Annotated in this window: 102 protein-coding genes and 1 riboswitch (1 of these 103 cut by a window edge); of the genes, 3 read left to right on the top strand and 99 right to left on the bottom strand. The window is 48.1% G+C overall.

Annotated features, from left to right (window positions below; all coding sequences use genetic code 11):
- Positions 1-588 precede the first annotated feature (588 nt).
- The 71 genes from LQV63_RS08310 to LQV63_RS07960 all read right to left on the bottom strand — a co-directional run bounded on the left by LQV63_RS08310 (position 589) and on the right by LQV63_RS07960 (position 84,687).
- Entirely contained in the window at positions 589-1,500 is a 912-nt protein-coding gene (locus LQV63_RS08310) for a YitT family protein (protein ID WP_233696341.1), read from the bottom strand.
- Between the two features lie 205 nt (positions 1,501-1,705).
- Positions 1,706-2,822, bottom strand: a protein-coding gene (gene prfB, locus LQV63_RS08305) for a peptide chain release factor 2 (protein WP_233696340.1) whose coding sequence is annotated in 2 segments (ribosomal slippage) — positions 1,706-2,749 and positions 2,751-2,822 — 1,116 coding nt in all. Because the reading frame shifts where the segments join, the coding sequence is not laid out codon by codon here.
- Between the two features lie 133 nt (positions 2,823-2,955).
- Positions 2,956-5,466 carry a preprotein translocase subunit SecA gene (gene secA, locus LQV63_RS08300; protein ID WP_233696339.1) on the bottom strand — a complete coding sequence of 837 codons (2,511 nt, stop codon included), beginning with the start codon at positions 5,464-5,466 and terminating at the stop codon, positions 2,956-2,958.
- A gap of 380 nt (positions 5,467-5,846) precedes the next feature.
- On the bottom strand, positions 5,847-6,389 hold the full coding sequence (hpf, locus tag LQV63_RS08295; protein WP_233696338.1) for a ribosome hibernation-promoting factor, HPF/YfiA family: 543 nt from the start codon (positions 6,387-6,389) through the stop codon (positions 5,847-5,849).
- Positions 6,390-6,522: 133 nt separating this feature from the next.
- The gene (locus LQV63_RS08290; protein ID WP_233696337.1) at positions 6,523-7,470 is read right to left on the bottom strand and encodes a DUF2920 family protein; all 948 of its coding nucleotides are present in this window, start codon (positions 7,468-7,470) and stop codon (positions 6,523-6,525) included.
- Between the two features lie 149 nt (positions 7,471-7,619).
- The gene (locus LQV63_RS08285; RefSeq protein WP_019424729.1) at positions 7,620-7,817 is read right to left on the bottom strand and encodes a cold shock domain-containing protein; all 198 of its coding nucleotides are present in this window, start codon (positions 7,815-7,817) and stop codon (positions 7,620-7,622) included.
- A gap of 82 nt (positions 7,818-7,899) precedes the next feature.
- Positions 7,900-8,925 carry a hypothetical protein gene (locus tag LQV63_RS08280; RefSeq protein WP_233696336.1) on the bottom strand — a complete coding sequence of 342 codons (1,026 nt, stop codon included), beginning with the start codon at positions 8,923-8,925 and terminating at the stop codon, positions 7,900-7,902.
- Complete coding sequence (locus LQV63_RS08275; protein ID WP_233696335.1) at positions 8,922-9,986, bottom strand: N-acetylneuraminate synthase family protein; 1,065 nt, start codon at positions 9,984-9,986, stop codon at positions 8,922-8,924. Before LQV63_RS08275 ends, LQV63_RS08280 begins: the two co-directional genes overlap by 4 nt.
- A gap of 1 nt (position 9,987) precedes the next feature.
- Positions 9,988-10,665, bottom strand: a complete 678-nt coding sequence (locus LQV63_RS08270; RefSeq protein WP_233696334.1) for a class I SAM-dependent methyltransferase — start codon at positions 10,663-10,665, stop codon at positions 9,988-9,990.
- Positions 10,666-10,671: 6 nt separating this feature from the next.
- Positions 10,672-11,844, bottom strand: a complete 1,173-nt coding sequence (locus tag LQV63_RS08265; RefSeq protein ID WP_233696333.1) for an ATP-grasp domain-containing protein — start codon at positions 11,842-11,844, stop codon at positions 10,672-10,674.
- A 44-nt stretch (positions 11,845-11,888) separates the two neighbouring features.
- Complete coding sequence (pseC, locus tag LQV63_RS08260) at positions 11,889-13,049, bottom strand: UDP-4-amino-4,6-dideoxy-N-acetyl-beta-L-altrosamine transaminase (protein WP_233696408.1); 1,161 nt, start codon at positions 13,047-13,049, stop codon at positions 11,889-11,891.
- A 68-nt stretch (positions 13,050-13,117) separates the two neighbouring features.
- Positions 13,118-14,065 (bottom strand): dTDP-glucose 4,6-dehydratase, encoded by a 948-nt coding sequence (locus LQV63_RS08255; protein WP_233696332.1) that lies wholly within the window; start codon positions 14,063-14,065, stop codon positions 13,118-13,120.
- 19 nt (positions 14,066-14,084) lie between these two features.
- Entirely contained in the window at positions 14,085-14,810 is a 726-nt protein-coding gene (locus tag LQV63_RS08250) for a cytidylyltransferase domain-containing protein (RefSeq protein WP_233696331.1), read from the bottom strand.
- Between the two features lie 37 nt (positions 14,811-14,847).
- Positions 14,848-15,879, bottom strand: coding sequence for an SDR family NAD(P)-dependent oxidoreductase (locus LQV63_RS08245; protein WP_233696330.1), 1,032 nt, complete (start codon positions 15,877-15,879; stop codon positions 14,848-14,850).
- Positions 15,872-17,749: a motility associated factor glycosyltransferase family protein gene (locus tag LQV63_RS08240; protein ID WP_233696329.1), complete on the bottom strand. Its 1,878-nt coding sequence runs from the start codon at positions 17,747-17,749 to the stop codon at positions 15,872-15,874. Before LQV63_RS08240 ends, LQV63_RS08245 begins: the two co-directional genes overlap by 8 nt.
- Positions 17,750-17,762: 13 nt before the next feature.
- The gene (locus LQV63_RS08235; RefSeq protein WP_233696328.1) at positions 17,763-18,395 is read right to left on the bottom strand and encodes a hypothetical protein; all 633 of its coding nucleotides are present in this window, start codon (positions 18,393-18,395) and stop codon (positions 17,763-17,765) included.
- A 102-nt stretch (positions 18,396-18,497) separates the two neighbouring features.
- Positions 18,498-19,313, bottom strand: coding sequence for a flagellin N-terminal helical domain-containing protein (locus tag LQV63_RS08230; RefSeq protein ID WP_325175862.1), 816 nt, complete (start codon positions 19,311-19,313; stop codon positions 18,498-18,500).
- A 309-nt stretch (positions 19,314-19,622) separates the two neighbouring features.
- On the bottom strand, positions 19,623-20,438 hold the full coding sequence (locus LQV63_RS08225; protein WP_325175861.1) for a flagellin N-terminal helical domain-containing protein: 816 nt from the start codon (positions 20,436-20,438) through the stop codon (positions 19,623-19,625).
- A 135-nt stretch (positions 20,439-20,573) separates the two neighbouring features.
- Positions 20,574-21,389: a flagellin N-terminal helical domain-containing protein gene (locus LQV63_RS08220; protein ID WP_325175860.1), complete on the bottom strand. Its 816-nt coding sequence runs from the start codon at positions 21,387-21,389 to the stop codon at positions 20,574-20,576.
- Positions 21,390-21,493: 104 nt separating this feature from the next.
- On the bottom strand, positions 21,494-21,871 hold the full coding sequence (locus LQV63_RS08215; protein ID WP_233696327.1) for an MEKHLA domain-containing protein: 378 nt from the start codon (positions 21,869-21,871) through the stop codon (positions 21,494-21,496).
- On the bottom strand, positions 21,864-22,265 hold the full coding sequence (gene fliS / locus LQV63_RS08210) for a flagellar export chaperone FliS (protein ID WP_233696326.1): 402 nt from the start codon (positions 22,263-22,265) through the stop codon (positions 21,864-21,866). The genes LQV63_RS08215 and fliS overlap by 8 nt, the downstream gene beginning before the upstream one ends.
- 20 nt (positions 22,266-22,285) lie before the next feature.
- Positions 22,286-23,740: a flagellar filament capping protein FliD gene (fliD, locus tag LQV63_RS08205; protein ID WP_233696325.1), complete on the bottom strand. Its 1,455-nt coding sequence runs from the start codon at positions 23,738-23,740 to the stop codon at positions 22,286-22,288.
- A gap of 18 nt (positions 23,741-23,758) precedes the next feature.
- The gene (locus LQV63_RS08200) at positions 23,759-24,145 is read right to left on the bottom strand and encodes a flagellar protein FlaG (RefSeq protein WP_019424715.1); all 387 of its coding nucleotides are present in this window, start codon (positions 24,143-24,145) and stop codon (positions 23,759-23,761) included.
- A 52-nt stretch (positions 24,146-24,197) separates the two neighbouring features.
- A complete protein-coding gene (csrA, locus tag LQV63_RS08195) occupies positions 24,198-24,437 on the bottom strand; it encodes a carbon storage regulator CsrA (protein WP_233696324.1) in 240 nt (79 codons plus the stop codon).
- 1 nt (position 24,438) lies between these two features.
- On the bottom strand, positions 24,439-24,885 hold the full coding sequence (gene fliW, locus LQV63_RS08190) for a flagellar assembly protein FliW (protein WP_233696323.1): 447 nt from the start codon (positions 24,883-24,885) through the stop codon (positions 24,439-24,441).
- Positions 24,882-25,283 carry a DUF6470 family protein gene (locus LQV63_RS08185; protein ID WP_233696322.1) on the bottom strand — a complete coding sequence of 134 codons (402 nt, stop codon included), beginning with the start codon at positions 25,281-25,283 and terminating at the stop codon, positions 24,882-24,884. The genes fliW and LQV63_RS08185 overlap by 4 nt, the downstream gene beginning before the upstream one ends.
- A gap of 27 nt (positions 25,284-25,310) precedes the next feature.
- Positions 25,311-26,225, bottom strand: a complete 915-nt coding sequence (gene flgL, locus LQV63_RS08180) for a flagellar hook-associated protein FlgL (RefSeq protein WP_233696321.1) — start codon at positions 26,223-26,225, stop codon at positions 25,311-25,313.
- Between the two features lie 44 nt (positions 26,226-26,269).
- Positions 26,270-27,838, bottom strand: a complete 1,569-nt coding sequence (gene flgK / locus LQV63_RS08175) for a flagellar hook-associated protein FlgK (protein ID WP_233696320.1) — start codon at positions 27,836-27,838, stop codon at positions 26,270-26,272.
- Between the two features lie 27 nt (positions 27,839-27,865).
- Positions 27,866-28,366 (bottom strand): flagellar protein FlgN, encoded by a 501-nt coding sequence (locus LQV63_RS08170; protein WP_019424709.1) that lies wholly within the window; start codon positions 28,364-28,366, stop codon positions 27,866-27,868.
- A gap of 14 nt (positions 28,367-28,380) precedes the next feature.
- The gene (flgM, locus tag LQV63_RS08165) at positions 28,381-28,656 is read right to left on the bottom strand and encodes a flagellar biosynthesis anti-sigma factor FlgM (protein WP_233696319.1); all 276 of its coding nucleotides are present in this window, start codon (positions 28,654-28,656) and stop codon (positions 28,381-28,383) included.
- 98 nt (positions 28,657-28,754) lie between these two features.
- Positions 28,755-29,165, bottom strand: coding sequence for a TIGR03826 family flagellar region protein (locus LQV63_RS08160; protein ID WP_233696318.1), 411 nt, complete (start codon positions 29,163-29,165; stop codon positions 28,755-28,757).
- Positions 29,166-29,250: 85 nt separating this feature from the next.
- Positions 29,251-30,144, bottom strand: a complete 894-nt coding sequence (locus tag LQV63_RS08155; RefSeq protein ID WP_233696317.1) for a ComF family protein — start codon at positions 30,142-30,144, stop codon at positions 29,251-29,253.
- Entirely contained in the window at positions 30,137-32,239 is a 2,103-nt protein-coding gene (locus tag LQV63_RS08150) for a DEAD/DEAH box helicase (RefSeq protein WP_233696316.1), read from the bottom strand. Before LQV63_RS08150 ends, LQV63_RS08155 begins: the two co-directional genes overlap by 8 nt.
- A 312-nt stretch (positions 32,240-32,551) precedes the next feature.
- The gene (locus LQV63_RS08145; RefSeq protein ID WP_233696315.1) at positions 32,552-32,992 is read right to left on the bottom strand and encodes a glycosyltransferase; all 441 of its coding nucleotides are present in this window, start codon (positions 32,990-32,992) and stop codon (positions 32,552-32,554) included.
- A gap of 124 nt (positions 32,993-33,116) precedes the next feature.
- Positions 33,117-33,839, bottom strand: a complete 723-nt coding sequence (locus LQV63_RS08140) for a response regulator (RefSeq protein WP_019424702.1) — start codon at positions 33,837-33,839, stop codon at positions 33,117-33,119.
- Between the two features lie 4 nt (positions 33,840-33,843).
- Complete coding sequence (locus tag LQV63_RS08135; RefSeq protein ID WP_233696314.1) at positions 33,844-35,004, bottom strand: sensor histidine kinase; 1,161 nt, start codon at positions 35,002-35,004, stop codon at positions 33,844-33,846.
- A gap of 59 nt (positions 35,005-35,063) precedes the next feature.
- Positions 35,064-37,784 carry a stalk domain-containing protein gene (locus tag LQV63_RS08130; RefSeq protein ID WP_233696313.1) on the bottom strand — a complete coding sequence of 907 codons (2,721 nt, stop codon included), beginning with the start codon at positions 37,782-37,784 and terminating at the stop codon, positions 35,064-35,066.
- A gap of 234 nt (positions 37,785-38,018) precedes the next feature.
- Positions 38,019-41,972 (bottom strand): Ig-like domain-containing protein, encoded by a 3,954-nt coding sequence (locus tag LQV63_RS08125; RefSeq protein WP_233696312.1) that lies wholly within the window; start codon positions 41,970-41,972, stop codon positions 38,019-38,021.
- Positions 41,973-42,118: 146 nt separating this feature from the next.
- On the bottom strand, positions 42,119-43,321 hold the full coding sequence (gene metK / locus LQV63_RS08120) for a methionine adenosyltransferase (protein ID WP_233696311.1): 1,203 nt from the start codon (positions 43,319-43,321) through the stop codon (positions 42,119-42,121).
- Positions 43,322-43,480: 159 nt separating this feature from the next.
- Complete coding sequence (locus LQV63_RS08115; RefSeq protein WP_233696310.1) at positions 43,481-43,744, bottom strand: small, acid-soluble spore protein, alpha/beta type; 264 nt, start codon at positions 43,742-43,744, stop codon at positions 43,481-43,483.
- A 138-nt stretch (positions 43,745-43,882) separates the two neighbouring features.
- Entirely contained in the window at positions 43,883-46,456 is a 2,574-nt protein-coding gene (locus LQV63_RS08110; RefSeq protein WP_233696309.1) for a hypothetical protein, read from the bottom strand.
- Positions 46,457-46,603: 147 nt separating this feature from the next.
- Positions 46,604-49,678 (bottom strand): Ig-like domain-containing protein, encoded by a 3,075-nt coding sequence (locus LQV63_RS08105; RefSeq protein WP_233696308.1) that lies wholly within the window; start codon positions 49,676-49,678, stop codon positions 46,604-46,606.
- Positions 49,679-50,289: 611 nt separating this feature from the next.
- On the bottom strand, positions 50,290-53,931 hold the full coding sequence (locus LQV63_RS08100) for an S-layer homology domain-containing protein (protein WP_233696307.1): 3,642 nt from the start codon (positions 53,929-53,931) through the stop codon (positions 50,290-50,292).
- A 153-nt stretch (positions 53,932-54,084) separates the two neighbouring features.
- Positions 54,085-55,215, bottom strand: coding sequence for a glycosyltransferase family 4 protein (locus LQV63_RS08095; protein WP_019424693.1), 1,131 nt, complete (start codon positions 55,213-55,215; stop codon positions 54,085-54,087).
- A 115-nt stretch (positions 55,216-55,330) separates the two neighbouring features.
- Positions 55,331-56,092 carry a WecB/TagA/CpsF family glycosyltransferase gene (locus LQV63_RS08090; RefSeq protein ID WP_233696306.1) on the bottom strand — a complete coding sequence of 254 codons (762 nt, stop codon included), beginning with the start codon at positions 56,090-56,092 and terminating at the stop codon, positions 55,331-55,333.
- A 12-nt stretch (positions 56,093-56,104) separates the two neighbouring features.
- Positions 56,105-57,361, bottom strand: coding sequence for a polysaccharide pyruvyl transferase CsaB (gene csaB / locus LQV63_RS08085; protein WP_233696305.1), 1,257 nt, complete (start codon positions 57,359-57,361; stop codon positions 56,105-56,107).
- Positions 57,337-59,343, bottom strand: a complete 2,007-nt coding sequence (locus LQV63_RS08080) for a DUF5693 family protein (RefSeq protein ID WP_233696304.1) — start codon at positions 59,341-59,343, stop codon at positions 57,337-57,339. Before LQV63_RS08080 ends, csaB begins: the two co-directional genes overlap by 25 nt.
- A 218-nt stretch (positions 59,344-59,561) precedes the next feature.
- Positions 59,562-59,993 (bottom strand): 3-hydroxyacyl-ACP dehydratase FabZ, encoded by a 432-nt coding sequence (gene fabZ / locus LQV63_RS08075; RefSeq protein ID WP_233696303.1) that lies wholly within the window; start codon positions 59,991-59,993, stop codon positions 59,562-59,564.
- Positions 59,994-60,199: 206 nt separating this feature from the next.
- Complete coding sequence (locus tag LQV63_RS08070) at positions 60,200-60,715, bottom strand: CDP-alcohol phosphatidyltransferase family protein (RefSeq protein WP_019424688.1); 516 nt, start codon at positions 60,713-60,715, stop codon at positions 60,200-60,202.
- 181 nt (positions 60,716-60,896) lie between these two features.
- Positions 60,897-61,334 carry a DNA-directed RNA polymerase subunit beta gene (locus tag LQV63_RS08065; protein ID WP_233696302.1) on the bottom strand — a complete coding sequence of 146 codons (438 nt, stop codon included), beginning with the start codon at positions 61,332-61,334 and terminating at the stop codon, positions 60,897-60,899.
- 17 nt (positions 61,335-61,351) lie between these two features.
- Positions 61,352-62,191 carry a flagellar hook-basal body protein gene (locus LQV63_RS08060; protein ID WP_233696301.1) on the bottom strand — a complete coding sequence of 280 codons (840 nt, stop codon included), beginning with the start codon at positions 62,189-62,191 and terminating at the stop codon, positions 61,352-61,354.
- 21 nt (positions 62,192-62,212) lie between these two features.
- Positions 62,213-63,076: a flagellar hook-basal body protein gene (locus tag LQV63_RS08055; protein WP_233696300.1), complete on the bottom strand. Its 864-nt coding sequence runs from the start codon at positions 63,074-63,076 to the stop codon at positions 62,213-62,215.
- A 46-nt stretch (positions 63,077-63,122) separates the two neighbouring features.
- Positions 63,123-64,124 (bottom strand): rod shape-determining protein, encoded by a 1,002-nt coding sequence (mreB, locus tag LQV63_RS08050; RefSeq protein ID WP_019424684.1) that lies wholly within the window; start codon positions 64,122-64,124, stop codon positions 63,123-63,125.
- A 201-nt stretch (positions 64,125-64,325) separates the two neighbouring features.
- Positions 64,326-64,613 (bottom strand): sporulation transcriptional regulator SpoIIID, encoded by a 288-nt coding sequence (spoIIID, locus tag LQV63_RS08045; RefSeq protein ID WP_006674820.1) that lies wholly within the window; start codon positions 64,611-64,613, stop codon positions 64,326-64,328.
- Positions 64,614-65,004: 391 nt separating this feature from the next.
- A complete protein-coding gene (locus LQV63_RS08040; RefSeq protein WP_407672898.1) occupies positions 65,005-65,784 on the bottom strand; it encodes a peptidoglycan DD-metalloendopeptidase family protein in 780 nt (259 codons plus the stop codon).
- Positions 65,785-65,843: 59 nt separating this feature from the next.
- A complete protein-coding gene (locus tag LQV63_RS08035; protein WP_233696299.1) occupies positions 65,844-67,088 on the bottom strand; it encodes a SpoIID/LytB domain-containing protein in 1,245 nt (414 codons plus the stop codon).
- 347 nt (positions 67,089-67,435) lie between these two features.
- The gene (locus tag LQV63_RS08030) at positions 67,436-67,702 is read right to left on the bottom strand and encodes a hypothetical protein (protein WP_019424681.1); all 267 of its coding nucleotides are present in this window, start codon (positions 67,700-67,702) and stop codon (positions 67,436-67,438) included.
- 1,481 nt (positions 67,703-69,183) lie between these two features.
- Positions 69,184-70,512 (bottom strand): UDP-N-acetylglucosamine 1-carboxyvinyltransferase, encoded by a 1,329-nt coding sequence (murA, locus tag LQV63_RS08025; protein WP_192813650.1) that lies wholly within the window; start codon positions 70,510-70,512, stop codon positions 69,184-69,186.
- Positions 70,513-70,807: 295 nt separating this feature from the next.
- Positions 70,808-71,062: a DUF1146 family protein gene (locus LQV63_RS08020; protein ID WP_019424679.1), complete on the bottom strand. Its 255-nt coding sequence runs from the start codon at positions 71,060-71,062 to the stop codon at positions 70,808-70,810.
- A 14-nt stretch (positions 71,063-71,076) separates the two neighbouring features.
- Positions 71,077-73,971 (bottom strand): S8 family serine peptidase, encoded by a 2,895-nt coding sequence (locus tag LQV63_RS08015; RefSeq protein ID WP_233696298.1) that lies wholly within the window; start codon positions 73,969-73,971, stop codon positions 71,077-71,079.
- A 353-nt stretch (positions 73,972-74,324) separates the two neighbouring features.
- Positions 74,325-75,863: an NADH-quinone oxidoreductase subunit N gene (locus LQV63_RS08010; RefSeq protein ID WP_233696297.1), complete on the bottom strand. Its 1,539-nt coding sequence runs from the start codon at positions 75,861-75,863 to the stop codon at positions 74,325-74,327.
- A 4-nt stretch (positions 75,864-75,867) separates the two neighbouring features.
- Entirely contained in the window at positions 75,868-77,484 is a 1,617-nt protein-coding gene (locus LQV63_RS08005; RefSeq protein WP_233696296.1) for a complex I subunit 4 family protein, read from the bottom strand.
- Positions 77,485-79,380: an NADH-quinone oxidoreductase subunit L gene (gene nuoL / locus LQV63_RS08000; RefSeq protein ID WP_233696295.1), complete on the bottom strand. Its 1,896-nt coding sequence runs from the start codon at positions 79,378-79,380 to the stop codon at positions 77,485-77,487. It lies immediately after the preceding gene.
- 20 nt (positions 79,381-79,400) lie between these two features.
- Complete coding sequence (gene nuoK / locus LQV63_RS07995; protein ID WP_019424674.1) at positions 79,401-79,712, bottom strand: NADH-quinone oxidoreductase subunit NuoK; 312 nt, start codon at positions 79,710-79,712, stop codon at positions 79,401-79,403.
- Between the two features lies 1 nt (position 79,713).
- Entirely contained in the window at positions 79,714-80,235 is a 522-nt protein-coding gene (locus LQV63_RS07990) for an NADH-quinone oxidoreductase subunit J (protein WP_019424673.1), read from the bottom strand.
- The gene (gene nuoI / locus LQV63_RS07985) at positions 80,228-80,680 is read right to left on the bottom strand and encodes an NADH-quinone oxidoreductase subunit NuoI (RefSeq protein WP_233696294.1); all 453 of its coding nucleotides are present in this window, start codon (positions 80,678-80,680) and stop codon (positions 80,228-80,230) included. Before nuoI ends, LQV63_RS07990 begins: the two co-directional genes overlap by 8 nt.
- A 113-nt stretch (positions 80,681-80,793) precedes the next feature.
- Positions 80,794-81,804, bottom strand: coding sequence for an NADH-quinone oxidoreductase subunit NuoH (gene nuoH / locus LQV63_RS07980; RefSeq protein WP_233696293.1), 1,011 nt, complete (start codon positions 81,802-81,804; stop codon positions 80,794-80,796).
- A complete protein-coding gene (locus LQV63_RS07975; RefSeq protein ID WP_019424670.1) occupies positions 81,804-82,904 on the bottom strand; it encodes an NADH-quinone oxidoreductase subunit D in 1,101 nt (366 codons plus the stop codon). The genes nuoH and LQV63_RS07975 overlap by 1 nt, the downstream gene beginning before the upstream one ends.
- Positions 82,905-82,910: 6 nt before the next feature.
- A complete protein-coding gene (locus tag LQV63_RS07970) occupies positions 82,911-83,813 on the bottom strand; it encodes an NADH-quinone oxidoreductase subunit C (protein WP_233696292.1) in 903 nt (300 codons plus the stop codon).
- Positions 83,810-84,328, bottom strand: a complete 519-nt coding sequence (locus LQV63_RS07965) for a NuoB/complex I 20 kDa subunit family protein (protein WP_019424668.1) — start codon at positions 84,326-84,328, stop codon at positions 83,810-83,812. Before LQV63_RS07965 ends, LQV63_RS07970 begins: the two co-directional genes overlap by 4 nt.
- Positions 84,313-84,687, bottom strand: a complete 375-nt coding sequence (locus tag LQV63_RS07960; protein ID WP_036705696.1) for an NADH-quinone oxidoreductase subunit A — start codon at positions 84,685-84,687, stop codon at positions 84,313-84,315. The genes LQV63_RS07965 and LQV63_RS07960 overlap by 16 nt, the downstream gene beginning before the upstream one ends.
- An 846-nt stretch (positions 84,688-85,533) precedes the next feature.
- Between LQV63_RS07960 and LQV63_RS07955 the strand changes: the two genes are divergently transcribed.
- Together LQV63_RS07955 and LQV63_RS07950 are read left to right on the top strand one after the other, a co-directional pair.
- Positions 85,534-86,187 (top strand): SDR family NAD(P)-dependent oxidoreductase, encoded by a 654-nt coding sequence (locus LQV63_RS07955; RefSeq protein WP_233696291.1) that lies wholly within the window; start codon positions 85,534-85,536, stop codon positions 86,185-86,187.
- 443 nt (positions 86,188-86,630) lie between these two features.
- Entirely contained in the window at positions 86,631-88,691 is a 2,061-nt protein-coding gene (locus LQV63_RS07950) for an S-layer homology domain-containing protein (protein WP_233696290.1), read from the top strand.
- A 177-nt stretch (positions 88,692-88,868) separates the two neighbouring features.
- Here the strand turns inward: LQV63_RS07950 and LQV63_RS07945 are convergent, their stop codons facing one another.
- The 22 genes from LQV63_RS07945 to ychF all read right to left on the bottom strand — a co-directional run bounded on the left by LQV63_RS07945 (position 88,869) and on the right by ychF (position 109,197).
- Positions 88,869-89,285, bottom strand: coding sequence for a F0F1 ATP synthase subunit epsilon (locus tag LQV63_RS07945; protein WP_019424663.1), 417 nt, complete (start codon positions 89,283-89,285; stop codon positions 88,869-88,871).
- A 66-nt stretch (positions 89,286-89,351) separates the two neighbouring features.
- A complete protein-coding gene (atpD, locus tag LQV63_RS07940) occupies positions 89,352-90,758 on the bottom strand; it encodes a F0F1 ATP synthase subunit beta (RefSeq protein WP_019424662.1) in 1,407 nt (468 codons plus the stop codon).
- A 36-nt stretch (positions 90,759-90,794) separates the two neighbouring features.
- Positions 90,795-91,655, bottom strand: coding sequence for an ATP synthase F1 subunit gamma (atpG, locus tag LQV63_RS07935; protein WP_026011382.1), 861 nt, complete (start codon positions 91,653-91,655; stop codon positions 90,795-90,797).
- Between the two features lie 104 nt (positions 91,656-91,759).
- A complete protein-coding gene (gene atpA, locus LQV63_RS07930; protein ID WP_019424660.1) occupies positions 91,760-93,274 on the bottom strand; it encodes a F0F1 ATP synthase subunit alpha in 1,515 nt (504 codons plus the stop codon).
- Positions 93,275-93,311: 37 nt separating this feature from the next.
- Positions 93,312-93,860: a F0F1 ATP synthase subunit delta gene (locus LQV63_RS07925; protein WP_019424659.1), complete on the bottom strand. Its 549-nt coding sequence runs from the start codon at positions 93,858-93,860 to the stop codon at positions 93,312-93,314.
- Positions 93,857-94,342 (bottom strand): F0F1 ATP synthase subunit B, encoded by a 486-nt coding sequence (gene atpF / locus LQV63_RS07920; RefSeq protein ID WP_019424658.1) that lies wholly within the window; start codon positions 94,340-94,342, stop codon positions 93,857-93,859. The genes LQV63_RS07925 and atpF overlap by 4 nt, the downstream gene beginning before the upstream one ends.
- Positions 94,343-94,438: 96 nt before the next feature.
- On the bottom strand, positions 94,439-94,651 hold the full coding sequence (atpE, locus tag LQV63_RS07915; protein ID WP_019424657.1) for a F0F1 ATP synthase subunit C: 213 nt from the start codon (positions 94,649-94,651) through the stop codon (positions 94,439-94,441).
- 97 nt (positions 94,652-94,748) lie between these two features.
- Complete coding sequence (gene atpB / locus LQV63_RS07910; RefSeq protein ID WP_019424656.1) at positions 94,749-95,534, bottom strand: F0F1 ATP synthase subunit A; 786 nt, start codon at positions 95,532-95,534, stop codon at positions 94,749-94,751.
- A 30-nt stretch (positions 95,535-95,564) separates the two neighbouring features.
- Entirely contained in the window at positions 95,565-95,948 is a 384-nt protein-coding gene (locus LQV63_RS07905; protein ID WP_019424655.1) for an ATP synthase subunit I, read from the bottom strand.
- Positions 95,941-96,174, bottom strand: coding sequence for an AtpZ/AtpI family protein (locus tag LQV63_RS07900; protein ID WP_019424654.1), 234 nt, complete (start codon positions 96,172-96,174; stop codon positions 95,941-95,943). The genes LQV63_RS07905 and LQV63_RS07900 overlap by 8 nt, the downstream gene beginning before the upstream one ends.
- A 175-nt stretch (positions 96,175-96,349) precedes the next feature.
- A complete protein-coding gene (gene wecB, locus LQV63_RS07895; protein WP_233696289.1) occupies positions 96,350-97,504 on the bottom strand; it encodes a non-hydrolyzing UDP-N-acetylglucosamine 2-epimerase in 1,155 nt (384 codons plus the stop codon).
- Between the two features lie 30 nt (positions 97,505-97,534).
- Positions 97,535-98,164, bottom strand: coding sequence for a uracil phosphoribosyltransferase (gene upp / locus LQV63_RS07890; RefSeq protein ID WP_019424652.1), 630 nt, complete (start codon positions 98,162-98,164; stop codon positions 97,535-97,537).
- Between the two features lie 379 nt (positions 98,165-98,543).
- A complete protein-coding gene (locus tag LQV63_RS07885; protein ID WP_233696288.1) occupies positions 98,544-99,794 on the bottom strand; it encodes a serine hydroxymethyltransferase in 1,251 nt (416 codons plus the stop codon).
- 105 nt (positions 99,795-99,899) lie between these two features.
- On the bottom strand, positions 99,900-100,472 hold the full coding sequence (locus LQV63_RS07880) for a TIGR01440 family protein (RefSeq protein ID WP_233696287.1): 573 nt from the start codon (positions 100,470-100,472) through the stop codon (positions 99,900-99,902).
- A gap of 21 nt (positions 100,473-100,493) precedes the next feature.
- Positions 100,494-100,952, bottom strand: coding sequence for a ribose 5-phosphate isomerase B (gene rpiB / locus LQV63_RS07875; RefSeq protein ID WP_019424649.1), 459 nt, complete (start codon positions 100,950-100,952; stop codon positions 100,494-100,496).
- 287 nt (positions 100,953-101,239) lie between these two features.
- Positions 101,240-101,320: riboswitch (ZMP/ZTP riboswitch) on the bottom strand.
- Positions 101,321-101,367: 47 nt separating this feature from the next.
- Positions 101,368-101,949, bottom strand: coding sequence for a low molecular weight protein arginine phosphatase (locus tag LQV63_RS07870; RefSeq protein ID WP_233696286.1), 582 nt, complete (start codon positions 101,947-101,949; stop codon positions 101,368-101,370).
- 50 nt (positions 101,950-101,999) lie between these two features.
- Positions 102,000-102,566 carry a manganese efflux pump MntP gene (locus LQV63_RS07865; RefSeq protein ID WP_019424647.1) on the bottom strand — a complete coding sequence of 189 codons (567 nt, stop codon included), beginning with the start codon at positions 102,564-102,566 and terminating at the stop codon, positions 102,000-102,002.
- A 90-nt stretch (positions 102,567-102,656) separates the two neighbouring features.
- Positions 102,657-103,958: an L-threonylcarbamoyladenylate synthase gene (locus LQV63_RS07860; RefSeq protein WP_233696285.1), complete on the bottom strand. Its 1,302-nt coding sequence runs from the start codon at positions 103,956-103,958 to the stop codon at positions 102,657-102,659.
- Positions 103,959-105,014: 1,056 nt separating this feature from the next.
- Positions 105,015-105,782 carry a stage II sporulation protein R gene (spoIIR, locus tag LQV63_RS07855; RefSeq protein ID WP_233696284.1) on the bottom strand — a complete coding sequence of 256 codons (768 nt, stop codon included), beginning with the start codon at positions 105,780-105,782 and terminating at the stop codon, positions 105,015-105,017.
- Between the two features lie 220 nt (positions 105,783-106,002).
- Positions 106,003-106,944: a peptide chain release factor N(5)-glutamine methyltransferase gene (prmC, locus tag LQV63_RS07850; protein ID WP_233696283.1), complete on the bottom strand. Its 942-nt coding sequence runs from the start codon at positions 106,942-106,944 to the stop codon at positions 106,003-106,005.
- Positions 106,941-108,014 carry a peptide chain release factor 1 gene (gene prfA / locus LQV63_RS07845; protein ID WP_019424642.1) on the bottom strand — a complete coding sequence of 358 codons (1,074 nt, stop codon included), beginning with the start codon at positions 108,012-108,014 and terminating at the stop codon, positions 106,941-106,943. The genes prmC and prfA overlap by 4 nt, the downstream gene beginning before the upstream one ends.
- Before the next feature lie 82 nt (positions 108,015-108,096).
- On the bottom strand, positions 108,097-109,197 hold the full coding sequence (gene ychF, locus LQV63_RS07840) for a redox-regulated ATPase YchF (protein ID WP_233696282.1): 1,101 nt from the start codon (positions 109,195-109,197) through the stop codon (positions 108,097-108,099).
- A 334-nt stretch (positions 109,198-109,531) separates the two neighbouring features.
- On the opposite strand from ychF, the gene LQV63_RS07835 reads away from it, so the two are divergent.
- Positions 109,532-109,675 carry a hypothetical protein gene (locus LQV63_RS07835; protein ID WP_192813649.1) on the top strand — a complete coding sequence of 48 codons (144 nt, stop codon included), beginning with the start codon at positions 109,532-109,534 and terminating at the stop codon, positions 109,673-109,675.
- A 95-nt stretch (positions 109,676-109,770) separates the two neighbouring features.
- On the opposite strand, the gene LQV63_RS07830 is transcribed toward LQV63_RS07835, so the two are convergent.
- The 6 genes from LQV63_RS07830 to LQV63_RS07805 all read right to left on the bottom strand — a co-directional run.
- Entirely contained in the window at positions 109,771-110,946 is a 1,176-nt protein-coding gene (locus LQV63_RS07830; RefSeq protein ID WP_233696281.1) for a hypothetical protein, read from the bottom strand.
- Positions 110,947-111,250: 304 nt separating this feature from the next.
- Positions 111,251-111,448: an AbrB/MazE/SpoVT family DNA-binding domain-containing protein gene (locus tag LQV63_RS07825; protein ID WP_019424638.1), complete on the bottom strand. Its 198-nt coding sequence runs from the start codon at positions 111,446-111,448 to the stop codon at positions 111,251-111,253.
- Positions 111,449-111,557: 109 nt separating this feature from the next.
- Positions 111,558-112,529, bottom strand: a complete 972-nt coding sequence (locus tag LQV63_RS07820) for a hypothetical protein (RefSeq protein ID WP_233696280.1) — start codon at positions 112,527-112,529, stop codon at positions 111,558-111,560.
- Between the two features lie 186 nt (positions 112,530-112,715).
- Positions 112,716-114,092, bottom strand: coding sequence for a sodium-dependent transporter (locus LQV63_RS07815; RefSeq protein ID WP_019424636.1), 1,377 nt, complete (start codon positions 114,090-114,092; stop codon positions 112,716-112,718).
- A 165-nt stretch (positions 114,093-114,257) separates the two neighbouring features.
- A complete protein-coding gene (locus LQV63_RS07810) occupies positions 114,258-115,034 on the bottom strand; it encodes a carbohydrate ABC transporter permease (RefSeq protein ID WP_036705691.1) in 777 nt (258 codons plus the stop codon).
- A gap of 163 nt (positions 115,035-115,197) precedes the next feature.
- Positions 115,198-115,343, bottom strand: partial view of a carbohydrate ABC transporter permease gene (locus LQV63_RS07805; protein ID WP_233696279.1) — the final stretch only. It continues 745 nt past the right edge of the window; only the last 146 of its 891 coding nucleotides appear in the window; its start codon lies beyond the right edge, outside the window; its stop codon occupies positions 115,198-115,200.

Genomic DNA, 115,343 nt, shown 5'->3' with positions numbered 1-115,343 from the left:
GCCCAAGGATGACTCTAGTTATCTCAATATGAGCGACCGCTGCATGACATGATATATACGAATTGGCAGATATCTCATTCCCGTCGTCATCCTTCCTGACGGTATGGGAGAATGGATATAGGCAAAATTTGCAGAGTGGCACATGATTCAGAAAAATGCGAACCCCATCGAATCACCGTTTGGCAAAGTTAAATCGCTCTTCCCTGATGGGATTAGACCCTTCTTCACGTTTACAGAATCCACTCTACTCTGTAAACATTGTCCTTCTTTTCACAATTGAATCACTACTTGCAGCGCACTAGTCATTCATTGCATGTCTGAGTCAATCCCTACAGTACTGTGCCATTCATTGCGTAATCTGAATCATTGGGAGAGTGAACATAAGAGGAATTTGAAACAGGGTTGAGGGACCACGAATGCTAGTTTTGATATGCACAAACCGAAGAGGGAAACCGCATCATTCAGGTCCACACCAATTGAGCAAGCGACTTTTTGGCACAAATAGTCTTATCTGTGAATAAAAAAACGTGACCAGCGGCACACGTTATGTGTTGCCAACTGATCACGTTTAAGCCCGGTGTTAGGTTGTTAGGCTTGTATTTGAAAGCCCTCTCCCAGCACTTCGTTCGTATCACTTATAATGACAAACGCTTGCGGGTCAACAGAGCGGACGATCGACTTCAACTTGTAGACCTCCGTCTGCCCGACGACAACCATGAGCACGGTGCGCCCCTCGCCTGTATACCCGCCTTCCCCCTTCAGCTTCGTCAAGCCGCGGTCCAGGTCATGGAGAATCGCTTCTGCCAACTGATCCGCCTCTTCACTAATAATGAACGCCACCTTCGTATAGCCCAAGCCAACCTGAACGATATCGATCATCTTGCTGGTCACAAATAAGCCAATCAGCGCATACATGGCGCTTTCGAAGGACAACAGCACGCCTGCCAAAATAATGATGACTCCATCACAGATCGCAACCGCCAGGGACAGGTTAATCTTCCCGAACGTATGCAGAAGCTGCGCCGAAATCGCATTTCCTCCCGTTGAGCCGCGTCCGCGGAACACAATCCCGAGTCCTAGACCAAGACCGATGCCGCCAAAGATAGCCGCCAGCAGCGGATTGTCTGTCGCCGGCTCGATATGCGCAGTTAAGAATATAAACGTCGGGAGTGCAACCGAGCCTATGAAGGTGCGCGCACCGAATTGCTTACCCAAGAAGAATACACCAATGATAAACAATGGAATATTGAATGCATATTGCGTTATGGCCGGATTCCAACCGAATTGTTTCTGAAAAATAATGGATAACCCAGAGATTCCCCCAGATGCAATCTGATTCGGGAGCAGCAAGGCGTTAAAAGTTAAAGCCATAATGAAGGCGCCCACGAGTAGCAGCACATAGTCGAGCGCGGTGCGCATCGGATGCTCGTAAGGTATGAGCACGCCACCGAGCCGAGATTTCTTGGATGAATGGGAAGATGATTTCGATGAGTTGGACATGGTTTCTCTCCTTTATCGGCAATACCTCTCTATACAATAGATATGCTTGTATGTGTGGGCATTACCCTGCACCTATTCCAATGGACAACATTGGCTGAACCGATATGTATAGTATGCGCAGCCTTTGTTAAGTTAAAGCGATCAAGCGCAGCAAAAAACCTGCCCCGATTGAAATCGGCGCAGGTTTGTGTCGGTGTACTGCATGTTAATTTTCTGACGATGGTTGTATTAAAGTTCGTAAATAGGCTTCAATGAACGCATCCAAATCGCCGTCCATGACAGCGCCGACATTCCCCGTCTCCACCTGCGTCCGGTGGTCCTTCACCATGCTGTACGGATGGAACACATAGGAGCGAATCTGGCTGCCCCATGCAATATCCATCTGCTCGCCACGGATCTCAGCAAGCTGCTGCCGTTGTTCTTCAATCTTGCGTTCGTACAATTTCGAACGCAGCAAGGTCATCGCGCGATCGCGGTTCTTAATCTGCGACCGTTCCGACTGGCATGTCACGACGATACCCGACGGGATGTGCGTAATCCGCACGGCGGAATCAGTAGTGTTAATATGCTGACCGCCCGCGCCGCTGGCACGATACGTATCAATCTTCAAATCTTCCGTACGAATCTCAATGTCGGCATCGTCCGTAATTTCTGGTACAACATCACAAGAGACGAACGAAGTATGGCGGCGGCCAGAAGAATCAAATGGGGAAATCCGCACAAGACGGTGTACCCCTTTCTCCGTCTTCAAATAGCCGTACGCGTTATAGCCCTTAATAAGCAGCGTCACGCTCTTGATACCCGCTTCATCGCCTGGCAAATAGTCCAGCACCTCGACCTTGAAGCCGCGCTTCTCCGCCCAACGCGTGTACATGCGCAGCAGCATTTGGCCCCAGTCCTGCGACTCGGTGCCGCCCGCTCCCGGATGGAGCTCCAAAATCGCGTTGAACTTGTCATACGTCTCGCTTAACAAGAGCTGCAATTCGAAATTCTCCACGCGGGTGAGAATCTGTTCCACATTCGCCGTTAGTTCGTTTGCCAAGGACTCATCGTCCTCTTCATCCGCCAGCTCGATCATCATCTGCGCGTCTTCATAATCCTGCATCAGCTTCTGATATTCTTCCACACTGCCTTTGACGGCGTTTAATTCGGAAATAATGCCCTGCGCCCGCTCATTATCGTCCCAGAAGTCGGGAGCCGACATTTTTTCCTCATAGTTGGAAATCATCTCTTGCTTCAGATCGAGGTCAAAGAGACCCCCTAAGGTTTGTAAGTTTCGCGGCGATGTCTCGCAAATTATGGCGTACGGATGCGTCGATCATCGTAATTCACCTCGGTCCATAGTGTCTCCCCAAATAACGGGCGGCAAAGGCCGCCCGTCGCTGGAGTTGTATGAGTCGTGACGGATATGCTCCGTCAATTGGCTAGCTAGTATTCGCTTAAGGCTTCGCAGCCTTATCCTTGCTTGCCATGGCACTGCTTATATTTCTTGCCGCTGCCGCACGGACAAGGATCATTGCGGCCGACGGATTCTTCCTTCGTCACCGGGCGCTTCTCCCCAGGCTCCGCATTCGTCGACATTTTGCTCTCGTCTACGACCGCTTGACGTTCCACATTTTGCTCAACTTGCGCCTTCATGATGTAGGTGGACACTTCCTCTTGAATCGAAGCGACCATGCTGTTGAACATTTCATAGCCTTCAAACTGGTACTCGCGCAGTGGGTCAGTACCACCGTAGGCGCGCAAGTGAATCCCTTGACGCAGGTGATCCATCGCATCGATGTGGTCCATCCACTTGGAGTCAACGGCACGGAGAACGACGACTTTCTCGAACTCGCGTACTAGTTCAGGTCCGATGCGCTCCTCACGATCCGTATATTTAGCCATCACTTTGTCAAAGAGGAACTCGATAATCTCATCCTTCTCTTTGCCCCACAGGTCATCCTTCGTGATGGTCCCTTCATCCAACATATTGCGGTGCATGTTATCAACGACTTCTTGCAATTCCCAGTTCTCTGGAATATCGTCTTCGTTACAATGCACACTGACTACGCGTTCCACGCACGGCTTAATCATATCCATAACAATTTGACGGATATTTTCTGCTTCCAGCACTTCACGGCGCTGGCGATAAATGATTTCGCGTTGCTGGTTCATAACATCATCATATTGCAGGACGACTTTACGCAGGTCGAAGTTGTTGCCTTCGACGCGCTTCTGAGCGGACTCTACAGCACGCGTGATGAGCTTCGATTCAATTGGTTGATCCTCTTCGAATCCAAGGCGTTCCATCATGCCAAGTACGTTATCCGCACCAAAGCGGCGCATCAGTTCATCTTCGAGCGACAGATAGAACTGCGAAGAGCCTGGGTCACCCTGACGACCGGCACGGCCACGCAGCTGGTTATCGATACGACGGCTCTCATGACGCTCCGTACCGACGATATGAAGACCACCGACATCGGATACGCCCTCGCCCAAAATAATGTCTGTACCGCGACCAGCCATGTTTGTCGCAATCGTAACCTGATTCGGTTCACCCGCGCTCGAAATGATTTCCGCTTCTTCTCGGTGGTACTTCGCATTCAAGACTTGGTGCTTAATGCCTTTCTTGCGCAGCTTGTCGGACAACAGCTCAGAGTTCTCAATCGATACCGTACCGACGAGCACCGGCTGTTGCTTCTGATGGCGCTGCACAATCTCTTCTACGACCGCGTTGAATTTCGCGTTCGCCGTCTTGTAGACGACATCCGGGAAGTCTTTCCGCTGGTTTGGCTTATTTGTAGGGATTTGGATAACTTCCAGCCCGTAAATGCTCTTGAATTCTTCTTCCTCTGTCTTCGCCGTACCGGTCATCCCGGCCAGCTTGCGGTACATGCGGAAGTAGTTCTGGAACGTAATCGTCGCTAGCGTCATGCTCTCGTTCTGTACTTCGAGCTGTTCCTTCGCTTCGATTGCTTGGTGCAATCCATCGCTGTAACGACGTCCCGCCATCATACGGCCCGTAAATTCGTCGACGATGACGATCTCGCCTTCGTTCACGACATAATCAACGTCACGGCGCATAATCGAATGTGCTTTCAGCGCCTGCTGAATGTGATGGTTCATCGTAACATTCTTCACATCGAACAAGTTCTCGATGCCGAGCGCCTTCTCCGCCTTCGATACACCCACTTCCGTCAACGCGACTTGGCGCGTCTTCACGTCGATGGTGTAGTCTTCTTCATGCTTCAATTTGCTAACGAAGCGATCCGCAATGAAGTAAAGATCCGTCGATTTCGCCGCTTGTCCTGAAATGATGAGCGGTGTACGCGCTTCGTCAACAAGAATGGAGTCCACTTCATCAATAATCGCGAAGTTGAGCGGACGTTGCACCATCTGCTCTTTGTACAGCACCATATTATCGCGCAGATAGTCGAAGCCATACTCGTTGTTTGTCCCGTACGTAATGTCGCAGGCATATGCCTCTTGCTTCATCGCATGGTCCATACCGGATAAGTTCAAGCCGACAGTCATCCCCAAAAAGTTGTACACTTGGGCCATCATTTCACTGTCACGCGTAGCCAAATAATCGTTGACTGTAACGACGTGTACGCCTTTACTTGACAACGCGTTCAAATAAACAGGAAGCGTTCCGACGAGCGTCTTCCCTTCACCGGTCTTCATCTCTGCAATCTTACCTTCATGAAGCACCATACCGCCCAGGAGCTGCACGTCATAGTGACGCATGCCTAGCGTACGCTTCGATGCTTCACGTACCGTTGCAAACGCCTCTGGCAGCAATTCATCGAGCATGTCGCCCTTCTCCAAGCGCTCACGGAATTCATCTGTCTTCGCGCGCAGTTGATCATCAGACAACTTTTCAAATTCCGGTTCCATACCACTGATAAGCTCCACGGTCTTCATTAACCGCTTCACTTCGCGTTCATTGGCATCGCCGAATATCTTCTTCACAATTCCTAGCATGGTTAACCCCTTTCACGCAAATCCAATCGTGATTTTATGGCCGCTCCCCCTCAGGTCGATCTGTAGAGAAAGAACGGTGACAATGACTTGTTTTGCAATAAATTGTAACAGTTTCAACAAGGTCCCGCAACCGCCGCCAGGCAAGTTTTCATACGTTTTGCGTACATTTTCATGCCGATACAGCAATATGGTGGGAGTCTGACTGATTTCGTAAGTGATATGAAGCTTCCATAATACTATATTAATTACGTTCAAAGGAGCAATGACTACCTCTATTATACGCGAAAAGAGCCCATTCCGTTGTGGAATTAGGCTCAGTCCTTTTTTGGTATCAGGTGCAGTCTCTGCTAATTCTCAATTCCAGATTCGCTGTCCCGTTCTTAGCCTTGTTCTATTAGCCCATAGCGGCCGTCGTTCCGACGGTACACCACGTTCACTTCTTTACTCTCCGAATTGGAGAACACGAAGAAATTATGTCCGATCATATTCATCTGCAGGATAGCTTCTTCCACGTCCATCGGCTTCAGCGTAAATCGCTTCGTCCGCACAACTTCGAGCATATCCTCTTCACCCGCAGGGAGCTGTGTCACTTCGTCGCTGAACAGATGGTCCGCGCTTCCCGATTGGCGGAATTTCCGGTTCACCTTCGTCTTATGCTTGCGAATTTGGCGCTCCAGCTTATCCACAACGGAATCAATAGAAGAATACATATCCTTACTGCGGTGTTCCGCCCGGAGAAGCAAGCCTGTTAATGGAATGGTTACTTCAACAATGTGTAGATCACGAATCACGCTCAACGTCACGTTAACGTCTGAAGTAGGGGGAGCTTCAAAATACCGTTCCAGTCGACTTAATTTCTTCTCGACATAGTCAAGTAGCGCGTCTGTAACTTCAATGTTCTGACCTCGAACTTTATAATTCATAGGACACTCCTCCTTTGATGTCTATATTATAACATATATTTCGGCACGGAACGAAAAAAACGGTTACAATTCGTTTACAATTCCGTATACTTTTATACCCTTGTCCGGAGGGGGTGAAACATCATCAAGTCAATTATGAATTAGACAAAATTAAGGCAGAGAACTGAAGTAAGTCAGTGTCGTAATTTAGTTCAAAACGATGTTCGTTAGTTTGTAAGAAAAAAGTCTGTAAGTTTAGTTCATTTTTCCTTTCAAGATCATCATGATGAACTAGGGTATGATTAAACAAATATATGAAGTCGGCACCTAGGCCGTGAGCAGTTGATTTAAACATTAATCCATCAATCTTATCGGCAGTTATTAATTCAAAATGACATTGATGAATATTTTGGCAGAACTTTGCTTTTGAATCCCATGGTACCATTGGATCATCCGAGCCGTTATAGCTTACTATTTTACACTGATTTTTAAACTTGGAGTATAAGACCGGTAAATAAAATATTTCGTTTTCTTTAGGATAGTCAGCAGCAATATAATGAAAATTCGATACCTTGTTCCCCACTTGAAGATTTCTATTTGATAATAAGTATATAGGATATAGGTAAGATGAATTATCTATTAACATGGTAAATAAATCTGGGGCAAACGCGTTGCATAAATAAGATAAATATGCACCATGAGATTGACCGTATAAAATGACTTTCCCATAGTTTATTGTTAGACTTTGCTTTTTTAATATAGAGACCACAAACAATACGGCATTGATATTATCTATTGCCTGCATAAAAGACATATCGTTAAAATTTTCAATATTTTCTTCTAATACTTCTTGTTGCATAAATTCTTGCCCAAAATAATCGCATTGTACACAAACAAGGTTATGCTCGTCGGCAAATTGAGTCCTCATTTTACGATAAATGTTAGAATTTGAATGTCCACCATAACCGGGTATTAATAATAAAATTCCTGTATACTCGTTTACGCCTGCCGACGGAGTTGAAAAATAAATATTATATTTTCTTGGATTGTTAGTGTAGATATTATGGTGCCCCGATATTTCGAATTCATAATGATTTTCCATTTTTAGTCCCTCATCTATATATTAAAGTGAATAAATCAGCTTAATTTAGTTCAATTTGATGTACTTTTACAAAAAATAAACCCCGGGCTATTCAGCCAGGGGTGTGGAGCTAATCGGAATCATATATAATTCGGCTCACACCGGAATGATTACAATTTGATTACGTTAGCCGCTTGTGGACCGCGAGCGCCTTCCACGATATCGAATTCTACTGCTTGACCTTCTTCCAAAGTTTTGAAACCATCTGTTTGGATTGCGGAGAAGTGAACGAATACGTCGTTTCCTTCTGCAGTTTCGATAAAGCCATAACCCTTCTCAGCGTTAAACCATTTTACTTTACCTTGCATGTCGATAACATTCCCTTCATCTTCAAATGCCGTGAAGATTTGTTCTTCACAAGTTTGACTATATCACTGGATGGAAGCGTTGTCAATCGAAATAATCCATTAATTCCTTTTTACTTATCATGTATTTAACTACCCGTTCCGCACCCAATCCATCCAACGTCCTCCACGAGTGTTCCATCTTTTTAAATAGAACTTCGCTTTTATCAATTATTCTTTCAAACGCATCATTTACTCGCTCGGGTGCCCCTAAATTTTCAATATAATTGTAGTCATGAAGTTTTCTTACGTACGGAGCCATATAGGACCATTCAATAGCACAAACTGGTGTTCCAATATACATGGCTTCATAAGTTGTAAGTCCGCCCAAAGTGATTACAAGGTCATGATTTAATATTTCATGTACCATATTGGGGCATTTGAGAATCACAGCCCTATCATTTATACAAATTAGCTTTCCTACCCTAGAATTGGAAAAAGAAGGGCCAAGAGCAAACGTAAAATGTATTTCGGAATATTTATTATTTAGTGCAATATTTTCGTAAAACCATTCTGTATAAAATGCAGGATCAGCCCCGCCAAAGCATACAAACACACTCTGTATAGGCTGTTTTTCTGGCAAACTACTTTTCTTATGTTCAAGTAAGTCATCCCGCATGATATGGTACTTAGAACCTGAAATAATTTCGATAGGAAAATCGTAAGAATATTTTTTTGGAAATATATCTGTATCAATGAAAAAGTCAGGCTGGAATACATCTACGTTATTGTCAGTCAGAAATATAAACTTGTCAATTCCATACGAAGTGAGCAATTTCCTGTCAGCATATGATAAATTAGGCGCATCAACTATAAACAAGCATTTTTTTTGTGAACTCATTATTAGTGAATGAATCAGTTTAAACGATTCCGATTTATCTCTCGTCGCAGTAACTCTTGGCAATGCATCGAGTTGAAATTGTTTCAACACATCAGGAGAAGCCTCACATACAAAATGAATATCTTTTACATGAACTAAATTATTTTTCAAAAATTCTTTAAATAAAGAGGATGATCTGCTTACATTTCCAATTCCAATCTTTGAATTGCCAACGGAATAAACAATTATCACTTAAAATGCTCCCATGTTAATACGGTATTTTTGCTTAAGGATCTGGTGACGTGTAGACCTACAACTTTTTCAACATCAAATGGTGAAATTCCAGTACCCGGACGCACCATTTTCAAATGCTCTTCACTAAGTACTTCACCTTCCTTAATTTCTTTCGCGAGAACTAAGGAGCGCACCGATGTTCTTCGCTCTGATTTTTCACAAGATAGAATTCTTTTTCTTGGATGTCCCATTGCAGCTTCTAAATTCCGAATTTCTTGAACTAACGACTCCATTTCTTTCGGATCCATGCTGAACCAATGATCCGGTCCGCTTAGGCTTTTATCTAAGGTAAAATGCTTTTCGATGACCCTTGCACCTAATGCTACGGCTCCTAGCGCAGCGGTGATTCCTAAAGAATGATCTGAAAAACCAATAACACACTCAGGATAGAGGGTTTTCAAACTCTCAATGACTTTTAAGTTCATTTCCTCCATGGGAGAAGGATACTGTGCTACACAGTGCATAACAACCAGTTCTTTCGTCCCGTTTTCAAATAACATCTCAATGGCCATGTCAGCTTCTGAAAGCGTACATTTCCCAAGAGATAACATAACAGGTTTACCTGTTTTTCCGACATTTTGAAGCAACTCCGTATAATTCACATCAGATGCAGCAATTTTAATACATGGAGTATGTAATGTTTCGTTTAAAAAATTCAAACCTTCTACGCTGAAAGGCGTTGAAAACGCAATGAGGCCTTTTTCTTTTACATATCCAAACACTTCCTCATGCCATTCCCTCGGTAAGGACAACTTTCTGAACATTTCGGAAATCGGTTCCGTCACCTCTGAACCTTTAGGTCCCCAAGTAATAATACGATCCACATCAGCTAATAATTCTTCGGGAGTATAGGTCTGGAACTTGACTGCGTCCACTCCGCATAGGGCGGCAGCATCAATCGTTTGTCTAATCAAATCCATATCCAGATTATGATTTGCACCTATTTCAGCAACAATGAAGCTTGAATAGGAATTTCCAATTTCTCTGTCACCAATCTTTATAGATTTCACTTGTTTCACCTCAGTCTTTTCTTACCGTGAAAATCCACCAACTATTTTTCTCTTTAAGATTGTTCTTATAGTAATCTTCTCGTTCTATATTCTCAATAACAAACCCGGCTTCCTCAAGCATTTGTTGAGCATCTTCCAAATCTATAAATGTATAAAGGATGTTTTGATATGCTCCTGCTCTTTCATCTAGTAAAAACGAGTCCTTTTCAATTTCTTGCCCCAGTCCATAAAACCAACTTTCTTTATTTCTAAAATTGATTAGCATTTTTCCTTTTGAATTCAGAACATTATACATTTGCTTTAAATCTTCAAGTATACCTGTTTTAACTTTATAAAAACAAACTCCATAGCATATGATAGTATCCATCTTGGCATCAAATACATACTCAGAACATTCTGAGTTGATCAACTCAATTAAGTTAGGGAAATTAGGCAGATTACGCATTGCTATTTCAACGCATTCACGACTATAATCTATCCCATAAGTACGAAAGCCATACTCTAACAATGTTTTGAGGTGCCGTCCTGATCCAAAACCAACATCTAGAGCGTTTTTTTGTTTATTTTCTTCATAATTGTTGAAATTTTTTGCTAAAAACGCCACTACTCTTTCGCTTGGATATAGCATAACATTTCTCTTTATTTCTTGACTCCAGCTTTCCAAATTCAAATTATTATTTTCATTCAATAGTCGTCACCCTTTTTTGATAGAAAATTGATTAATTAACGATTGGGCCGTATCAAACATTTCATTAATACTTCGCCCCGTTGTAGCAAAATATCCTCTATTTATCAATTCACTTCCGTCCTTGATCTCATTTAGAAAATCCCCCACTATTATTGAACATTGATAGTCTAGGACATAATTGTTTTTTAATATATCTTCCTTCCGTGGTACAAATGTCACATGACCGATTTGCGAAAAAGAAAAAAATCCCAAATACATTTTTTTATAATCTTCAAATGAATTGATTATTAATTCATTATTGTTATCTACTAAATACTTAATTTGCTCATCGATATAATTTTTACTTGTCACGTATGGAACCATAAATTGACTAATATGAAGACCAGCTGGCCTTCCTGAAAATTCAATCCATTTAATGACATCATTTTCAATGATTATATCTGCATTAAACAAACAGTCTGTCAATCCGACTGCATTACAAACTTTCTGGGCACTACTTTTTATTTTTTTTAATAGCTCATTAGAAATAGGAGCAGGAGCTATATATCCTATTTCTTGTCGATAGGGAAAATCCGTCAATACCTTTTCTCTAACCAGTATAATATGGAATACCCCATCTCTAATAATTCCATCCAAACCATATTCTTTTCCTGTCATTAGTTCTTCTATCAAAATGCCCTCCGCATAATGTGAGAGCAATTCCTCGTTATTCCGGACAACCCTTACTCCTTTACTTCCTGCTCCATATCTCGGTTTGATTATAAGGGGATAATCAATACCTTCTAGTATGTTCTCTACTGATGTTTCTGCACTGGCATAAAACTGTTTAGCCGCATAAATTCCATGTTCTGCAAGAACCTCATGAGTCTTCATTTTATCTGTGCAGCTAATAGCTGCCATTTTACCGATCCCTTTTAATCCCAAATAATCATTTACCGCCCCTACAGTTGTTAAATACCGACCAATTGGAGTAGGAAGAACTGCTCCAACTTTTTCTTTTTCGGCAATTTTAATGACTTCGGTTTCATTCCTAATGTCCACAACGTAACTTTTATCTGCATAGATAAAACCGGGACTATCCTTGTTTCCATCAACTGCTATTACATGTAACCCCATATCCTTAGCCTGTTGAATAACATAGGCTTGTTCTCTCCCAGCACCAATCGCAAGAACTTTCATTCTTCCCCTCCCACTAACCTTAATATATTTAGTAACCTACATCATCATTCATGTCTTGATGGGTGATTTGTAAATTGATTGTAGACTTTTTTTACAGCTTGAATAACATCAGAAACATCAACCTCATTCATCTTAGGGTATATTGGAAGCGAAATTGCAGTGCTATAAAATTCCTCAGCCTTTTCACATAGTGAGGTGTACCCTAATTTTTCATAATATGGATGTTGATACACGGGGATATAATGAACTTGTACTCCAATCCCTTCGTTTCTCAATGCATCAAATAAAGTGCGTCTATCAACTTTAAAACTTCCAGATAACCACCGAGTAACATACAAGTGCCATGCAGATTCGGAATGAGATGTTTGATGTGGTGTTATAAGACCTTTTAGTCCGGCAAAGGCTTCTGTATATTTGTCTGCTATTTCTCTTCTTCTAGCCAAAAATTGATCTAACCGTTGTAATTGGGATATCCCCAGAGCTGCTTGCATATCAGTCATTCTGTAGTTATAGCCAAGATCATGCATCTCATAGTACCAAGAACCTTGGTTTCCTTCTAATAATTCAGGATTCTTTGTTATTCCGTGACTACGAAATAATAATAGTCTTTGATAATATTTTTCAGAATCAGTAACAATAACTCCACCCTCACCGGTTGTTATTGCTTTTACAGGATGAAAGCTGAACATTGTCATATCGGCCATTGAACCAACTTTCATTCCCCTATATGTGGCCCCAAGAGAATGTGCTGCATCTTGTATCAAGATAAGGTTATATTTCTCAGCAATTTCTTTAAATCGCTCCATTTCAGCGGGTTGGCCAGCGAAATCTACAGCAATAATAGCCTTTGTTCGTGTGGTAATCTTACTCTCCATCACATCAGGATCCAAGTTATATGTGGTTAAATTAATATCTGAAAAAATGGGGGTTCCCCCTTGATATAGCACACAGTTGCTACTCGCTGCAAAGGTTATTGGAGTCGTTATAACTTCATCACCTTCAGTAACTCCGGCAGCATAGCAAGCTCCATGTAAAGCTGCTGTGCCATTAGAAAATGCTACCGCGTACTTTGCATTTACTTTATTTGCGATGGACTGTTCAAATTCAAATATTTTAGGACCTTGTGTAATAAAGTCACTCTTTAGAACGTCTATAACTGCTTGGATATCTTCTTCATCCAACCACTGTTGTCCATATGGCAACATATTATTTCGAATTGGATTATTCAGAAGTGTCTTTGAGTTCACGATGTTCATCTCCTGTAACAGCTTGTTTAAATCATTCCTGAGTGTTTAATCCATTCCTCTGTTCGACGAATTCCCTCTTCTAACGTTACTAGAGGTTTCCAACTGAGTAATTCATCTGCTTTTTTGTTATTACACAACAATTTTTGTATCTCACTTTGCGGATGGATATGCGGCACATGATTAATTCGTGTTGCATCACCAACAATGAGCAATGCTAAGTTATTTATTGCAATATCACGACCAAGCCCCGCATTAATGATATGTCCATTAACCCGTCTACTATATCCTGCTTCTGCTACGAAGCGTGCACAATCTTCAACGTACAATAAATCTCGGGTTTGTGTGCCTGGGCCATATATACTTAAGTCCTTGCCTTCAAGCTTGTTTTTGATAAAGATTGCTACAACACCGCCTTCACCACCCGTCTTTTGGAACGGACCATACGTATTAAAAGGCCTTACAACAACGGCAGGTAGACCATATGTATAGTAATAAGATAGAACCATGTTTTCTGCCGAAATTTTAGAGCCCGCGTATGGAGAAGCTGGTTTTATAGGATGTTGTTCTGTTATTCCACTATCATCCGCACAGGCATCATATACCATACATGTACTCATGAATAGAATTTTAGTTTTATATTTTCTGCATTGCTCCAACACATAAAATGTGCCCACCATATCGTTATTGAAGGTCGTTCTTGGATCATCTATCGAATCTTGGACATTTATAGACGCCCCTAAATGGTAACATATATCAAAAATGTGTTGTTCAAATAGTTCGCTTAATAGCTGTTCATCCATTATTGAGCCTTTAATAAAACCCATAAAACAAGTATTGCTTCGAAAATCATCTAAATTGCTTTCTCTACCATTAGATAAGTCATCCAACACCCAAACGTAGTGCCCGTCCTCTAAAAGCCGCTTGGTAACCCACCTACCGATAAAACCTGCTCCGCCCGTTACTAAGATTTTCATTATTAGTTCCCTTCCCTACTTAAATTACTTGTTTTTGTTCGATATGCGCATTAATAGAGGCAACTTCAGGATGATTCAGTAAAAATGTTATGACATCTTGTGAAGATACAAGCAAATCATCTTTAAATTGATTTGCTATTGATGTGCATAAATCATAATCTTCGCTCGTGTCTAGAGTCACTCTTAAATGTGGATGCTGTAACCTTATATCAGCTTGAAAATGTCCTATTCTAAAATATTCAGGATACTCATATGCATAATAAGTTACATGCTCCCGGTGACGTTCTTCCAGACCATGTTTATTCATATATTCTAACGTCTCAAATGAAAATAGTTCAGCAACCAAACCTCTTGGTAAGTCACCTTCAACTTTTATGATGTCATACTGATCCTGTTGCATGTAATTTACTATATCTGTCGCCATTTCATAATCTACAAACGGACAATCGGATGTAACTCTAAAAACATAATCAACTTCCTGTTCTTTAGCACATTTGTAATATCTTGATAAAACATCGTCTTGTGAGCCGCGTGAGCAAAGAATCTGATGTTCATTACACCACTGCTCAATTTCATCATCTGCTTTTTCCGTTGATGTGGCCACTATGACTTCATTGACGCCCTTTATTTGCTTGCATCGGCTTACAACATAGTCTAGAACTATCGTCTCCCCTAATGTCAGCAAAACCTTACCAGGCAGTCTAGTTGAGCCCATTCTTGCTTGTATAATGGTTACGATTTTCACAAAGCACGCACCACCTTTTTGACTTTCCTCTATACCGTTAATAAGCTTTCAATAACTCTTCAACCGTTTCGCCTTGGAATAATAACTGTTCCAGTTCTTCAGTATTGACAGGCTCAACATCACCTGAACTATAACTTCGAATTTGAGCCGGTCTTGCTCCTGCATATTGATGTGACTTCATGAATGCATTAGGAATAATGAACATATCTTCCGTTTCCAGAGCATGCTTTGCCTCTTCCACTGTCATAAGTTCTTCGTACATTTTTTCCCCGGGGCGTAGACCGATCTCCGCTATTACGATTAACTTAGAAGAAATGCTTAATTTATTAGCCTCATGCCTAATTATATACTCAGCAAGATCCTGAAGGCAGACAACCGGCATTTTGAGAACAAACACTTCGCCGCCGTTCGCTAACATCATCGCCTTCATTGTTAATTGCGTTGCCTGTTTTTTTGTCATCATAAAGCGGGTCATTTCTTTACATGTGACGGTAATTTTGCGACTCTCGGCAATTTGCTGCTTGAACAAAGGTATGACGGAACCTCTGGAGCCCATTACATTTCCAAAACGGACAGCAGCGAACACTGTTTTTTTCGTACCGGCTTGGTATTGGGCAGCCGAAATAAGTCTCTCCGCCATTAACTTCGATGCTCCATATGTATTTGTAGGAGCTATTGCTTTATCTGTACTTGTAAAAATCACCTTTGAAACACCACATTCCAATGAAGCTTGGATAACATTTTGTGTACCAATTATATTGGTTTGTACAGCCTCAAAAGGATTATATTCACATGAAGGAACATGCTTCATAGCTGCCACATGAAATACATAGTCGATGTCTTCCATGGCTCGAATGACACGTTGATAATCCCTTACATCTCCGATAAGATAACGAATATTACTATATTCTCTATATTGCTGTTGTAATTTGAATTGTTTATACTCATCTCTGCTAAAAATTCGAATTACAGCCGGATTGCAGGATAACAGATGGTTTAATAGACCTGTGCCTATAGTTCCCGTTCCGCCGATAATCAAGATTTTTTTGCCGCAAAAAAAATTATGCATACGATGTCTCTGCTCCATTCGCAATCTTATCTACACGACTAAGCCCTTCTTCTATGCATTCCTCTGCAAACGGAATAAATTCCGAAATACTTGCAGTGAATTTCCCCAAATGCTCGACAATTAATTTAGACTTTTTATATTCATTTGTTTCATTAACAATGTCGGGCACATAACGCATATATTGAGATAAAGGAGTTTCCAATGCAAATGAGATATATGACTTAAAACTGCCGCTGCCAGTCACTTGGCCCCATTGTTTATTTACTTTCATTAATAATTTACTGCACTTTTCTTTTTGATTGGGGTTTAAATGTTCAAGTTCGGAGATTAGTTTGATGATACTGCTTGTCTTTTTATTTAACACATTTAGTGCCTGCAGCTCACTTTTCAATTTTGCTCCAACTTTGCTAATCATTTGTTCACTATAAGCAGGAATTTCATCAATAAGTTGTTTAAACCAATCTTTCTCTCGATCAGATAAAATCAATAAATCCTCTTCGCATTCTTTCATTGGTCTGAAAACTGTGTGCTTAATAGCTGCTCCCTTGCTCGATGTATTAATAAACTCAATATCCGTATATATTGACATTAATATCTCTAAATCTCTTAAAGTTATCAGCATTTTATCTGTCGTACGGTTCTTCCCGCCATGAACATTTTCTATCCATTCAGCGGCGGCTTCAATCGTATTCTTCTTTGCTTCCTCGGTAATATGTTTAATGCCTTCCGAATAATATTCATCATTAGGATAAGACAAATCTTGACCCGCCAAATAAATCTTCTTACAGCCTATGAAAGCTGCGAATTGAATGCAAGTTCCTGTTACTGATCCGGTTGAAATAAAAGAAGGTTCTCCTTCGCTGTTTGAGAATAAATATGGAGTTATTTCTTCAAGGTTTAATCTTGTAGATAATCTCCATTTATGGTTTTGCTCAACTATTCCATGATGAATCGTCGTTGCGAATAACAACGGGATATGGGTTGTATCTACATTTTGAAATACCTTTAAGTTGGGTTCTCCTCCATCCATTGAAATGACAAGGTGAGGTTCAATATTATGATGCAGTAGAGCTTGCACACTTGACCCTGCTGCTATGATTAAAACCTTGGAGCCGATTCGCCTTATGTATTCAATATCATCTTTTAATGAAGGACCCGAACCAACAATAATGGCAGGTAAATCGCCGCAAGCTTTTTCAAGTGAAGCTATCGATTTAGATGTTAACACTTTATCAATATTGTAAATAATATTTTGAAACCAGGCCTTTTCAAAATAATATTGTGTTATATAGTTGGCACGATACTGTAATAAGATTTGCTTCGATATGGTATGAAGCTTGTTAATGGTTTCACCATATAATTGCTTATAGATGGGGATAATAACTTCTTCGAACCTATCTGTCACTAGACTTGAAATAGATTGAAGAAGTTGCGTCAATACATGTTCCTCTTCTCCCACGGCCAAAGTCATGACGCTGGGATGATTTAATATGCCAGTCAAATCACGAAGCGATAGCGCCGAATGCAACAGTTGGATATCCGGCTCATAAATATAATATTTCTTCGTCGGATATTTTTTTACTAGATGCTGCAAATGATATCCAAGCCCTAATCCAATAACCAATACATGGCCAGATTCTTCTATTCTAGCACCAATAGACTTAAACCAAGCTTCAGCTTCCCTGTCTGGATAATATAAACTGTGTAAGGCGACAATCCGTTCATTCTTATGGATTTCAATATTGGGACTGCCATCGCGAGAAGTAATTTTACGATATACGGCATCATCTACCTTGTTTACTTTCAATAATTCAGCGACTTGAGGGAAATATTTATTTAAAACCTTAGTATTTGACAATAGATAATCCAATATCGCTCACTCCTTAAGCAACGTCTATAATCCACTCTTCCAGTACCGGAACAAGCTCGTATTGAAGAAGATCAGATGCGCCAACGTAATTGCTCCAACTTAGTTGTTCATGAAATTTCTCTACAAAAGCTTCTACGTTTCTGTACAATTGTTCAAAAGAGTGTCTCGTTCTGCATTCGTCATTCATTCCTTCGCTTATCGCATAAGCGAACTCCAAAGCGCTAACAATCCATTGTAAGGATTCAATAATGGGTGTTATTAATGTTTTTAAATCATCAATTTCTTCTGCGTACAATCTCTCTGCAACTGCAGGAATTTCATTAACAACTCGCGGGAGATAGGCTTTCAAATCTTCAAGTGTAATTGTAAAACACTCGGCTTTTGTTTGTGTAACTATCTTTATTTCGTTAATACTTTGATAATTCTCTAATATTACGGATTCATAACCGTTATAATATCTCTCTTCGCCGATTTCAACATAATAAATTAGACGATCGGCCTGTAAGATAGGCATCGTTCTTGACATCCAAAAATCATTGACTTCTTCTGCGGAATGAAACTCTCTTTCTTCCCAAGCGCCATCAATACATATCTTCAAAAAAATCACACCCTTGTGTTTATAACTACTATGCTTTATATCGGTCATTCCCCCAAATAATTAAATAGGCACCCTATTGGTTCCTTAGCTCTATTTAAACAGAAAAAAACCTCGTTTATTATAAACGAGGTTTTCAAGCAAAAAAAAGAATTAGCCCAACAATTTCAGTACGCTTTGCGGCGCGGAGTTCGCTTGTGCCAACATAGCCGTACCTGCTTGCACCAAGATTTGGTTGCGCGTGAAATCTGTCATTTCTTTAGCCATATCAGCGTTGCGGATACGGGACTCGGAAGCGGACAAGTTTTCAGCAGTAACACCCAGGTTGTTGATCGTATGTTCCAGACGGTTTTGAACCGCACCAAAATCTGCACGTTGAGTAGAAACCAGGTTAATTGCACTAGCGATTTTCGACAGTGCAGCTGAAGCAGTGGCTTGAGATGAAATACTTAAGCCGCTAATTCCCAAAGCTTTAGTTCCCATTGCAGCCAACTTCGCAGTAAGAACGTTGTCTTTATCCACACCGATTTGGAATTTGACGCTGCCGGCAGCGCTCAGCAACTTCGTGCCATTGAAGTTTGTGGAAGTTGCAATGTTGTCAATCTCACTAAGCAACGCTGCCACTTCTTTTTGCGTGTTCTTACGATCTTTATCATCATAAGTACCCGTAGCGGATTGGTTAGCCAACGTGTTCAAACGTTGCAGCATGGAGTGTACTTCTGTCAAAGCACCCTCAGCCGTTTGAATCAGGGAGACACCGTCTTGCGCATTGCGCATTGCTTGGTTCATACCGCCAATTTGGAAACGCATTTTTTCAGAGATAGCAAGACCTGCTGCGTCGTCTGCCGCGCGGTTGATGCGGAATCCGGAAGACAATTTTTCCATTGTCTTACCCATTGCTGTGTTGTTCATGCCCAAGTTACGGTGAGCATTGATTGCGCCTACGTTCGTGTTAATAAACATCGACATTCTTAATCATCCTCCATGATATCTATTATTAAGCCACATCCTTGCGGCCTATTATATTTATCGAATATTACCTATACATTTTTTATACCAAGAATAAAAAAAATAATCGTGCAGCAAAGAGATCGTAAAAAGAAGGTCATTGCCCAGCGTGATTGAACAACCATCACCAATGAGGGATTAGATCTTCCGCCTCCCCAATTAAGGAGGCTTTGCTATTTTTAAGGGGGTTCTCATTCCCGGTCGGGCTTTTCTAATCTCGATAAAAAATTTTCCAGCCAATATAGGCTGGAAATGAAATAAGTATAAGTATTATCCCAGAAGTTTCAGGACGCTTTGTGGTGCGGAGTTCGCTTGCGCTAGCATAGCCGTGCCTGCTTGCACCAAGATTTGGTTGCGAGTGAAGTCTGTCATTTCTTTTGCCATATCAGCATTACGGATACGGGACTCGGAAGCGGACAGGTTCTCTGCGGTTACACCCAAGTTATTGATAGTGTGTTCCAGACGGTTTTGAACTGCACCGAAGGACGCGCGTTGCTCAGATACCGTATTAATAGCAGCTTCAATTTTTGCTAAGGCTGTACCTGCATCAGCTTGAGTTTTAATTTCAAGATCTTTGAGATCAAGCGCCTCGGAACCCATCTTCTTCAAGTCAGCTTCGAGAACATTATCTTTTGAAACACCAATTTGGAAACTCACTTTTCCGGTGTTATTTAGTAAGCTGATGCCGTTAAATTCAGTTGAATTTGTAATATTATCGATTTCTGCAAGCAACGCATCCACTTCTTTTTGTGTGTTATCACGGTCTTTATTGTCATAAGTACCCGTAGCGGATTGGTTAGCCAGCGTGTTCAAACGTTGCAGCATGGAGTGGACTTCTGTCAAGGCGCCCTCAGCCGTTTGAATCAGGGAGATACCATCTTGCGCATTGCGCATAGCCTGGTTCATACCGCCAATTTGGAAACGCATTTTTTCAGAGATAGCAAGACCTGCTGCATCGTCTGCAGCACGGTTGATACGGAAACCGGAAGACAATTTTTCCATTGTCTTACCCATTGCAGCGTTGTTCATGCCCAGGTTACGATGAGCATTGATTGCGCCTACGTTCGTGTTAATAAACATCGACATTCTTCATCATCCTCCATGATATCTTTATTGGGCCACATCCTTGCGACCTATTATAATTATCGAATAATGCTTATGCATTTTTTATAACGAAAATAAAAAAATAAATTGGAAATGTAAGTGTTAAAGAGAAAGCTATTATCCCAAAAGCTTCAGAACGCTTTGTGGAGCAGAGTTAGCTTGCGCCAGCATAGCTGTGCCTGCTTGAACCAGGATTTGGTTGCGAGTGAAGTCTGTCATTTCTTTTGCCATATCTGCATTGCGGATACGGGACTCGGAAGCGGACAGGTTCTCTGCGGTTACGCCCAAGTTATTGATTGTGTGTTCCAGACGGTTTTGAATTGCACCGAAGGATGCGCGTTGCTCAGATACCGTATTAATAGCTTTTTCAATTTTTTCTAAAGCGTCACTTGCTTCAGTCTGTTTTCCGATCTTAAGACCATTGATTTCAAGCTTAGTTACATCCATATTCTTTAAGTCAGCTTCGAGAACATTATCTTTTGAAACACCAATTTGGAAAGTAACTTTATTGTCAGCACTTAGCAAGCTAATACCGTTGAATTTTGTGGATTTTGCGATATTATCAATTTCTGAAAGCAACGCATCCACTTCTTTTTGTGTGTTCGCACGGTCTGTATCATCATAAGTACCCGTAGCGGATTGGTTAGCCAGCGTGTTCAAACGTTGCAGCATGGAGTGTACTTCTGTCAAAGCACCCTCAGCCGTTTGAATCAGGGAGATACCATCTTGCGCGTTGCGCATTGCTTGGTTCATACCGCCGATTTGGAAACGCATTTTTTCAGAAATAGCAAGACCTGCTGCATCGTCTGCCGCACGGTTGATGCGGAAACCGGAAGACAATTTTTCCATTGTCTTACCCATTGCAGTGTTGTTCATGCCCAAGTTGCGGTGAGCATTGATTGCGCCTACGTTCGTGTTAATAAACATCGACATTCTTAATCATCCTCCATGATATTATTATTGGGCCACATCCTTGCGGCCTATTATATATATCGAATAATGCTCATACATTTTTTATAGCTGGCACACAAGAATATTTATTTTTTTTCATCAAAATAATAAGCAACCTGATCTGTTCTTCCCATACCTTGATAAGCATTCATGATCGTCTTGCTTTGGCGGACGCCTTGAACTTGGGAGGTCAGTTGGCTGAACTGTCTTTCCATGCGATCGATAATGGACTGATAAAGAACCCGCAGCGTGTGACAACGGGCAACTTCCTGTTCCCTCTCTTCCCTGCTGAGCGCTCCTGTCTCTTCAGACGGCAAGCGTCTTTTTAACTCATCCCAATTCTTCTCGAAAAGCTGAAACGCTGCATCCCGCCACTCCGTACCATCTTTCATCTCTAGCAAATATCGCTGACACAAGTCAATCATTTCATCATAGACAGCAAGCCTGCTCTGAGCATCATGCATAATTTTGACCTGCCGTAACTTCTTTGCCGATCGTTTCCCAGGCGTCTTTGATGGATTGAATGACTGCTTTTGCCTCGGCTAATGGCTGTGCTGATTTCTGAACATTGGCTTGCACTAATTGCTCGATGACATACAAATACAAATTTTTAAGGTTTTGCGCAATTTCGCCGCCTTCCCGTTCGTTCACACAAGAGATCAACTCATAGATGATATCCTGGGCTTTCAAAATATGCTGGTGAGCCAACAAAGGATTGCCCTCCGAAAGCGCAGCTTCCGCCTGATTCGTGTACTTTAGCGCCCCATAATACAGCATCAAGATTAATTTATGAGGGGAAGCCGTTTCATATTTATTTTTTTGGTATGCTTGATAACCGGCGCTCATATTCGTGTACATCTATTCATCCCCTTAACCCGCTAGCTGCTTTGACGAGATAAACTGTTAATTTGGCTGGTCATCCAAGATTGTTCGTTTTTCAATTTGCTCAGCGCCACTTCCATAGCTGTAAATTGTCTCTTTAATTGCTGCTCTTTCAACGTCAGACGGTCTTCCATTTTGCTCATCGATTCTGTAATAAAAGAAATCTCAGAGTCGTAGCCATTGACGCGGGATTGTAAAATGCCGTTAGCCTTGCTCGTCCAGGTTGGAAGCTCTTCACTAAGAATGGTTGCGATCCCTTGCTTTTTGTTTCCTTTCGCATCTGTCTCATCCATATTAAACATGGATATCACTTTATCAGGGTCCCGTTCCAGAGCTTCTTTGAATTTTTTCTCATCAAAGACGATTTGCCCCGTCATGTCAGCCCCTTTTTTATCCTTGTCAATTTCGATGCCAAGTTCTGACAATGTGCCCAAGCCTGCAATATTGCTTGACATCCAACTGCCCAATTCCATATCCAACTGCCGCAATGTTGAGTCCCCTTGCAGCGTTGTTTTCCGGTAAGCCGTCTTGTCATCTTTTGGTTTTTCTTCTGGCTTCGCCATGCCTTCCCGAATGAGCTTGCGGACTTCATTAAATGCATCCACGAATCCTTTAACCTTCTCAATGACCTTTTCGGAATCTTGTCCTACCGTAATCATTGCCGAAGAAGACTCTTTTTGCAGTTGTAATGTGACACCGTCAATGACGCCTTTAACCTCGTTAGAGGAACTTTTAACGGTCAAACCATTGACTTTCAATTCTGCATCCCGTGCCGCCTGAACCTCTTGGAAATTGCCGCCGGACACTATGCCAAGATCGTTCAAGATGCTGCCACTGCCAGTGATACCGATTCCGGAGGATCCTCCGCTGCCTGGATGGAACTTATTTTCAACCCCCGTTTTGACCGAAGTGAGGACCAAGGTTTTGTTTCCCGGAGATGTCTCTACCAAGGATGCGGAGACTGTTTTGCTATTTTTATTGATATCGTTTTTAAGATTCTCCAGCATTTCCCCATACGTCTTCCCTTTCAGCGTAACGTCAACCTTACTCCCATCTGGCTGAGTAAGGGAAATCGTCTCGTTTTCGAGTGCGCTGGAATCGCCCTTTTCACTGAATTCATTTGCTTTAATAACATGCGACTTCGCCAACTTATCTACCGTAACCTGATAGTTACCGGTTACGGCATTATCGGAACCGACCGCTTTCACGGCTTGCTCATCCGAGCTTTTGGTCGATGTCAGCTTAAAGCTGGCGTTAAACGTTAGATCGGAAGCTTTATCACGCAGCGTAGACAGCTTGGTATTCAAATTCCGAAAATATGACTGAAAACCAGAGAAATCGCTTTTCTTCTGCTCCAGATTGTTATACGGGATTTTCTCCAACATCATTAATTTTTCAATCATCATGCCCGTATCCAGATTAGAAGCGAGACCACCAATACTAAATCCCATCGTTACTACCACCTTCCATTAGATTTTTTCATCCAAAAACATGCCTATGAGCTCTTTCATCTTTACAGACAATTCGATTAGAAACTCTGGAGGCAGGCTTGCTATGACTTCTTTTGTCGCCTTATCAACAACCTCGACATATAACTCTTTCGCATCATCATGATATTTAAAATGAATTTCTTTCCCCGAATTTGCGATTGATTCATTTAGTTCTTCCACTTTTTTCTGTAAATCCTGTTTTTCCTCAGGCCGCAAATGCTCGTAATCAAACTTTTCAGTCCCTTTTTGTAAGGCAACTTTTTCTTCTGGCAACTCTTTTATGAGCACATTCCTTACCGATTGTATCGTCGCACGATGTACTTGCAAGTCTAATCCGTTGGTGTCTGTACGATGAACATTTCCCATCCTAATCCACCTCGTAACATGTACATATTTACTTTTCGTTTGGTCAATCCTCTTAGTCCTTCTTTTTAAACTGCTTTAACATTTTCTCCATCTCTTTATCAGACAGAAGTGTTTGTCCAGCTGTAGCATTTTCCTCAGCAATGCTCTCGTACAGTTCTTTACGCATAATTTGAACGTTTTTTGGAGCGGAAAATCCCAGCTTTACGTATTCTCCTTCTACACCGAGAACACGAACTTCAATTTCATCGCCAATCATTACAGTTTCACCGATTTTACGTTTCAGAACAAGCATGCTACTCTCCCCTTCCCTGAATAAAGTGACGAACCGGAAGGTTAGAGTCTGTAATAATATACTGGCAGCCCTTCTTTGTCTTTGGCGAGAACAGAACTGGAGCCTGCAAATTTACGCTAATCGCGCCATCGATAATGTTAACCACAAGCATCGTCACAATATCTTCGGGTTGCCCGATTTCCAGAGCCTCCACTGTATCTTTGTCAATGGTAAAGCTGTAGTCCTGAACATGCTCGGCGGGCATTAATATGAAGCTTCGTTCCTCATCTAATGCGTGTAAAATATACAACACCGAATCTTCATAAGGCATCAGTGCATAAGAAACTATCGACTGAAAGCCGACCATGCCTTTGACAAACTCATAGATTTGATGAGGTTGAGGAAAAAGTTCTCCATAACTTGGACTATTAATCACCGTTGATATCACATGTTCATTCGACGATTTCAATCTCGGACAACACCTTTCGTTTGCACTTCAATTTCAGGTGGAAATATCCTCACATCTATGGATACTCCTTGGGAAGGTAAAGCGTAAATGCGAACTTCTTTCTGTCCCTTCTGCATGTATCGTTGAAAAGCAATCTGACCGAAGGTAACCTTCTGCTTCGCAATGTTGCCAAGGCTATCGCCTTCTTGGGCATACTGTGCGGTTGCACTCATAGCCGCTTGGCGTGAAGATTCGCTTATGTCTTGAGCAACTCCCGATGGTCGTAACAGCCCTAGCTCGTTCCACACCGAATCCCAATTCATGTCGATTTCGGCACTACGGTTCTGTATATGTAATTCTGCTGGTTCATAATGAAATGAATAAGACTGGACTTGACGAATGGTATCCGATATCCGCAATCTTCATCATCCTTCCGCGAGAACCTTTTATCGGATAAAGTCGATAAGCGATGTCTGCATAATGCGAGCACCAGTCGACAATGCCGCTTGCAATACATTTTCCTGTGTTTTCAATTCAATAATTCCAGCCGGCATATCTGTGTCCGCCACACCTTTGCGCTGTTCTTTCAAGCTCACTTTGTCATCTGCCAAACGATTTTCCATCAGTTCGAAGCGATTCATACGCGCGCCAATCTCTGACCACTGCGTATTGATTCGATCGGATGAAGCATCGATTCGATCTAAACTCGACAGCATTCCTTGAGTATCGTTGTTTTCTAACGATTTAATAATATCATCCATCGTCTGGAACACGTTATCATTGCTTTTATCGATCGGCTTCGTCGTATCAATCGCTCTGCCGAAAATCAACTCTCCTGTAATGCTAACCGGAACAGTAACTGAAGGACTCACGTTCAATTTATATATGCCTTGATCGGTTTGTTCCGTTGCCGAGCCATCGTTCGTGTAAGGAGATTGATCTGTCTTCTGTCCGTTAAACAAATATCGCCCATTGTAAGAGCTGTTCCCGATCATAACCAACTGTTCTTTGAGCTGCTTAATCTCAGCGAGAGTTGACTTGCGAGCATCATCAGGTGTGGTTCCAGTTGATGCTTGCTGCGTAAGTGTCCGCACCCGCTTGAGGACGTCGCTCGCTTGCTGCATGAGCGAGTCCATCGTTCGCAGCATTCCCGTCCCCATCTGGGCATTCGTCGTGAATTCATCGTTTCGATTCAACTCGCTGTCATAGCGCATCTGGTAACCGATACCGACAGGATCATCACCGGGTCTATGAATTTTCTGTCCAGTAGAAAGCTTGTTGTTCAAATCGGTCATGTTGCTGTTCATATACCGCAAATTGTGCAGCAACTGTGTATTTTGCATGGAACTCGTAACGCGCATTTCAAGTCCTCCTTGCTATTCATGGTAATAAATATTGTGTATCTTTAACGGCCAACTACGCCCATTTGGTTAATTACTTTGTCTAGCATTTCATCCACCGTCGTCATGTTGCGGGCTGCCGCATTATAAGCGTGTTGAAATCGAATCATGTCCGCCATTTCCTCGTCCAAGGATACACCACTTACTGATTGTCGGCGGAAGATGACTGAATCCACCATATCGTTTTGAACTTTCACATTGCGTTCTGCATTGGCTGCTCGTGTCCCCATGTCGCCCATCATAGCGCGATAGTAGTCGTCAATCGAGCCAGTGGACAACGAAGTCATGTCGCTTGGGTAAGTGAATGTTTTGTCACGCAAGGAAGCCAGAGCGTGGGCAATAACACTGTTCCCTTTGACCGTTACGTTTTGTCCGTTTACCGTATCGTATCGGCCCGAAGCCGCTATTTTGCTTACATCATTCGTTATTTCCGGATTCACTTGAATATTGGAGATGGAGAAGTTGCCACCATCAGTGGACGTAAAGAACGGAATTCCCGATTTGGCGGGATCTGATAGCGAATATCCCAAGGAATGCAGCCCATTGAAGCCGCTCACTTCAACCTGTGCGGCACTCTTCAGGCGCGCCCCTGCTGGAATGGTGCCTCCCGGCGGAATGGTCATGCCATTTTCCAGCTCGGCAGTGCTCTTCGCAACCAAGTTGGACGAGGCAACATATCCCGCAGCCAATTCCACCTGCACGTTGCCTGTAACCATCGTCTGCACCATCGCATTCATCTGATCGCGAACTTTCCCTACTTCTCCCAACGATAGGGCATAACCTTGCAGTTGACCGGCTGTGGCTGCAATATCGGCGGTAATCGGTGTCACTTCTGCATTCTCAACCACTGTGATGCCGCCCGCCAAAATCGTCATGTCGCCGTGCTCGCCTTCTGTCACTTGAACATCAACTATCGTTGAAAGCTTATCAATGAGAAGATCGCGCTGATCCCGGAAGTCGTTGGCATTATCCCCCGTGCCTTCCACACGCTTGATCATGTCAGTCAGGTTGGCTATGTTGTTGATGATGTCATTCGCTTCATTGACCTTGATGTTAATACTGGAATTGATGTCGTTCTCCAGCTTTGTCAACGATTCGTCGATATGCTTCATCATGTTCGTCATGTTCGTGGCCGCGCCAACTACTTCTACACGCGCGCTGAGCAAGGAAGGGTCCCGGTTAAGAACTTCCCAGGAGTTCCAGAACTTATCCATGACGCCGCGCATTCCATTTTCGGTAGGTTCATTGAAAAAGCCTTCAATGGAGCGAATGGTATCATCGACAATGCTCCAGGAGCCTAACGTTTGGTTCTCTCTGCGGAATTGGACGTCGAGGAAGCTGTCTCTGATGCGGGTAATGCTGTCATACTGAACGCCGGTCCCGAGCTGTCCCGGCGCCACGCTATTGAACATGCCAGGCATCGATAACGGGCGGGTTGCGGTAGCGTTGACGCGCTGGCGCGTATATCCGTCCGTTGATGCGTTCGCAATATTGTGCCCCAATGTCTGCATCATCGTCGATTGAACAAACAAGGAGCGCTTACTCGTTTCTAGCCCGTGAAAGGTTGATCTCATATTCACTTCGTTCCTTTCTGTATCTATCTAAGCACGTGTATCCAACATGCCAGGTCTGCTGTAGCTCGAGGCTGGTTGTTCAGGGCGATGATACAGCATGTCCTGTTCTGAATAATCTATAAAAAGATTCAATTGATACTCTACAAAATGCAATGATTGTTCAATTAACGTTTGGTTATGATCATTCACTTGCTTCAAACGCTGAAGTGTAGCGGCAATCCTCTCTTGCACCGCCATCATCTGAGTACGTTCTTGAGCATCAAATACGAGCTTCATAATCTCGGTCAAGGTGAGCTTCAATTTGGATTTAATTCCTTTACTTTGTAAAAAAGCGTATACAGCTTCTTCCCTTTCTTCTTCCAGAGCGGAAAGGCCTTTCAACCATTTTGACTCTTGATTCGACAGACGAACCAGCTCTTTAATATCATTTTGAATAATGACCTGCGTCTTCGCTTCTCCAATGCTTTCAAGCTGCTGATAGACCGTTTCCATTCGACTCAATACATCTATTAATGCTGATGCACTCACGTTTGGTCCTCCGCTCATTCGACGTCTTTTTTAAACAGGGGAAGTAGTTTTTCCGCAATCTTATCCGATTCTACATGGTACGTGCCAGTAGCTACTGCGTGCTTCAACTCCGCAAGTCGCTCGCTGCGCCCTGTATCCTGTACGCGATTTTGCGCATCCAGCATTTCCTTCGCTTCCGTGGAGATGATCAACTCATCCTTGCGGGAAGGCTTCTGCGAGGCACGGTTCATTGCCTGCTGCTTCTGATAAGTATTTATCGCTCCAAGACGCTGCGTCTCATTAATTTTCATCTCGATTCACCTCATTAAAAATCAAAAAGCCGATAACCATTACTAAGATTATCGGCTTATTGTCAAGATATATTAAGTATTATTTGAAAGAAGTTATACTATCTTTCCCGCTTCGTGTCAATGACTTTATAAGCCCGATTACCGGATGAAGGCTTCTCCACAGTTGCACTCGTCTCTTGTCGCGCTTCATTCATATCTCGGATTAACCTCGTTCTGCATACTTCGCACATGTGACCTTCCCGAATCGGGTTGCCGCATAATTCGCATTCATACGTCAAATTCGGTGCTTGATATACCGAGATGCGGCCTTCCTTAATGAACTGGGTAATCTGCCGCACGCTTACTTCCGTCTCTTCGCTCAGCTCCTGCATCGCGGCTTGACGCTTCTCACGCAAATAAGCAACGCAGCGTTCATATTCCTGTTCGATCTCCTTCAAGCAAGCCGGACAGAGGTCTCTGAACGCCTTCGCAAACAGTCTTCCGCAGCGCGGACAATTGCTCAATTCCATGTCTTTCGCCCCCTTCGATGCTTGCTGCATATGATCTCATCATATCCTATTCATCGACAGTTGACGAGCAGTTTTTTAGATACGTTCACGCTCGAGCCCAAGTATAGCTCGCGAGCGCAACGGGAATGCGAAATTTCTTGTTCCAGACGGCAATCTCCCGCGCGCATGCGCGAATCGTACTGCCTGTCGTATATACGTCGTCCACTAGCAACAAGCGCACCTCGTTAAGCGTCTTCCATCGTTCCACAGGAAGATCTCGCAGGGTGGCAATCAAGTCGTTCCGGGCCTGTTCCTTCATGACAAAAGCGTGCGCGATATTACTCGCCCTCCCGCCACGCGACTGCATGCTCTGCTTCTCGGATTCCTGTACCCGTGCAAGCAGTGGTAGGACCGGAATCTTCCAGGCTCGACCTAACTCTAGCGCCAACTGCTCCGCTTGATTGAACCCGCGTGTGCGCAGACGCGCCTCACTGGTGGGAACATAGGTGATGAGGTCCGGCAGTAGACTATCCCCCGCGTCCAGAAGCAGTCGTGGTCTCCGTACTCTCGAGCGCCTAGTCCACACCGATTCGAACAGCAGACTATACGACGATATCATCATATTCGCCATAACACGCTCATAACGGATGTCCCCTCTGAACTTGTATTCGGCGAGCCACTGCTTCATCTGCTCATCATATTGCACGACGCTGCGATTGGCGGATAACCCGTCCTTCGGAAGCGGATGCCGCATGCAGTCGGTGCAGCGAATGCTGCGTCCGCATGAAGGACAGCCGAGAGCCTGAATCCACGGGATTGTCGCAATGCATTTTAAGCACAGCAATTGCATCAGCCTGCTCGCGCGCGGTTCCATTGTAGTCGTAGAGGACGACGGACCGCTTATTTTGTTGTTGCAGACGAAACAAGCGCTCACTCGCGGCTGCAGCAATCTCCCATAGGCCTTCTCCATCCACTCGCCCCATTGCGGCAAGCTAACCAACCTGCTTCCTCCTCTCCTCATCAGGCAGCAAGTAACCATTTCGCCTTGCGATCCGGTTCATTTCACGAATCTGATACACGGCTTTCCGCTGCGCCTCATTCCATTGGGCCGAACCGAATACGACGCTGCCTGCGGGATCATCCTTCGATCGGCCTGCCCTGCCTGCCATCTGAACAAGCGAAGAGGCGTCGAAGAGGCGGTCATGCGCATCCAAAATATAAACGTCGCTCTTCGGCACCGTCACTCCCCGCTCCAAAATGGTCGTCGTCACTAACACGCGAATGTTCCGTTCCCGAAATCGCATCACCTTATCACTTCTCAGTTCATCCACCGCAGAAGTGCCGCCTACAGGGATTCCAGGCAACTGGTTGCTCAATAATCGGACCATCGGTTCAACCTGACGAATCCGGGCGACGAAGATGAACACTTGGGCTCCCCGCTCGACTGAATGCATCAATCGCTTCATCAACGGAGCAGGCAGCGAACGGCGAGTGAGGCACTGTTCGACAGCAGGCATCGTAATGTGAGCTGGCACAGGCAGCGGATGACGGTGGAATCGGACCGGAACCTTGGCATGAGCCATTCTCCCGCGCCTTACGTCCCGCTGCATCGATTCCGGAGGCGTGGCAGACAAATAGACGAACACGCCTCCTGGATGGCATACCCGATTCGCAGCCCGATGGAGCATGGGATCGTTGTGATACGGAAACGCATCGAGTTCATCAATAATGACGAGCTCAAAAGCTTCTGCGAAGCGAAGCAGCTGATGCGTAGTCGCAAGTGTGAGCATGCCTTCGTTCCAACGCTCAGGACTGCCGCCATAAAGGGTGACCACCTTCTGAACGGGAAATGCTTTCTCAATGCGGGGCTTCAACTCCAACACCACATCACGCCGTGGCGTAGCTACAAGCACTCGTCCGCCGTGCAGCAGCGTATCCTCGATCAGTGGAAATATCATTTCTGTCTTCCCCGCCCCTGTCACCGCCCACAGCAAGAACGCTCCTTTCCCCTGTAGTAACTTGTCTCTCCGATTACGCCGCACCTTCTCCCGGAGTGTCTGAATGTACTGCAAGGCCTGTGTGCTCGCCGCTGCTTGCGCCGGGGCCAAGCTCCATTTTTTTAGTCTCTCTTCGACAGGCTCTGCTTGCTGACAGCTGTTCGCTTCCTGCTGTAATACGCCTCTAATGAGCAGCGCGCAGGAGCGGCTGCGACCGAGATTCAAGCATTGTGTGCACGTCAGACATCGCTTGGAGCCGCACGATGCGCAGGAAGAAGCATTTAACCCATCTGTACTCCCACATCGACCGCAATAGGCTGCCGTGGATTTATCTTTGAACGGCCACAGTGATGATGTACTCAGCCACCATATCCCTTTCCTCCTCTTTCGCTCATGAGCATCACTTTCCCGACTCCATTGAATGCCGGAACGTACCTCCAACCATCCTTGCAGCCAACCAAATTGAATGAGCACATGTCTCATCGGAACGAGTCGCTCCCACCCTTTGTGACGAAGAAGCTGAACGATTTCCTCGTCCAACAGCAATCGCCCGCACATCACATCTGCAAATTGCCGCGCATCCGCATACAAAGAAAGAGGAGCGCGCTGCGCCCCTGTTCTTTCCTCTTGTTGGTGACTATGCACATCGGCGATGTTGCTTATAGCACGCTCTTCTTCTCCCATATAGATGGCCGCACGTTCGGCAACCAAGTATCCTTGATCTCGATGCTCCTTAACGTACGTGTTCGAGGTAGGCTCGGAATGCGGCGGCTCGACAATTAGCACATCCAGATGTTCTTCCGCCAGCAGCAGCTGCGCACTTTCTTCCAACGTCTCGCGATGCGGTATAAGCAATTCGGCAAAATATTGAGTCCATTTCCGCTTTCCCCATTCATCCATCTCTTCTACGAACAAGAACTGTTCGAGTACCGACAAGCCAACCTGAATCGAGACAGCCTGCTGCAGTATTACAAGCTTCGTTCCATTCGCCTTGCGCCCATCCTCTGACAACCAATAGCTTGCATCCACGCGCCAATCCAGAGTCATACCTGTGTTCCACCCGCACTCCGTTCGCACGGCATAGATTCTTACCTGCATCCTCTTTCTCTCCTTCATTCGCACGGCGCTTTCCTGAAGCATACAGTGGTGATGTCGGCCTGTTCACGTTGTCTGGTCCACGAGATCAAAAAAAGCACACCCCATCCGTTAATCGGAATGGCATGTGCTTCATGCTCAGCGCCTATCGTATTTGTATAAAATTGTATACGATTCCGCCCTTTCTGGCAACCCATTATTACAAAAATCTGCAAAAAGATGTCCTCGATGTATCCGTTCACAAGAATCGTGACTCATAGATACCCTTTGAAAACTAGACAGATGATGTGCAGGTGCGAACAGGACTCGCGATGTCTACATCGCACTGCCAGGCACAAAGGGAACTTTCGTCCAATCTTCTTTTCGACGCGGTTGAACGACAATCAATGTTTCCTCTGCTGCTTGCCGCTGCTGTAAATCCATAAGAACCGTTTCCAGCTCATCCTGACGAATGTACAGCCCCTGCCAGCTGACGCCGTGTCCTTGTGCCGCAAGCGCAGCAATATGGATTGTTGCATCCGTGGAACCACAATCGACAACGGTAAAGTGCAAACGACGCCCTTTCAGCCATGCATACCAACTATACGCCCGCATCAACCATTCCATATGGCGTTCATCATTTTCAGTCACGATAACGACATGCATCCATGGAGCCGGTGCGGCACCACGCAGCAGCTTCTGCCATTTATGCGCCAGATGAACGGCCGCTACCGCCAACCCGTAGCACCCAACAATCCATAATAGCATTGCGATCATGCGGCCACCTCCTTACTACCAAGTGTATGCCGCAAGGGGTGTCAGGGTGACGGACATGCGTCGCCTTTTATAGAGGTCGTTCAAAAAGTTAACTTTTTGAACATGCATTTTAATTTAGAATATGTTACAGCGTAACCCAGCCATTCTTAATGGAGTTAATAACCGCCTGCGTCCGGTCATCAACCTCCATCTTCTGCAAGATGCTGCTGACGTGGTTTTTCACCGTTTTCTCACTGATGAACAAATATTCGCCAATCATCTTATTGCTCTTGCCCTCCGCCATTAAACGGAGCACCTCGGCCTCCCGTCTCGTCAACGGGTTATCTTCCGCGGCAATAAATTTCACGCCCGAATCCCGGCCGGATTGGTTATTTACGATTCCACTGCCATCCAACAACGTCATGCGTCGCAGCTGTTGAATCAGCTTGCCCGTAACCTTGGGATGTATGTAAGCATACCCGCCAACGACTGATCGTATCGCATTAATAAGCGACTCCGCCTCCATATCCTTCAGCAGGTAACCTGAAGCCCCTTTGCGCAGAGTCTCGAATACATAGCTTTCATCATCATGTATGGATAGGATGATTACCTTCACGTCAGGGAAAATATCACGAAGTCGCTCAGTAGTCACCACCCCGTTCTCCACCGGCATGTTAATATCCATTAACACGACATCCGGTATCTCCTGATTGCAAAATTCGACGACTTGGATGCCGTCACCGCATTCCCCGATAACTTCCAAATCCTCTTCCATATTTAAAATTCGTTTTAATCCTTCACGAAAAAGCTGGTGATCGTCAGCAAGGAGTACTTTAATCTGTGATCTTCCCATATTACGATTCTCCATAGGTTTACTCCTCTCTCTTCTCCACATTCGTTGGAATTTGAATCACGATTCGAGTCCCGCGGTTCTCAGCTGAATGAATGTCCATATGACCTTCGAGCAATTCCACGCGTTCTTTCATGCCTAGCACTCCGAAGTGCATATGCTCTTTTGATTTCGTCTCCAGGGCTTCCACCTTGAATCCAAATCCATTATCTCGAATGACAAGTCGAACCTCGTTCTCGTCATAGGTCAATTCGCACGTCACATGAGATGGATGCCCATGCTTCGCTGCATTCGTGAACGCCTCCTGCACTAGTCGGTAAATGGCGGCTTCCATTTCCGATTTAAGACGCCGTTCCAGTCCTCTAATTTCGAAAGACGTCTTAATTCTGTGCTTCTCTTCGTAATCATGAATGAATTTGCGCACTGTCGGCACGAGCCCCAAATCATCCAAAGCCATCGGACGCAAGTTGAAAATAACTTTGCGTATTTCCTCCAGACCGAAACGAACCTGAGATTTCAAATCTACTATTTCGTTCTTCACCAGTTCAAAATCCTGCTTCAACAGCATTCTTTCTACAATTTCCGTCCTAAGCACTAGATGCGCCAGAGACTGGGCTGGTCCGTCGTGAATTTCTCTCGCGATGCGCTTCCGCTCTTCTTCTTGGGCCAAAATGATCTTCAAACCGAGCAGCTGCCGATTCTTGGCCGACTCTAAAATACGAGTGACCTGACTCAAATCTCCCGACAAGTATTCGAGGGCGACACTCATCTGAGATCCGATCGTTTCCGCCCGTTCAATTGAACCTTCAACGGATCGCATACGCTTTTGCAGATCATCTCTCCGTGTTTTGAGATAGCCCTCTTTCTCCCGATAAATCATAAGTTCCAACTGCAGCTGGGTCGCCTTCTCATAAGCCTGCTTAATATCGTCTTCCGTATAGCGTACGAAGTCACGGCTGACATCAGTCAAACGCAAACGAGCCAGACGATAGTTTCGTTCCAGCTCGTCCACTTTATCACATATTTCCGCCGTCTGGTCCATCACCTCTTGAAGCTCATTACACATGTTAATGGCTTCATGGCGTGACGAGTCCAAAATCTCATATATTTGATACTTGCTATCTTCCATTACTTTCACTGCATTTTTAATTACGCGGTCAATCACATCGACTTGATTCTCCACTTACATTCCGTCTCCTTGTCGTAAAGGATGAAAGGATATTCACCCTTTATCATAACACATCAACGTATGGTAATGGACTTCGTTTTTTGTTCCCATTTTACAGTTAGGCCTAATTGTTCCGATACGAGCCGCAGCGGGACTAAAGTTCGATTGTTGCGGACAACAGGTGCGACATCCGACGTAAGCCGTTTGCCATTCTGATTAAAAGTTTTCTGATTGACATTCATTTCTAGAAAGCGGTCCCCGCGCAGGATGGTGACCCTTTGGGAGGCTCCGTCCCATTTCGTTTCTCCACCGAACGCATCCAGGATGACGCGGACCGGCACGTATGTCGAGCTATTTAGGACCATAGGAGCAACGTCAAGACTCTTCGTCTCGCCGTTAATCTTCGCCGACTTGCTGTTCACCGTCAGATCCATCGCTGCATTGCTTAGTATCGAAGACGACCCAGCCGGCAGCTGCGCTCTCAAGTTGTCAATCGCGATCATCCCTTGCGGAGCGCGCTCATCCTGCCCATCGGCGAAATTCACGAGATAGAGACGCTTCAGCTTCGCCGGGTAAGCAATGTTCTCGGAAGAAAGGTTGACCTCTAGCGTCTTCCAGCCTTCCCAGTTGATTGATTCCTGCACATTGACATAATGAATTTTCTTGTTCGCATCATGGATTTCCATCCGCAGATTGTTAAAGCTCTTGTCGCCGTACACGTCGAGCTTCATGCCGCTCGTACCGCTCGGCAGCTCGATTCCTGTAGAGCCGTTCAATTCCGCATAGGCAAACTTGTTGCCCGTGCCTGACGTCATGTCGTACGTGAGCTTCAACGCTTTATCATTCGCCGATCGGTCTCCAATGCTTCCCTCAACAGCAACTTGTCCAGTCGTCGTCCCATTTGGCAATCCAGAGAAGGAGACAGGATAGTTAACGGCATTAAAGTCTTCAAACAGCTTCTCTGCCCCGACCGTCAGCGGAATCATCGTGCGCAACCCATCATAGCTTGCAATGGCATACCCAATCTTCGTGCCTTCCGGCACTGAATCGACGTGAAGGCTGCCCTCTTGCACCGTTCCTTGGAAGCCGCTCGTTTCCCATTTCACGGACGAGGCAGGCAACGTATAATTCCGGCCGTCCTGTAGCGTAATTTTCACAGGAAGCTTAATATTGGAGCCTTCGCTCAATGGAGCAGAAGACGTTGCGATGCGCATTTCAGCGATTTGATCGGCGCCGATTATCTCGACTTCCTCGGTCGCTTTCGCTCCGCCGGATGCTGCCACGACTTGTGTTTTTCCCGATTTATTGGCTACGAACGCATCTCCGTCCCACTTCAGCTTATCATCAGACGCGCTCCACTTTATATCCACGCCGGTAAAATCAACTACCGGGTTGTAGTATTCATCGTAGCCCTTCATGCTGAACGTAGCACGTTGCCCGATAAACAACGTTTTCTCTCCGCGCAGCGTCATGCCCTTCACTTGACCTTTAGGGGCCGTCGTATAGACGCCCAGGCCGTTCACGACGGAGCGGATGTTGTTGCCGCCTTCCTTCGTTTCATGAGTAAGCTTCGTTTCGGTCTCTCCGAGCGGCCGGTCGGCCATCGTCGTGGAGCCGCCGCCATCCAGATTCACCGCTTTCCATGCGCCCACCTGCAAGAGTGCTTGCTGGAACTCCTTCAGTGTGAGCCCTGAGCTTACGCTATTGGATTCCGCGGTTACAATATAGGCGTAGCGCCCATCCTTGGAATAGCCTACCGCCGTTCTCGCCGTCACCGAGCTGCCGCTAATCCCGCTCGTATCCCGTGTAAAGGCCGATGCCTTCCCATTCTCCACAAGCAGCGTATGACCGCTTATCATCATCTGGAAGGATGACGGATCGACAGCCTGTCCCGAAGACTGGGAGATAAGACGATAGTCGGACTGAACAGGTGCTCCTACCTGCATATGTTGCCGGATGAACTCAGCTGCCTTTCCATGAGCGCGTAAAATGTACCCATCCTCCGGCACGTCTATCGGAAGCGGCGCCATCTCGGATATTTGCTCTATGACTCCATCGCGGACCAATACCTCCGTAGGTGTCGATGTGGTGTCATTCGGCCGCTTTGTCCCTTTCCAAGCGCTTGTATAAATATACATCGCATTCGTATGGCTATGGACTTTGCCAGGCTCTTTGTCATACTTCATCTTGTTGATGCCAGAGAGTGGAAAGGTCTCGCCGTCGGAAGCAGTGATACTCCCCTCGAAGCGATATTGCCCGATGCTAGGCTTGCCATCCTTCGATACAGCAAACGCGTACATTCCTTGCAGCTCCGCCGGGCTTGTAATAAGGACCCCATTGGAAATGGAGCCTCCCATCGGAACGCGGTCCGAGCCCATCATCCAATAGTCCCCGTTCACCCCTGCGACAGCTCCGGTATCTTTCGTCATTTTCGTCACGGGCTGGCTTGCCGCCGTTTTCCCATTCTGGCCCGTCATAACATCTAGCTTCAAATATTGATTTTGCAAATCCGCTTCAATGACATTGATCAACGTTTTGTATGTCTTGCTGCCGCGCTTGGTCGCATATTGATATTTTACGAGTCTCGCGCCTGAAGTAATAATTTCTTCGCTCAGCTTCTGCAATTGATTGATAGATGCGTTGCTCACTGTCCCACTCGATCCATCTGCATAAACATAAGTTCCCCAACCCGCAAGCGGTTGAATCAGCAGCGCTCCCGACAGCACAACGACTGCCGCTTTCGTTCCCCAACGACCCTTAGGCATCCGTATGGCGGATGCAGGTGACTTCATCATATCCAACTCTCCCATTTCCCAGCTAATAGATGATGACTGATATGTATCGATTCCCCATTTATTCAACTCTTCTAATATATAGACTATTAAAATCGACAAAAAGTTGCGGTTTTGTTACCAATTCGTATATTTCCCGGGTCATAGAATGACAAAAAGCCCCATCCTTGTGTCAGATAGACAACGGATAGGGCTGAAATTAATAGTAAGAGAAATCTACTATATTGCTAAAAAATATTAGAACTCTAAAGTTATATAGTCAATTGTGCTTAAAAGACGTCTCAGCAGAACAGCCGCTTGCGCTCTCGTTGCCGATCCTTTTGGCTGGAACTTATCTTTCGATACACCTTGGATAAGACCAGCTTGTACGGCTTGAGCTACAGTCGGGGCGCCTAGGCTCGTAATTTGCTTGCTATCCTTGAACATGCTCAGCACGGTTGTCGAGGAGTTCGGCAGACGGTGACCGGCAGCTTGGGCAGCGCGCACCATCATGAGCGTAATCTGCTCACGAGTGATGCTATCGTCCGGCTTGAAGGTGCCATCTGGGAATCCGGTTATAATTCCGGCCTTCACAGCCGCTCCAACGTATGTTCCATCCAATGTCGAGCTGTTGATGTCCCGGAATCTCTTTGCCGACTCTTCACTCGGCTCCAATCCAAGTGCTCTTGAAATGGATACTGCAAATTCTTGACGTGTAATCGGCTTGTTTGGCTCGAACTTGGTGCTTCCTCGGCCATCCATAATCATTTTGGCGGTGAGCGCCGTCATATCGGCTTGTGCCCAATGCCCCGGAATATCAATATACACCTTGTTCCCAATCGCAAACACAGCCAGCATGCTCTGCTTCGCACGCACCTCAGCGACAGTGACTACACCGGAACGGGTTAGCTTCGTGGGTACATAGGACAATTGATTATCCTTTGCCTGATACTCCACAATGGCTGTTCTTCCCGCCGTCACAGAATCCGACGTTCTCATTTTAATAACTGCATCCATCTTCACTTCGGTCATACCGTTTAACTGGTTGCCGCCAGTATAACCGAATATCGTAAAGCGATGTCCTTGCACAAGGGCTGTCGATTGGGTACGGCCCAACGTATTTTGAATATTGGTCCCCTGCGACTGGGCAGGCTCTATTTCAATTAATAGCGATGAATTAGCAAGAGAGCCTTTAATGTTCTGCACCACTTGAATGATGCTGTCCCTGCTAATATTGATGCCGTACAAGGTATTCCCGTACTTGATTGCGAACATCACCGGATCTTTACTAATATAAGCCGAGTCGAACGCGCTCAACGGAACCGCCACGCGAGCTGCAGACTCGCTTGAAGGCACTTCGTACATCAACTGCTTATCAGTACCAGATGAGCTCGACAGGAACTGAAACGCCGTCTTCAGCTTGTTCTGGTCCAGTGTGTAGCGATTGACCACTTGACCGCTGCTCGTTCTATCCGAAGACTTCTGCGCCACGTCGTCTAATAACACGATCATGGAATCGATAAATGAAGTGTCCGTTGCCACTTTGACGAAGTTGGCGCCTGCCAACTCTTCCAGGCCGACTGAGACATTCATATTGCTGAACGTTTTAATTTCAACGCCCGATGTCGATTTTATCGGCTTAGAACTCGTATTGTAGGACACAGTCAGCGCGTCTGTCTGCGCTGGTGGATTCAAGAGCTCAATCGTAACCTTAGTGTCTTTTACCGTCACCTGTTTGACGGACAGCAGTTGATTCCCTGCTCGGACATAGAACTGACTGTAAGAGGACGCCTGCATGCTCTCCAGCTTCTTATTAAACGTTAACACGACAGAAGGTGAGCTCCATGTTGCCGACTGTACCACAGGCGTTTCACTGTCGGTGACGTTGCCAGCCTCAGCAAGGTTCACATTGGACGCCAAGTTGCCGTTCAAGTCGCGCAGCGCTGGGTATCCTCTTACATAGGACACGGTAACCGTATCACTCGTAGCCACGGCAGATTGCAATGTCAGCTCTACCCGGTTAGCTTTAATTTCCACCTTTGTTACATATCTAGGCTTATCGTTAACGAGAACTGAAAAATGGTTGTTCAGCGGAACGCTGTTCTTATCCAACGCTTTATTGTATATCAAGGTTAGCTTGTTGCTGATGACATTCGTTTCCGTCAACTCCGGCGGCTTCGTATCGTACGAGTTGCGTACGAATTCGCCTTCAAACGCTCCGATTTTGCTTCCGTTTCTATCCTCTAGCGGGTAGCTGCCCGGAGTGTAGCTTATTTTGACCACTTCACCATTTGATACCGTTCGGTTCATAGTCAGGTACAACACGTTGCCGCTGTTTGATATTTTATCGATACCGACCGAAGAGCCATCATACGTAACGGTAAATTGGCTGCCTGCATAAGAAGATACGTCTTTCAAATTATCAGTGAAGTAAATATACATTTTATCGCTATAGATCGATGCTTCACGGATTTTGGACAGGGACGAATCCACTTTATTTTCCACTACACGACTGCCGAACGAAGGCGCCGCATTGCCATACGTGTCGCGTACCATACGGAATCGTGCGGCATAACTGATTTTGACGTCCTGACCGACAGCGACCCCGCTTACGAGCGAAACGTATACGCTATTGCCCGATACTGAAGCGCTATTCACTTTCCGCTCCCCGTTGTTAACCGTAACCGTAAATTCACTAGACGATGGATTAACACTCGAATCCAGCGACTTGTTATAACGAATCTCAATCAGCGTGTTGCTATACATCTTGACACTTTCAACCGCCGGTGCAGTGCGGTCTGTGGCCGATGTTGAGAACGTCCAGTTAGACGCGCCTGCAAACTCATTGCCGGATGAATCTTTAACGGCCCCTCTGGCAATGTTGACCGTATAAACCATATTGTCCTGCAGTCTGGAAGCGGGTGTAATTCTCAGCTCTCTACCGGATGTAGAAACATTGATTTTTTCACTCGTCGTTTGATTTTGACGGCGAAGCTCCACACCCGTACCTGAATAGGCAATCGGTTTGTTGAATGTGGCAGTCAATGTCTTAGACGTAGATACCCCAGTACTGCCTACGTACGGATCATAAGATGAGATCGTCGGTGCTGATGTGTCTATAGTTTGAGCGCGGAAAGACCATGTATCTTCCTTCATTAAGTTGCCGGCCTGATCGCGGAATGCTCCCTCAGGCACGGTTACGGTATACGTGCGGTTCTGCTCAAAGGTGAGTGTGTTTACGGACTTGATTACTGCCGTGCCCCCGCCTACGATAGCTGACGTTACCGGAATACGCACATCCGGTTTGCCGTCTGACTTAACAAGAATGTCCCCTTTCCCTTGAAAGACAGGCTTATTAAATGTCATTTCTATCTTGGATTGCAACGGTGATACTGCATTTCGCTCAGGCACCCGGCTCTGAATAACAGGTGGTGTCGTATCCGCTCCGCGCTCCGTTTCGAAGTACCAACGGTCTGCCGACGTGAATCCTTCTACCGGAGTCCCTTCGGCATCTTTAAAAGATTCCGGATCAACCGTTACATAATAAGCAGTACCGGCCTCAAGAGACTCGTTCAACTGATAGCTGGCAACTAGACCTGTTGGATCAAGTGTGAAGCTCTTTGCCGGAATTGGGGTTAACGCGCTGTTATTACTATAACGAATAATACGAATGCTCCCCGTCCCAGCTTGTACCGGTTGCTTAAATGATATTTCCAGCTTTGGATTAACCGAAGCAACTCCCTGTTGGGGTAATACCCGTTCAATGCCAGGTTGCGGCTTTACGGTAAATGACCACTTCATGCCATTATAAAATTCGTTCGTGCCCTCACTGATGAAAAGCAGAGGATCTACCGATACTTCATAAGTGGCGCCTAGCTGCAAGGGCTGCAAGCCCTCTAATTGGTAGGTCTGCAAGTCGGTGGACACCACCTTGCCAATGCCGTTTCCTCCATCTTTATTGAATATTTGCTTGTTGCCCGTTCCTTGCTGCGTTACAGTCACATTTCCATTTACTATCTTTACATTTTGGTTAAATGTAAAACTGACAGCAGGGTTTGCCGAAACACCAGACTGTCCATTTGTCGGTGTCGTCGCGATAATTGCTAGTGCTGTATCATTTGCAGAAGTACTTGCTTCCGCAATGACTGGCCCCCATCCGAACGCTCCCAGGGTGAGAACGATTGCGAGCAGGGCGGAAAGCCATTTTTTCATGAAGAATGCTCCTTTCCTTCCGATAAGACAGTTCTACTCTATTTGTCGGCAAGAAGGGGCCGTTTTTTTAGAAGAGATAGTTTAATCGGATAAAAACAAAATAGACCTTTCCTCGCATACTACGAGAAAAGGTCCATCATTACGCTTTATTTTACTCCAGCTTGCTCACGCAGCGAATCTGCTTTATCCGTACGTTCCCAAGGCAAATCGAGATCGTTGCGGCCGAAATGTCCGTATGCTGCCGTCTGCTTGTATATCGGACGACGCAGGTCGAGCATTTTAATGATTCCTGTTGGACGCAGGTCGAAGTTATTTTGAATGAGTTCCACTAATTTATCTTGGTCCACCTTCTCTGTACCATACGTATCTACGCTGATGGATACCGGGTTTGCTACGCCAATTGCATAGGCCAATTGAATTTCGCATTTGTCGGCCAAGCCGGCAGCTACGATATTTTTCGCCACATAACGCGCTGCATAAGCTGCAGAACGGTCTACCTTCGTTGGATCCTTACCGGAGAATGCGCCGCCGCCGTGACGTGCATAACCGCCATAGGTATCCACGATGATTTTACGGCCTGTCAGACCGGCATCGCCTTGCGGTCCGCCGATAACGAAGCGTCCTGTCGGATTAATGAAATACTTCGTCTTCTCATCCAACCATTCACTTGGAACAACCGGTGTAATGACATGCTCTCTAATATCTTGTTGAATCTGTTCGAGCGAAGTATCTTCGGCATGTTGAGTAGATACTACAATTGTATCGACACGAACTGGTTTACCATCCATATATTCGATCGTCACTTGCGTCTTACCATCCGGACGGAGATAAGGCAATGTGCCGTCTTTACGCATTTCCGACAAGCGGCGCGCAATACGGTGAGACAGAGCAATCGGAAGCGGCATCAGTTCAGGTGTTTCATTTGTCGCAAAGCCGAACATTAAACCTTGGTCACCCGCGCCAATGTTTTCTGTCTCTTGCTTCATATCTTCTGTGCGCGTTTCAATGGCTGCATTAACCCCTTGCGCAATATCAGGAGACTGTTCGTTAAGCGAGGTCAACACCGCGCAGGTGTTATAGTCAAATCCATACTTCGCGCGCGTATACCCAATATCTTTAATGGTATTGCGTACGATAGACGGAATATCAACATAATCCGCTTTCGTGCTAATTTCTCCGATAACCAGAACCAAGCCTGTAGCTACGGATACTTCACACGCGACCCGAGCATACGGGTCATTGGCCAAAAAGGCGTCCAACACCGCGTCCGAAATTTGGTCGCATATTTTATCCGGGTGTCCTTCTGTAACGGACTCGGATGTGAACAAGTGGCGTCCTTTCAATGACATAGGACTCGACCTCCTAACCTTTAATATGGCTCTCCCGCGAGCAGCCTAAACAAAAAAGTAACCTTTTCCACAATGGAAAAGGTTGTATACCAGCCTTCGAAAAATCATATTACTGTATTTGTCCGGTCCTGTCAATGAATCAAATGGAAGTTGGACTTCCTATTTTTTCTGCAAAGCCTGCATGACCAAGCGTTTCGTAATTTCACCGCCAACGGAACCGGCATCACGTGACGTCAGATGCCCCCAATCATCATTGTTGGTCGTCTGTTGTACTGGCATGCTGCCCAACTCCCCTGCAAATTCGGTATTCATGCCAATGTGCACACCATGCTGAGCGACCGGCAAGCCTAACTCGGCCGCAATTTCATATTTAAGACGGTATAAGGCATCTTTGCTCGCTGGAACTAACGTTTTTTTACTCACGATAAAGCTCCTCCTTCAGGTTTGCGTTCTTTAGGTATAGTGTGCCGCCGTCAGCCGGAACGACCCGAAGGAAATGTTGTGCCCCTTACCAAAAACCCCCTCGTAGTGAGGGGGTTCGTGCGAACGCCGCGCTGACAATTAGTCTGCCGTACGCGCGTTTCTCATGTTATAGGCGCTGCCGTAGCTGGCAATCTTAACTTTCTCGCCTTTGAAAGAATCGTAGATGGAGACTTGATAACCCCCATTTTGAATTCGTTCAAAGAGCGCATCGGAGAAGCTTGTCGTATAACTCAAGTTTTTCCCGACTTTCAATCCGCTATCTTTATCAATTTCTAACTCTCTTTCGAATCTGCGGTTGCTCGCATCCGTAATTTCCAGCACGACTTTATGTTCATATTCGCCCATGTCATACTGCATATCCTTCTTCAACTCATAATTGAAGTCAATTTGCAGGGCAGAATTGTTGATCGTTGCATAGAAATCGTTAATCGTTAACGTATACGGGAAGAAGTCCAAATTATCGAAGTACCGTTTGAGCGATGGTTGACCGATTTCCAAGTTCATCGCTACCGCGTTAACGTAACCGTCCGATTCTTCCTTCGGCGCCGTCAATTTGTTTTCTTTAATGCCTTCACCCAATACGAGCTGCATATCTTTCGTATTGACAGAGCTTGGCAGCTTAGCCCAAGCCGTCACAACGTTCTTGCCTTCTGGACTGGTCGGCCGGTCGATCTGCGCGATAGTGGCTTTATAATAGCGCCCGTCTGATGTTCGATAGTAACCGACCATTTGCGACAACGTCGCTTGCAGCCCTTCGCGACTCTTCATTTCAAGATCCGTATAAACGATTTGATCGGAATTTCCAGCATACACCTTCGATTTCCGAGCCATAATCTCTGCCTTGCGGCCTTCCGTTTCAAGATTGAAGTAGGAACCATATTCAATTACAGGCAATTCTGGTAAACTACCAATATTAGTAAACTGGATAAGCTGTGCACTGTCGGACTCCCCAATTTTCTCAAGCAGAGCAATTTGAATCTGCGTGAAATCAAGGTTCGAAGGAAGCTTCGTAACAACGTACACATTTATCTCTTCTTTCGGACCGATGATAAGCGCACCATTAGAAGTCACGACTTGCGTTTTACCACCAGATTCTGCAGCATCAATTTTAAATACACCTTCAAGTGCAGGCAACTGGATTGATTTCGACTCTTTATTTCTAATTGTCATTTTGGCCGAAACGATATTTCCATCTGTCCAAGGCAAACGTTGGAGCGAATCAATCGTAATCCCTAAGTTTCCTTTGCTATGTTGAACGTTATACTCGCTGCCTGTTTTATTTTGCATGGACTGCAGAACAGGAACATTGTAAATACCTTCCGGATATTTAAAAGCATTTGGAACAGTATCTTTCGCGTCTTTTTCTCCCGTATCCCCAGGCCGATTCATATGCAATTTTAATTGATCCGTACCGATATCTGTGGAGATTGATGCATTCAACGTAATTGGCCGTTTCTCCATCGGTTTCAACGTCAAGCTTTCCAACGACTTTGTTGGAATCGGAGTTGAAAAGCCTTTCGGGCCATGGAGCTCAAATCCATATTTTGGCACGGTTACTGGTTTGTTGGATAAGTTCTCGAACATAAATGTCAATGTAATGTCGTTCTGGAAATAGCTTTGGTTTACCCAACCCGTCGTTATTTTCGTGCTCACTTTTGCATCATTAATCGTAATGACTTTGTCTTTGTTAGCAGGTACACCTGAGTTTCCATCACTCGCTTTCGGAAGCGCAAATGTGCCGACAGCTAAATTGACTTTACCCGCCTCATTTTCTTTGGCTGGCGCTTGTTCCTGAAGCACTTGAAGTTCAAGCTTGTCAACATTTACACTTTTCGGAATGGTCGTCATAAAGTTCAATGTTTTCTTCTCTTCAGGTTGAAGCTTATAGTCTTTGCTGCTTCCATCTGGAACTAAAATATAGCTGCTGCCGTTAGTCGTCTTCACTGCATATTTGTAAGCAGGGTTCTCCAGCATTTTAACACCGGCATTTAGCACATTGACAGCTACGTTAACATAGTGATATTCATCAGAAGGAAAAACATTAACCCGATCAACGCTAGTCTTAATCGGAACATCATTCATCCGTACCGTGCGAGTTCCTCCAGAAACGGTTGAAGTTGTTATACCGGTTGGAATTTGGAACGATCCTATACGATTTTCAAAATTAGATCGGCTAAAATCCCATTTAATGATGTCATAATTCAAATCGTGAACCGTTAAATGTTTAGCCACTTTTGCATAGTATGTAACACTTAGCTGTGATTGAGCCGGAATGACCTTCTTATCTTTGTCGGCATCTGTCAAATTGCTGGAGTAAACGGTGCCGCTCTTCGTTCGCACCTTCGTCCAGTAATCAATAAGGGGAATGCTGCGAGCTTCATTGTTTGTGTACGTCAACGTATAAGACAAGATATTGCTTTCATCCTGTCGATACATGTTGACATCGGTTAATTTTACGGAACTTTTGCCCGTAAGTTTGATTGAACTCAACTTGTCCAAAGTTTTCACGACTGGCGTCTTGGTAGCTATCTTTGTTTGAGTCTGCTTGTCGGAGGCCTTTGGAGCTGCCTGAACTTCTGGAGCTACGACTGTGAATGTGCCTAAGGCTAAAGACAGCGAAAGTACGGCCGCTATCGTTCTTTTCTTATTCAATCTGCTTCCTCCTATATCGAAAGTTTCTTCTATGTATTATAACGCTAGGGGGAAGCCGAAAGTTTCGCTTTTCGCGCGATTTGCTGGGTTACATTGTTGTAAGCTTTGTATAAAAAAAGAAAGCCCCGAAGGGCTTTCTTTAAGATATTACTTCTTCTCAGTGAATTGAGCTGTTGTAGCGAAACCTTTCATTGCCACTTGAGGAGCACTTGTAGGGACATTAGCGTCAACAATGTATTTATTTACATTGTTATCTTCGTCTCTCATCTTAACATTGACAAAGTCGTCCTTAGTCAGGCTAATAAGTTTACCAGGCTCATTCTTCATAGTGAATTCAATCACCAAGAGTTTGCTGTCTGAGCTAGAAACACTCACTTTAGTTACTCTGTCAACAGCTTTTAGTCCTTCATTAACTTCTACAGTGAAGATGCCTTCAGCAGGCTTATCAACTTTAACATCTCCAGTCACGCGAATGGTTGCTTTATAAGTTGCAGTAGTTGCTGTAGGAGTAACAGACAGTGAACTCAAAACTGCTTCTGGTCTTACATTGTCAAGATCAGTAAGAGGTGTTTCTCCTGCTTGAACACGAACATTCAGAATATCAGCAGTAGTTACGCTATCTCTGACCCATAATTTTCCTCCAGAAAGGCTAGTAGGTAACGTTTGATCTCCGTTGAATTTCAGAGTAAGAACTGTACCATCATTGCTTTGTTCATGCTCTGAAGGTGTATAGGAAGAACCAAGTGCTGTAACATAGAAATCATCTACATTTACATAGTTGAGTTTTCCAGCAAATTCAACCTTAATTTCATTACGAGAAACTACTTTTGCGTTCTTTACGGAGATGCTATTTGCAAATTCTTTGTTCAACTTACCGCTGTATGTCAACGTATACGAGTCACCATTTTTAATGTAATCGCCGTTGGCATTTTTCACTTGGCTTACGGACAAAGCAAAGTCTTTCGTCGTATCCGCAATTTCTGCTGCAGTAAGAAGTTTGTCAGCCTTAGAAGTGATGCGAACTGTGTCGCCACTTACCATATTGATTTCATGATCAGTGATGGATTTGTTGTTGAAGAGATATTTCTCTTTAACCAACACGCTTCCGTCGCCATCAGTTCTCATGTTGTCCTTGAATTGAACGTAAAGGTTTTGTTCGCCGTTACCTTGAGTGAACCAAGAACGAACGATTCCCGTTTTAGAAGTTTGCTTAGCTGTAAATGTTTGCGACCATGGTGCAATTGTGTTTTGCAATGCAGCCGTATCACGAACGCCAACTACTTCCAAGATGTAGTCTGTTTGGTTGGACAATTTACTATTCAAGTTAATTGTCACTTTGTTATCTTTTTCGTCGTAGGATGGCTTCATAATTGGATGTCCATCAGCGTCTACACCGTTGGAGTTTTTCAAGACTTTGCCGTCTCTATCTTTCAACGTATAGTTTACTGTATTAGTTGCAGAGTCTTTATCCAATTTCTTGTTGAACTCAAGCACCAATTTATGGTTGTTCAACGCACCAACTTCTTTAACTTCCAACTTCAAGATTTCTGGACGCGTAGTATCCAATGTAGGGTTAACTTTGATTTCGCGGTCAGCTTTATTGCCGCTGTAATCAGTTACACCTTTAACATAGACAGTGTTGTCTCCGTTGTACATTTGGTTGCTGAAGGTAACTTTCACTTTGTTATCCTTGTAAGTGATTTTACCTGTGTTGCCGGATACGTTGTGATAAAGTTTCTCGATCGATTTAACTGTTTCGTTAAATTCAATCTCGAGTTCTTTCAAATCGTTAGTCTTTGCAGACACGATTTCAGGAGCGGAAGTATCTTCTGCTACTGTGAATTCTTTGTCAGTAGGAATGCTCTTCAGACCAGAGAAGTCTGTAATGTTGCTGACGCTCAATTTGTGGTCGCCAACGGACAAATCTTTGTTCACGATTACTACATTTGGATACATGTAGTCAACGCTGCCCGCTACCATGTTGCCATCAACTTTGTAGTTGCTGGATGCAACTGCGTCACCACGTTTTACCGGCTCGGAGAAAACAACTTTGAATGCTTTCGTACCCAAACCAACAACTTCTTTAACTTCTGGTGTTTTTACATCAACTGGAGTGAATTTTTTCGTTTCGCTGAACGTTTTAGAACCGTCTTCGTTACGAACGTTTTTCACTTTCAGTTCTGTTTCTTTTTGGTTCTTCATGTCAGAACCGTTTTCTTCGAGCAAGATTGTAACGGAACGCTTGTCGGAAGACAATGTTACGCTGTCAATCTTCATATCTTTCACTTCGTAGTTGTTTTTGTTTTCAGCTGTCTTTTGCTCAAGAGAACCGTCAAATGTAACAACTACTTCTTTCACGTTATCAGCTGTAACGGACTCGATTTTTTGAGCCGATGTTACAACGCGAGTAACTTTGTGAGTGTACTCTTTGTTTTTGTGAGTGAATTTCACTTCAGTTTCTTTGTTGGATTCAAGAGCTTTTTCCAAAGTTACTTTAACAACTTCTTTGTCGCTCATTGTGAATTCAACAGTTTTGCTGTCGATTACTTTGTAGGACTCAACTTTTGGTCCTTTCAGAGCTTCGTCAGCTGCAAAAGATGCTTCTACCAATTGAGTGCGAGTTGCGTTCGCTTTAGGGTTTGCATCCTTGGAGATCAAACCAGCGTCAACAGCTGCTTGGAAATATTCTTTTGCCCATGCAGAAGCATTGTTTTGAGCGTCTTTAGGAAGTTCCAACTTCAACGCTTCAACCAATACTTTTGCTACTTCTTCAACAGTGATTTTACCGTTAAAGTCGAACAATTTCTTTTCCAGGTCTTTACCTTGCATCAGGTTTTCAGCAGTAACTGCTTCGATGTAAGGAGCTGCCCAGTTGGAAGCACCATAGTTCTTATCTTTGTAAGAGTACACACCGTGTACTTCTTTCAAGTCGAGCAATTTAACGATGACTTTAGCGAACTCGCCACGAGTCATTTCTTTGTCAAGACCAGCAGTTCCATCTGGATAGCCGTTAAATACACCTTGTTGTTTCAATGCGTCGAATTTTTCTTGTGTCGTCTTAGCTGCGTCAGCACCGAATGCTACGTTAGCGAACATGGAGAACGCCATAGCAACGGAAAGCAGCAGGGCCAATCTTTTCTTCATAACCTTTTTTTCTCCTCCTCTAAATTGCTTCGTTTGTTGAGAATATTGCGTAGAAGTTTGATAGCTCATTTCCCTCATTCGCCGATTCACCCCCTTCCCAGAGTAAGAGCGAAATGTATTCAAAAAAGAAGTCTGTAACACAAGGACATGCCACAGAAACTAGTAATCAAAATAAGAACAGATGAGAATAAATAGAAATACTCATACCACTCTAGACATTATACAATGACAAACGCCTAGCGTAAAGCATATTTTTGTGAAATACAGGGAACAATAAAGAATTTAACCACTGTTTTCGACTTCATCATATTAAACGCACCACTTCGCAAAAAGTTGCGCTCTCGGTGAAAAAATAAAATTATTTTTTCGCAGATTCCATCATAACCACAAAAACATTGCATGTACACAAGCATTTGCTTGCTTCTGCTATACATTTTGCTATACCATCGGACATCGTTTATGTATGCATCAGCGACTACGATCCATAGTATAGCTTCCCTGCTGTATTCCGTCACGCACTAATGTTTACCAGCCCGTTACAGTAAATCCACCATTATGGATTTCATACATCCCCTCTCAGTATTGGGAATGAGCAGGCGGCATGTGAAGAAGAGCCGAGTCACAGATCGGCTCTTCTCTTCAATACCCGCACCATACAAAAGTAAAACAAGCAAATCAACGATTTTTGATTATTTTTTCAATTTGGTAAGAATACGCTCACCCATCACTGCCGCATCCGCTCTCGTCAGAGGTGATCTCGGATCGAAGCGATAGGTCGGTTTCTTCTGACCTTCCTGCAGTTCATTCGGAATGCCGGCAATAATGCCTGCCTTCGATACCGCAGATACAGAACTTATACTATAGTAGTCAATCGTGTTGGCATCTGTGAATGACTTCTGCATCTTCGCCTGTTCTTTCTCTGTCTCGCCAAGCTTCAAGTTCATCGCACGGGCAATCATGGCTGCTGCCTCTTGTCTGGTCAACTCACCGTTCGGCATGAACAAGCGCGGAGCCAGTCCGCGAACTATCCCTTTGCGGGCTGCAGTCTCAATATAGCGATAATCCCACAGCAAATCTGGTATTTCATAGTTCAATACGTCATCGAACGTCAGGTTGTCCGCATCGTAGTCCAGCGGAATGTTCAGCATCTTCACGAGCATCGTTGCAAATTCACCACGCGTAATGTTGTCGTACACGCCGAATTCGTTCAAATTCTTCGCTTTCATAAAGCCGCGCGAGAGCATGAGCTCCAAGCTCGGACGAGCGTAACGGTGCGAAATGATGTCGTCATAGCTGAATCGCACACTGAATACTCCGTAATATCCGAATCCGTCAAACGGCGCGGTAATTGTCTTTTTCTTCGTATCCAGCTTGCCGCCAACATTCTCCCACAGCTTATTCGTGTTGTTCCAGCGCCAGATGCCTACATTGCGAGCTTGCTCATTTACAATGTTAGGGTCGTACTTCAAAGTAATTGTTCCACGATGCGTCGGCTCGAGCCACATCCGATCTCCACGCTCATAGAATTTTTTCGCTTCATCATAAGGATGTGTCGCGCTAGCCAGCTTATAGTCCTGATTCAGGACGCTGTCTTCTGAGTTGAAGTATCCTGCGTCAATCCAATACAATTGGGAACCAAGTCCAAAATGAGATTTAGGCAACAGCACGCTGCGTGCAAACTCATCTGGATCGATTCGTCTCATGACACCATCCAGGAACTCATCACTTCCACCGGTTATCGGTTTACGGACACCGACTTGGTTCTCGCGAGTGATCGTTCTGCCATCATCCGGATCAGAAATACCGAACAGCACGCTTTGCTTATCGAACAATTGTATTTCCTTCGGTGTTTGCCCTTGGCGCGGGTTCATGTCGCGCAGCATCGTGCCCTTAGGCAGCTGCAGCACCAAATTGCCTCCAAATACGGACAACTTCCCGTTTTTGCCGATGGACGTCTTGTATTGGGCACCAGGAAGTGCCGCATTGGCATAGTTCACTTCGAACTGGCCATTAATTTTCTGTTTGCCTTGCATTACCGTAAATTTAATCGTGTTTTTACCGTTCTTCAACGTCACTTCGCCACGGAAAATATCTTCCTCGCCTTTGACCAACTCTTGCTTCTTAATCAGCACCTTATCCGCGCCTTCCGCACGAATACTTACCTTCAGGAAGTTCTGATTCACGACGCTTTCTTCCGGAAGCTTCGGCGACAGCAACTCAAACGTATTTTGCTCACGTGTAATTTCCAACGTTTGACGTGCAGTAGTGACGCCTTTGCGTGCCTCGATCGTCACATTCTTCTTACCTGATTTAGGTAATTCCAATCCATGCATTAAGAACAGATAGGAGCCTGTTGTAACGTTTTGTTCTTTGAACAATATAGAAGGCTTCGTATTCGGACTGCCATTGATGAAATCCTTCTCTTCGAGCGTCGTTAAGAGCTTCCCGTCGATATAGATGTTCATGCCCGTCGCATTTTGCACTTCAAGCCATACATCAGCAGTGCGTTCTTTTGTGACATATTGGAAATCTTTTGTTAATTTGAATTTCTGTTCCGTGTCTTCCTTGTTCGGATTGGTCGGATCCGTCGCTTCTGGCACCGGATAGATCTTCACAATCGCAGGGACATCCTTCGAGAAGAAGAAAATCGTAATGGTGTAACTAATCGGAACTCCGTTGGCAACCCCATCGATCGTAATCTTGTTAGGTCCCGCAACAAGGTCTCCACCCAACGGATGGTCAAACTCCCCGTTACCTGCATTGATGCCTGACAACTTCTCTTTCTTTCCATTAAAGGTAATATACGTTTGATCCATTTCAGACGTGTTTTGAAGGTTGAAGTTAACTAAACGCCCTTGAATGTTCGGGAGACCCTTCGCATTATCGAATGTTTTGCCATCGAACACGTTGGTCAACTTAATGTAAGGACCTGGCGCGTAGTTCACCTTGATTTCGTATACTTCGCCACCCACTTCAATTTTAAAAGTCTGATCGCCAGCAGGCAAAGCATCGATGCGGATAACCGGCTCGCTGTTGATGGTCGTCAATCCAGTCACAGCCTGGAAGGTAGGGTTTTTAACTTCATTGCCGTTCTGCCAATCCGTTATCGTAATCGGTTGACTGCTATAATTGTTCAGCTGCAGCTTCAAATAGAGCGGCATTTCAAAGATTGTGCTATTTTGTGCGAACGTTGCTTCTGCTCCGAACGTCACTCCGCCTCCGCTTTCTTGCGGATTGAACAACTGCTTCACGTCCACGATTTCTGCAGCGCTGCTGTCTCTTATAATGAAGAAATTGTTGAATACATTCGTCTTGCCGTCAAACGTAACCGTCAGCTTGAGCGAATGTTTGCCCGTTGCAGAGGTGTTGACCGAGCCATTTGTTATATATTCATAAATGATATAGGACGAGCTCTCGTCAACTTTTGTAATCGTCGTACCGCTTTTTTCATCAAGCAGAGGATTAGGATCTCCCTCTTTCGTTACGAGGATTTCCATTGTCGGATCGTTCGGCGTTGTACTTTGCTGCGACTTAGGGACGATAAACTTTCCTTTAACGACACCGCCCACCGGACCCGTCACATAGTGATTCGACGTATGATCAATCGCTTTGTCCCCGATGAAGGTATCAAAGCCTGTCAAAATGCCGTTGAATGAAATTACCTGACGCGTAATCGTGTAGGTCAAGTTGCCGTTCGTCGCCACAATGATGATGTCATTCAAGCCTGGTTGAAGCTTAATGCCAGATGAGACGAAGACACCTGCACCACCATTGAACATCTGGCGGCCATTTACAGATACTTCAGAGGCATTTGGCGCCTTCAAGGACAGACCTGCCGTATCGCTCTTCACAATGAGCGGCGCGCCCGATTCCAGAGCACGTCCGTCAGACAGCTTAATATCGGAAATGGCCGGCACGTTGCTGAATTCAACGAAAGCGCTGGCTTCAACTGTATTACCGTTCGGCCCCAGCCCCGTAACCGTCACAATGTTTAATCCCGTCCGCAAAGGAACTGCGCGGAATACGAATGAATTGCCTGTAATAGTCGGCTTTACATCCGTTCCATACGTTGTATGAACAACCTTTCCGTCCACTTCTAATTCAACTTTGTAACCAATCGAGCTTGAAGATACTCCATTAAACGTACCTTTCACTTCAATATTTTCCGTGTTTACCTGAGTTGGATGGTCCTCTACTGTGCTCAGATTAGAAAAGTGAAAATATCTTGCTCCCTCTTGATCGTCTGCCGCCTTTACGATACCCAGCGGTATTCCCGTGGACATCAAGGCAACGACCAGCAACATGCAAAGGGGTTTTAACCACGCACGCATTGTATCGCCTCCATTATGCCTTATTCAACCAATATAATCATATAGACATGTTATCGGCTTTGAGCTGTCCAAATTTAAGAGATACGTCAATAATGGAAACAAAAAAAGCTTGCTCTCACATTAGGAGAACAAGCTTCATATAAAAGTTTTGTGTTACTTCGTGCGTGAATCCGCATGCGCCTTCACGCGCAGGCGATGAAGCATATTGAGCATCGGACGCTTCGTCTTGCTGACGATGCCGATGACTTCAGCTCCAAGCTGCAGTGAGATGAGCAGGATGCAGATGACGACGAAGGTGACCCAATTCGCATCATGCGATGCCGCGAACGATTGGATAATGGCGAGCATCCCGAAAAATGCGGCAATGCCGTAAATGATAAGCACCGTCTTCCGGTGGCTGAATCCTAGCTCGCGCAGACAATGATGCAAATGCCCCTTGTCTGGAGCGAAAATCGGCTTCTTCTGCAACCAACGGCGGATGATCGCGAAGAAGGTGTCCGATAAAGGCACGCCGATAATAAGAAGCGGCGTTATGAATGAGACGATCGCAATTTGCTTGAAGCCGAGCATGGACAATACCGCCAAGCTGAAGCCCAAAAATAGCGAGCCCGTATCACCCATAAAAATTTTGGCCGGATGAAAGTTAAAGAATAGAAATCCGACAATGCTGCCAAGCAGAATCGCACACAGTAGAATGACAGCCGGATTTCCCATAAAGACGGCCATGACCATAATCGTCGCAATCGAGATACCGGATACCCCAGCCGCCAATCCGTCGAGTCCGTCAATCAAATTGATGGCGTTCGTCACACCGACAATCCAGAAAATCGTCAACGGAATCGCAATCCACGATTCAATTGACCAATATTTATCACCAAAAGGCACATTTACGAAGTTCACAGTTAAATCAAATCCGAACACGACCACACATGCAGCGATAATCTGCCCGACCAGCTTCACCTTAGCCGATAATTCAAAGCGATCGTCCAACGCCCCCACGAGTACGATGATCGAACCCCCGGCGAGCAATGCTTTAACCAGATTGCCATCACGTGCAGAACCGAACAAGGTGTCAGGAATAAATGGCATAAGTGCAAGCAGCGTCAAAACAAAGGCCGCATAAATGCCAAGCCCGCCCATTCGCGGCATAATGCGTGTATGGACTTTACGCGCATTCGGAACGTCAACCGCTCCGACCTTAATCGCAAACTTCTTAACTAACGGCGTTAATCCGGTGGCCAACAGCAATGCTATCAATCCACCTACTACATATACGGTTATCATCGGTTGTTCTCAACCCCCATTTATGTTACCGGATTGAATTATACTCCGTTCATAATGGAAACACCAACGCTGTATCGATAAGGATTCTTACGAAAATGAAAGATTGGACGACATTTCAATGGGCTTTTGTCACCTTTTCTTTATCCCGCATCACTTTCCATGCAAATATCGGCAGGACCAGCATTCGTTTAAAACGCTTAGGCTCCGTCACCAAACGGTACAACCATTCGATGCGCAGCTTCTGCGTCCATTTAGGAGCGCGCTTTGTTCTGCCTGACAGGATATCAAAGCTTCCGCCCACGCCCATCATGAGGGGAACTCGAAGCTGATGGCGATATTTCGCAATCCAAGGCTCCTGCGTGTCCGCCCCGCGTGCGACGAACAATATATGCGGGTTCGCTTCCTGAACCTGACGGACGACATCCTCATCCTCCGCTTCACCGAAGAAACCGTCGCGAGCTCCGACAATCTCGACAGCCGGATATTGTTGATGTAACCGTTCCGCTGCGGCTTGAACCACTTCGGGCGCAGCCCCAAGCAAAAATACTTTCCAGCGACGGTCTTCTCCGAACTTCATTAATTCATGCAGCATGTCAAACCCTGTCACCCGTTCAGCCACCGGATTGCCTACGTAATTAGCAGCCCAGACTACGCCCGTTCCATCCGGCACGATCAAGTCGGCTTGCTTCATGATGCTCATGAACTTATCATTCTCCAACGCAGCCATGACCATGATGGGATTCGCTGTAATGACCTGCAGCGATTGCTGTCCGCTGTCTATTGAATCGGTTAACATTTGAACCGTGTCGCGCATATTTAATTTGGAAAAAGGGATGCCGTATATGGAGACGGTCGGCACATCCACCACTTTTTTCATGTCGCTACCACCTTATTTCTTATGACGCAGCCATGCTGCAACCTGTTGCGCGGGTTGTTCCGCCTCTTGCTTCAATGCGGAAATGGCCTGATGATGCGCAGTTTGCCATGCTTCCACATTTTCGAGTGAATGCAGTATCGCATCGGCTGCCGCAGAAGCATCTAATCTGGCTGTGGAGCCGATTGCTGTCAGATTAAGCCGATGAAGAAATTGGTCGATCTTTGGGTCATACGATATACCCAGTATCGGAATTTCCTGTGACGCGGCATAAATGAGCGAATGCAGACGCATGCCGACAAGCAAGCGGCATTGACTTACTTCGCGCAGCATCGCTTGCGGGTGCTCAAGAGCCGGACATAGGCTCATTACGGATGAACCAGTTACAGCAGATGCGGCAGAAGGAACTTCGTCCCCCATGTCACCTTCGACCGTATTCTCGTCGCAAGCGCCAGACATATCGCCATTCCATAGCTTTACCTTGTCCTTTAAGCTCTCCATCACGAAGCGTGAAGCTTCTTCATCCGCCTGTCCATGGAATGGCAGAAACCGCAGATGAACCGTTTGAGCGCGGCAAACCCGCTTCAACATATCCGCGATAGCCGTCATATCCGTACGGTCCTCATTCCAGAAGCGAAGCGATACGCCGACATACGGACGCCCGGCTTCATCAAATCCTTGTGCCGCACCAACAGGCAGCAAAGCATGAGCAGAAGCATCACCCGATTCCGCCTCGGCAAGACGAAGCCCCATAACCGGGTCCGGGACCACTTGCATGAGCTCCCTCTGCAGACCCATTCGAGTCAACAGCTCGGCCGACTCGTTATCGCGCACCGAGATATATGCGCTGCGGTTAAACACATGGCGGATATAAGGATAGAACGATTCCCGCTGAACAGGGCCGACGCCTTGCGCATAAATAAAAGTTGGCTTGCGGAACCATTGTGCCAGCTTCAGCACCGCCAAATAATACGGAATCGTCTTCGAGCTCGTCGCATCCTGAAGCAAGCTGCCGCCACCGCTAATCAAGCCGTCACAGCTGCGAATCGCCCCCAGCAGATCGCCTGGCTTCATACGGTGAACCGCGCGCACCCCATACAACCGGGTGGTGGTGGCCGGATCGCCAGAGAGCACAATCGGCTCAAGCTTCATGCCGGCTTGCTCTCCCGCACGCTCCAACGCGGTGAGGATGGACAGGAGCACTGCCTCATCCCCGCTGTTATTGAATCCGTAATAGCCGGATAAAGCTATCCTTGTAACTTCGGACGCCATGCATCCCAACACCTTTCAATGATAGTCCATACAAAGATGCCGATAATTCCAATGACAAGCCCAAGGCCGAGACCGAGCAGCGTCCGAATAGCTGAAATAACGACAGGCGTATGGATATGAGCAAACGTATCTACCATGGACAGCTGCCCCATCGCAGCCACGATGAACGCAAATACGGCGAACCGATAACGGAAAGCGACAAATGCCGCGACGATAAATAACGGGTGCGCCATCAAAAACTCTTTGTTCCGCGGGCGAACGCCGAATGTATTTTCCAGCAGCGATCGGAACGACAATTCAAAAGATGATACGTTGCCGGCGTTGCCTGTGCGGGACAGATAATACATCCCGACAACACCAACGACTCCCAAGGCAACAACCCATAACACGGTAATCGGCATTTTCAACCAACGGCCCGCTTCCTTGAATACGGAATCGCCACGGTATAAGAATACGTACAGTGCAGTAAGCGCTAGCGGCACGAAGTGCAGCAGACTGACTCCGCGGAATTGGTTCAGCACCAAGCTGTACGTAATATTGTTCAACAATGCAATCACTAATGGCACAGATATAAGTGATAGTACCGTCGTCCGTACAAACAGCGCGATTGATTTGTTAAATCGAGCGCCGAACGCTGTGACTGGAGGATTCAGATCAACCCGGCGAACGGCCAATATCATCGCAATCGTCGGTCCGCTAATCGATACGCCGAGCGCCAGCGCTTGCTCGAAAAATGTCGGCTTCAGGACAAATAAACCTGCACTTCCGACAAGACCGATAAGGAACACCGGAAGCATAATATACGGCACAAAGAAAGAGATCATCAGCGCAATAAGCGCAACCCCGCCCACAACAACAACCATCTTCGCATAGCGTTGCCATGAAGAGTCGACAATATCAAACGGCACCGCTTGTCCCATCGTGAAGCCGTTCGCTTCAATGGAAGCAATGGCTTTGTCTGGCTCCTTCAGCGTGTGGAGAATGTTGTCGATAGAGTGCACGATTTCCGCTTTGGTCGTTGCTTTTTTGACCGACGCGTTCAAGTAAATCATGCGGATGTTGCGGTCCTTCGTTGCAAGTGTAAACCGGTCCGCCAGCACTTCCGGTTCATTGAACGACTCCTGACCATTGATGGAATGCAAGCGCGCCACATTGTATTTGGTCAAATAAGCGAGCTTATTCATCCCTTTCTGCGGAGCTTTCAACCCTTCAATTGCAGCAAAGCCGATATCATATTTGTTCAACAGCTCAGCAAAGGCGGTCAGGCTCTTCTTCTCCGCGTCGTCATTGAATCCTTTGACGGATTCGCCGTCGAATACGATTCGTTTGACGCCAATCGCTGCATAACCACGCAGCAACTCGTCCATCTCCGCCTGATTGTATTCCGACGAGTCGGACAGGCGCGGGACGATATGGAAGCCCTTCGCTACCAGCTGTTCTACCGCGACAGGATCCTGCGGCATCATCTTTATCACCGCATTCTCAATCGGCGTCTCCAAGATTAAGCCGTTCTTCCCATCGAATTGCCATAGGCGAACCTGAATACCCAAATTCATGAACGTCTTCTCAATTATCGGTGATAACCGCTCTTCATTGGAAGTGGACGTGAATAACAGATATGTATAGTTCTCATCCCCAGTAAGGAGCTTGCCTTGCAGCATCGCGGCATCCTGGGAATTGTACAGCATCACGCGACGAGAAGATTTCAATTCCGTCAGCGTACTTTCGAACATGGCCATAGACTGCACGCCAGCCTCTTTCAACCGTTCCAATTGTTCGTCAATGAACGCTGCCGGATTCGGCTTGTAGGCGGAAATGTCCACTAAATCGCGATAGTTGAACACCATCTCGACTTGATTGGCCGTATGTTCGGTTTGCACACGCTGAACCACGACAGGCGTGGCAGCAACTAACCCAACGATGACAAGCAGCCACAGCCACTTCTTCATGCGCCGGTTCCAATTTTCCAACTGTTGAAGCAATTGTTTCCCTCCTTAAACCAATACGAATGCCATACGCAATGGCATGTTCTTCGAGCGCTTCCGAGTCTTTTCGACATCGACGGCGCATAGACCTCCCCCGTTATTCCACAAAAGAACGAATCACCTATAAGGCAATCTTCCTCTTTGCTGACGTCGTATCCTTTAGAATAACCGAACGAGGTCTTTTCTTTGCATACCTGTTCACAATGAATGGCAATCTATTTGCGATCTGATAACGCAAACATCAATTCGCCTTCGGCAACGACTTGTTCGCCAACTTTCGCAACGGCCTGTCCTTTGCCGATGCTTCCTTTAAGACGCGTAATTTCTACAGATAACGTCAACGTGTCTCCTGGCACAACTTGTCCGCGGAAACGGAAGTTGTCGATACCCGCGAAGAAGGCAAGTCTCCCTTGGTTCTGCTCCATCTTCAAAATGGCAACCGCTCCAACTTGAGCAAGGGCTTCAACGATTAGCACACCTGGCATCACCGGGTATCCCGGGAAATGGCCAGTGAAATGAGGCTCGTTCATCGTTACATTTTTGATCCCAACAGCCCGCTTGCCCTCCTCTACTTCAATAATGCGGTCGACAAGAAGAAACGGATAGCGATGTGGAATAATCTCTTGAATTTGTTCGATATTCAGCATAGTTCATTCTCCTTTCTTCTAATTCCTCTTAATTTTTCTCTAATTTGAATAAAATAGTACCGATGCGCCAACACTAAGAGCATCCTTCATGACTGCAGGCGTGAAGGTTGAGATAAGGAGCTTCCCAAGCGGCGAGGCGCTGGACGGGAAGCTCCTTTTGCCTATTCTCTATCGTCGTTCTCGCTTTGTCTCCCTTGGCGCAATGCTCAGGCTTCCATCTTTCGGTTCAAGCGGACGAACAGGGCGACGTACATCAACGAGGTCAGGAATGAAAAAATAATGACGGCCCACAGCAGCTCGATCGCATAAGGCCACTGAAAATATACGAATAATATTGCAATATAATAGAAGACCGTCGTTAGTTTGCCCATCCAGTTTGCAGGCACCGTCTTTTTCCCTTTAAAATGAAAAAGCGCAGATCCAATAATCATCCCTGCATCGCGTACTAGCATCGCAATAGCAGCCGTCCATGGCAAATCTCCTGCCCAGAGCAGAGACAGCATGACAGTCAACATCATCAACTTGTCCGCTAACGGATCCAGCATCATGCCGACAGTCGTCACCATATTGTGCTTGCGTGCAATATATCCGTCCAAAATGTCGGTCAATCCGGCCAACAGCCAGATGCCAAACGCGGCGTACCGCTCACCGAAGAAGAACAAAGCCACATAGACGGGGATTAGAAGAAATCGAACCATCGTCAGCATATTCGGTAAATTCAACCCTAAAACCCCCAGTAACCCCCATTTTCAATGTTCCTCCAACTCATTATACATGGCCCAAATAAAAAATAAAACTGTCGCCCCGTAACCTAAACACGAAATCTAAAGACGATGCGAAGCGCCTGCAACCTCATCCTCCATGAACTATCAAACAAAAAACCCCACCGAAGTGGGGATGATATCAGGCGAACACCAACTGGAACAGATGAGTCCACGTATTCAGATTTAATGCTTCACCAAGAGAGCCTTTCCCTAGAACCACATATCCGGTAACCATGCCTGCAAATAGCGTCAAGATGCATAGCATCGGAATAATGGCCAGGCGAACGAGCCATTTGACGCGTTTCGAACGCCGCGCCGGCATGTGCCCTTTCGCTTCTCTCTTGTTCTCTTTGTCCGTGCGTGCGGATTCCTTGCGCCGTTCCTTACGCCGCTCTTCCAGCACAGGCTTGCCAGAAGTTCCTGAAGCACGCACGCTGCCAGCGGCCGCCGCAAGAGGAGCTTCGTCAGCCGATTGTTCATCGCTATGTCGTGAGCGTGACAGCCGCGCCAACGATATGTCCTGTTGAAGCGGCTCAAAATCAGGCAGCTTTCTATCTTTATCACGGGTATCACTCATATTATCACCTACTTCATTTACGCGCGCAGACTATTCGCCAGTCCCCACATCGCGTCCCCTGAAGTCAACGCTCGTGCGGACAGTTGATAAGCACGCTGCGCTTGAATCAACTCATTCACCTCATCGATAAGCGACACGTTCGATTCTTCCAGCATCCCTTGTTGAACATAGATGGCAGGCTGATTCGGATCCGAGCGATCGCCATCGGCCAGATTCAGCACTTGAACGGCCGTGTTGCGGTCCAGATTCGGAGGCAATACATAATAATTGTTGTCCGTCTGTACAAGCTGTTCGGGCTTGATTGCCTTAACAAGCTTCAAGCTGCCCAGCGCTTCAGGCGCTTCACCGTTCTTAACGGCAAACATGCGCCCCTTCTCATCGATTTGCAGCTCTCTATCGGGTGCGATACGAATTTCCAAATCTTCGGCATTCAGCACCTGATCGCCATGCGCGGTTACGAGTATTTTCTCACCGCTTGCTCTGTCTATATTATATTGAAAGGCTCCTTCACGAATCCAAGCTGTTGCGCCATCGCGAGTCATTATTTCAAACATCGCGTCCCCTTGGAGCGCCAAATCAGTATCCACTCCTGTCTGAGTGAGAGAACCTTGGGTGAAATCACGATTCAACGACGTGAGATGCGAGCCATTGCCTATCGTATATCCCATTGGCGTTGCCCGTCCAGGCAGACGATAGTCTGGATCGTGCTGGCGCACCGTTGTAAGCACATCGGCGAAGTTTGCTGTCTTCCGTTTATATCCTTTTGTATTGACATTAGCCACATTGTCCGCAATCACATCCAGCTTGCGTTGGATGCCATTCATCGACACGGATGCGGCAATCATCGATTGATTCATGTCGTTCCTCCTAAAGTGTCATTAGACGCGGCCAACTTCGTTTACAGTCTTGTCCAACGATTTATCGTAGAACTGAACAATTTTTTGATTCGCTTCATAAGCTCGGTACGCCATCATCATGTCGATCGTGGACTGTGCCGCATCCACATTGGAACGTTCCAGATATCCCTGTTGAACTTGCACGTCACGGCCCAACGCAACTGGTGCGCCCGGCTGTCCGCCGTTCTGCAGACGGAAGCGTCCGTTGCCTGTTCGAATCAAATCATTCGGGTTGTCAATGCGGGTAATCAGCAGATCCGCCCCTGCTATTGCAGCACCAGTACGGGTGTTATACATTTGACCTGCTGCATTCAGCGTTACATCGTCAAGGGCTTGTACGTCCAGCACGATGGGTGCATTATTCCGGTTAAGAACCTGAGCACCGTCCGCCGTAACCAGCTCATTCTGCGCATTCACACGAAAGTGTCCGTCACGCGTATATCGAACTTCGTTGCCTTCCCGAACCGTAAAAAATGCTTCCGGCTTAAATACGACGTTGCCTTGAGCATCACGGCCTTTCCCGGACTCGTCAAATGCTACGCCTGCCACCTGCAGATCAGCAAGCAGCGCAAAATCGCCAGATTGGTTCGTCTGCATGAGATCTCCTTGGTTAAACAGCATGCGGCTCTCTTCCGCGAACACGCCGGTGTTCAGCCGTCCAATTTCCCTTCCGGAGGCCTTATCGCTGCCCTGCAACGAAAGCAGCATTTCCGGAAATGAGCGCGACACGCCCGTCACCGATTTAAAGCCTGGCGTATTCGCATTGGCAATGTTATTCGTTACCGTATCATGACGGCGCTGCTGCGTCATCATGCCGGAAGCAGCCGTATATAACCCTCTAATCATGTCCGATCCTCCCGATCCATTAATCTACACTATGTATATTATCGGACTAGATAAACTTTTTCTTTATGACCCTATCCAAATTATCAAGCATGATGCCGGTTCCCTTTACAACGCAATGCATCGGATCCTCTGCAATCAGGACCGGAACCTTCAGTTCCTCAGCAAGCAGCTCGTCCAATCCGTCAAGCAGCGCGCCGCCGCCCGTCAAGATGACACCGCGATCGATAATATCCGCCGACAATTCTGGCGGGGTCCGTTCCAACACCGATTTCGCAGCAACGACAATGGAGGATACCGGGTCCCACAGCGCTTCTCGAATCTCATTGGATGTAATCGTTACGGTATATGGCAAGCCGGATACCATGTCCCGTCCACGAATGTCCATTTCCCGCTCTCCGCCTGCCGGACGCACGGTACCGATGTTAATCTTAATGTCTTCTGAGGTGCGTTCTCCGATTAACAGTTTGTACTTCTGTTTAATATAACGCATGATGGAGCTATCGAACTTATCCCCTGCAATTTTAATAGAAGAGGCGGTGACGATATCCCCCATGGACAATACCGCCACGTCCGTCGTTCCGCCGCCGATGTCGACGACCATATTGCCGCTTGGCTGGAAAATATCCATGCCCGCGCCGATTGCCGCCGCTTTCGGTTCTTCTTCTAAATATACTTCCTTCGCTCCGCTTCGCTCAGCAGCTTCCCGAATCGCCTTCTGCTCCACTGAGGTGATGTTCGTCGGCGCGCAAATTAGAATACGCGGATGTGAGTACCATTTGCGGCCGCCGACGCGGTTAATAAAATGCTTCAACATCGCTTCCGTAATGTCAAAATCTGCAATAACCCCGTCACGCAACGGGCGGATCGGCACAATGTTGCCCGGTGTGCGCCCGACCATCTTGCGGGCATCTTCCCCGACAGCCAGAACGCGCTTCAAATCGCTCTCAATCGCCACGACCGCCGGTTCGTCCAATACGACCCCTTTCCCTTTGACATGAATCAGAACGTTCGCCGTTCCTAAGTCAATTCCGATATCCTTGCTTAACATAAGTTCGAGAGCCTCCACATTCTTTTTTCATATATTTCGATGAATTGCGACCGTTTCCTGCAAAATATTTACTCATCGTTTAACATATCATATTTAGAGCGCTAGGTTCAATGTGAATGAGGGGCAAAACCTGTCATTTCGGAATCGATTTTAGGCGTTATTTATCGAATAGGCAGCGGTTCCAACTTCAAGAAGGGTTACCTAAGACTTTCCTGCGGTCATCACCTCGCGTTTTTTCGAACTCGACTTCTTATATTTGATCTTGGTCGCTTCCCCTCCCCGAAGATGTCGTACGGACTTGTGGTATTCGAGAATGTGCTTCACCTGGTCCGCCAGATCAGGGTTAATTTCGGGCAGCCGTTCGGTTAAATCTTTGTGTACCGTGCTTTTGGACACACCGAACTCTTTGGCGATGGTGCGAACCGTATGCTTGGTCTCGACGATGCAGCGACCGATTTTGATGGTCCGTTCTTTGATGTAATCGTGCACGTTCCCGCCTCCCCTACTCGGTTTAATTGGTACATTATATGAGGGGTGCGGACACTTATGCGTTGTTACGAATCCTGACAAGCTTGGCTTAACCACTAAATTTGTCAAGGTTCTGCGGACAAATAGGAGGGAGTGATGGGAGAGGCTAAAGCTTGTCTGTCCCAAAAAAGCTCGCTGGATTAGGGAAAAATGTAGCAATAGCTTCCGAAGTGGGACAACCTTGGAGCGAATATCTGAGGCGAATAATTCAACCTGAAAAAAAATTTAGACAGGATGTCCAACTTCCCCCTTTCGAAGCGGAGCGCACATCACAATAAAGAAAAAGCGGCAAGCTCGCGCTCCCGCTTTTCCACTGGCGTCGTCAGATTGATTCTTCCAACGCAGGGTGTTATTAATTTTTGGCCAACAGCGTCGACGGATTGACTGGCTTGTTGTCATCATACACCTCGAAGTGTACGTGAACGCCCAGGTTCTTCTCCAGCTCGTTGCGTCCGGCTGTAGCAAGCGCTTCACCTTTTTTCACGGTGTCGCCTTTCTTCACCTTCAAGTCAACCAGACTCTGGTATACGGTCTTCAAGTTGTTTCCGTGGTCGATTTCCACTACGAAGCCTGTCTTCGGGTTTTGCTCGGCGCGAGTTACTTTGCCGCTCATCGCTGCGAGAACATCAAACGCTTTCTGATCCTTGCGAGCCAAATCGATACCTACGTTCGGAGTAAACGTCTGCTTGTATTCTACCATAGCAGCTGCTTGCTCCTCTTTGGAAGCTTTGTCATCATAGAAAGACATGACGACATCTACATCTTGCGCATCTGCTACTGGCCAACCCAACGTTTCATTGGATGCGACCACTTCAACCGCCTCATCATTCGTCTTGCCTTCCGCCAATGTACCGGAATCTACTTGTTGTTCTACCTGCGTCGCATCCTTATTTGGGTCTAGTGGCTGCTGGTTCATGTCTTGATAGACCCACACTAACGTTAGGATGATTGCTGCTGCGGCCATGTACAAAGCGGGAAAGACCCATTTCTTCGACAACAGCTTTCTCCACGCGGATGTTTGAACCGCTTGAGCTCCTTGCATCGATTTAGAAGCTTCAGGCGTATTCGTTGCACTCGTTGCCGATGAACTTGTTGTAGATTTGTTTTTTGAGTTTTGGTTTTGTTCACTCATTTGTGATCACCTCAGTAACCATTGTTACCGGGGCTATCACTTTTATACGTAGTGTTTTGCTAATTTTTAAGATTTAAAGTTAGTAACTTCGAAGCTTTGTCGAGCGAAACTCCTTTGTAATAGTAAGTTACAATCTTCTCCGCCGATGCGCCTTCTTTCGCCATGCCCTGAGCGCCGTATTGGCTCATGCCAACACCATGGCCGAATCCGAAGGTCGTAATGAGAACCTTGTCGCCTTCCATCTTCCATTCAAAAGCGCTGGAGCGCAAATCTAACTTTTCCCGAATCTCGCGGCCTGTAAACCGATGTGTACCAATCCGCACCTGCTCTACGCGTTCGCCCGGTGTATGTGAGAGAATTCGAATATCTTTCGAAAAGGCAGCAGCTGACAACTTACTGTCATGCTTTGAAGGTTCAGGGGGCGTGTGGTTCGTACCGTTCGAAGAGTCCAGTAAGCGAGATAGAGCCGGTACCGCATTGGCTGACAGGCCAAGCTTCGCCAGCACGGTGCTCACTTCCATTTCCACCTGTTCCGTATAACGCGGGGATATCGCTTGATCCCAAGGGCTCGATACACTCTTCAAATACGGAACGGGATTAGTCCAATAATCCTCCGCGTTCTCGGTATAGCCGTTGCTCGTCGAGAAGAAAGCGGCCATAATCGGCTCTCCTTTATAAGTGAGCACGATATCTTTTGTTTCGTTCACGGCGCGGTTCAGCTTCGCCACCGCGTCCTGCGGGCGCCGCTCCAGCTCTGCGAGCGGCACATAGGCTTGATGGGCGACGGTGTCGGTGACGTCAGCCCCCTCCGGTGCGCCGCTTGCGTCCTGCGCCAGCAGGCGGCGCACGATGTAAGTGCGGGCGGCAATCGCCTGCGCTTTGAGCGCTTCGAGCTCAAAGTCGCTTGGCATTTCTGCCGCGATAACGCCGCGCACGTATTGCTCCAGCGCGACGCGCTCTACCTGGCGCGTGCCGCTCAGGTACACGCGCACCTGCTCTGCCGCCCCGGCCTCGGGCGGCGCCACATCCGGCGCCACTGGCGCCGTGCGCTCGCTGCCGGGGCTTGCCGCCCGCTGCTGCGGGCGGGTTTCCACCAGCAGCAGCGGCATGAGCAGGGCGAGCACGGTGAGCGCGCCGGCCCACGCGGTGGCGCGCACTAGCGCCGGCCGGGGACGGGCTGCGCTCCTCCGGCTCCGTCGTCTCCCTCGACGCCGAAGCCCCCGGAAGCCCCCCCATAGGCGCGGTCGAAGGCGACTCGCCAGTCGCCGCGCCTCTTCAAGCAGCAGTCTCGGCTGCGTAGCCATAGGCTTCTCTCTCCTCTCCCGCAACACTCCCATTTCTCGAGGTTAATTTTCACGTTTCGAACGTGTTTCCTTTTGAAACTCGTACTCGTACTTCTAGCATCTCTCGAAAAGAACGAGTCTAACCTCTGCTTCTTCTAACCTATGCTTTTTTAAGAGAAGAAAGAACCGCGGAAACCAATAGAGCTGCGAAATGGAAATAGTCAAAAGTACGCCCTCATCCGGCCTATCTTGTGCACCCAGCCAACACACGCGCTTCTAACAGGATATCCTCTGCTCATCACGGCTCCTATCAATAGAAAAGGATGTCCCTGTTCAAGCACAAACTGCTTTAAGAGACATCCCTTCATTCAAATAGGCAGCAACCCTTGCCGCTCCGCCCTCTTCCTGCATGAAGCGCATACTCCCACCACGGAGCCGTGATTGCCTGCGTAAAACGTAAGCTTCTCTGCTTTCCTTTTGCAATACGAACACGGCTGTCCGGACACCGGCTTCTTCTTCGCATAGGACGCCATCGAGACAACCTTTTGCCTCTTCTTTCGATTTTTATAGAAAATGATGGTGCCTAACAGCAATACAAACACGACGGCCCCCAGTATAAACCAGAAATACAGCATGGCATCGCCTCCTTATTAAGGTGCAACGTCCTTACTATCAGGACAATGGATACGAGAAAACGTTTCTCTGTGGTGATGCAGTCAACCCGGCACAGGTGAGAGACTCGAAGTAATTCCTCTGCAATCCTCGGTAATCGAATAATCTACAATGGAATAATCTAAACAGGTTACGCTCCTACTTTTTTCTTTATTCCAATGTACCTCCTTGCGCCCCGTTCAGCAACAATGACCCACCATTCTTTCCTTTTCAGTCAAAAGGGTATTCAGAAGGTAACAAATATGAAGCACTGGTTCTAGCGTTTCCGTTTTTCATGTTTTGACGAGTTGATACAGCTGCTAAAAACATGGCCGAGCTCGGTGCTATGTTCTTCGCTTCTCTCCTTTGATGCACTCTCCCTTTAAGTCAGAAACTATGCATTCTGATTGCCCAAGAATAATATGCAGCAAAAAGTTCCCGAATTAGAGCAAGCGTTTGTTGCAATGAGTTACTCCTCATAACATCTGTTAAAATTCGCTTTAAGTGCGTGTTCAAAAAGGTCACTTTTCAGCACCGAGAAGGTTGCAAGAACTCGAAGAAGGAGGAGCGCAGTGAAGGTAAATCTACATGAGCACCTGAGATGTTTCCGCAGGAAACATACTTCGGAAGCATAAGCTCTTCGAGAGTGAATTCAAGATTCGATGTCGAATCACATTCTGGGATGCCTCGTGATCAAAAGAGGACTTGTTGAACAACCTCTTTAATACAACCAATGCAGCCTCTGAGTAGATGGCAGCCTATACCGGATGTAGTTCCTGAACGAAAGGGAGATTGGGTATAAGAACTGAGAGAGCCAGGTAATCTCCGGTAAATGACACTTTACTGAAATAACTGCTACTTTCTCGTAAGGCTGCCACTCCTGAACAGAGGGGTGATTGGACATAAGAACCGAGGGAAGAAACGCATAGCTGCCCTCATAAATCAAAGATTAGTTTCCATTGGATTTTGTGCATTGTTTTATAGTTCCAATTGCTATAAAGGGGTATTGTATTGGATTAGGTACAGTGGAATCAGCTCTTTAGCAACAATTCAGCGGGAATGACTCAATTTCACTGGACATTTTCCAGTGGATTGAACATTTTATTCTAAAAAGTTAATTTCTACTGTAAGTTTTCCAATGAAAGAGAAGTATAAAGTTATAGGTAGTGGACAGAACCGTTCAAAACGGCTAAGTTGTATCCACACCAGCACATACATATAGAAACAGCAATGCGCCTCATTCTAGTCTATGCGCATACTTGGGTGAACCCTGTAAGGGCTCGCAGTTTCTGAAAATATATCAGCACTGGGTTAAGGTGCAGCGCACAGCACGTTCCTGTCCATAGAAAAGCTCATTAATAAAGCCGCCCCTTACCGGGACGGCCTCATCTTCTGATTCAACTATATATGCTTCTCAACTGTCGAAACCTCCGTTGAGGGTCGTTCCGCAAACTGTAACCTGAACTTACGCCCAAGTCGGCTGTACGTTAAAGAGCTTCACTTCCTGCTCTTCCTTCACCTCAACCGGCTGCTCCTCCAGCGTCACGCGGTAGATGTCTGCGCCTAGAGAAGACAGCTTCTCTGCCAAGTTCACATATCCGCGATCGATATGATGAACGCCGCTGACTTCCGTCGTTCCTTCAGCAACCAATCCCGCACAGATGAGTGCAGCGCCTGCACGCAGGTCGGTAGCGCACACCTTGGCGCCCGCCAGCTTGACTCTACCGGTCACTACGGCCGTACGGCCTTCCACCTTAATATTGGCATTCATTAAATTAAATTCATCGACGTGCATAAAGCGGTTCTCAAACACTGTCTCCGTGACGACCGATGTCCCCTCCGCAACAAGCAGAAGCGCCATCATTTGTGACTGCATATCCGTCGGAAAGCCCGGATACGGCAGCGTCTTCACGTCTACAGCTTTGAGCGGCTTATCAGTGCGAACACGAATGCCGTTCTCATCAGGCTCGATAATTACGCCCATTTCTTCCATCTTAGCAATAACCGGACCCAGATGATCTGCAATCGCACCCTCGACATACACATCGCCGCCCGTCATTGCCGCGGCAACCATATACGTTCCCGCCTCAACACGGTCCGGTATGACCGTATGCTCGGCCCCATGCAACTGCTCTACACCTTCGATGCGAATGACACCCGTTCCGGCACCGCGCACCTTGGCTCCCATCTTGTTCAAATAGTTCGCCAAGTCAACGATTTCCGGCTCGCGAGCGGCATTCTCGATCGTCGTTGTCCCTTCGGCCAACGTCGCCGCCATCATAATATTTTCAGTCGCACCGACACTCGCAACGTCCAAATAAATCTTGGCGCCCTTGAGTCGGCCGTTTACTTTCGCTTCAATATACCCTTGACCAAGTCCGATTTCCGCACCCATCGCTTCAAAGCCTTTCAAATGCTGATCGATAGGCCGGGTTCCAATGGCACAGCCGCCTGGTAAGGAAATACGCGCCTGTCCCGCGCGGGCCAGTAATGGACCCATGACGAGGAACGATGCCCGCATCTTGCGTACGAGTTCATAAGGAGCTTCGAATGAATGAAGCTTCTCCGAATTAACACGAATGGTTTCATTGGAATATGTAAGGTTGGCTCCAAGCTTCTCCAACACATGGTGTATCGTCTTGACATCGTCGAGTGGAGGAGCATCGTAAATGATGCTTGCGCCCTTCTCTCCCAATAACGAAGCAGCGATGATCGGAAGCACTGAATTCTTTGCGCCACTTACGCGCACGGTGCCCGTCAGTCGTCTGCCTCCGCGGACGATAAATTTGCTCATCATGTTTCCCTCCGCGCTTTTTTTCGCCCCATCATCTATAAATCCGTAAAAAATGGCACGCTTTTTTTTCACCCAAACTCCATAATACCATTGTATTACAAGTAGGTACAAGCGATATTTTTCGACATACCCTTCCACATTTTACTTAGGGTTATCTACCATTGTTGACATCTTTATTCGATGTTATTCGACAAGTTCTGATTCTCTGTCGGGCGTAGCTTTGTTTGTGCGAATCATTGACAGCATTCCTGCAAGGGAACGCTGTCCTTTTTCCTCTTAACCATTCCGAATCGTTTCAAAACAAGAAGCGCAGCGATTGAGTCCATCCCCAATAATCTAAAAAAAACTGGGCAACCGCACGGCCCACAATAATCGCAAGGATAAGATGCAGCATTTTTCCTTGCGGACTTTGCGGATGTCGGATGAACAAGTCTATTTTCAGATGCTGCAGCGACCACCAAGCTATAGCAATGCATACAAGCGTAATAAGCATATGCGCCATGCCGCTCCATCCTACGGATGAAGTTACTTGAGACAACGAATCCTCCAACGCGAATTCCTCCCTTACTTCTCACTGTTCAGCACATTGACGAGCATCGCCACGAATTCGGCCCGTGTCGCGAAGCGCTCCGGTCCGAACCCTTCCTCCTGGTTGTTGGAGATCAGGCCCTGACGCTTCATTTCAGCAATCATGGGAGCAGCCCAATGTGTAGCGGCTACATCCTGAAATGGCGCCTCGGTTACCTTCGCCGGTGTAAGACCAAGCGCTTTGCCAAGCATGACGGCCATCTCGGCCCGCTTCACCATCCGGTTCGGACCAAAATGTTTTGGCCCCACCCCAGAGGTAATGCCTGCTTTGGCTACCCGGGCAACCGCAGCATGAGCCCAATGTGTAGAGGGCACATCCGTAAACGCAGGAGCCTGCCCGATATCGCGATTCAGCTTGAAGGCGTTCGCGATGACCGAAGCGGCCTCTGCCCTGGAAATATGCCGGTGCGGTTCGAACTTCGCGTCGCCGTATCCATTCATCCATCCGGACGTCACGGCTTCAACAATCGAATCCTCCGCCCAGTGGCCCTTTACGTCCCGAAATCCGGCGATAAGCGGCTCTGTGCTTACAGAGAGAAGATAATACTTCGTATCAAACTTCGCGTTTGTCGTCAGGCGTATATAATACGTTCCCGGATCCAACTTTGTTCCGGTTGCCACTTCGGTTTCCCCCGAAGCGTTGCTCCCAGATCCAAGAGGCTTCTGCTCCTTCGACATAACCGCCATTGAGACAATGCGGTTCGAAGGCAGCTGGCTCAGCTTGAACGTTGCATAGACTGGCTTCTTGACGATAAATTGAAACCAATCGACATCATCTTCTTCGTGAAAGACGCCTTTATATTCGGTGCCCTCGCTAATCGTAACCGCCTCGTACATCTTATCGTTCGGCTCATTCGGATCAGCAAGCTGAGTCATATAATCCACATGCAGCGTATACTCGCCGGCTACTGCTTCCGGACGTGCCGTTACTGCATTTTGCACCTGAATATAATACTTCCCAGGAGGCAGATCCTCCAGCAGGGCGATTTCGGACTGCCCTTCCTTCTGCTCATCAATCCAGCGAGTATCGATTTGCGAGCCTTTAATTTCAAGCGCCGGATCGATGCGGACCGTATCCGTACTTACCTTCAACCGCAGCGTTGCTTTGCTCGGCAGTTGAATCATGTACCAATCCGTGTCGCCCGCATGGCTGAACGTGCCAACGATATCTTGCGTTCGAGCCGGAATGGCATAAGCCTGGTACTGCTTGTCGTTCGGCTCGAACGGATCTTGATACACGATGAAGCGCGAGGCTAGTTTATAGGTTAACCCCACACTGCCAATGATGTCATCGGACGACAGACGCAGTACATTTTTCCCCCGTTTCACCGGAATAGCAGGCTGTTTGCTGCCAACGTCACTGTACGTTGTCCCAGAAACCTGTTCACCTGTAAAATGCGTAACATGTACTTTTCCCGACCCTTGAATACGTTGAAATTGAAGCTTTAACGTACCGTCATATGGCGCATCGACCACATACCAATGCTCTTCCTTTGTACGGAGAACCGCGCTTAGCGAAGTGTCGATTGGGAACACCCTCGCCTTATTGCGAGCCGTATTCGTCCCGAACGCATCTTCCTGAAACGGTACGGTCAATGCATCATCGGCACGGAGCAAACCGTAGCCGCTTTTACGGTTCCAGCCCTTCCCATCAATGTCCTTCGCCGTATAGCGTAAATGATGGCGAACCTGATAAGGCTTCAACTCGGGGTATTTGCTCCATAAGAGCGCAGCCACTCCCGCCGCTTGCGGCGCTGCCATCGATGTGCCTTCTTCTGCTTTGTATCCGCCGCCCAATGCGGTAGTGAACACGTGCCAAGGCGCAACCACGTCGATTTCCGGACCGGTATTCGTCCTCGGCTCCACCTTCATCTGCGGTGTAGTGCCGCCAACAGCGAAGACAGTAGGATAAGCGGCTGGATACTTGACAGCTACTTTATCCTGATATCGTCCCCCGTCATTCCCGGTTGCCGCAATGAGCAGGACGCCTTTTTTCTCTGCATAGTTTACAATGTCTTCCATATATTTCGAATAGCGATACAATCCGACGGACATGACGACGACCTTCGCGCCATGGTCAACTGCATACAATATGCCTGCGCCCAGCTTGTCCTCATCGCCGTAACCGCGTGAATCGAGCGCTTTAATCGGCATAATCTTAGCTGACCAGAGCAGACCGGTCGTACCTTTGTTGTTGTTGCCCACGGCGCCAACCACACCCGCTACACTGGTGCCGTGCCCATTGTCATCCTGGGGCAAGCCTGAATCTAGAAGGTTGATGCCTTTAACGATATTTTGCTTGAGATCCGGATGATTGAAATCAATGCCCGTATCTACCAGCGCTATAATAATGGACGAATTGCTCTTGGCTTGAGTCCATGCCGTATCCGCCCCGATTTGCCGTAAATAATGCTGCTGCGCATACAGCGTATCATTTGGTTTTACCCCAGATGCTAATGAATGTACCGTATGGTTCGGCTCGATGTATTCCACCTGTCGCGAGTGCTTCGCATCGTACAACCAATTTTCCGTCTCAGCTTCGTCTACAGGCCTAAGCACCGCAATATCAACGGCAGCCTGTTCGTTTATAATCTCACTTTTCTGCAGCAGTTTTGCATCCTTCTGCCCTTGCTTCCATTTGACAATCCAGGAGGTCGCGCACGCCTCAACTTCATCATTCGTAGTTGAATAAGCGGCTGTACGCTTTGTCACGTTCATGCTGCTCATGCCCTGCTGTTCTGTTTCCTCCGTCTTGTACCTTTGCTGCAATGTTTGATTCAACGGTACCGAAGCAATCGTCTCGCTTAACGTCAGAAAGGTAAGCGCAATGATCAAAGTCGATACGACGGCACGAGACAATCGTTTCATCATAAATCCCATCCAATTCGTACATCAAGGCCAGTTGAGTTTGAAGAATACAACACGTATTCGCCGTTCTTCCTGACCTCTAATCTAATTTGCTCTTCTTCTTGTTGGCATATGACCAATCAGGTCACAGCTTAGTTAAGCTTCGCCATGAAAGCAGCCATTCCTGTTACAAAACGTTAATTTAGGTCCTAAGACCTACCCTGAAACAAAAAGACCCAAAATCCTCCGATGGAGTAATTTCAGGTCTCTTTTAAGAAAATACATCGTTATAAGATTGACTAGGAAGTCCTACAGGTCACTGCTGGAACGTTGTCCTTGCATACACTTCCCTATAATCTTTTACGCGGGAAACATGTTTACCGTATTAATAAATCCGCCCCGAGGGAGAAGACCCGTTGAATAGCTCTCATCACCATGTTCGGGAACACGCCAAGCGAGATAACGGCCAACACGCATATCGCAATGACGAAGCCTTGCGTAAGCGATACACGGACTTGTGCTTCACTGCCGGCCCGCATATACATTTGGCGAATAAATCCGAAGTAGAAATAGAAGGACACGACGCCTGACACCATCATGAGAATGGCAATCCACACCGCTTGCGAGGCAACTGCGCCCAAAATAATGTACAGCTTTCCGAAGAAGCCAGCTGTAATCGGAATGCCCGCTAACGATAGTACGAACACCGTCATAGCGATCGCGATCCACGGGGAGCGGTAATACAGACCGGCATACCCGCTCATCTCATCATGTCCAGCGGAGCGTTCTATTACCATATGGACAGCAAAAGCCCCCGTCGTCATAAATAAGTAAGCAACCAAGTAATACATAAACTCCGAGAAGTTCGATGTATGCAAATGATTTCCCAGCGGATTCAATGCAATTGGAACGAGCAAAAAGCCAGCATTCGCAATTCCAGACAAAGCAAGCAGCCGCTTCACGTTCGCCTGTCGCAGTGCCATAGTCGTACCAATTACCATCGACAATGCCGCAACGACCAGCAGCATAATCGAGAAATCACGGTAGATGACCATTTCTGGTCCGCCAAGGCCTAGGAACAAGCTGTAAAAAACGCGGAACAGAATGGCCAGACCCGCTCCTTTGGATACGACGGCAAGAAACGCGGTAACCGGCGTCGGAGCTCCCTGATATACGTCTGGAGACCACGCATGAAACGGTGCAGCCGCAATTTTAAAGCCGAAGCCCACAAGCATCAAAATAAAGCTTACATAAATGATTGCCTCGAAGGAAGCGGAGTTCCCCGTCAATCCCTGCGCCATTTCTCCAAGCTGAGTGCTGCCAGTGATGCCGTACAGGAAAGACATTCCATATAAGATAAAGGCCGATGCCACGCTGCCGAGGACAGCGTACTTGAACGCGCCTTCCGTCGACTTCCGGTCGCTCTTCTTCATCGCCACCAAAATGTATGATGTGATGCTGAGCAGCTCCAGTCCGACATAGAGCGTAATCAAATCTCCGGAGGAGGCCATTATCATGCCGCCTAGCGCAGCAGGCAGCAACAAGTAATAGTACTCTCCCCGGTGCGGAATTTCTTCATCCCGCATATTGCCGATGCTCATGAGCAGAATGAATGCAGTTCCGACCAAAAACACAATTTTGAGCAGCAAAGCAAATTCATCGACACGATAGCTGTGATTCAGCAGTTGAACGGCATCTGATGATTGCTGCATACGCTCATAAAGCTTCCATAAGACGAACCCAAGCGAAACGAGCACGCCAAGTAACGACAGTCCCCCGATCAGATCTCGATTTACGCGGCGGGGGAGCACCAGATCGATGAGCGTGATGAGTATGGCTGCAATAACGAGCGTAAGCTCGGGTGCCAGCAATGCAAGATCGCCCACTTGCAGCAGTTGAACAGTTGGCGCATCCATCGGCCTACCCCCTCACCTTGAATAATTCAATGATGTGTTCCACACCAGTCTCAATCGGAGCCGTCACAAAGTACGGGAATAGGCCGATTAAGACAATGCACGCGGTTAATACCATAATCGGCATTGCTTCCACGAGTCTGGCGTCCTTTAAAGCTGTATACCGTTCGTTCAGCGGACCGTACGAGATGGCCAACACCCCGCGCAGAACATAGACCGCGCTCAAAATAATTCCTATGGCGCCGAGCACGGCTGCCCACTTCATCGTTCCGAACAATCCAAGCAACGATAGAAGTTCGGCCACGAATCCAGATAGGCCCGGCAAACCGAGCGATGCGAGTCCCGCAAGCAGCAGGATGCCGCATATAAACGGCATGCTCTTCGCCAAGCCGCCCAATTCATCGATTCGCGTCGTGCCCGTGCGTTCCAAGAGGCTGCCTACTAGCAGGAAGAAGAGCGCCGAGATGAATCCATGCGACACCATCTGCACGACTGCTCCTTGCAGACCGATATCGTTCATCGCCGCGATGCCGAGCAGCACGAAGCCCATATGGCTGATGCTGGAATAAGCAAGCACAAGCCGGAATTCCTTTTGCACGAAGGCCAGTATCGCGCCATACAGGATGTTAATTACGCCAAGGGCGGCAATGACGGTCGCCCATGACGCCGTCTGCTGCGGCAGAAGCGCCGTACCGAACTGAATGAGACCATAGGCGCCCATTTTCAAGAGCACGCCGGAGTGAAGCATGACGACCGGAGCAGGCGCCTCGGCATGAACACGCAGCATCCACGTATGAAACGGGAAGAGCGGCAGCTTAATTCCGAACGCGACGAGCAGCAGGACGAACACCAATGTGCGCATCCCTTCCGTAAGATAGAACGTGTTGCCTTCGACCGCCATGTTCACAAATGCCTCTGGGTTGCCCAAATTCTGCATAATGACGTTCAGGTTGCCACTGTATATATACTGGCTACCATCGCTCACTGCGGGATTCGGACCGAAGCCAGCGGTTACCGTCAAGATGACAAAAGCGACCAACAGAAGTGCGGAACCGAGACCGTTGTAGACGAGGAAGCGGTTCGCCGCCTTCTCGCGGTGCATGAAGCCCCATATGCCGATAAGGAAATACGTCGGAACGAGCGTCCATTCGAAAAACATAAAGAATAAGAACAAATCCCGCGCCATAAAGACACCGAGCATCCCAACTTCAAGCAGGAGGAACAGAATGAAATAGGTCTTCCAACGCTTCTTCAGGTAAAGTGAAGCAAAGGCTGCCATGGATGCCACGATGGTAGTCATAACGACGAGCGGCAACGATAAGCCGTCAATCGATAAATGGTACTGTATATCAAATGTCCAGGATTGAATGCCTCTCATTAATTCGATGTTGAGCGGTATTGAAATCCATGATGACTGCTCCGTAAGCGCCTTACCCTGTTCCAGCATGTCATAACCGCCATAAATAACGAGCGCAAGGAGCAGCGGCAAAATTGTCGTTCCAATGCCCACGATTTGGATGGCTCGCACGCGCCCTTTCGGGACGAGCAATAAAATAAGAACCCCGAGCAGCGGAGAGAAGGTGAGCAGCGTCAATATCGGCCAAGATGAAAGTTCACTCCACATTTACCAGAACCTCCTTCCGAGCGCCAATACAAGCACAACCAAACCTACAAATCCGAACAGCGATACCAAACCGTACGTTTGCATCTGACCGTTCTGCAGACGGGTCGAGGTCTTGCCAATGCCAACCATTATTCCAGCCACCAGACGAACAAGGCCGTCTATGACCCACTTGTCGATGGCCTTCAGCACTTGGCCTATACCCTGCAAGGAACGGACAAACACAATTTGATACAGCTCATCGATGTAATATTTATTTGCAAGCAGACGATATATTGGACCAGCCGAGTCTTGGAGTCCATCACGGCGACTGCGGCCAGGGCCATATATCATATACCCTATGCCAATTCCAAGCACGCCTACCAGAACGGAGACGACCATAACGATAGCGTTGGCATGCTCCCCTGCTTCTTCCCCCGTCAACCAAGTACCGAAGGAACCGGTCCACGGCGTGTACACAAATCCGGAAACCACGGCCAACACGCTTAAAATGATAAGCGGCACCGTCATAGATGAAGGCGACTCGTGCGCCTTGGACGCATCGGATTCATTCGACGGCTGACCGGTAAAGACAAGGAAGAACAGCCGCGCCATATAAAATGCAGTAAAAAATGCGGCGATTGCACCGACGACGAACAACAGCTTATTGTGCTCCCACGCTGCCGATAAGATGGAATCCTTGGACCAGAAGCCGGATAGCGGCGGTATGCCCGATAACGCCAATGCTCCGATGGCAAATGTCCATGTTGTAACTTTCATCCGGCGGCTAAGCCCGCCCATTTGGAATATATCCTGTGTATGTACCGCGTGTATGACACTGCCTGCGCCCAGGAACAGCAGAGCTTTAAAGAAAGCATGCGTGAACAGGTGGAACACCCCGGCGGTTACCGCGCCAAGTCCGAGCGCCAGCATCATGTAGCCAAGCTGGCTGATGGTCGAGTAAGCCAGAATACGCTTCATGTCGCGCTGCGCGATAGCGATCGTGGCCGCAAAGATGGCGGTAAAACCGCCTACACTCGCGACGATCGTCATCGCCGTCGGCGACACGTGGAAGATATCGAAGGTGCGCGCCACGAGATATACGCCGGCGGCAACCATCGTCGCGGCATGAATTAATGCCGATATCGGTGTCGGACCTTCCATCGCATCCGGCAGCCACGTATGCAGCGGGAATTGACCTGATTTCCCGACTGCGCCTATGAAGATCAGCGAGGCAATCCAGGTGGCGATGCCCGCTGAAATGCCATGCTGCGTAAGCGAGTCGGCACTGGCGAACACGTTGCTGATCATCGAGAAGTCGAGCGCATGGTTCGGCATGTGCCAGAACAGAAGCAGGATCGCAATCAAGAGCCCCACATCACCGATGCGCGTTATGATAAAAGCCTTTTTAGCCGCCGCACGCGCCGCCGGCCGTTCATACCAGAAGCCGACGAGCAAAAATGAGCATACGCCGACCAGCTCCCAAAATATGTAGAGCTGCAGCATATTCGGCGACAGCACGAGTCCGAGCATCGAGCAAGTAAACAGGGCGATATAGGCGTAGAACACCGTCAGCCGCTCGTCCCCTTGCATATACCCTTTGGAATAAATGTTAACTAACGTGCTCACAAGCGTGACGATAACGAGCATCAACGCATTCAAATTCGTCACGTCAAATCCGAATTCCAGACGAATAGCCCCAAAGCCCAACCATTCAAAGCTTCGGGTATAGTCATCCGGTGATCCCTGTACCCGTTCCCACAAAACAAGGACGGAAAGTGCAAACGCGGCGAACGAGCTGAAGACGCCGATCGCGACGGCCACGCCTTTCATCTGGCGGCCGAATGCCGTCAGCACGAGGAACGCGAGCAGCGGAATGACCGGAATGGCCCAAGCGTACTGCGAAAAGACGGATTCCATTGTCGTATCCTCCCTACCGATTATCTCTTCAAGTCGTCAAATTCGTCCACGTTGGCCGTCCCGCGGTTCCGGTACAACGCGATCAGAATGGCAATGCCGATAGCCGCTTCCGCAGCCGCGATAGCAATCGTAAAGAGCGAGAAGATTTGCCCCTTTAAGCTTGGCACTACACCGTATTTAGAAAATGCGATTAAATTCAAATTGGCTGCATTCAGCATTAGCTCGATCGATAGGAGCACGATAACGGCGTTGCGTTTCGTCAATACTCCGAACAGGCCGATACAGAATAAGATAGCGGCGAGAGTCAAGTAAGAAGCCAACATCGTGCTCATCTTAGTCCGCCTCCTTTTTCGCGATGACGATAGCCCCAATGAAGGACACCGTAAGCAGAACGGACAGCAGCTCGAACGGGATGACATGTTCCGTAAAAATTTGCTTCCCAAGATTCAGTGTATTGTCCTCTGCCAACGACACCTTGTCGTGCACAGGAAATTCGGCGCTTCGTATGGAAAAAAAGAGAACTCCGAACAGGGCCAGACAGCCAATTGCGGCCAACCCTTCCTTCCACGGACGCACGAGCTGTTCATCCTGCTTGTCGTGCCGGGTCATCATGATGCCGAATATCATTAAGATGGTGATCGCCCCCGTGTACACAAGCACTTGCACGAAAGCAACGAACTCCGCGTCGAGCAGCACATACATGCCGGCGAGCCCCAGAAAAGCGAACGCCAGCGAAACGACCATATGCACCACTTTCGTAAAGTTCAGCATCAAGACGGCACCAGAGATAATGCAAATGGACAGCACGAAGAAGGCAACCGTTTCCCCCGTCCATTCAATGGAGAAGTTAAACATTTTTCTTCGCGCCCCCTTTTGGCATGGCGGAATTGTTTTCTTGCCTGATCAGTTCGTTGTTGCCGTTCAGCCAATCCATATTTTTGAACAGATCATCCCGGCTGTAGGTCGAAAGTTCGAAATTGTTCGTCATGACAATCGCTTCGGTCGGACATACTTCCGTGCACAGATCGCACAGAATGCAAATCTCAAAGTTGATATCGTACGTATCGATCACTTTTCCTTTTTTCTCCGGGTCCGGATTCGGCTTGCCCGTCAGCGTAATGCAATCGGTAGGGCAAATTTTCGCACAAAGGTTGCACACGATGCACTTGTCCGGGTCGAAATGTTGAATCCCGCGAAACCGGTCGGGCATTTGCAGAGGCACATCCGGGTACTTATAGGTGACTTTTTTTGATGTCATCGCCTTCCAGGTGACGCCAAGACCTTTTATCAATCCCTTCACGGATTTCACCCCTAGCCTTTTTGAGGTTGTTCAAAAAATCCCCTTTTGATCACGATTCGGCATCGAATCTCCATTCACTCTCGCTGCTGAAAATGAGATTTTTTGAACATGAACTATTTGTTGAAAATTTCGATGTATACCGCCGTCAAAAATACGTTGATTAGGGCAAGCGGCAGCAGCACCTTCCACCCGAAGCTCATCAATTGATCCACGCGAATACGCGGCATCGTCGCACGCAGCCAAAAGAGGAAGAAGACGCAGAACGAGAATTTTAGCACGAACCACAACAGCCCCGGGATGAAATCGAGAAACGGAAGCGGTGGATGCCAGCCGCCAAGGAACAATACGGTCGTAAGTGCCGACAGCGCGAACACATACACGTATTCCGACAACATGAAAAAGGCGAAGCGGAAGCCGCTGTACTCGACATGATAGCCTGCCACGAGCTCTGACTCCGCTTCCGGCAAGTCGAACGGGGTGCGGTTCAGTTCGGACACCCCGGCAATAATAAAGACGACGAAGCCGATAATTTGCGGGAGAAAGTTCCACTCCCAGAAGTAGTTTCCTTGCCCTTCTACAATAGTACGCAAGCTGAGCGATCCGTTCAACATAATTACGCCGACGACGGAAATGACAAGCGGAATTTCATAGCTTACCATCTGCGCTGCAGAGCGCATTCCCCCCAAAAGAGAATATTTGTTGTTCGAAGCCCAACCACCTAAAATGATACCAATAGTTGAAATGCTGGACAATGCCGCATAGTATAACAGTCCTACATTTAAATCGGCAAACCCCAGGTTTGCACTATATGGGAGCGTCGCTAACACGGCAAACGACGGAACGTAAGTGATGACTGGAGCCAAGATGAACAGCGCTCTGTCTGCTTTGCGAGGAATAGTATCTTCTTTAAGCAAAAGCTTAAAAATATCGGCAACCGTCTGCAGCAATCCGAACGGTCCGACGCGTGTAGGTCCGTGACGAAGCTGCATCCAGCCGATAACTTTGCGTTCGAAGTAAATTGCATAGGTGACGAAGCCAAGAACGACGAATAGAAACACGACTCCCCATCCGAGAAAAATAAATCCGTTCTGCCACGTAAGTGTCTGCTTCAGTAGTTCGTCCATTAGCAATCCACCTCCCCAACGACGATATCGACCCCGCCCAATATGGTAATGAGGTTCGTCATCGTCTCACCAACGAGCAGCTTCGGCAGGATCTGCAAATTGACAAAAGATGGACGGCGGAACTTCAAGCGGTACGGCTCCGCTTTCCCTTTAGAAATAATATAGCATCCAATCTCACCGCGCGGAGATTCAATCCGTGCGTACATTTCTCCGGCCGGCGGCCGAATGACACGCGGCACTTTGCCCATCGTCTCTCCTTCGCTCGGGAACTGCTCCAATGCTTGCTCCAAAATACGCAGGCTCTGCCGTAACTCCTCCATACGAATTAGATAACGATCATAGCAGTCTCCGTTCACGCCGAGCGGCACATCGAATTCAAACCGGTCATACAAGCTGTATGGCTCATCCTTGCGCAAGTCCCAGTTCACGCCCGTACAGCGCAGGTTGGCCCCACTAAGGCCATATGCGATGGCTGTCTCGGCATCATAAGCGCCTACCCCTTTGATGCGGGCGAGAAAAATCTCATTCCCGCTGACTAGCTTGTCGTACTCGTTCAACCGCTTCCTCATATACGGGAGGAATTCACGCACCTTGTCAATCCATCCCGGAGGGGCATCCCATTTGACGCCGCCAACCCGCATGTAATTGTAGGTGAGACGCGCTCCGCACAGCTCGTTAAATAAATCGATAATAATTTCCCGGTCACGGAATGCGTACAGGAACGGACTCATCGCCCCTATATCAAGCAAATATGTCCCCCACCATACTAAATGGCTTGCAACACGCTGCAGTTCCATCACGATAAGACGCAGAAATTCAGCTCGTTCCGGAATTTCAATGCTCATCATTTTCTCAACTGCATGCACGAGCACGTAGTTGTTAGTCATGGCGGACACATAATCCATCCGGTCCGTATAAGGAATAATTTGCGTATAACTCAGACTCTCGGCCAGCTTCTCCGTTCCCCGGTGCAAGTAACCCATTACCGGAGTGGCTTCAGTGATAACCTCACCGTCCAGCTTGACGACGATACGGAATACTCCATGCGTGCTAGGGTGCTGCGGTCCGACGTTCAAAAGCAATTCTTCTGTGCGAATCACGGGTGGTTACACCTCCGAATCCAACGACTCGTAATCTTTGCGCAGCGGGTGTCCTACCCAATCATCCGGCATCATGATGCGGCGCAAATCGGGATGTCCCGTAAACTGAATGCCGAGCAAATCATAAGCTTCGCGCTCGTTCCAATCCGCCGTCGGCCAGATTGGCGTGACCGAGGCGACCGTCGGCGCTTCGCGATCAACCTTGACGTGAACCGCGACTTCTGCCTTCGTCGATAAATTAATCATATGGTAAACAACCTCGAGATGCGTTTCCTGATCCACGCCGGACAGGTTGCGTAAATACTCGCATGACCATTCCAAATGACCGCGCAGCTGATGCGCGCAGGATAGCCAATGCTCATTTTTAATCGTCACAGTGGGCAAATGATCGTTCTCATAGTTGATGACAGCATCCTCCACCGCATCCTCAGCCACATCCGCCTTCAGCATGGCGACCAGCCGGTCAAGAAGGGGCTGCTTCGGCGACGGTTCCTTCGGCTTCGGCGGCTCTTCATTCGCCTTGGCGCGCGGTGCGCGTGCCGGACGCTCCGGCTTCTCCTCGCCTGCCGCGTCGCCCTCCGCCTTATCGCGGGTACGCGCAGGCTTGTCTGCGGGTGCTTCTGCGCTTCCCTCGCCGCCTTCGGCAGCGGCTTTCGCACGAGCAGCGCGCGCTTCGGCTGCTGCTTGCACGCGAGCCGCCTTCTCCTCTTCAGTGAGCGGCGCCCGCATCGGCTTGTCTGCCCCCGTGGACGCAGGTGCATTCGCCGTTGGGGAGCTCCCCGTCTCGGCTTCTGCAGCCGTATCTGTTGGCACCTCAGTATCCGGCTTTACCGATTCTTCTGATTGTGGTTCTGACACGTTGTTCGTTCTCTCTAGTTTCGTTTCCTTATCCTTTTGTTCTTCACTCATGAGTTGGTCACCCGCTTCCCGGTCTTCGCCTCATAGCGGATCTTCTCTTGCAGCTTGTTAATGCCATAAATCAGCGCGGCGGGATTCGGCGGACAGCCCGGAATATAAATATCGACGGGCACAATCTGGTCTACACCCTTAATGACCGCATAGGATTTGACGTAAGGTCCGCCCGCAGTGGCGCAAGAGCCCATGGCAATAACCCACTTCGGTTCTGGCATCTGATCATACAGTCGCCTTAAGAGCGGCCCCATCTTCTTCGTGACGGTTCCCGCCACAATCATACAGTCCGACTGACGGGGGGACGTCCGGAAAATAACGCCAAAGCGGTCCAGATCGTAATGGGATGCTCCGGTCCCCATCATTTCGATGGCGCAGCATGCAAGCCCGAACGTTAAGGGCCATAGTGAATTGCTGCGCGCCCATGCCTTCAACTGCTCCAACGTGCCAAAAAACACGTTGCGGTCTAACTCTTGCCGTTCCTCCGGCGTGATTGACTCTAATGAGAGTTCCATTGAAGCACCTTCTTTTTCCAGGCATAAATTAATCCGACTAACAGCAATCCAACGAAAATCAACATCTCGACGAGCGCAAACAATCCCAATTGATTATACGCGACCGCCCACGGGTACAAGAAAACGGTTTCCACATCGAAAATGACAAACATAAGCGCAAACAAGTAGTACCGGATGTTAAACCGGACTTGTCCGACACCGACCGGATCGTTACCGCTTTCATAAGTCGTCTGCTTCATTTCTGTAGGCTTCTTCGGTCGCAATAATCGGCCAGCCGTCAGTGCGGCAACCGGCAGGAAAATACCCAGCCCGACAAAAATGGCCACAATGACGTAATTATTGATGTACTCCAAAGACATCCCCTCCGTCGCAGCAGCTAACATTTTGCAAGAAAACTGTGCAATTTGTAATAAACCCGCCACAATTATAACAAAACCTACCAACCCCGTCTATGCAATTCCTGCCACCTTTTACCTCTTTTTTCGGGAATGACATGGTTTATTCAATATATAACTATTCACATGCATCAGCGACTAGAAGTGCATGTGCAAAAAGTACACTTTTCAGCACCGAGAGGGTTGCAAGAAGCTGAAGAAGGAGGAGCCGAGCATTGGCGAGACTACATGAGCACTGGACTTGAAGGGGAATGCAAGATTCGATGTCGAAATGCTATCAGATAATCATCGTGATCAAAAGGGGTATTTTTACACAACCTGTAGAAAATGTTCCAATTGAACATTTTGTGACAACACAAAGCATTTCACAAAAAAAAGGAGCTGCGGACGTACCACAGCTCACGGAGGATGAGGAAACTACCTACAATTAACGAACCTACTGCAAAACAAAATAACCAAGAAGAAGGGATTTCGACACTGTTGTTTAATATGACCATCATCCATTTGAGAATGATTATCAATATTAACTGTCTTCATTATAAAAGCTTCTCCCATCACCGTCAAGCAATATTTTTCAATATTTTAACACGCTCCCGAATGGCTTCCTGCGCATCAAGTTCGATTGAATCCATCGGACATAGCAGTTATAGTTGATGACTTTATCCAATTGTCGGAAATGTGAAAAATGATTTTGAACTTACCTGTCTCTTCGGTTTACAATACTTAATAGTGCGTGTTCAAAAAGTTCACAGAAGGGGACCTTTTGAACAACCTCTTATACATTGGACTAACAACAAGGGGTTGAATGAAATGACACAACCGATGATTTGGATCGTCGGCGCAGGATGTGGTATCGGACTCGGCATTGCAAAGTCGTTCGGACAACGGGGATACCGTCCCATGCTTATTACACGCGAGGCACAGACGCTTTCGCAAATGCAGGATATTTTACGCGACATGAATATAGAAGCCGCCGGTTCGGTTGCCCATACGGGAGACGAGCAGGCGCTACGGGAAACGTTAGCACACTTGGACACAGAATGGGGCACACCTGATGTGCTCGTGTACAACGCTTCTGCTCACACACCCGGACTTCCTTCCGAAGTGGTGCCCGGACAAGTGACCGAGGACTTTAAAGTGAACGTGATTGGGGCGTTAACGGCCGCTCAATGCGTACTTCCCGGTATGAAAGCACGCGGCACGGGCTCCCTGCTGCTTACCGGTGGCGGACAGGCTTTGCATCCGACGGCGTCATTGGCATCGCTCGGCATCGGCAAATCCGCGCTGCGCAGTCTAGCGCTCAGTCTGCACGAGGAGTTCAAAGGATACGGACTGTATGCCGGCACATTAACGGTATGCGGGTTCGTTCAGCAGAATACACCGTTTGATCCGCAAACGATCGGGGATGCGTTCTATCAAATGCATATGAAAAAGGTCGAAGCTGAGGTTGTGCTTAAACCTTGATATTATTAATTTTTGAAGTCGTTAACTTTTAAATCCATTAATTCTTAAGGCCATCAATTCTTAATTCCCTTAATAAAACATATGGAGACCGTTTAGAACCGGAGAGGCACGCGTACGCTTACGTTGTCTCCCGGTTTTTTCTATATGCCGATAATTGTTTGTGTTCGATGTTACTATCTACATTAGATTTTGTGCAATGAAAACAACACGTAAATACAGTCCATATGCCGTTTAGCCGCCCAATCCGCACAGTTTACTGTATATTCTCCAATGGGGCTTACTTCGACTGCGAAAAACAATTTAGTCCAACTTATATATTGCTAGGTTTGCTCCCCCGCCGTAAGCATCTCTTCTGTCCGATCGCATAAGTTTTTCGTTTCTACTTCACACTAAATGCAATAGATGCGCTGAATGGATGTATTTATGACAAAGGAGTGGCGTAATTGGATGCACATAACACGAACGGAAGAAGGAAGCTCAATCGGTGGGTAATCTGGGTTACCTGTCTCCTCCTCACTTTCGTTTCCACACTTAATGGGTGCTCGACGTCTTCCCCGCAGCCGAAGCCGCATTCCGAATCAATCACCGGCGAGGAACAAGCACCCCGGCGATTTCATGTCAACGAAGCTGCTGATGCTTCTGTACCTGATCTGCTGCAGTCGCTTCGCGCCGCGGCCTGGCCGCAGCTGAACAACGTCTGGCCGCATGTTCCATGGTCAAATGTGGTACTCCTCTACGTGGATGGCGATCAGGTCTACGCCATCGAAGCGAAAAGCGTCCGGCTGCTGGCGGGGAGCGATCGTCAAGCCGCTCTGCCCTTGCCCGACTACGGGCAAGTGAGCGTGCGAACATGGCAAGGCAGCCATGCCGTAATCGTACGGAAGGCGGATAGCCGCCTGCAAGGACCCATCACGGAACCGGAAGCGGAACGAGCCTTCCGGCTTGCTACAGAGCAGCTGGTGCTTACGTTGGGCTTCCCTCGCGAAGGCAAACGACGCGCAACACGATACCCGCTGAGTGAAAAGCCGCGCGAATACCGGTTAGCACTTATCGATCGGTTGACCAGCGCCGTATTGGATGAGACTTACCGTAAGAATCGTCTGCAGGAAGCAAAATATTGGTGGGATACGTATCATCAATACGCCGCTGACGATTCACGTGCACGCATAAACGAAGAGATCCGCGAAGGAACGGCAGGGTATGTCAGTCACTATGCTCTGTACGCAGCTGCTCATCCTGATGCCAGCGATGTGGCGTCATGGAGACGTTCCCTGCGTGCGGAAGCTGCGCAATGGAAGCCGTCCGCGTTAACCTTCCTTGAGGAAGAAAGCCGTGCTGTCACACTGTGGGCAGCGTTGTTGGCGGATGAGGCCGGAATCGATTGGCGGGAAGCAGCCTATAACGGCACCGAGCCCGTAAGAACGCTCTTGTCGTCCCAGTCCGCTGAATGGCAGTCGTTGCCGACAGAGATCGCAGGCGAGGCCAAGGAGCTGACGAATAGACTGAACCAAATGGTGTCGGAACGCATGAGCCTGTTCATCAGCGGCTACGAAGATACGAAGAAGCCACTGCTCGTGCTTCCTGCTGGCGGAACCCGCAATGGTGCGCATTGGGAAGGATTTTACCAGAGCAGCGATATCCCGGGTACGATTCTTCATGCAGTTACCGGAAGCGTGGACGTGCTGACAGGCTCAGCTCAGCTGCGCAATAAGACTGTAGCTGTTCAGCCGAATCGCTTCAAGGCACAGCTCAAGGATGAAGAAGCGGTGCTGGTCATTCCGTTGTGGGAAAATGATTACACGTGGGAAGATCAGTCTATTCAACTCACCGAGCCGCTCTTGCAGGGCAAGTTCAACGCTGTATCTCAATTCGATATGTACGGGCGACGCTACTTCATCGCAGATGTAGCGAACCCTGCACTGCCAGGGGTAGGAATCGGACCGTACACTCCTCCGATCGCCGCCAATGAACCGCTAAGGGACATTCGCGGACACTGGGCTGAGAGCACGATCGCACAGCTCATCGCCGACCACGCGATGAGCGGCTATGAGGATGGAACGTTCCGGCCGAATCGCCGGGTAACACGAGCCGAATTCGCGCAAATGATCGTTGGCGCATACAACCTGAAGCCGCGTGCCGGTCGCGTCTACTCAGATACAGCCAAGCATTGGGCCAAGGACGCTATCGCGACGGCACAATCGTACGGTATCGTACAAGGCTATGATGAGAATACGTATGGATCGAATGATTGGATTACACGCGAACAGATGGCGGTTATGCTAGTCCAAGCTTCGCATTTGCCCAAGCGATCATTGGCTGAACCGTACAAACGGTATACAGATACGTATTTGCTGTCCGGATGGGCCGAACAAGATGTATACACTGCCATTTCCTACGGCGTGCTCAGCGGCTATGAAGGCCGAAAGCTAAAGCCTCTCCACCGGGCAACGCGTGCAGAAGCAGCCGTCATGCTGCACAATGCGCTCCAACTCAAGACAAGATAAACGGGTAACCATACAGACAAGAACCGGGTGGGCTCCGTACACGACATGACTCACCCGGTTCTTTGCGCTACGTGTTAATCCATGTTCAGAATGATTCCATGCTTAACAAAAAAGGGACTGTACCCGCAGCAGAGCTTCTGCTTGCGGGGACAATCCCTTATTAATGCCAAAGGCATTTTACCATTGTCTTTGCGATACTTTAATCCGCGTCACGGCACGATGGAGCGATAATTCCGCACGACGGAAATCGACGGAATCTTGCTTGCTCCGTTGAGCTATCGCCAGGCGCTGCTCCGCCCGGGCTTTCGCTGCTTTCGCGCGTTCAACGTCGATATCATCCGGTAATTCAGCGCTTTCCGCAAGCACGACGACTTTGTCTTTGCGCACTTCGACAAATCCACCGTGAACCGCAATCCAATGCTCTCTGCCGCCTTCTTTGATCTTCATCGGACCAATTTGAAGCGGAGTGACCAAAGGAATATGGTTCGCCAAAATACCTAGCTCACCTTCGACGCCCTTGACGCTAATCATGTCCACCTGCTGTTCGAACACTTTGCGCTCCGGTGTAACAATTTCCAACAAATAGGTGCTCAACTGCGGTTTCCTCCTTCCGTTCTGCCTGCCGCATTGGCTTAGGCAGCCCGTTTCACGTCAAGCCGCTTACAGCGTCTTTGCTTTCTCCACAGCTTCTTCGATTGTGCCGACAAACAAGAAAGCTGCTTCCGGAAGGTCATCGTACTTGCCATCCAGAATTTCTTTGAAGCTGCGCACCGTTTCTTTAACCGGTACGTACTTCCCTTTAATGTTCGTGAACGCCTCTGCCACGTGGAACGGTTGGGACAAGAAACGTTGGATTTTACGGGCACGTGCAACTGTCAGCTTGTCTTCCTCTGACAATTCATCCATACCGAGAATAGCGATAATGTCCTGCAGCTCTTTATAGCGCTGCAAAATCTTCTTAACGCCTTGTGCAACATCGTAGTGTTCTTCGCCCACGACTTCTGGAGTCAAAATACGGGAAGAAGAGGACAACGGATCAACAGCCGGGAAGATACCCATCTCGGAAATTTTCCGATCCAAGTTCGTCGTCGCGTCCAAGTGAGCAAACGTTGTTGCAGGAGCCGGGTCAGTATAGTCATCCGCAGGAACGTAGATCGCTTGAATCGACGTAACGGAACCTTTCTTCGTCGATGTAATCCGCTCTTGCAATTGACCCATTTCCGTAGCCAGCGTAGGCTGATAACCTACCGCGGAAGGCATTCGGCCGAGAAGCGCGGATACTTCGGAGCCCGCTTGCGTGAAGCGGAAAATGTTGTCGATAAAGAGAAGCACGTCCTTGCCTTCTTCATCACGGAAATATTCCGCCATTGTCAAACCAGTCAGGGCCACGCGCAGACGCGCTCCAGGCGGTTCGTTCATCTGACCGAACACCATCGCCGTCTTGTTGATAACGCCGGATTCTCTCATCTCATAATACAAGTCGTTACCTTCACGTGTACGCTCGCCTACACCAGCGAATACGGAGATACCGCCGTGCTCTTGTGCGATGTTGTTGATAAGCTCTTGAATCGTTACCGTCTTCCCTACGCCCGCACCGCCGAAGAGGCCGATTTTACCGCCCTTCGCATACGGAGCAAGCAAGTCGATAACTTTGATGCCTGTCTCCAAAATTTCCGCCTGCGTGGACAATTCATCGAAGCCAGGAGCCGGTTTATGAATCGGACTGACCATCTCACGGCTAACATCGCCTGCATTGTCAATCGTATTGCCGAGTACGTTAAATACGCGTCCCAGTGTAACAGAGCCCACAGGAACGGTAATTGGCGAACCCATATCTGTTGCTTCCATGCCACGCACCAGACCGTCTGTCGAAGACATCGCAACGCAGCGAACTACGTTGTCACCCAAGTGAACCGATGTTTCCAACGTCAAGTTGATGTCAGGTGCGCCAGGAGTCGTCGATTTCTGTTCAATCTTGATCGCGTTCAAAATCTCAGGCAGTTGTCCACGTTCGAACTCAACGTCGATAACCGGACCCGTAACGCTAATAACGCGTCCTTTATTCATCTCGTTCCCTCCTACTGAAAAGCTTGCGCTATCCCGTTATGCTTGAGCGTTCGCTCCAGCTACAATCTCCGAAATCTCTTGCGTAATCGCCGCTTGGCGCGCACGGTTGTATGTCAATGTCAGCGAATTAATCATCTTCGTCGCATTTTTCGTCGCACTGCCCATTGCCGTCATTTGCGCACCGAATTCACTTGCTTTCGCATCCAGCAGTGCGCTGTAAATGATCGTTTCCGCATATTTCGGCAATAGCTGCTCCAACACGCTCTCCGGAGATGGTTCATACTCGTAAGAAGCTGTTCCTCCGCTGAATGTGTTATCATCTAGCGGCAAAAGGCGCTTCTCAACCGGCGTTTGTGTGATCGCGTTAATGAATTGATTGTAGAACAAGTTCAATTCATCGTACTGCTCTTCCTCAAAAAACTTAACCGCCTTGTATGCAATCGACTTAATGTCGGCAAACGTTGGCGAGTCCGGCAATTCCGTCACGTCTTCCACAATCGGCATCCCTCTGCGGCGGAAATAATCCCGCCCTTTGCGTCCGATGACAAATAGCGCAAACTCATCATTGGACTGATGGCGTTCCTTGATCGTTTGTGACACTTTGCGGAGTACGTTGGCATTATAACCGCCCTTTAATCCCCGGTCTGAAGTGATGACAAGGTATCCCGTCTTCTTGACCGGACGCTTCTCGAGCATCGGATGCTGAATGCCTTGGGTGCCTGCCGCAATGCTGGACACTACTTCTTTAAGCTTTTCCGCATAAGGACGAGCTGCTTGCGCTTTCTCCTGTGCGCGGCGCAGCTTCGCTGCAGCAACCATCTCCATCGCCTTCGTGATTTGCTTCGTGCTCTGTACACTCTTAATCTGGCGTTTAATATCAAGCATTCCTATAGCCACTTACGTTTCACCTGCCTTTGGCACTTTGCGCGGGGCAAAGCGGACTTCTTCAGCATGCATGCCGGGGCGCCGCAGCGCGGCCCGGCTGCATATAATTCTGTATATTAAACCGAAACGGCAAAGCTTTTCTTAAACTTCGTCACGGCATTTACCAATGCTTCTTCATTCTCTTTCGACAAATCTTTCGTGTCGCGAATCGATTGGAAAATAGCCTCGTGATTGGATTCAAGGAATGCATGGAATTCATTTTCGAAGCGGCGGACATCTTTCACCGGAATTTCGTCTAGATGCCCTCTCGTTGCCACGTAAATGCTGACAACCTGCTTCTCAACCGGCAACGGTTGGTTAACACCCTGCTTCAAGATCTCCATCAGACGATCACCGCGGTTCAAACGGGATAACGTCGATTTGTCCAGATCAGAACCGAACTGGGAGAAAGCTTGCAGCTCGCGATATTGCGCAAGATCGAGCTTCAACGTACCAGCGACCTTCTTCATCGCTTTGATTTGCGCCGCTCCCCCTACGCGGGATACGGAAATACCTACGTTAACCGCAGGACGTTGACCCGAATAGAACAAGTCAGACTCCAAGAAAATCTGTCCGTCTGTTATGGAAATTACGTTGGTCGGGATATAAGCGGATACGTCGTTCGCTTGTGTCTCGATGAAAGGCAATGCGGTCAAAGAACCGCCACCGTTCTCGTCGCTAAGCTTCGCAGCGCGCTCCAACAAACGGGAATGCAAATAGAAGACATCCCCTGGATACGCCTCACGTCCTGGAGGACGGCGAAGGAGCAAGGACAGTTCGCGGTATGCCGCGGCTTGCTTCGACAAGTCATCGTAAACGACAAGCACGTGCTCGCCTTTGTACATGAAATATTCACCCATCGCACAGCCTGCGTATGGAGCCAAGAACAGAAGTGGAGCTGGCTCGGAAGCAGATGCCGTTACGACGATTGTATATTCAAGCGCACCGTGGCGGCGCAATGTCTCCACGACTTGCGCAACTGTGGATTGCTTTTGTCCAATTGCAACGTAAATACATTTTACGCCGTTGCCTTTTTGGTTAATGATCGTATCAATCGCGATCGTCGTCTTACCTGTTTGACGGTCGCCGATAATCAGCTCGCGCTGACCTCGTCCGATTGGAACCATCGAGTCAATCGCTTTAATACCAGTTTGCATCGGCTCATGAACCGATTTCCGGTCGATAACGCCCGGCGCATTCGCTTCTACCGGACGGAATTCTGTTGTCGCGATTGGTCCTTTCCCGTCGACCGGATGACCGAGCGGATTTACGACACGGCCTAGCATCGCTTCGCCGACAGGAACCTCCATGATGCGACCTGTGCGCTTCACTTGGTCTCCTTCGCGAATATCTGTATATGGTCCAAGAATAACGATACCTACGTTGTTCTCTTCCAGGTTGAGTGCCATCCCCATAACGCCATTGGAGAATTCGAGCAGCTCCCCGGACATACATTGCTCTAATCCGTGCACGCGAGCAATACCGTCACCGACATTAATGACAGTGCCGACTTCTGCCACTTCGATTTCCGATTTGTACTTCTCGATTTGACTTTTAATCAGCGTGCTGATTTCATCAGGTCTGATGCTCAATTCGCTTCACCCCATTCTACCGTGCTATATATGAAAACTACCGTGCTTGAGATTTCAATGTTTTGTTCATGCGATCCAACTTGCCGGACAAGCTGCCATCATACAGACGATCCCCAATGCGGACGAGCATGCCGCCAATGATGGATGCATCGACCACGTTATGAATGCGGATGGTCTTGCCCAGCTTGTGACCGAACTCTGCGGCAACCGCTTGCTTCTCCGCATCATTCAACGGATAAGCCGTCGTCACATAAGCATCCAACAGCCCGATCGCTTCACCCGCAATGCGAATATAACTGTTGACCACCTCATGCAAAATACTGATGCGGCCGCGCTCGATAAGCAGCTGCAGCGTATTGTATACAATGTCGGAGACTTGATCTTTGAGCGCAATGTCCAGCACCCCGATTTTGTCTGCCAACACAACATTTGGCGATGTCAACAAGATATACAGCTTCTCGTTGTCGGATACCACTGTCGCCACATCTTTCAGTTGCTGTTCGGTTTCCGAGACAGTCTTGCGCTCCTCGGCAAGCTCGAACAGCGCTCTGGCGTAACGCTTTGCAACTCCGATTTCTTGGCTCATTGTTTGTCCCCTACCTCTTTCAGGTATTGGCCAACCAATTGCTCTTGCTCCTTCTCATCCACTTGTTTCTCCAAGATTTTGGAAGCAATCGCAACGGACATGCTGCTTACTTCGTTGCGAAGCGCAGCCACCGCCTTGTTCTTCTCGCTCTCGATATCACGGGCCGCTTCTTCTTTCAAGCGAACCGATTCTTCTTTCGCGCCAGAAAGTATATCGTCTGCTTGTCGCGCGCTGGTCTGTCTCGCTTGCTCGATAATGTCGTACGCTTCCTTGCGCGCTGTAGCAAGAGCTTGCTTCTGTTCTTCCACAAACGTTTGTGCTTGCGTACGGCTGTTAGCCGCTTCATCCATTTGCTGCTGCACCAATGCCCGGCGTTTTTCCATGACGTCGAACAGAGGCCCAAAAGCATATTTTCTCAGTAATAGATAGAGAATTAAAAAAGCAATAATTGAAAAAACCATATTTTCCCAAACTAAGCTCACTACAGTCACTCCTTTCCGTTAAGCATGAAGTGGATTAACAAAACGAAGGCGCGGATGGCATCGGCCTTCCCCGCCAAACCGTGTTTATAATCATCATTAAGAGAAAAGGATCAAGAATGCGATAACTGTAGCCGCGAGCGGAACAACCTCTACGATACCGACCCCGATAAACATTGTCGTCTGCAATGGACCGCGTGCTTCTGGTTGACGAGCAATCGATTCTACCGTACGGCTGACGATCATACCATTACCAAGACCTGCGCCCAAAGCGCCTAAACCTACTGCAATTGCTGCTGCTAACATTTCCATTAGAAAATCCTCCTCGAATCTGTTTATTATTTTAGTGCTTTGTTTATATATCTCATCCGAAGTAACCCATAACGGGAAAGGGTTCGGGCAGAGTTTGTCAATACTCTTCGTGTATCGTCGTTTGCGCAATATACACCATTGTCAAAATAGTGAAGATAAAGGCTTGCAATGCGCCAATGAAAATACTGAATCCTTGCCACGCCGCGAGAAATGGAACCCCGAATACTCCCGCCTTAATAATGGTGGAAATGAGCACTTCACCCGCGAAAATATTCGCGAACAAACGAATCGCCAAAGCGATTGGCTTGGCCAAATTCTCAATAATGTTCAGAGGCAGGAAGAACCAGTATGGCTCCACATAATGTTTCAAGTAATGCTTCCGGTTATGTTTCAAACCTAAGTAGTTCATCAGGACAAAGACGATAATGGCAAGACCGAACGTAATGTTAATATCCGCTGTCGGTGATTTCCACCATAGCAGTTCGATATGCGGGTCTTTTCCCTCCGCAGCCAATTTGTCGAGTGCAACCTGACTTGTCGTCACGATTTCTTGACCGAAAATCGATACCGGATGGTGCGTTTCAGTCATGATGGCAAACGGCAAACCGAGCAGATTGGATACAAAGATAAACAAGATGAGCGTCAACCCTAAAGAAATGTAAGGCTTACCCTTCTTAAGATCCATGGCACTGCCGACAATACCTTGCACGAATTCGACAACCCATTCCATAAAATTTTGCAATTTGGAAGGATTTTCGACCGATAAGTTGCGCACGGCCAAGCGGCAAAGCACGAATACGACGATCATGCTCACTAGCAGCATGAATACTGCCGATAAGTCGATGTTTAAGCCCCCAAGTTGAATAATCGGTGCTGAATGCATGTAATGTGTTCACCCCTTTCCAAAATAAAGTTACTTATTTTGTCTTATTCCAAAAAAGATACTCACAGGAATGGTCAATAGCTGCGCGATGAACAATCCGACTATGGTTGACGGTAGCGATATTTTCACATGACCCAATTTCGCTGCGATCATGACGGCCAAGAATGCAATACACATTCTCGTAACCATTCCAAAATTGTACCGCTTCCTCTCCGCGCTTACGGCAAGGTCGACAAGTTGCCGGACCTTCATCGACAAATATCGAACGTTGATCAAGCCTATAGCCGTGCCCAGCGTCAAGCCTGCAGCTATTGGCCGGTATTCCGGTGCAAAAGCCCATACGAGAAGGAACACCGACAACAGGATGAACGTCACTCTGGTAACGGCATTGACAATGGAAGTCATATCATTCATCTTGTTCCCCCATGAACTTTCTAACAAAGTAGACGATGTTCGCGATACCGAGACACATCCCGGATATCGCACCTACGGCAAGCCAAAGCTTAGGTCCGTCCAATGCATGAGCTAACCACTTCCCCACGAAAAATCCAATGAGAATATATATGGCAAGCATAACGCCGGCTCCACCAATACTGAGAGCGACCAGCCACAGGTTATCATTGCGTTTAGTGGTCTTCATAGGCTATAATTCCCATTCATTTTACTTAACAATACGAGATTTTGTCAATTCATAAAAACCCTGTATTTATAAGGATGAAAACGATGTATTTTCGTTTTCCAAGCTGCAAAAAACCGCGTAAACCGTACAGTGTCACTGTATGCTGGAACGTTATGCTCTAGAAGACAGCACTGAATCAATTTGTGAACGTTGTGTGAAAGTTTTTCGGACGCTCCGCCTGCATGCCAAAATTGTGAAGAATCGCACTGACAATTCGTTGGGATGCTTTGCCATCCCCGTAAGGATTGGCGGCTTTGCTCATCCTTGCATAAGTTGATTCATCCGACAGCAATGCCTTTGTACGCTCGTACACCATCTCCTCTTCCGTACCGACCAGTTCCAATGTGCCTGCATCGATGCCTTCCGGTCGTTCGGTAGTTTCGCGAAGGACGATCACCGGTATGCCAAATGACGGTGCTTCCTCCTGGAGACCGCCCGAATCGGTAAGTATGAGATGCGTATGAGGATAAAAATTATGAAAGTCCACCACATCAAACGGGTCAATCAGCTTAATGCGCGGGTGATCCCCCAACATCTCATAGGCCGGTTCACGAACTGCCGGACTAAGATGGACCGGATACACGATGGCGATATCCTCGAACTCGTCCGCTATGCGGCGCACGGCGCGGAATATATTGCGGTGCGGTTCTCCCTGCGATTCACGGCGGTGAGCCGTCATCAGCACGAGCCGCTTGCCCTGTGCCCAATCGAGCACTTCATGCGTGTAATCGGATCGTACTGTATATTGAAACACATCTGTTACCGTGTTGCCTGTGACAAATATCGATGAATCTTTCTTGTTTTCGTGTCTCAAGTTATTTGCCGACCAATCGGTAGGCGCGAAATGCAGGTCTGCCAATACTCCGGTCAATTGCCGGTTCATTTCTTCCGGATAAGGCGACAATTTATTCCATGTGCGCAATCCGGCCTCGACATGTCCAACTTGGATCTGCTGCAAAAATGCCGCATAACTAGCCAAGAAGGTTGTAAGCGTATCTCCGTGCACAAGCACGATATCCGGCTTCGCCTCCTGCAGCACCGGCTCTAATCCTTGCAGCACCCGAATCGAAATGTCATTCAGCGTCTGGCTCGCCTGCATGATGTTCAAGTCGTAATCAGGCTTGATGCTGAATACATCGAGCACCTGGTCCAACATCTGACGATGTTGGCCCGTGACGCACACGATGGACTCGATTTGTTCCGGATGTTTCTGCAATTCCAGGATGAGCGGCGCCATCTTAATCGCTTCTGGACGTACACCGAACACCGTCATTACTTTCACTTTGGACATCTTCTAATCCTCCGTAGTCTAAACGTATTGTTATTTCGTGCCGAACAGACGATCCCCTGCGTCGCCCAATCCAGGCACGATATAACCGTGATCATCCAGACGCTCGTCCAATGCGGCAAGGTAAATATCCACATCCGGATGCGCCTCCTGCACTGCCTTGACACCTTCTGGCGCGGCGATTAGGCATGCTAACTTAATCTGTGTGCAATCGCGTTTCTTCAGCACATCGATTGCAGCAATGGCCGAGCCGCCTGTTGCGAGCATCGGATCAATGACGATAAGCGCGCGCTCGTGAACATCCTTAGGCAGCTTGGTATAGTATTCTACTGGTTTCAAGGTTTCCGGGTCGCGGAACAAACCGACATGTCCAATTTTGGCGCCGGGAATCAGCTTGACGATGCCTTCCACCATGCCTAACCCCGCACGAAGAATCGGGATGATACCGAGCATCCGCCCTGCAATGATTTTGCTTTCTGTCTCCGCTACCGGCGTCTCCACCGTGACGGTCTGCAGCGGCAGCTCGCGCGTAATCTCATACGCCATCAAGGTTGCCACTTCGTCCACCAGTTCCCGGAAATCTTTCGTATTCGTGCTCTTGTCACGAATTAATGTCACTTTGTGTTGAATCAAAGGATGATCGCAAATGACCAATTTGCCCATATAACATGTCCCTCCGCTTTTTACTCTCGTTGCCTTCAAGTTATCAGTTTACGCTAAACAGGCTCTATTATAACATTTGTATCCCGTCACTGCACAGTGTTCCCCATCACTTTTGTCAGCCTTTTTCCCGCTTCCCTGAACTTGGAAAAGAAAGAGTCACTGTACTATTAGTAAACATTCCTTGGATTGGTTATACATGCAAGCGAATATGCCATGGGAAAAAGGTAGTGCATCACTACATTCACACAGGTACATTGACCCATCTCCCACTACTGATGTCCTTAATGCTTAGCCATCTGCAGCACAAACAAAAACAGGCCGCGCATGCCTGTTCAAGGCATACACGGCCTGTGTCAGCGGGAACCCGCTGCCTTTACCATTAATATTTCAATGTCTCATACAACGGATATTGTGCCGTCAAGTCACGCACCATACCTCGCGCTTTATCTAATACCGCCGCATCTGCCGGATTTTTGAGCGTCATAGCGATGACCTGCCCGATAATGCGCATAGTCGCCTCATCCATGCCGCGCGAAGTTGCTGCCGGCGTCCCGATACGGATCCCGCTTGTAATGAATGGGCTCGTCGGATCGAACGGAATCGCATTCTTGTTCACGGTAATGCCAACGGAATCAAGAACTTTTTCCGCATCTTTACCAGTTATGTTGATGCCGCGCGTATCGATGAGCATGAGGTGATTGTCCGTACCACCGGATACGATCGTCAATCCTTCCGCCATAAGGGACTCTGCCAGCACTTGCGCATTTTTAATCACCTGCTCGGCATGCTCCTTGAAGGACGGCTGCAATGCTTCGCCCAGAGCAACTGCTTTGGATGCGATGACGTGCATGAGCGGACCGCCTTGCGTTCCCGGGAATACTGCCTTGTCAATCGCCTGCGCCCATGCTTGGCGGCACAGAATCATGCCTCCGCGCGGACCGCGCAACGTCTTATGCGTCGTCGTCGTTACAAAGTGGGCATGGGGAACTGGGCTCGGATGCAGTCCAGCCGCTACGAGGCCGGCAATGTGAGCCATGTCGACAAAGAACAGCGCGCCTACGTCGTTCGCAATTGAAGCCAATGCCTCAAAGTCGATAATACGCGGATAAGCGCTGGCACCGGCAACGAGCATTTTCGGGCGATGTTTGAAAGCTGCCTTGCGCACCTTGTCATAATCGATGCGGAACGTATCTTCTTCGACGCCATATGCAACGAAATTATACAACAGGCCCGATGCGTTGACAGGGCTGCCGTGCGTCAAGTGTCCACCGTGCGCCAAGTCCATCCCGAGTACCGTATCTCCCGGCTTCAATGCTGCCAAATATACAGCCATGTTCGCTTGCGCTCCGGAGTGCGGCTGCACATTAACATGCTCCGCTCCGAACAGTTCCTTCGCACGATCCCGCGCGATGTTCTCGACGATGTCGACATGCTCGCATCCGCCGTAGTAGCGTCTGCCCGGATAGCCTTCCGCATATTTGTTCGTGAGCACCGTACCCATCGCTTCCATCACCGCTTCGCTTACGATGTTCTCCGAAGCGATAAGTTCAATGTTGTTGCGCTGACGCTGCAGTTCCAGATCCATTGCTTTCAATACGTCCGGATCGGATTGTCTTAAATGATCTACCATTACCATAACCCTCCCATTGTTAAATTACCTTATTGCAATGTATGACAACGCATTCTGCGTTAAGGTTCCATGTGTTATCGTCATCCGGCAGCCTTCTTGCTCATCTTACTCACAGGAATCTGTGCCCGCGATATCCGGCAACTGGTAGACGGCTCTTTCCCCGCCGATAAGCTTCGGCCGCGTTGCCGCCATATTGACTCTTGCCTTGCCGATAGTGCGCACCTCAGTTCGGAGCGGCACGGCAACCCGGCGTATGTGCATGCCGATGAGCGTCTCTCCGATGTCGATTCCGGCATCAGCTGCGATCGTCTCCGCCAAGCAAGCAGCGGATAATCGCCGATACGCATAGGCAGCCATTGATCCGCCCGCTGTCGGAACAGGTACTGCAGCAACTTCCTCAAGCCCGAACCGTTCGAGCGTGTGCCGTTCTACGACGAGCGCGCGGTTAAGGTGCTCACAGCATTGAAATGCCGTGTAGAGCCCGAATTCCGTATGCAGCACATCCAGCCCGGCAAAAATCTCCTGGGCTACATCAAGCGTGCCCGACGTTCCTATCCGCGCCCCGGCTACCTCACTCGTGCTGCAGCCGATAACAACCAGCTGCCCGGGCTTCAAGCCCGCCGCTTGCACGAGGGCATACACAGCCGCTTCCGACTGCTCGCGAATATTATTACTCATAATAACTCCACCTCCGCTTCATTACGGTGCAGGGTGATATTTATGCTCCACATCGGTTACTTTGCCCAGACGCCCTACATGACGTTCGCCTCGGCTGAATTCCGTGCTCAGCCAGACGCGCACAATTTCCTCAGCAAGCCCAGGCCCGATGACACGCTCACCCATGGCCAGTACGTTCGTATCGTTATGTTCGCGGGTCGCTTTCGCAGAGAACAGATCGTGAACGAGCGCGCAACGCACACCCGGCACTTTGTTCGCGGCGATGGACATGCCGATGCCTGTGCCACAAATGAGCACGCCCCGGTCTGCTTCCCCGGAAGCAACCATCTCTGCAACCGGCACCGCGTAATCTGGATAGTCTACCGATTCCGTACAATTGCAGCCCAAGTCAACAACATCATGACCCATGTCCTTAATGACTGAAATAATTCCATCTTTCAACCGCACGCCGGCATGATCTGCACCTACGGCAATTTTCATTGTTATTCCCTCCATCCGTCGTCTTTCATTAAGGCGCATCCAACGTTGTTCATGAGACAAGCCATGGCTCTATTATAACGAATTTCCGGGAAGTTGGAGCAAACAAATTGCATTTTCTTCCCTCTCTCTTACCATCCCCCGAGACAAGCGCCTCATACGAATGCAGGATGCTCGCCCCGATGCAATATCCAAGAAATCACATCCATAACAACTCAGCACCATCTATACCATATATAGCATAATATAACATGAAAAAAAGAGCATAGCATGGCAATTACCATACACTGCTCTTTCGCCCAGGCGACCGGCCGTATTATTCGATGCTCCACCGTGGTTACCCACTTTCGTCGCCAGTTACATCGAACCTGCATTTTCTACCCCTGATGATAAAGGATACGGAAATGAAATGCAATCCCTATTTGTCCAGCTTGTCCAGCAGCAGATGAAGCGCCTCGCAGATTTCCGCAGCCGTCATTCGATACTGCTCTAACGTGCCTCCGAATGGATCCGCCACATCCATGCTCGGTGCGCGCCGCTGCAGTTCAAAGAGCTGCTTCCGTTCTTCTTCAGTCGGCTCTTCACCCAGCGCCAGCTTCAACTGCAGTTCCGCCGCCAGAGCAAGCAGTTGTTCCCGCTCATCCACCGCCGCCCCGTCCTGCTCTACATACTCTTTCAGCGCGAACGTCTTGTCCGCTGCATGAGGAAAGCGCTGCAGCACATGCTGCTTATGACCAAAGGTTAACGTCAAAATAATATCCGCCCACTGTATCCCTTCTTCGTTCAGGGCAGTGGACCGAAACGTCCGATGGCTCGTAATTTGCTGTTCGGCAAGCGCTTCAGCCGCATGCTCCGAAATAGGAGTGCCATCCCACGCCGCCACGCCGGCCGACTTCACCTCTAGGTCCAAAGACCGATCCTCCGCCAAATGTCTCAGCATCGCTTCTGCCATCGGACTGCGGCAAGTGTTGCCTGTGCACACAAACAAAATGCGTTTCATAATCACATTCCCCCTCTCGTGAAGTTCTCCTCTATCTATTGTACCCTAAGTCAAGAAGGGATCAAAAACAAGATGCCGAATACGAGTAATACAGCACCGCCCACCGCTTCGCCGTACTCACCGAGCCGCTGTCCCGCATGATGTCCAAGCAGCAGCCCGAGAATGGACATCGCCCCGCCGAACAGACCGAACGCAACGAGCGTAATCAGCAAATCAGAACGGAACATGCCAAGCGTTACTCCGACAGAGAACGAATCGACACTGACGCTCAGCGCAAACAAAATTGTACCCCAGAACGAAGCCGTGTCGATAAAGTGAGATGCTCCCCCTTTGAACGAGCTGTAAATCATATGTCCGCCGAGCATCACGAGAAGAGCGCCGGCAGCCATCGCCGTCACCTTCCCGAGCACAATGCTCATATATATGCCCGTTATGACGCCCATCAGCGGCATCAGTACATGAAAGAGCGCGATGACGACGCTGATGCGAAAGGCATCCATCCGCCGCACCCCTCTCATCCCGATGCCAAGACATAGGGAAAAGGCGTCCGAGCCAAGCGCCAGAGCCATAGCGAGAATCGTAATCCATTGACCTAGGGGTGCAGCCGTTTCCCACATCTGCCTCTCTCCTCGTCCGATCGTCTTTAATCAACGTATGCGGACAAGGCCTTAATCATGACAAGCTCTATTTTACCCATTTTCATATCTTTAACAGTGGATGATACGGTGACCCGCTGCTTTAATAAGCCGGTTCATGACGGCAAGTCCCATGCCTTCTGCCGGACAAGCCTCCGCCAGCATATAGGTGGCTCCCGCTTCATCGAAATGGCGCAGCGCATCATATAGATGATGGGCCGCCTCCTCCAACGCCTCCACGCTTCCAAGCGATGCGACGATGTCCGCCCGGTATTGCTCGGCATGCTCTCTGAATGCCAGTACACCGGTCGTCTCGCCGCGTCCTTTGGCTGCATCCAATTCCGCTTGGATGCAGCGGCTTACGCGGTACGCCGACGGCCCCTGCACGATAGAAAGTGTGCCTTGCGGCGCATAATGCGTATATTTCATTCCAGGCGAGCGCGGCGCAGGTTGTACCGAGAGCAGCTCACCTGAGCGTTCTGCCGCTTGCTCTGCCGTGTGGCCCGCTGCGCCTTCCTTCAATGGCGGTTCAGCTGCAAGTCCCGAAGCATGCTCTGCCATACGCTGCGACTCGATCGGTGCCGCCGAAGGAGAAGACGGCGGCAATGCTTTCGTCATGCCGCCGTTCGGGTCGACCGCTGGATCGACCGTCACCTCGGCCGCCACTTCACGCAGCATCGCTGTCGTAATTCCGCCCGGCCGCAGCACGTGCACACGGTCGCCCTGCACTTCAAGCACCGTGGACTCCAGGCCGACGCCTGCTGGGCCGCCGTCAACGATGCCGCCGATGAGGCCGTCCAGGTCCGCGCGCACATGCTCCGCGCGGGTTGGGCTCGGCCGTCCCGAGCGGTTCGCGCTTGGTGCCGCAATCGGGCAGCCCGCAGCGCGAATGAGCGCAAGCGCCGTATCGTGCGCCGGCATGCGCACGCCCACGGTGTCGAGCCCTGCGGTCACGCGGGAAGAGACCGCGTTCGGCCGGACCGGCAGCACAATGGTAAGCGGCCCCGGCCAGAAGCGTTCCATCAACCGCTGTGCGGTCTCTCCGTAGGGCAGCACCAGCGCATCCAACTGCGCCACATCCGCGATATGCACGATGAGCGGATTGTCTGATGGGCGTCCTTTGGCGATAAAAATGCGTTCCACAGCCTCACTGTCGCAAGCATTCGCCCCGAGGCCATATACCGTCTCCGTCGGGAAGGCAACCGTCTGTCCTGCTGCCAGCATGGCGGCGGCTTCCACAATGCACGCTTGTTCCTGTACCGAAATCGCCCCATCCACCGTCCACCACTTCGTGGCTTGAGGCCGGGCAGCGGCGTGGCTAATGGGTGCTCCTATGCGGTTTGCTTCGACTTTGCTATCATTTGATTTGTTCATGGCGTCAAGTCCTTACTGTTATTGAGGTTGTGTATTTTTTCCTACTGCTCTGATTGCTCGTTATAGATTACCTAGTATCTGCTGCTTGTTATTTGTTATTTGTTATTTGTTATTTGTTATTTGTTATTTTTCATCGTTTAGCGTTCATTGTTTAGCGTTTATTGGCCATTTACAAGTTGTTTGTTTGCCGCATTCTAGTTGCTGTTGAGCGTCTCACTCTGTTCCCATACTGTAAAGGTGCATCCCGTTCAAGCCTTTTTCTAAAAATAAACTCCAAACAAGGCGTCTTCAGTCGATAGTAAAAAACTGCAAGAAGGTAATGTTGTTGCATCGCAAGAAAAGATGCCGAAGGAGCTTCGACATCTTTTCGTTCACGTTCCTTTGCTTCTTCATTAGTTGTACCATAAGAGCCAGAGGATCGTCCAGTTATAGCATAATTACGCAGTTAGTTGCGTATATAGCGAAAACAACATATATCATATTCATAGCATGCAGTGTTCATATTAAGTTTTCATTAGAATGCACAACACACGTATACAGTGGTCAAAGGCATATCGTTTTCACATTAATAAAAAATAATTGCAGCAATTGATTACAAAATGTATATCAAACTATATAAGTTGAACTGCATTGTTTGCCCCGCTCGAAGTAAGTCCCATTGGAAAACATACAGTAGAAAGTACCAATTAGTCGGTTAAACCGCATTTAGGCTGTATTTCGTACAGTGGATCTGCTGTTTTTCAGCGTTTGCTGTGGAATGAGTGACAAAGCATTGGATGAACTCCAATGAAACCTGACCGTAAAAAGATATATGTGCTGTTCCGTTGGATAAAATCCAATGGAGGATTGGAAAAGGAGTACAGCCTAGCGTTCAGCCCTGGGCCGTATGAATATCATCGCACACAATCAATTACTCGGAAGGTTTATAGTTCAACTTATATAGATATCATCCAAAAATGAGCCGAGTGTATACACGAATGCACTATTGAAAATAATCTGAATAATTATTTTGAAAATATGATTGCACAAATAATTTGAATATATGAAAGGCATATCTTATCCGACTAGAGCAGTCCACACTTCAGAAATCCATTGAAGCAAAGTGACAAGCATATCCCATAAGAAAAATCGGACTTCGGTCGTATCCTCAGCGGCACTCGGATCGTCGTTTGCAGCGTCACTTGCAGCATCCCCCGCTACACCTGCTTGCTGCGCTTCGGCCGTTGTTCCCGCTTGCAGGTCGCCGCTTGCTGAACCTTGTGCCGTATCTCCATCAATAAAGCAGAGCGGCGGGAACAGCACGCACCACCAATTCTGCCCTTCGCCTGCCCCCAACGTCACGAGCAGCGCCTCATACATGCCGGCAGGATACACGTTGCCGCCGTACCATTTTGCCGGGAAAGACACTTCGCCTAGCTCCAGCTTCGCTTCGTAAGACATGTCTTGTTCGGCGAGCACGTCTGCCGCCGCCTGCGCCAGCTCATCCATATGCTTCGCAATGAGCGCCTGGGCCTCGTCCCGTGATTGCGGTGCAGCTTCATGCTGCAGCCAGCCGTTAATCTGCTCGACGATCGCATCGCGCACCATGCGCTTTACTTGCTGGTCCCGATCCGTATCGGAGTTCGCCAGCACCCGCAAGCGTATCGCATCCTCCGGAATCACGTCATCGGCATTCCGACCTGAAGCTTCTTGTAAGGCCTCATTTGCCTTCAATTCCTGAACTTCACCTATAGCCGCATCCACACGGCCAATTTCCCAACGCATCAAAGCTCCCGCTGCCATCGCGACAAGTGCGAGACCGAGTACGAACACACGAATCTTCATGTTCATTCTACTCCTTGTGAGGTTGGGCGCGCCTCTTGTCTATCATTATGTCCGGCAGTCAGGTGATTAAACCTAGCAATTTCGATTTTCATAGAAAAAAAGATAGAGTCTCTCCGATCCGGCAGCCATAAGGAAGGCGGCACAGACGCGAAAAAACTCTATCTCCGAAATAAATCGAATTATTCAATGCGCGTGCTGCGAATCATTGCACATTGCGCAGCTAACGCACGCCGATGACGTGGCGCTCAATGCCCGCCAAGTCAGGCACAATGACGAGCTTCGAGCTGTAGCCGGCGCTCTTCAGCAGCGCGGCTACGTCGTGGGCCTGTCCTTGGCCCACCTCGAAGCCAATCAGGCGCGGCGCCGCGCCAAGCAGCGGCAGCATGGCGACGAGACGGCGGTACGGGTCGAGCCCGTCCGCACCGCCGTCCAGCGCCGTGCGGGGCTCATAATCGCGCACCTCGCGCATGAGCCCCGCCAAGTCGCCGGCCGGAATGTACGGCGGGTTGGACACAAGGATGTCCAGCCCGCGGCCGGCGAACGGCGCCAGCAGGTCGCCCTGCAGCCACGACAGGCGCGCCGCCACGCCGAGGCGCTCCGCGTTACGCTCGGCTACCCGCAGCGCCGCCGGCGAAATGTCGCCGGCCGTGACGCGCCACGCCGGGCGCAGGTGCGCCAGCGTGCACGCAATGGCGCCGCTGCCCGTGCCGACGTCCGCCACCTCAAGCGGCGCATCCTCCGGCCAGAGGCGGCCCGCTTCCGCGATGACGGCCTCCACGAGCAGCTCCGTCTCCGGACGCGGAATCAGCACGTCCGGCGTCACCTCGAAGGGCAGGCCATAGAAATGCTGCCAGCCGATAATATATTGCGTCGGCTCGCCCGCAGCCCTCCGCGATATCGCCTCCTCGAAGCGGCCGATCACCGCTTCCGGCAGCGCATCCGGCAAGGCGACCAAATAAGCCGCACGCTCCATCTCCAGTTCATGCCGCAGCAGCAGCTCGGCATGATGCGCAGCATCGTCCACCCCGCTCGCCGCTAAAAAAGAAGAAGCCTGCACCCAGGCTTCTCGAATCGTCGCAGGCACAACGAGGTGAAAGCGCAGGGCCGGATTGCCGGTTCCCTGCGTCTGTCCTTCACTCATCGATCTGCTGTGCTCACTCATGCATGATTCTCCTTTTCAAGGAGCTCCGCTTGTTCCGTCAACGTCAACGTTTGAACAATTTCTTCCATATCCCCATTCATCACCTGGTCGAGCTTGTGCAGCGTCAACCCGATGCGATGGTCCGTCACGCGGCTTTGCGGGAAGTTGTACGTCCGAATCCGTTCACTGCGGTCACCTGTACCGACCTTGCTCTTCCGCTCGCCTGCGTATTTCGCTTCCTCTTCTTGCCGCTTAACGTCGAAAATACGCGCGCGCAGCACTTGCAGCGCCTTCGCTTTATTATCATTCTGTGATTTTCCGTCTTGGCACGTCGCTACGATTCCGGTCGGAATGTGCGTGACACGTACGGCTGACTTCGTCGTATTGACGGACTGTCCGCCCGCGCCAGAGGAACAGAATGTATCGACACGGATATCCTTATCGAAAATCTCCACTTCAAAGTCTTCGATTTCCGGCATGACCGCTACCGTCGACGTGGACGTGTGGATGCGGCCGCCCGATTCCGTAGATGGAATGCGCTGCACGCGATGCGCGCCGCTCTCATACTTCAGCTTGCTGTAGGCGCCTTTGCCGGATACCAAGAAGATGACCTCTTTGAAACCGCCCAAATCGCTGATGTTGGCTTCCATCAGCTCCGTACGCCAGCCTTTCGTATCCGCATAACGTGTATACATGCGGTACAAGTCGGCCGCGAACAACGCCGCTTCGTCGCCGCCGGCCGCGCCGCGAATTTCGACGATGACGTTCTTGTCGTCGTTCGGATCCTTGGGCAGAAGCAAGATGCGAATATTCTCATCCAACTCAGCTTGGCGCGCGCTCAGTTCTTCAATTTCCATCTTCACCATGTCACGCATTTCATCGTCCAGCTTCTCTTGCAGCATTACTTTCGCCGCCTCCAGCTCGCTCACAACGGACTTATATTCCATATAAGCCTCATAAGCTTGCTGCAAATCGGACTGTTCCTTCGAATATTCACGCAGCTTCTTCGGATCGTTCGCCACGTCCGGATCACACAACAATTCACTCAATTTATCATATCGATCCGCAAGGGATTGCAGACGGTCCAACATAATACGATCACCTCTCTCATGCTTCAATCTCCGGCTTTAACACCTATATTCATCAGCCTTGCAACTCGCGCAAGGCGTTCATCTAAACATTAAAGCGGAAGTGCATGACGTCACCGTCTTGCACGACATATTCTTTTCCTTCCAAACGAAGCTTGCCTTGCTCCTTCACCACGTTCATCGAGCCACCTGCAACCAGGTCATCATACGATACGACCTCGGCACGAATAAAGCCACGTTCGAAGTCAGTATGAATGACACCTGCCGCTTGCGGCGCCTTCATGCCTTTGCGAATCGTCCAAGCGCGCACCTCTTGCACACCCGCGGTGAAGTACGTATACAGACCGAGCAGGCGGTAAGCCGCCTTGATGAGGCGGTTCAAGCCCGATTCATCCAAGCCCAGCTCCTGCAGGAACATCTCTTTGTCCTCGCCTTCCAATTCGGCGATTTCCGCTTCCACCTTCGCACTGATAGGCACGACTTCCGCATTCTCAGCCACTGCGAATTCGCGCACCTGCTGCACATATGGATTGGATTCCGCATCTGCCACACCGTCTTCGCTTACATTCGCCGCATATAACACAGGCTTCATCGTCAGCAAGTGCAGATCGCGCACCAGCAGCTTCTCATCATCGCTCAAATCCATGCTGCGCGCAGGCTTATCATTATAGAGCGTGTCTTTCAAGCGCTCAAGCACTTCGGCTTCCTGCGCATACTTCTTATCGCCGCTCTTCAAATTCTTCTTCGTGCGATCAAGACGCTTTTCTACCGATTCGAGATCGGCCAACACGAGCTCCAGATTGATTGTTTGAATATCGCTTACTGGATCAACCTTGCCGTCCACATGCGTAATGTTCTCATCTTCAAAGCAGCGCACTACATGCACGATCGCGTCCACTTCACGAATATGCGCCAAGAACTTGTTGCCAAGCCCTTCGCCTTTGCTCGCGCCGCGCACAAGACCTGCGATGTCTACGAATTCGAACGCTGTCGGAACCGTACGGTTCGGCACGACTAATTCCGTCAATTTGTCCAGACGATCATCCGGCACTTCCACCACGCCGACGTTCGGGTCGATCGTACAGAACGGGTAGTTGGCAGATTCTGCGCCTGCTTGCGTAATTGCGTTAAACAATGTAGATTTGCCAACGTTCGGCAATCCGACGATACCAGCTTTCAGTGCCATTTATAATTACAACTCCTTAATATAGTTCTATTTCGATAATGATTTCGATAATGATTTCGATTATTTCGTTCGTTGCAATGCCGTTTCGATGCCTATAAATACGTGTAAAAATTCCTTAACCATTATAACCAACAACGCACAAAAAACCTAGTCATCGACTAGATTTTTTCCATATTGTCAACATTTTCTCGTGCTTGATTACAAAAAGCGTTTCGATTCTGTCACACGTTCACGGATAGCATCTGGATAGCATCTTTCTAATTTGCTAACAATAGGGCGGAGCATCCTGTATGAGATGGATGACATCTTACATCGAAAGAAGGTCAAATTCATCATGGAAAACAAGACACACCGAGGAAATTACACTGGCACCACCAACATGAAAGTGAAAAACCAAGATATGGCCTTTGTCAATGATACATTGGAAGGGGCCAAAACCGTTACCCCCTATCAGCACAAAAAGAAAAAGACGGACTAGTCCCGTCTCGGCATCATCAATATAGTCATTTCACGTTCCTGAATATCTCGCGGGTGTTCCTTCTCAGTTGAATGCTGGGCCAGGAATACCCTGCTTTACGTAATAAAACGATACAGCTGCCGTATGACACGACTTACGCCGTAACGCTCTGCGTTCGGCATCTCCACTTGATGCTGGAGACATAATTTGATTGCGCGCGAAACGTTCGACGGAAGAGATATTTCTTCCCCCTTTTCCGCAACAGGAACGCCATTCACAGGAAACAACGAGAGCAGCATGCCGTCCGCCACGAGCATCGGGCCGTTCCAATTCCATTGCAGCAACTCTTCATCCCACTGTACGGTCGACTCGCCAATCTCCCATATCACTTTGCGCGAGCGCAGCTGATGCGCATGAATACATTTTTCAAGCGCCTCCAACCAGAACACAGCTCGCTCTTCGATCGAAGTGCCGTCCTGAAATAGGTAACAGGCAGCCTGCGCGCATAGCGAGGATATTGCCCCATCTGCCCAAGGAAATTGGATTCGATCGAGCCGCGGCAGTGCACAACCTTGCAGCAGCTTAGCCGTTACCTGTAAAGACTGAGCTTCGGAAGTCGTTAACACTGCGCAGACAGCGCGTACCGTCTCATACAGATCGTCGTCGCGATGCTGACCGAACGCAATCGATGGATTGAATGGCTTACCTGAACGCCGGCGATGATCGGCAAGCGCGATGAGCGCGTTCAGACGAAGCCGGGAAGTCTCCCCATAAAAAGCGGCACGCAGCAGCTTATTTTCCACTTGAGGGTCATCCCATTGCAGCAGATGCAGCACATATACGACTTGAATTGCCGTTAATTCCTCTTCCTCTACTAATACAGACCATTCCGCATAACGGCCGCGCAGCGTATTGTGCCAGTGCCGCGCCACCGCTGCCGCCGCACCAGTCTCTTCCTCCACCCCATGACTATGGCTGCTGCAGTAACACAGCGGGGTGACACCGAAAGGGAGCGGATTCGACATAGCGCATCGCAGCACCTGCGCAATACCGTTCAGGATCGTTGCCTTGGCGACCGACTTGTGACGTATGGTCAAAATATCAAGCAGCGGATCAATCAGAGGAAAGGCTGCTTCATCCACATCGTTGTCCCGGCAAATCTGCTCAAATAAAGCTTGAGCCGCTTCCGCGGACTGTTCCTTTGATCCGTTCTCTATGACACAGAGTAATTCCGGCATATTGTCTTCCGAGCCGAATGCCTGAATCCATCCCGCTTCATTAGCCATGCCCATTTTCTCTACGCCTCCATAAGCCACCCCTATTATAGGGGCCGTGGTTTTAATTTCCATTATATCATTTCATGTCAACTATGGAACTGTTTTTATCGAAAAATGTCGAATAATCGTGAAATGAATAGGTATATTCTATTATTTTATGTCCGTTGTTTCAAACGGAAAGAATTCGGTGATTTTATAATAGCATGACATTCTCCCCCTTTTTCTTGAATAGACGATAACGGAGCAACCCTTTCGGCAACAGTGAGCTGCAGGGGTTGTTTCTTGTTTAACGACAAAAAAAGGTGCAGGGATACAATCCCTACACCGATATTTTCGTCTTCTCTTTTATTCTATTGCGGTTAGATGCGTCAGCGACCTTGCGAATGACAATTTCTCCAGTCTGCTCCCTAACTTCCATTTCAAACAAATCTCCGTATTCTGCTTTCAACTTCGACAAAATATCCTTTGTCAGGATAAGGCCGAAACTATTGCCAATACGCAGCAATTTGCGCCGCACAAAGCTTCACCACCCTCGTTTCGTTGTACAGTCGATTATTCATTTTATATACATTACCCAGCATCGGCTGCATGCAAACAGAGATACGAAGAAATGGTGATTGATGAAGTTAGTTCGCTACGACAATTTGGTAAGCATAGCTCTGCGGCGGCAACGACATCGTCATAATTTGAGCATGGAAGCCGATGATTTTCTGTCCAGCCTTCAAATCCTTGGCGTCAAGCTTCTCGCCGGATTGATTAACGATGACTGTATTCTCGTCCGTGGTCAACACAATGCCGCTCACTTGACCCCCATCAGCTTTCACATCGACAGCAACCGTTGTTTTCCCGTCATATTGATTCACTTTGCTAATCGTGCCTTCTTTGCGAACCGTTTCTTCCTTTACGACAATTGAGACGGCATGGCTGATTGGCGGCAGACTTCTCGTCATGACCGGGCTGTATTCCACTTCCACGCGTACGTCCTGCTTCAAGGCATCCTTCGTCAGCGTCTTGCCGGATTCATCCGTAATCTTTGTCTTATCGGTAATATTCAATATTATCGGATATTCCCCAATAATTGAGATGCGGTCTTTGCCCGCTTCTGTAATGACACCTGATGTCTTGAACTCTTCTGTCGCATCCGGACGATCGACGACAAATTTCTCCGCATTCACCTGAGGCGGGATGCTGCTCGTCATGGCGGAACCATAATAAGCCGTTACCGTCCAACCTTCATTAAGCGCCTGCAGCAGGTCCGCTTGCTTGCCGTTTTGATCGATCACTAGCGTTCCTTTGGCGAACACAAGCCGAAGTTCATCTATATTTTGCGTCTGCGCGGATTTTCCTTTCATCATCACATAAGCGCCGTTTTTCGTATACGTAATTTGATCGATGGTCCCTTTGGTCGAGAACGATTCCTGCTGCTCTGGCTTCTTCACGTCCGTTTTATGGATTGTGATGTCTGAACTCTGTTCCGCTGCCGGGCTCACTACCGTGCCCTGTACTTGGTCTGCCTTCGCTGCCGCTGTCAGCGGGAGCGCCGCCATAACCACTACACACGTCGTCAACAACATTTTCACCCAAGCTTGTCTCTTCATATCGAGTTCCTCCTGCATTCCAGTTCGTTTTTTATTGAATGTGGTGTTTCTCATCCCGGGATTTGTTTCTTTTTCAACCTCATAGACGGGACGACTTGCAAATATGTTGCATGAAAATGCATTTTTTTCTCGAAATATAAAAAAAAAGCCTCTCCCCTAAGACGGAGAAAGGCTCTCTTGCCGACGTTATACGAGGCCGACAGATGAAAGGAAAATCAAAATAATTAAGACAGGCGCGACAATACGCATCGTGAATAGCCAAATTTTCATCCCCGACGATCGCAATCCCGTTTCACTGCCCGCATCTTTCCATACGTAACCGACCAACAGCGTAACGAATAAGCCGCCAAGCGGCAGCATGACGTTCGACGTAATGAAGTCGAGCCAATCGAACAAATTACGCCCGCCGAACTTAACATCGCTCCATGCTCCTCCAGCGGCAAGCGTGCACGGCAGCGCAATGACATACATGGCAAGCACGACAGTGGTTGTCGCTTTGCCGCGGGTGAATCCGAACCGCCGAATCAAATAAGAGACTGGAACCTCTGTCAGCGACAGACACGAGGTAACCGCCGCGATAGCCAGAAGAATAAAGAACAGCCCGCCGAACAAGCTGCCGTAAGGCATGGACGCAAATGCAGCCGGCAAAGTAACGAATACGAGTCCAGGTCCGGAATTAGGCTCGATGCCGAACGTGAACGTCGTCGGAAATATAATCAAGCCGGCGATCAACGCATACGTCAAGTCTCCAGCGCCAACGGCCAACGTCGCGAGCGGCAGCGACTGACGCTTATCTACATAAGCGCCATACGTCAGCATGGCTCCCAGACCCAGCGATAGCGAAAAGAATGCGAGACCGAGCGCCGCTAACGCAGATTGAAAGGTTAACACGGAGAAATCGGGATATAAGAAATATTTGATTCCTGCGGCAGCTCCGTCCAACGTGAGCGTACGCACGAGCATGATAAGCAAAATAAGCAAAAGTCCCGGAATGACGATTTTATTGAACTTCTCAATTCCGCCGGAAATCCCCCGCGCAATAATGAAACCAGACAGCGCCATGACGACGATTTGCCAAATGATCGGCCACATACCGGCTGTAAAAGCGGTAAATTGCTGTTCGTAGTTCGGATTGTTGAACAGATTGCCGGTTAGGGATTCTACCGCATAATGCAGCGTCCAGCCTGCAATGGTGCTGTAGTAGGTCATGATGAGGAACGCCGCCAAGACGGCGACGAAGCCGAGCGCGCCCCAGCCTTTCTTATTGGAAAGCTTCGTGAATGAGGTTACCGCATCGCCGCGCCCTGCCCGCCCGACGGCCAATTCCCCAAGCAGAACCGGCAAGCCGACAATGAGCAGACATATTATGAACAGGAGAAAAAAGGCTCCGCCGCCATTCTGGCCGGTAACATACGGAAATTTCCACATGTTGCCCAAGCCGACCGAACTGCCGATAGCCGCCAATATAAATCCCGAGGAGCTAAATTGTTCCGACTTTTTGGAACCCGATTGGCAGGAAGACTTCTGTTGCGAATGTTGTTGAGATTTTCCTTGTGTTGGCATGTTGTCTGTAACGCACCCCTTCCGATCATATCTATGATGCCTTGGCGGCAGATATAGACTTCATTTTATTGAAAAAATGGCCAACCTGCTAAGGTAAAATTTCACAACATTAATTCTATTTTATAAATTTCTTTCATCTTTCACATTTTATTTATATTTTACGTGCTACTTGATGCCGGAATGCATAAAGCTGTTAATAAATTTCCGTTGAAAAAGCAGAAATCCGATGAGCAGCGGAGCGACGACGAGCAATGTGGCCGCACTCACTTCCGCCCACTGCGCGCCCGTCTCGAACGATTGGGCGAACATGGCCAAGCCGACCGTAAGCGGGCGATTCTCCACCGAGTTCGTCACAATAAGCGGCCAGAGGAAGTTGTTCCACTGATAGCTTACCGAAACGACGGCGAATGAGATATAGACCGGAAGCGAGAGCGGCACGAAGATGCGCCACAAAATACCTAGCCGGGAGCATCCTTCGACCATCGCCGCCTCTTCAAGCTCCAGCGGCATCTGCTTGAACGTTTGGCGCAACAGAAAGATTCCGAAGGCCGATGCAAAGTAAGGCAGCATAATCCCAAGCTTCGTATCGAGCAAGCCGAATTCTTTTAATACATGATAGTTAGAAAAAATAAGCACGTCTGCCGGCACCATAATCTGCACCAGAAACAGCATGAACACGACATCACGGCCAAAGAAGCGCAGACGCGCAAAGGCGTAGGCAGCCAGCGTCAAGCTAAATAGTTGAACGGCGAGCACCCCGCCAGCTATCGTCAGCGTGTTCAAATAATACTGAGCGAACGGCGCCCCTTCCCATACACGGGCAAAATGTTCGAAAGTCCATTGCCACGTCAAGAATGAATTCATCCCTGCGTCTTTCGGGCGGAACGCGGTCCAGATGACCCAGACAAACGGAATGAGCCAGACGACGCCGACGGCCAGCATAGCCAAATGCCATATCCCGCGTGCGGCGCGTTGCTTCAGACGTCCGAATCGCAGCTCACGGTCCGTTCGTGCGCCAATCCCGGAATGACGGTCTAGGCTGAATTTGACCGCGTCCGCTCTGTCCAATTCATCCGATTTCCCCATAAAGCCTCGGAGCCCCCCTCTATTGATAATGAATTTTGCGATCCCAGCCGAAAAATTGAAGGGAAGACAAAATAAGCAACACCGCAATCATAACGACCGTCATCGCCGCTGCCATCCCTTGGTCGTAGAAGCTGAAGGCCGTGTCGTAAATATGATAGAGCAGCA

This window comes from Paenibacillus profundus (assembly GCF_021369635.1).
In the GTDB taxonomy this organism is placed as follows: Bacteria; Bacillota; Bacilli; order Paenibacillales; family Paenibacillaceae; genus Paenibacillus_B; species Paenibacillus_B profundus.
Note: the sequence above shows the minus strand (reverse complement) of the source record. Positions and strands in the feature narration are given on the sequence as shown.

Bases quoted from the DNA above. Each gene is read 5' to 3' on its own strand.
- LQV63_RS08310 (WP_233696341.1), bottom strand. From the start codon at position 1,500: ATGTCCAACTCATCGAAATCATCTTCCCATTCATCCAAGAAATCTCGG.
- secA (WP_233696339.1), bottom strand. From the start codon at position 5,466: ATGCTAGGAATTGTGAAGAAGATATTCGGCGATGCCAATGAACGCGAA.
- hpf (WP_233696338.1), bottom strand. From the start codon at position 6,389: ATGAATTATAAAGTTCGAGGTCAGAACATTGAAGTTACAGACGCGCTA.
- LQV63_RS08290 (WP_233696337.1), bottom strand. From the start codon at position 7,470: ATGGAAAATCATTATGAATTCGAAATATCGGGGCACCATAATATCTAC.
- LQV63_RS08285 (WP_019424729.1), bottom strand. From the start codon at position 7,817: ATGCAAGGTAAAGTAAAATGGTTTAACGCTGAGAAGGGTTATGGCTTT.
- LQV63_RS08265 (WP_233696333.1), bottom strand. From the start codon at position 11,844: ATGAAAGTTCTTGCGATTGGTGCTGGGAGAGAACAAGCCTATGTTATT.
- pseC (WP_233696408.1), bottom strand. From the start codon at position 13,049: ATGTTGCCATATGGACAACAGTGGTTGGATGAAGAAGATATCCAAGCA.
- LQV63_RS08255 (WP_233696332.1), bottom strand. From the start codon at position 14,065: ATGAAAATCTTAGTAACGGGCGGAGCAGGTTTTATCGGTAGGTGGGTT.
- LQV63_RS08245 (WP_233696330.1), bottom strand. From the start codon at position 15,879: ATGCATAATTTTTTTTGCGGCAAAAAAATCTTGATTATCGGCGGAACG.
- LQV63_RS08235 (WP_233696328.1), bottom strand. From the start codon at position 18,395: ATGACCGATATAAAGCATAGTAGTTATAAACACAAGGGTGTGATTTTT.
- LQV63_RS08230 (WP_325175862.1), bottom strand. From the start codon at position 19,313: ATGTCGATGTTTATTAACACGAACGTAGGCGCAATCAATGCTCACCGT.
- LQV63_RS08225 (WP_325175861.1), bottom strand. From the start codon at position 20,438: ATGTCGATGTTTATTAACACGAACGTAGGCGCAATCAATGCTCATCGT.
- LQV63_RS08220 (WP_325175860.1), bottom strand. From the start codon at position 21,389: ATGTCGATGTTTATTAACACGAACGTAGGCGCAATCAATGCTCACCGC.
- LQV63_RS08215 (WP_233696327.1), bottom strand. From the start codon at position 21,871: ATGCATGATGCTCAGAGCAGGCTTGCTGTCTATGATGAAATGATTGAC.
- fliS (WP_233696326.1), bottom strand. From the start codon at position 22,265: ATGTACACGAATATGAGCGCCGGTTATCAAGCATACCAAAAAAATAAA.
- fliD (WP_233696325.1), bottom strand. From the start codon at position 23,740: ATGGGATTTAGTATTGGTGGTCTCGCTTCTAATCTGGATACGGGCATG.
- LQV63_RS08200 (WP_019424715.1), bottom strand. From the start codon at position 24,145: ATGGGAAATGTTCATCGTACAGACACCAACGGATTAGACTTGCAAGTA.
- csrA (WP_233696324.1), bottom strand. From the start codon at position 24,437: ATGCTTGTTCTGAAACGTAAAATCGGTGAAACTGTAATGATTGGCGAT.
- flgL (WP_233696321.1), bottom strand. From the start codon at position 26,225: ATGCGCGTTACGAGTTCCATGCAAAATACACAGTTGCTGCACAATTTG.
- flgK (WP_233696320.1), bottom strand. From the start codon at position 27,838: ATGAGATCAACCTTTCACGGGCTAGAAACGAGTAAGCGCTCCTTGTTT.
- flgM (WP_233696319.1), bottom strand. From the start codon at position 28,656: ATGAAAATTAATGAGACGCAGCGTCTTGGAGCGATAAATACTTATCAG.
- LQV63_RS08160 (WP_233696318.1), bottom strand. From the start codon at position 29,165: ATGGAATTGAGCAATTGTCCGCGCTGCGGAAGACTGTTTGCGAAGGCG.
- LQV63_RS08150 (WP_233696316.1), bottom strand. From the start codon at position 32,239: ATGCAGGTAAGAATCTATGCCGTGCGAACGGAGTGCGGGTGGAACACA.
- LQV63_RS08145 (WP_233696315.1), bottom strand. From the start codon at position 32,992: ATGATCGCAATGCTATTATGGATTGTTGGGTGCTACGGGTTGGCGGTA.
- LQV63_RS08140 (WP_019424702.1), bottom strand. From the start codon at position 33,839: ATGGAGAATCGTAATATGGGAAGATCACAGATTAAAGTACTCCTTGCT.
- LQV63_RS08130 (WP_233696313.1), bottom strand. From the start codon at position 37,784: ATGATGAAGTCACCTGCATCCGCCATACGGATGCCTAAGGGTCGTTGG.
- LQV63_RS08125 (WP_233696312.1), bottom strand. From the start codon at position 41,972: ATGAAAAAATGGCTTTCCGCCCTGCTCGCAATCGTTCTCACCCTGGGA.
- metK (WP_233696311.1), bottom strand. From the start codon at position 43,321: ATGTCATTGAAAGGACGCCACTTGTTCACATCCGAGTCCGTTACAGAA.
- LQV63_RS08105 (WP_233696308.1), bottom strand. From the start codon at position 49,678: ATGAGGGAAATGAGCTATCAAACTTCTACGCAATATTCTCAACAAACG.
- LQV63_RS08100 (WP_233696307.1), bottom strand. From the start codon at position 53,931: ATGCGTGCGTGGTTAAAACCCCTTTGCATGTTGCTGGTCGTTGCCTTG.
- LQV63_RS08095 (WP_019424693.1), bottom strand. From the start codon at position 55,215: ATGATAACCGTATATGTAGTAGGTGGATTGATAGCATTGCTGTTGGCC.
- LQV63_RS08090 (WP_233696306.1), bottom strand. From the start codon at position 56,092: ATGAAAAAAGTGGTGGATGTGCCGACCGTCTCCATATACGGCATCCCT.
- csaB (WP_233696305.1), bottom strand. From the start codon at position 57,361: ATGGCGTCCGAAGTTACAAGGATAGCTTTATCCGGCTATTACGGATTC.
- fabZ (WP_233696303.1), bottom strand. From the start codon at position 59,993: ATGCTGAATATCGAACAAATTCAAGAGATTATTCCACATCGCTATCCG.
- LQV63_RS08065 (WP_233696302.1), bottom strand. From the start codon at position 61,334: ATGAGTGATACCCGTGATAAAGATAGAAAGCTGCCTGATTTTGAGCCG.
- LQV63_RS08060 (WP_233696301.1), bottom strand. From the start codon at position 62,191: ATGAATCAATCGATGATTGCCGCATCCGTGTCGATGAATGGCATCCAA.
- LQV63_RS08055 (WP_233696300.1), bottom strand. From the start codon at position 63,076: ATGATTAGAGGGTTATATACGGCTGCTTCCGGCATGATGACGCAGCAG.
- mreB (WP_019424684.1), bottom strand. From the start codon at position 64,124: ATGTTAAGCAAGGATATCGGAATTGACTTAGGAACGGCGAACGTTCTG.
- LQV63_RS08040 (WP_407672898.1), bottom strand. From the start codon at position 65,784: ATGAGTGAACAAAACCAAAACTCAAAAAACAAATCTACAACAAGTTCA.
- LQV63_RS08035 (WP_233696299.1), bottom strand. From the start codon at position 67,088: ATGGCTACGCAGCCGAGACTGCTGCTTGAAGAGGCGCGGCGACTGGCG.
- LQV63_RS08030 (WP_019424681.1), bottom strand. From the start codon at position 67,702: ATGCTGTATTTCTGGTTTATACTGGGGGCCGTCGTGTTTGTATTGCTG.
- murA (WP_192813650.1), bottom strand. From the start codon at position 70,512: ATGAGCAAATTTATCGTCCGCGGAGGCAGACGACTGACGGGCACCGTG.
- LQV63_RS08015 (WP_233696298.1), bottom strand. From the start codon at position 73,971: ATGATGAAACGATTGTCTCGTGCCGTCGTATCGACTTTGATCATTGCG.
- LQV63_RS08010 (WP_233696297.1), bottom strand. From the start codon at position 75,863: ATGGATGCGCCAACTGTTCAACTGCTGCAAGTGGGCGATCTTGCATTG.
- LQV63_RS08005 (WP_233696296.1), bottom strand. From the start codon at position 77,484: ATGTGGAGTGAACTTTCATCTTGGCCGATATTGACGCTGCTCACCTTC.
- nuoL (WP_233696295.1), bottom strand. From the start codon at position 79,380: ATGGAATCCGTCTTTTCGCAGTACGCTTGGGCCATTCCGGTCATTCCG.
- nuoK (WP_019424674.1), bottom strand. From the start codon at position 79,712: ATGAGCACGATGTTGGCTTCTTACTTGACTCTCGCCGCTATCTTATTC.
- LQV63_RS07990 (WP_019424673.1), bottom strand. From the start codon at position 80,235: ATGTTTAACTTCTCCATTGAATGGACGGGGGAAACGGTTGCCTTCTTC.
- nuoH (WP_233696293.1), bottom strand. From the start codon at position 81,804: ATGGACGAACTACTGAAGCAGACACTTACGTGGCAGAACGGATTTATT.
- LQV63_RS07970 (WP_233696292.1), bottom strand. From the start codon at position 83,813: ATGAGTGAAGAACAAAAGGATAAGGAAACGAAACTAGAGAGAACGAAC.
- LQV63_RS07965 (WP_019424668.1), bottom strand. From the start codon at position 84,328: ATGGAACTCTCATTAGAGTCAATCACGCCGGAGGAACGGCAAGAGTTA.
- LQV63_RS07960 (WP_036705696.1), bottom strand. From the start codon at position 84,687: ATGTCTTTGGAGTACATCAATAATTACGTCATTGTGGCCATTTTTGTC.
- LQV63_RS07955 (WP_233696291.1), top strand. From the start codon at position 85,534: ATGACACAACCGATGATTTGGATCGTCGGCGCAGGATGTGGTATCGGA.
- atpD (WP_019424662.1), bottom strand. From the start codon at position 90,758: ATGAATAAAGGACGCGTTATTAGCGTTACGGGTCCGGTTATCGACGTT.
- LQV63_RS07925 (WP_019424659.1), bottom strand. From the start codon at position 93,860: ATGAGCCAAGAAATCGGAGTTGCAAAGCGTTACGCCAGAGCGCTGTTC.
- atpE (WP_019424657.1), bottom strand. From the start codon at position 94,651: ATGGAAATGTTAGCAGCAGCAATTGCAGTAGGTTTAGGCGCTTTGGGC.
- atpB (WP_019424656.1), bottom strand. From the start codon at position 95,534: ATGCATTCAGCACCGATTATTCAACTTGGGGGCTTAAACATCGACTTA.
- LQV63_RS07905 (WP_019424655.1), bottom strand. From the start codon at position 95,948: ATGAATGATATGACTTCCATTGTCAATGCCGTTACCAGAGTGACGTTC.
- LQV63_RS07900 (WP_019424654.1), bottom strand. From the start codon at position 96,174: ATGAAGACCACTAAACGCAATGATAACCTGTGGCTGGTCGCTCTCAGT.
- wecB (WP_233696289.1), bottom strand. From the start codon at position 97,504: ATGTCCAAAGTGAAAGTAATGACGGTGTTCGGTGTACGTCCAGAAGCG.
- upp (WP_019424652.1), bottom strand. From the start codon at position 98,164: ATGGGCAAATTGGTCATTTGCGATCATCCTTTGATTCAACACAAAGTG.
- LQV63_RS07885 (WP_233696288.1), bottom strand. From the start codon at position 99,794: ATGGTAGATCATTTAAGACAATCCGATCCGGACGTATTGAAAGCAATG.
- LQV63_RS07880 (WP_233696287.1), bottom strand. From the start codon at position 100,472: ATGAGTAATAATATTCGCGAGCAGTCGGAAGCGGCTGTGTATGCCCTC.
- rpiB (WP_019424649.1), bottom strand. From the start codon at position 100,952: ATGAAAATTGCCGTAGGTGCAGATCATGCCGGCGTGCGGTTGAAAGAT.
- LQV63_RS07870 (WP_233696286.1), bottom strand. From the start codon at position 101,949: ATGAAACGCATTTTGTTTGTGTGCACAGGCAACACTTGCCGCAGTCCG.
- LQV63_RS07865 (WP_019424647.1), bottom strand. From the start codon at position 102,566: ATGTGGGAAACGGCTGCACCCCTAGGTCAATGGATTACGATTCTCGCT.
- LQV63_RS07860 (WP_233696285.1), bottom strand. From the start codon at position 103,958: ATGAACAAATCAAATGATAGCAAAGTCGAAGCAAACCGCATAGGAGCA.
- spoIIR (WP_233696284.1), bottom strand. From the start codon at position 105,782: ATGAAGATTCGTGTGTTCGTACTCGGTCTCGCACTTGTCGCGATGGCA.
- prmC (WP_233696283.1), bottom strand. From the start codon at position 106,944: ATGAGTGAGCACAGCAGATCGATGAGTGAAGGACAGACGCAGGGAACC.
- prfA (WP_019424642.1), bottom strand. From the start codon at position 108,014: ATGTTGGACCGTCTGCAATCCCTTGCGGATCGATATGATAAATTGAGT.
- ychF (WP_233696282.1), bottom strand. From the start codon at position 109,197: ATGGCACTGAAAGCTGGTATCGTCGGATTGCCGAACGTTGGCAAATCT.
- LQV63_RS07835 (WP_192813649.1), top strand. From the start codon at position 109,532: ATGGAAAACAAGACACACCGAGGAAATTACACTGGCACCACCAACATG.
- LQV63_RS07830 (WP_233696281.1), bottom strand. From the start codon at position 110,946: ATGGGCATGGCTAATGAAGCGGGATGGATTCAGGCATTCGGCTCGGAA.
- LQV63_RS07820 (WP_233696280.1), bottom strand. From the start codon at position 112,529: ATGAAGAGACAAGCTTGGGTGAAAATGTTGTTGACGACGTGTGTAGTG.
- LQV63_RS07815 (WP_019424636.1), bottom strand. From the start codon at position 114,092: ATGCCAACACAAGGAAAATCTCAACAACATTCGCAACAGAAGTCTTCC.
- LQV63_RS07810 (WP_036705691.1), bottom strand. From the start codon at position 115,034: ATGCTGGCCGTCGGCGTCGTCTGGCTCATTCCGTTTGTCTGGGTCATC.